This window comes from Aeromicrobium sp. IC_218 (genome assembly GCF_004336805.1).
Taxonomy (GTDB): Bacteria; Actinomycetota; Actinomycetes; order Propionibacteriales; family Nocardioidaceae; genus Aeromicrobium.
In genome coordinates, this window is the sequence record NZ_SJXM01000011.1 from 1 (window position 1) to 111,387 (window position 111,387).

The 111,387-nt window shown below is 72.2% G+C and carries 91 protein-coding genes, 1 tRNA gene and 1 pseudogene; 28 read left to right on the plus strand and 65 right to left on the minus strand.

The features are described 5' to 3' along the window. On the plus strand, positions 1-538 hold a 538-nt coding region (locus E0W78_RS12345), incomplete at its 5' end, for a fibronectin type III domain-containing protein (RefSeq protein ID WP_207392748.1). Here the strand turns inward: E0W78_RS12345 and E0W78_RS12350 are convergent. From E0W78_RS12350 to E0W78_RS12385, 8 genes are all read right to left on the minus strand, one after another. Continuing rightward, positions 535-1,641 (minus strand): heparan-alpha-glucosaminide N-acetyltransferase domain-containing protein, encoded by a 1,107-nt coding sequence (locus E0W78_RS12350; protein WP_131404264.1) that lies wholly within the window; start codon positions 1,639-1,641, stop codon positions 535-537. The genes E0W78_RS12345 and E0W78_RS12350 overlap by 4 nt on opposite strands. A gap of 5 nt (positions 1,642-1,646) precedes the next feature. Then, positions 1,647-2,618 carry a DNA polymerase III subunit delta gene (gene holA / locus E0W78_RS12355; RefSeq protein ID WP_131404265.1) on the minus strand — a complete coding sequence of 324 codons (972 nt, stop codon included), beginning with the start codon at positions 2,616-2,618 and terminating at the stop codon, positions 1,647-1,649. A 44-nt stretch (positions 2,619-2,662) separates the two neighbouring features. Then, complete coding sequence (locus E0W78_RS12360) at positions 2,663-4,954, minus strand: ComEC/Rec2 family competence protein (RefSeq protein WP_242686340.1); 2,292 nt, start codon at positions 4,952-4,954, stop codon at positions 2,663-2,665. Positions 4,955-4,959: 5 nt separating this feature from the next. Further along, positions 4,960-5,763 (minus strand): ComEA family DNA-binding protein, encoded by an 804-nt coding sequence (locus E0W78_RS12365; RefSeq protein ID WP_131404266.1) that lies wholly within the window; start codon positions 5,761-5,763, stop codon positions 4,960-4,962. Between the two features lie 91 nt (positions 5,764-5,854). Beyond that, positions 5,855-6,694, minus strand: coding sequence for a DegV family protein (locus E0W78_RS12370; protein ID WP_131404267.1), 840 nt, complete (start codon positions 6,692-6,694; stop codon positions 5,855-5,857). Next, a complete protein-coding gene (leuS, locus tag E0W78_RS12375) occupies positions 6,694-9,462 on the minus strand; it encodes a leucine--tRNA ligase (RefSeq protein ID WP_131404268.1) in 2,769 nt (922 codons plus the stop codon). The genes E0W78_RS12370 and leuS overlap by 1 nt, the downstream gene beginning before the upstream one ends. Positions 9,463-9,472: 10 nt before the next feature. After that, positions 9,473-9,751: a hypothetical protein gene (locus tag E0W78_RS12380; RefSeq protein WP_131404269.1), complete on the minus strand. Its 279-nt coding sequence runs from the start codon at positions 9,749-9,751 to the stop codon at positions 9,473-9,475. A 9-nt stretch (positions 9,752-9,760) separates the two neighbouring features. After that, positions 9,761-11,461: a sodium:solute symporter family protein gene (locus tag E0W78_RS12385; protein ID WP_131404270.1), complete on the minus strand. Its 1,701-nt coding sequence runs from the start codon at positions 11,459-11,461 to the stop codon at positions 9,761-9,763. 123 nt (positions 11,462-11,584) lie between these two features. Here E0W78_RS12385 and E0W78_RS12390 point away from each other — a divergent pair, with 123 nt between their 5' ends. Beyond that, complete coding sequence (locus E0W78_RS12390; protein WP_131404271.1) at positions 11,585-12,613, plus strand: M4 family metallopeptidase; 1,029 nt, start codon at positions 11,585-11,587, stop codon at positions 12,611-12,613. Beyond that, positions 12,610-12,900, plus strand: coding sequence for a protealysin inhibitor emfourin (locus E0W78_RS12395; RefSeq protein ID WP_207392749.1), 291 nt, complete (start codon positions 12,610-12,612; stop codon positions 12,898-12,900). Before E0W78_RS12390 ends, E0W78_RS12395 begins: the two co-directional genes overlap by 4 nt. On the opposite strand, the gene E0W78_RS12400 is transcribed toward E0W78_RS12395, so the two are convergent. Further along, positions 12,897-13,577: a TrkA family potassium uptake protein gene (locus E0W78_RS12400; RefSeq protein WP_131404272.1), complete on the minus strand. Its 681-nt coding sequence runs from the start codon at positions 13,575-13,577 to the stop codon at positions 12,897-12,899. The genes E0W78_RS12395 and E0W78_RS12400 overlap by 4 nt on opposite strands. After that, positions 13,570-14,916 carry a potassium transporter TrkG gene (locus E0W78_RS12405; protein WP_131404273.1) on the minus strand — a complete coding sequence of 449 codons (1,347 nt, stop codon included), beginning with the start codon at positions 14,914-14,916 and terminating at the stop codon, positions 13,570-13,572. The genes E0W78_RS12400 and E0W78_RS12405 overlap by 8 nt, the downstream gene beginning before the upstream one ends. Positions 14,917-14,989: 73 nt before the next feature. Between E0W78_RS12405 and E0W78_RS12410 the strand changes: the two genes are divergently transcribed. Both E0W78_RS12410 and E0W78_RS12415 read left to right on the plus strand, forming a co-directional pair. Beyond that, positions 14,990-16,090, plus strand: coding sequence for a glycosyltransferase (locus E0W78_RS12410; protein WP_131404274.1), 1,101 nt, complete (start codon positions 14,990-14,992; stop codon positions 16,088-16,090). Next, positions 16,087-17,034, plus strand: a complete 948-nt coding sequence (locus E0W78_RS12415) for an SGNH hydrolase domain-containing protein (RefSeq protein ID WP_131404275.1) — start codon at positions 16,087-16,089, stop codon at positions 17,032-17,034. Before E0W78_RS12410 ends, E0W78_RS12415 begins: the two co-directional genes overlap by 4 nt. Position 17,035: 1 nt before the next feature. Here the strand turns inward: E0W78_RS12415 and E0W78_RS12420 are convergent, their stop codons facing one another. Next, positions 17,036-19,042: a CDP-glycerol glycerophosphotransferase family protein gene (locus E0W78_RS12420; protein WP_131404276.1), complete on the minus strand. Its 2,007-nt coding sequence runs from the start codon at positions 19,040-19,042 to the stop codon at positions 17,036-17,038. A 98-nt stretch (positions 19,043-19,140) separates the two neighbouring features. On the opposite strand from E0W78_RS12420, the gene E0W78_RS12425 reads away from it, so the two are divergent. Together E0W78_RS12425 and E0W78_RS12430 are read left to right on the plus strand one after the other, a co-directional pair. Then, positions 19,141-21,189, plus strand: coding sequence for an acyltransferase family protein (locus E0W78_RS12425; protein ID WP_131404277.1), 2,049 nt, complete (start codon positions 19,141-19,143; stop codon positions 21,187-21,189). Next, positions 21,186-22,160 (plus strand): SGNH hydrolase domain-containing protein, encoded by a 975-nt coding sequence (locus tag E0W78_RS12430; RefSeq protein ID WP_131404278.1) that lies wholly within the window; start codon positions 21,186-21,188, stop codon positions 22,158-22,160. The genes E0W78_RS12425 and E0W78_RS12430 overlap by 4 nt, the downstream gene beginning before the upstream one ends. 12 nt (positions 22,161-22,172) lie before the next feature. Here E0W78_RS12430 and E0W78_RS12435 read toward each other — a convergent pair whose 3' ends face one another. Genes E0W78_RS12435 through E0W78_RS12445 form a run of 3 tightly spaced genes read right to left on the minus strand, consistent with a single transcriptional unit; the run spans position 22,173 to position 29,105 of the window. After that, on the minus strand, positions 22,173-24,689 hold the full coding sequence (locus E0W78_RS12435; RefSeq protein WP_131404279.1) for a glycosyltransferase: 2,517 nt from the start codon (positions 24,687-24,689) through the stop codon (positions 22,173-22,175). Beyond that, on the minus strand, positions 24,689-26,407 hold the full coding sequence (locus tag E0W78_RS12440; protein ID WP_131404280.1) for a hypothetical protein: 1,719 nt from the start codon (positions 26,405-26,407) through the stop codon (positions 24,689-24,691). The genes E0W78_RS12435 and E0W78_RS12440 overlap by 1 nt, the downstream gene beginning before the upstream one ends. 58 nt (positions 26,408-26,465) lie before the next feature. After that, the gene (locus E0W78_RS12445; protein WP_131404281.1) at positions 26,466-29,105 is read right to left on the minus strand and encodes a CDP-glycerol glycerophosphotransferase family protein; all 2,640 of its coding nucleotides are present in this window, start codon (positions 29,103-29,105) and stop codon (positions 26,466-26,468) included. Between the two features lie 92 nt (positions 29,106-29,197). Here E0W78_RS12445 and E0W78_RS12450 point away from each other — a divergent pair, with 92 nt between their 5' ends. Genes E0W78_RS12450 through E0W78_RS12460 form a run of 3 tightly spaced genes read left to right on the plus strand, consistent with a single transcriptional unit; the run spans position 29,198 to position 32,429 of the window. After that, positions 29,198-30,187, plus strand: coding sequence for an SGNH hydrolase domain-containing protein (locus E0W78_RS12450; protein ID WP_131404282.1), 990 nt, complete (start codon positions 29,198-29,200; stop codon positions 30,185-30,187). Then, the gene (locus tag E0W78_RS12455; protein WP_131404283.1) at positions 30,184-31,071 is read left to right on the plus strand and encodes an SGNH hydrolase domain-containing protein; all 888 of its coding nucleotides are present in this window, start codon (positions 30,184-30,186) and stop codon (positions 31,069-31,071) included. Before E0W78_RS12450 ends, E0W78_RS12455 begins: the two co-directional genes overlap by 4 nt. A 32-nt stretch (positions 31,072-31,103) precedes the next feature. Continuing rightward, positions 31,104-32,429, plus strand: a complete 1,326-nt coding sequence (locus tag E0W78_RS12460) for a hypothetical protein (RefSeq protein WP_131404284.1) — start codon at positions 31,104-31,106, stop codon at positions 32,427-32,429. Here the strand turns inward: E0W78_RS12460 and E0W78_RS12465 are convergent. Next, a complete protein-coding gene (locus E0W78_RS12465) occupies positions 32,417-32,992 on the minus strand; it encodes a hypothetical protein (RefSeq protein WP_131404285.1) in 576 nt (191 codons plus the stop codon). The two genes, E0W78_RS12460 and E0W78_RS12465, sit on opposite strands and share 13 nt — an antisense overlap. A 65-nt stretch (positions 32,993-33,057) precedes the next feature. On the opposite strand from E0W78_RS12465, the gene E0W78_RS12470 reads away from it, so the two are divergent. Beyond that, positions 33,058-34,152 (plus strand): glycosyltransferase family A protein, encoded by a 1,095-nt coding sequence (locus E0W78_RS12470; protein WP_131404286.1) that lies wholly within the window; start codon positions 33,058-33,060, stop codon positions 34,150-34,152. Between the two features lie 3 nt (positions 34,153-34,155). On the opposite strand, the gene E0W78_RS12475 is transcribed toward E0W78_RS12470, so the two are convergent. From E0W78_RS12475 to E0W78_RS12485, 3 genes are read right to left on the minus strand one after another with little or no spacing between them, the layout of a single operon-like run. Beyond that, entirely contained in the window at positions 34,156-35,142 is a 987-nt protein-coding gene (locus E0W78_RS12475) for a glycosyltransferase family 2 protein (protein ID WP_278249437.1), read from the minus strand. A 58-nt stretch (positions 35,143-35,200) separates the two neighbouring features. Next, positions 35,201-35,929: a 2-C-methyl-D-erythritol 4-phosphate cytidylyltransferase gene (gene ispD, locus E0W78_RS12480; RefSeq protein WP_131404287.1), complete on the minus strand. Its 729-nt coding sequence runs from the start codon at positions 35,927-35,929 to the stop codon at positions 35,201-35,203. Next, positions 35,929-36,744 carry a siderophore-interacting protein gene (locus E0W78_RS12485; RefSeq protein ID WP_131404288.1) on the minus strand — a complete coding sequence of 272 codons (816 nt, stop codon included), beginning with the start codon at positions 36,742-36,744 and terminating at the stop codon, positions 35,929-35,931. The genes ispD and E0W78_RS12485 overlap by 1 nt, the downstream gene beginning before the upstream one ends. Positions 36,745-36,949: 205 nt before the next feature. On the opposite strand from E0W78_RS12485, the gene E0W78_RS12490 reads away from it, so the two are divergent. After that, positions 36,950-38,899, plus strand: coding sequence for a M13-type metalloendopeptidase (locus E0W78_RS12490; RefSeq protein ID WP_131404289.1), 1,950 nt, complete (start codon positions 36,950-36,952; stop codon positions 38,897-38,899). 55 nt (positions 38,900-38,954) lie between these two features. Here the strand turns inward: E0W78_RS12490 and E0W78_RS12495 are convergent, their stop codons facing one another. The 8 genes from E0W78_RS12495 to pstC all read right to left on the minus strand — a co-directional run bounded on the left by E0W78_RS12495 (position 38,955) and on the right by pstC (position 49,824). Continuing rightward, positions 38,955-39,671 carry a lytic transglycosylase domain-containing protein gene (locus E0W78_RS12495; protein WP_242686341.1) on the minus strand — a complete coding sequence of 239 codons (717 nt, stop codon included), beginning with the start codon at positions 39,669-39,671 and terminating at the stop codon, positions 38,955-38,957. After that, entirely contained in the window at positions 39,668-40,543 is an 876-nt protein-coding gene (locus E0W78_RS12500) for a phosphate ABC transporter ATP-binding protein (RefSeq protein WP_131404290.1), read from the minus strand. Before E0W78_RS12500 ends, E0W78_RS12495 begins: the two co-directional genes overlap by 4 nt. A 70-nt stretch (positions 40,544-40,613) precedes the next feature. After that, positions 40,614-42,446, minus strand: a complete 1,833-nt coding sequence (locus E0W78_RS12505) for an Ig-like domain repeat protein (protein WP_131404291.1) — start codon at positions 42,444-42,446, stop codon at positions 40,614-40,616. 134 nt (positions 42,447-42,580) lie between these two features. Then, positions 42,581-43,396, minus strand: a complete 816-nt coding sequence (locus E0W78_RS12510; protein ID WP_165570499.1) for a sortase — start codon at positions 43,394-43,396, stop codon at positions 42,581-42,583. Positions 43,397-43,557: 161 nt separating this feature from the next. After that, a complete protein-coding gene (locus tag E0W78_RS12515) occupies positions 43,558-46,119 on the minus strand; it encodes a hypothetical protein (RefSeq protein ID WP_131404293.1) in 2,562 nt (853 codons plus the stop codon). Then, the gene (locus E0W78_RS12520; RefSeq protein WP_131404294.1) at positions 46,116-47,735 is read right to left on the minus strand and encodes a phosphate ABC transporter substrate-binding protein PstS; all 1,620 of its coding nucleotides are present in this window, start codon (positions 47,733-47,735) and stop codon (positions 46,116-46,118) included. The genes E0W78_RS12515 and E0W78_RS12520 overlap by 4 nt, the downstream gene beginning before the upstream one ends. Beyond that, positions 47,732-48,847, minus strand: a complete 1,116-nt coding sequence (pstA, locus tag E0W78_RS12525) for a phosphate ABC transporter permease PstA (RefSeq protein WP_131404295.1) — start codon at positions 48,845-48,847, stop codon at positions 47,732-47,734. The genes E0W78_RS12520 and pstA overlap by 4 nt, the downstream gene beginning before the upstream one ends. Then, the gene (pstC, locus tag E0W78_RS12530; RefSeq protein ID WP_242686342.1) at positions 48,844-49,824 is read right to left on the minus strand and encodes a phosphate ABC transporter permease subunit PstC; all 981 of its coding nucleotides are present in this window, start codon (positions 49,822-49,824) and stop codon (positions 48,844-48,846) included. The genes pstA and pstC overlap by 4 nt, the downstream gene beginning before the upstream one ends. Before the next feature lie 230 nt (positions 49,825-50,054). Between pstC and E0W78_RS12535 the strand changes: the two genes are divergently transcribed. Then, positions 50,055-50,483 (plus strand): META domain-containing protein, encoded by a 429-nt coding sequence (locus tag E0W78_RS12535; protein ID WP_131404297.1) that lies wholly within the window; start codon positions 50,055-50,057, stop codon positions 50,481-50,483. 350 nt (positions 50,484-50,833) lie between these two features. Here the strand turns inward: E0W78_RS12535 and E0W78_RS12540 are convergent, their stop codons facing one another. The 11 genes from E0W78_RS12540 to E0W78_RS12590 all read right to left on the minus strand — a co-directional run bounded on the left by E0W78_RS12540 (position 50,834) and on the right by E0W78_RS12590 (position 63,821). After that, positions 50,834-52,036, minus strand: a complete 1,203-nt coding sequence (locus E0W78_RS12540; RefSeq protein ID WP_131404298.1) for a hypothetical protein — start codon at positions 52,034-52,036, stop codon at positions 50,834-50,836. Between the two features lie 60 nt (positions 52,037-52,096). Further along, positions 52,097-52,789 (minus strand): hypothetical protein, encoded by a 693-nt coding sequence (locus E0W78_RS12545; RefSeq protein WP_207392750.1) that lies wholly within the window; start codon positions 52,787-52,789, stop codon positions 52,097-52,099. Between the two features lie 217 nt (positions 52,790-53,006). Beyond that, complete coding sequence (locus E0W78_RS12550) at positions 53,007-54,005, minus strand: hypothetical protein (RefSeq protein WP_131404299.1); 999 nt, start codon at positions 54,003-54,005, stop codon at positions 53,007-53,009. Between the two features lie 137 nt (positions 54,006-54,142). Continuing rightward, complete coding sequence (locus E0W78_RS12555) at positions 54,143-55,087, minus strand: hypothetical protein (protein WP_131404300.1); 945 nt, start codon at positions 55,085-55,087, stop codon at positions 54,143-54,145. Continuing rightward, entirely contained in the window at positions 55,075-56,238 is a 1,164-nt protein-coding gene (locus E0W78_RS12560) for a hypothetical protein (RefSeq protein WP_131404301.1), read from the minus strand. The genes E0W78_RS12555 and E0W78_RS12560 overlap by 13 nt, the downstream gene beginning before the upstream one ends. 5 nt (positions 56,239-56,243) lie before the next feature. Further along, positions 56,244-57,518, minus strand: coding sequence for an N-6 DNA methylase (locus E0W78_RS12565; RefSeq protein WP_131404302.1), 1,275 nt, complete (start codon positions 57,516-57,518; stop codon positions 56,244-56,246). A gap of 149 nt (positions 57,519-57,667) precedes the next feature. Further along, positions 57,668-59,098, minus strand: a complete 1,431-nt coding sequence (locus E0W78_RS12570; protein ID WP_131404303.1) for a hypothetical protein — start codon at positions 59,096-59,098, stop codon at positions 57,668-57,670. Positions 59,099-59,133: 35 nt separating this feature from the next. Next, positions 59,134-59,916 carry a TatD family hydrolase gene (locus E0W78_RS12575; RefSeq protein ID WP_131404304.1) on the minus strand — a complete coding sequence of 261 codons (783 nt, stop codon included), beginning with the start codon at positions 59,914-59,916 and terminating at the stop codon, positions 59,134-59,136. After that, complete coding sequence (locus tag E0W78_RS12580; RefSeq protein ID WP_131404305.1) at positions 59,913-61,205, minus strand: hypothetical protein; 1,293 nt, start codon at positions 61,203-61,205, stop codon at positions 59,913-59,915. The genes E0W78_RS12575 and E0W78_RS12580 overlap by 4 nt, the downstream gene beginning before the upstream one ends. Then, positions 61,202-61,660, minus strand: a complete 459-nt coding sequence (locus tag E0W78_RS16885) for a hypothetical protein (protein ID WP_242686343.1) — start codon at positions 61,658-61,660, stop codon at positions 61,202-61,204. Before E0W78_RS16885 ends, E0W78_RS12580 begins: the two co-directional genes overlap by 4 nt. Before the next feature lie 343 nt (positions 61,661-62,003). Beyond that, positions 62,004-63,821, minus strand: a complete 1,818-nt coding sequence (locus tag E0W78_RS12590) for a P-loop NTPase fold protein (protein ID WP_165570506.1) — start codon at positions 63,819-63,821, stop codon at positions 62,004-62,006. A gap of 299 nt (positions 63,822-64,120) precedes the next feature. Between E0W78_RS12590 and E0W78_RS16605 the strand changes: the two genes are divergently transcribed. Next, positions 64,121-64,282, plus strand: a complete 162-nt coding sequence (locus E0W78_RS16605; RefSeq protein ID WP_165570500.1) for a hypothetical protein — start codon at positions 64,121-64,123, stop codon at positions 64,280-64,282. Positions 64,283-64,953: 671 nt separating this feature from the next. Here the strand turns inward: E0W78_RS16605 and E0W78_RS12595 are convergent. The 5 genes from E0W78_RS12595 to E0W78_RS16610 form a co-directional block, all read right to left on the minus strand. Then, a tRNA-Ala gene (locus tag E0W78_RS12595) sits at positions 64,954-65,029 on the minus strand. Positions 65,030-65,050: 21 nt separating this feature from the next. Further along, entirely contained in the window at positions 65,051-65,731 is a 681-nt protein-coding gene (locus tag E0W78_RS12600; RefSeq protein ID WP_165570501.1) for a histidine phosphatase family protein, read from the minus strand. Then, positions 65,728-66,081 carry a ribosome silencing factor gene (gene rsfS / locus E0W78_RS12605; protein ID WP_131404308.1) on the minus strand — a complete coding sequence of 118 codons (354 nt, stop codon included), beginning with the start codon at positions 66,079-66,081 and terminating at the stop codon, positions 65,728-65,730. Before rsfS ends, E0W78_RS12600 begins: the two co-directional genes overlap by 4 nt. Next, positions 66,078-66,686, minus strand: a complete 609-nt coding sequence (gene nadD, locus E0W78_RS12610) for a nicotinate-nucleotide adenylyltransferase (protein WP_278249438.1) — start codon at positions 66,684-66,686, stop codon at positions 66,078-66,080. The genes rsfS and nadD overlap by 4 nt, the downstream gene beginning before the upstream one ends. A gap of 25 nt (positions 66,687-66,711) precedes the next feature. After that, entirely contained in the window at positions 66,712-66,864 is a 153-nt protein-coding gene (locus E0W78_RS16610) for a hypothetical protein (RefSeq protein ID WP_165570502.1), read from the minus strand. Positions 66,865-66,958: 94 nt separating this feature from the next. Here E0W78_RS16610 and E0W78_RS12615 point away from each other — a divergent pair, with 94 nt between their 5' ends. Next, the gene (locus E0W78_RS12615; protein ID WP_131404309.1) at positions 66,959-67,657 is read left to right on the plus strand and encodes an alpha/beta fold hydrolase; all 699 of its coding nucleotides are present in this window, start codon (positions 66,959-66,961) and stop codon (positions 67,655-67,657) included. On the opposite strand, the gene E0W78_RS12620 is transcribed toward E0W78_RS12615, so the two are convergent. Further along, on the minus strand, positions 67,654-68,901 hold the full coding sequence (locus tag E0W78_RS12620; RefSeq protein WP_207392751.1) for a glutamate-5-semialdehyde dehydrogenase: 1,248 nt from the start codon (positions 68,899-68,901) through the stop codon (positions 67,654-67,656). The two genes, E0W78_RS12615 and E0W78_RS12620, sit on opposite strands and share 4 nt — an antisense overlap. Positions 68,902-68,956: 55 nt before the next feature. On the opposite strand from E0W78_RS12620, the gene E0W78_RS12625 reads away from it, so the two are divergent. Then, complete coding sequence (locus tag E0W78_RS12625) at positions 68,957-69,991, plus strand: FUSC family protein (protein ID WP_131404311.1); 1,035 nt, start codon at positions 68,957-68,959, stop codon at positions 69,989-69,991. On the opposite strand, the gene proB is transcribed toward E0W78_RS12625, so the two are convergent. From proB to E0W78_RS12655, 6 genes are all read right to left on the minus strand, one after another. Beyond that, positions 69,988-71,082 (minus strand): glutamate 5-kinase, encoded by a 1,095-nt coding sequence (gene proB / locus E0W78_RS12630; protein WP_131404312.1) that lies wholly within the window; start codon positions 71,080-71,082, stop codon positions 69,988-69,990. The two genes, E0W78_RS12625 and proB, sit on opposite strands and share 4 nt — an antisense overlap. After that, the gene (obgE, locus tag E0W78_RS12635) at positions 71,079-72,698 is read right to left on the minus strand and encodes a GTPase ObgE (RefSeq protein WP_207392752.1); all 1,620 of its coding nucleotides are present in this window, start codon (positions 72,696-72,698) and stop codon (positions 71,079-71,081) included. The genes proB and obgE overlap by 4 nt, the downstream gene beginning before the upstream one ends. Positions 72,699-72,788: 90 nt before the next feature. Continuing rightward, positions 72,789-73,046: a 50S ribosomal protein L27 gene (rpmA, locus tag E0W78_RS12640; protein WP_019146080.1), complete on the minus strand. Its 258-nt coding sequence runs from the start codon at positions 73,044-73,046 to the stop codon at positions 72,789-72,791. Positions 73,047-73,057: 11 nt separating this feature from the next. Next, positions 73,058-73,366 (minus strand): 50S ribosomal protein L21, encoded by a 309-nt coding sequence (gene rplU, locus E0W78_RS12645; protein ID WP_131404347.1) that lies wholly within the window; start codon positions 73,364-73,366, stop codon positions 73,058-73,060. Between the two features lie 96 nt (positions 73,367-73,462). Continuing rightward, the gene (locus E0W78_RS12650) at positions 73,463-76,339 is read right to left on the minus strand and encodes an Rne/Rng family ribonuclease (protein ID WP_347559448.1); all 2,877 of its coding nucleotides are present in this window, start codon (positions 76,337-76,339) and stop codon (positions 73,463-73,465) included. Between the two features lie 159 nt (positions 76,340-76,498). Further along, positions 76,499-77,293: a TIGR03936 family radical SAM-associated protein gene (locus E0W78_RS12655; protein ID WP_347559449.1), complete on the minus strand. Its 795-nt coding sequence runs from the start codon at positions 77,291-77,293 to the stop codon at positions 76,499-76,501. 60 nt (positions 77,294-77,353) lie between these two features. Between E0W78_RS12655 and E0W78_RS12660 the strand changes: the two genes are divergently transcribed. After that, positions 77,354-78,544: an MFS transporter gene (locus tag E0W78_RS12660; RefSeq protein ID WP_131404314.1), complete on the plus strand. Its 1,191-nt coding sequence runs from the start codon at positions 77,354-77,356 to the stop codon at positions 78,542-78,544. Here E0W78_RS12660 and E0W78_RS12665 read toward each other — a convergent pair. From E0W78_RS12665 to E0W78_RS12675, 4 genes are all read right to left on the minus strand, one after another. Next, positions 78,531-79,841 (minus strand): GDSL-type esterase/lipase family protein, encoded by a 1,311-nt coding sequence (locus tag E0W78_RS12665; protein WP_131404315.1) that lies wholly within the window; start codon positions 79,839-79,841, stop codon positions 78,531-78,533. The two genes, E0W78_RS12660 and E0W78_RS12665, sit on opposite strands and share 14 nt — an antisense overlap. A gap of 135 nt (positions 79,842-79,976) precedes the next feature. Next, positions 79,977-80,138 carry a hypothetical protein gene (locus tag E0W78_RS16615; RefSeq protein WP_165570503.1) on the minus strand — a complete coding sequence of 54 codons (162 nt, stop codon included), beginning with the start codon at positions 80,136-80,138 and terminating at the stop codon, positions 79,977-79,979. 130 nt (positions 80,139-80,268) lie between these two features. Next, complete coding sequence (locus E0W78_RS12670) at positions 80,269-82,200, minus strand: TIGR03960 family B12-binding radical SAM protein (RefSeq protein ID WP_131404316.1); 1,932 nt, start codon at positions 82,198-82,200, stop codon at positions 80,269-80,271. A 65-nt stretch (positions 82,201-82,265) separates the two neighbouring features. Then, positions 82,266-84,425: an MMPL family transporter gene (locus tag E0W78_RS12675; protein ID WP_131404317.1), complete on the minus strand. Its 2,160-nt coding sequence runs from the start codon at positions 84,423-84,425 to the stop codon at positions 82,266-82,268. A 140-nt stretch (positions 84,426-84,565) separates the two neighbouring features. Between E0W78_RS12675 and E0W78_RS12680 the strand changes: the two genes are divergently transcribed. Both E0W78_RS12680 and E0W78_RS12685 read left to right on the plus strand, forming a co-directional pair. Further along, positions 84,566-85,900: a sensor domain-containing protein gene (locus E0W78_RS12680; protein ID WP_165570504.1), complete on the plus strand. Its 1,335-nt coding sequence runs from the start codon at positions 84,566-84,568 to the stop codon at positions 85,898-85,900. Beyond that, on the plus strand, positions 85,852-86,496 hold the full coding sequence (locus E0W78_RS12685; protein WP_131404319.1) for a response regulator transcription factor: 645 nt from the start codon (positions 85,852-85,854) through the stop codon (positions 86,494-86,496). The genes E0W78_RS12680 and E0W78_RS12685 overlap by 49 nt, the downstream gene beginning before the upstream one ends. Before the next feature lie 7 nt (positions 86,497-86,503). Here the strand turns inward: E0W78_RS12685 and ndk are convergent, their stop codons facing one another. Continuing rightward, positions 86,504-86,911, minus strand: a complete 408-nt coding sequence (gene ndk / locus E0W78_RS12690; RefSeq protein WP_131404320.1) for a nucleoside-diphosphate kinase — start codon at positions 86,909-86,911, stop codon at positions 86,504-86,506. 38 nt (positions 86,912-86,949) lie between these two features. Between ndk and E0W78_RS12695 the strand changes: the two genes are divergently transcribed. The 5 genes from E0W78_RS12695 to ugpC all read left to right on the plus strand — a co-directional run bounded on the left by E0W78_RS12695 (position 86,950) and on the right by ugpC (position 92,958). Then, a complete protein-coding gene (locus E0W78_RS12695) occupies positions 86,950-88,620 on the plus strand; it encodes a glycoside hydrolase family 13 protein (RefSeq protein ID WP_131404321.1) in 1,671 nt (556 codons plus the stop codon). Positions 88,621-88,718: 98 nt separating this feature from the next. Then, positions 88,719-90,002, plus strand: coding sequence for an ABC transporter substrate-binding protein (locus tag E0W78_RS12700; protein WP_131404322.1), 1,284 nt, complete (start codon positions 88,719-88,721; stop codon positions 90,000-90,002). Next, a complete protein-coding gene (locus E0W78_RS12705) occupies positions 89,999-90,931 on the plus strand; it encodes a sugar ABC transporter permease (protein ID WP_131404323.1) in 933 nt (310 codons plus the stop codon). Before E0W78_RS12700 ends, E0W78_RS12705 begins: the two co-directional genes overlap by 4 nt. Then, complete coding sequence (locus E0W78_RS12710; RefSeq protein ID WP_131404324.1) at positions 90,928-91,764, plus strand: carbohydrate ABC transporter permease; 837 nt, start codon at positions 90,928-90,930, stop codon at positions 91,762-91,764. The genes E0W78_RS12705 and E0W78_RS12710 overlap by 4 nt, the downstream gene beginning before the upstream one ends. 18 nt (positions 91,765-91,782) lie before the next feature. After that, on the plus strand, positions 91,783-92,958 hold the full coding sequence (ugpC, locus tag E0W78_RS12715) for a sn-glycerol-3-phosphate ABC transporter ATP-binding protein UgpC (protein WP_131404325.1): 1,176 nt from the start codon (positions 91,783-91,785) through the stop codon (positions 92,956-92,958). 27 nt (positions 92,959-92,985) lie between these two features. Here the strand turns inward: ugpC and E0W78_RS12720 are convergent, their stop codons facing one another. From E0W78_RS12720 to E0W78_RS12735, 4 genes are read right to left on the minus strand one after another with little or no spacing between them, the layout of a single operon-like run. Beyond that, positions 92,986-93,870: a ParB N-terminal domain-containing protein gene (locus E0W78_RS12720; RefSeq protein WP_131404326.1), complete on the minus strand. Its 885-nt coding sequence runs from the start codon at positions 93,868-93,870 to the stop codon at positions 92,986-92,988. A gap of 2 nt (positions 93,871-93,872) precedes the next feature. Further along, the gene (locus tag E0W78_RS12725) at positions 93,873-94,562 is read right to left on the minus strand and encodes a metallophosphoesterase (RefSeq protein WP_131404327.1); all 690 of its coding nucleotides are present in this window, start codon (positions 94,560-94,562) and stop codon (positions 93,873-93,875) included. Between the two features lie 40 nt (positions 94,563-94,602). Then, positions 94,603-94,941, minus strand: a complete 339-nt coding sequence (locus E0W78_RS12730; RefSeq protein WP_242686346.1) for a DUF4233 domain-containing protein — start codon at positions 94,939-94,941, stop codon at positions 94,603-94,605. A 5-nt stretch (positions 94,942-94,946) separates the two neighbouring features. Further along, positions 94,947-96,296 carry a folylpolyglutamate synthase/dihydrofolate synthase family protein gene (locus tag E0W78_RS12735; protein ID WP_131404329.1) on the minus strand — a complete coding sequence of 450 codons (1,350 nt, stop codon included), beginning with the start codon at positions 96,294-96,296 and terminating at the stop codon, positions 94,947-94,949. Positions 96,297-96,445: 149 nt separating this feature from the next. On the opposite strand from E0W78_RS12735, the gene E0W78_RS12740 reads away from it, so the two are divergent. Both E0W78_RS12740 and valS read left to right on the plus strand, forming a co-directional pair. Further along, the gene (locus E0W78_RS12740; RefSeq protein ID WP_131404330.1) at positions 96,446-98,557 is read left to right on the plus strand and encodes an MMPL family transporter; all 2,112 of its coding nucleotides are present in this window, start codon (positions 96,446-96,448) and stop codon (positions 98,555-98,557) included. 11 nt (positions 98,558-98,568) lie between these two features. After that, positions 98,569-101,145 carry a valine--tRNA ligase gene (valS, locus tag E0W78_RS12745; protein WP_131404331.1) on the plus strand — a complete coding sequence of 859 codons (2,577 nt, stop codon included), beginning with the start codon at positions 98,569-98,571 and terminating at the stop codon, positions 101,143-101,145. 56 nt (positions 101,146-101,201) lie between these two features. Here valS and E0W78_RS12750 read toward each other — a convergent pair whose 3' ends face one another. Further along, positions 101,202-101,624, minus strand: a complete 423-nt coding sequence (locus E0W78_RS12750; protein WP_131404332.1) for a hypothetical protein — start codon at positions 101,622-101,624, stop codon at positions 101,202-101,204. Between the two features lie 111 nt (positions 101,625-101,735). Between E0W78_RS12750 and E0W78_RS12755 the strand changes: the two genes are divergently transcribed. Beyond that, on the plus strand, positions 101,736-102,422 hold the full coding sequence (locus tag E0W78_RS12755; protein ID WP_131404333.1) for a response regulator transcription factor: 687 nt from the start codon (positions 101,736-101,738) through the stop codon (positions 102,420-102,422). Then, on the plus strand, positions 102,419-103,714 hold the full coding sequence (locus tag E0W78_RS12760) for a HAMP domain-containing sensor histidine kinase (protein WP_131404334.1): 1,296 nt from the start codon (positions 102,419-102,421) through the stop codon (positions 103,712-103,714). The genes E0W78_RS12755 and E0W78_RS12760 overlap by 4 nt, the downstream gene beginning before the upstream one ends. Positions 103,715-103,717: 3 nt before the next feature. Here the strand turns inward: E0W78_RS12760 and E0W78_RS12765 are convergent, their stop codons facing one another. From E0W78_RS12765 to E0W78_RS12790, 6 genes and pseudogenes are all read right to left on the minus strand, one after another. Further along, positions 103,718-104,104, minus strand: coding sequence for a hypothetical protein (locus E0W78_RS12765; RefSeq protein ID WP_131404335.1), 387 nt, complete (start codon positions 104,102-104,104; stop codon positions 103,718-103,720). After that, a complete protein-coding gene (locus E0W78_RS12770; protein ID WP_131404336.1) occupies positions 104,101-104,493 on the minus strand; it encodes a hypothetical protein in 393 nt (130 codons plus the stop codon). The genes E0W78_RS12765 and E0W78_RS12770 overlap by 4 nt, the downstream gene beginning before the upstream one ends. Positions 104,494-104,582: 89 nt before the next feature. Next, the gene (locus tag E0W78_RS12775) at positions 104,583-105,737 is read right to left on the minus strand and encodes a saccharopine dehydrogenase NADP-binding domain-containing protein (RefSeq protein ID WP_131404337.1); all 1,155 of its coding nucleotides are present in this window, start codon (positions 105,735-105,737) and stop codon (positions 104,583-104,585) included. After that, complete coding sequence (gene clpX / locus E0W78_RS12780) at positions 105,734-106,999, minus strand: ATP-dependent Clp protease ATP-binding subunit ClpX (protein WP_131404338.1); 1,266 nt, start codon at positions 106,997-106,999, stop codon at positions 105,734-105,736. Before clpX ends, E0W78_RS12775 begins: the two co-directional genes overlap by 4 nt. 193 nt (positions 107,000-107,192) lie before the next feature. Further along, complete coding sequence (locus E0W78_RS12785) at positions 107,193-109,940, minus strand: Ig-like domain-containing protein (RefSeq protein WP_131404339.1); 2,748 nt, start codon at positions 109,938-109,940, stop codon at positions 107,193-107,195. A gap of 114 nt (positions 109,941-110,054) precedes the next feature. Then, a pseudogene (locus tag E0W78_RS12790) lies at positions 110,055-111,387 on the minus strand (hypothetical protein); the annotation flags it as partial.

The following is a 111,387-nucleotide window of genomic DNA, read 5'->3' on the forward strand; positions in this document are numbered from 1 at the left end:
CCCGGCGCTGCCGGCGGTCCCGCGGGGGCTGCGGCTGACGACGGGCGACGCGCGGCTGGACGTCCGGTGGGCGTCGGTCAGCGGGACCGACCGCTACGACGTGACCTGGCGCGAGTCCGGCCGCCCCGGCACGACGCGGACGACGCGCACGACGGGTCCGTCCGTGCGGCTGACCGGACTGGTCGCGGGGCGTCGCTACGCCGTGGCCGTGCGTGCCGTGGCCGCCGGACGCGCCGGTGCGGCGGCGGTCGTGACCGGCCGCGCGGGAGGCCCGACGGCCGGCGCCCCGCGACGTCCCCGGGCGGCGCTCCGGGGGACCGGCTCGGTGCGGCTCTCGTGGACGGCCGGCGCACGCGCGACCCGTTACGAGGTCTGGCGGACCTACCGCGGCTCCACCCGCCGCGTCGCCGTCACGAGCCGCACCCGTGTGGTGCTGGACGTGCCCCGCCGCGCCGGCGCGGCGTTCCGGATCCGCTCCTGGCACCAGGACCTGCCCGGCCGCTGGTCGTCCCGCGTGCGGCCTCCGCTGCCTCGCTAGCGGCGGGGCAGGCTGAGCGTCCGGACGGCCTGCTCGAGCGGGCCGCGGCCCCACGTGCGTCGCCACAGCCAGGCCGCCACCACCAGCACCACGACCTGTGAGGCCCACTCGACGTGACGGTCGTCGGCCATGCGCCAGTCGTGCGCGTTCTCGCTCCAGGTCCAGAGCACGTGGAGCGTGTACATCGTGAGCGGCATCGAGCCGGCGGCCAGCAGCGGGGCGACGACGGTGCGGGCGGGTGCGGCGTGGACGAGGAGCAGGCAGAGCCCGAGCACCAGCACCGCCGACCCGGTCGCGGAGAGGACGTTGAGCGTGGACGACGTGTGCTCGCCCACGACGAGCAACCGGGCGGGGTCGGTGACGCCCTCCAGCGACCAGCTCGACGCGAAGAGGCCGTGCCAGGACGTGTCGCGGACGATGCCGTCGAGGGCGCCCGACCGCAGCGCCAGCAGGCCGGCGGCCAGCGAGCCCACGAGCAGTGCCGCGCCGGCGACCACGAGACCGGCGGCGACGCGAGCCTGCTGCAGCGGCAGGCGTCCCAGCCAGGCGCCCGCGAGCAGGTACCCGGTCCAGACGAGCGCGGGGTACGTGCCGGTGACCGCGAGCTCGGCGACGAACCCCGCCGGGTCGCGCAGGTCGGCGAGGTCGAGCTGGGCCTGGTAGCTCGCGTCCAGCGGCCGCAGCAGCAGCAGGTGGACGACCGGCGCGAGCAGCAGCCAGGCGGCGGCCACGAGCCCGAGCGCCCGCGTCGGCAGGCGCAGGAAGGGCAGCAGGACGACCAGCATCACGCCGTAGAAGGCCAGGATGACCAGCACCGTCGCGGACTCCAGGGAGCCGAGCAGCAGACCGAGGACGACCAGGGCGACCGAGCGCACGACGACCGCGTGGGTGGAGCCGGCGCCGTCGGGGTCGCGCGTGCGGACCAGGCTGAGCGACAGGCCGGCGAGCAACGCGAACAGCGGCGCCGCGCGTCCCCCGGCCAGCATCCCGGCGACCGACGGGCCTCCGGTCTCGATGTCGATCGTCATGACGACGTGGACCAGCATCATGCCGATCAGCGCGACGGCCCGCGCGAGGTCGACGCCGTCGAGGCGTCCGGTCACGGCCACTACCCGCGACGCGCGGCGGCGACCTGGAGCACCATGCGCTCGAGCGCGTACGCCGGGTCCGCTCCCCCGCCCTTGACCTCGACGTCGGTGCGGGCGACGACGTCCATGGCCCGGGCGAGGCCCTCGGGCTCCCAGCCGCGCAGCTGGCTGCGCAGCGCCCGCACCTTGAACGGCGGCGCCCCGATGGCCGAGGCGACCTCGTTGTCGCGCAGGCCGCCGCGCACGTCGGCGAGCTTGGTGAGCGAGCGCAGGCCCGAGGCGAACGCGGACGTGACGAGCACCGGCGCGACCTTGTTGGCCTCGGCCCAGCGCAGCTGCTCGAGCGCGGCGGCGAGCCGGCCCTCGATCGCGGCGTCGGCGATCTCGAAGCCGCGGACGTCGGCACGTCCGCCGAAGTACTGGGCGACGACCTCGCGGTCGACGCGGACGCCCTGGCCCGCGGAGCTGACCAGCTGGTCGGCGGCCCCGGCGAGGGCGCGGAGGTCCTGGCCGACGGCGGTGACCAGCAGCGCGGCCGCCTCCTCGTCGATCGTCGAGCCGAGGTCGGTGACCTCGCGGCGCACCCAGGTGACGTGGTCGCGCTCGTACTTGGGCGCCTCGACCTTCACCTCGTGGACGGCGGCGTTCTTGCGCAGCTTGTCGAGCACGCCCTTGCCCTTGTTGCCGCCGCCGTGGACGAGCACGACCGCGACGTCGGACGACGGCTCGGCGGCGTAGGCGAGCAGCTCGGCCTGCGCGGCGTCGACGAGGTCCTCCAGGCCGGTGATCACCAGGCCGCTGGACGTGCTGAACAGCGACGGGCTGGTGAGGGCGGCGAGCTCGCCGGCGACCAGGCGTCCGGCCTCGCTCTCGGCCACCTCGCACGCGGGGTCGGCCTCACGGATCTGCCCGACGGCCTTGCGCCGCACGCGGTCGGCCAGGAACTCCGAGCCGCCGGTGACGAGCAGGATCGAGCCGAAGGGGGACGCCATGGGCGCCAGCCTAGTCACCGCCGCCGACGGGGACGGGCGTCCGGTCAGCGGGTGACGACCGAGAGCCGTCCGTCGCGCAGGACGACGGCCAGGTCGCCGTCGCGGTCGGTGCGGAAGGTGCGGGTGCCGACGTCGCGCAGCAGGTCGAGGGCGGCGGCCGACGGGTGGCCGTAGGAGTTGTCGCGGCCGGCGCTGACGGTGGCCAGCCGGGCGCCGACCGCCTCCACGAACCGGCGCGACTGCCGGGCGCTGCCGTGGTGCGGCACCTTGAGCACGTCGGCCGAGACGTCCGCCCCGGCGCGCAGCAGCGCGTCCTGGCCGGCCGGCTCGACGTCGCCGGTGAGCAGCAGCACGACCCCGCGGACGTGCACCCGCAGCACCAGGCTCGCGTCGTTGACCGCGGACCCCTCACCGTCCTGCTCGTCGCGCGAGGGGTCGGACACACGGGCACCCGGCCCCACCGGGCCCAGCACCTCGACCTGCGCCCCGCCGACCGACAGCCGGGCGCCGGCGGCGACCTGCGTCGTGCGTCCGTCGCGGTTCGGGGCGCCGCCACCCGGACCGACCAGCACCGGGCCCGCGTCACGGCCCTCGAGCACGCCGCCGAGCCCGTCGACGTGGTCGGCGTGGGCGTGGGTGAGCGCGACGGCGGCGACGCGGTCGACGCCCAGCCGGTCCAGGCAGGCGTCCACGGCGGTCGGGTCCGGCCCGGCGTCCACGACGAGGGCCGCTCCCCCGACGTCGACGACCGTCGCGTCGCCCTGACCGACGTCGCAGGCGACCATGAGCCACCCGCGCGGCGGCCAGCCGGGCTGGGGCGGCCGCACCAGCACCACGACGAGCCCCAGGCACAGCCCGACCGCGAGGGCCGGCCGGCGGGCCGCCCGGTGCAGGCCGACGCCGAGGACGGCGCAGAGCAGGGCCAGCACCCACCACGGCGCACCCCACTCGACGCTCGCTCCCGGGAGTCCGGCCGACCAGCGCCCGACCGACGCGATCCAGTGCGCGCACCAGCCCGCGAGCCAGCCCGGCAGCACCGCCCAGGGGCCGGGCACGAGGGCGAGCAGCCCGGCGCCGAGGCCCAGCACCGTCGCCGGGGCGACGGCCGGTGCGGCGAGCAGGTTGGCCAGCACCGCGACGAGCGACACCTCGCCGCTCAGCACCGCCACGGCCGGGGTGCAGGCGAGCTGGGCGGCCAGGGGGACGGCGAGCGCGACGGCCGCCCAGCGCGGCATCCAGCGTCCGAGTGCGTCGGCGAAGGGCGGGACGAGCAGCAGGATGCCGGCCGTGGCGCTCACCGACAGCACGAAGCCCGGCCGCAGCGCGAGCCACGGGTCCACCAGCAGGAGCACCACCACCGCCCAGGCGAGGGCCCGTGTTCCGCCGCGCGACCCGAGACCCGCGGCCGCGACCCCCACCAGGCCCATCGCCGCGGCCCGGACGACGCTCGGCTCGGCCCGGGCCAGCAGCACGAACCCGACCACCGCCGCGACGCCCACCGCCCACGTCCAGCGTGGTGATACCCCGCCCACCCGCGCGAGCGCCAGCAGGCAGGCGAGCACGATGGTGAGGTTCGTGCCGGACACCGCGAGCAGGTGGGTGAGACCGCTGCGCCGGAAGTCCTCGCGGAGCTCGTCGGTGAGTCCGCGCTCGTCGCCGTCCACCAGCGCGGGGACGAGCGCCCGCCCGTCGGGGTGCCCGTGGGCGGCGGCGCGGGCCACGCCGTCACGGACGTCCTGGGCCCCGCCCCACCACCACGGCGGCGGACGGACGGGTCCGAGCCGCAGGAGGCGGGCCGTCGCGACCTCGGGGCCGCGGTCGGCCGGTGCCAGCGACACGCGGGCGGTGAGCCGTTGACCGACCGTCAGCCCGCCGGCCGACTCGTCGCCGAACGCCGTCACGAGGGCTCGGGTCGTCACCGTGCCGTGCCGCGTGGTCACGCGCTCCACCCGCAGGCCGACGACCACGCCGGTGCGGCCCGCCCGCTCGAACGTGCGCGGGTCGCTGCGGACCTGCGCCTCCACCGAGGCCACGGCGTGGTCGGCGGCCAGCGCGGGGACGGGTCCGTGCTCGTCGAGCGCCAGCCGCCACGCGCACCCGGCGGCCACGCCCGCGACGACGGCCGCGACCAGGGCGAGCGCGGCGTGGCGCCGCAGCAGTGCCGCGAGCAGCACGGCGAGCCCGGCGAGCGAGACGGCCAGGCCCGTCCGCGACCCGGTACCGAGGACGCCCGCGGCGACCGCCCAGGCGGCCCCCGCCGCCGGCACCATCCGCAGGTCGTGGCCACGGACGGCCCGTCCCAGCGCGACGCGGGCCCGGAAGAGCGCCGCGAGCACGCGGCTCAGCCCGCCGAGACGAGGTCGCGCAGCTCGGCCAGCGTCGCCTCGCCGATGCCCTTGACGTCGAGCAGGTCGTCGACCGACGTGAACGACCCGTGCTCCTCGCGCCAGGACAGGATCGCCTGGGCCGTCACCGGTCCGACGCCGGGGAGCGTGTCGAGCTGCTCGATCGTGGCCGTGTTGAGGTCGATGACGGCACCCGGCACCGGCCCGGCGCCGGCTGCGCCCCCGGGCGCCGGCGCGGCGGGCACGGCCGCGGCCTCGACCCCGACCAGCACCTGCTCACCGTCGACCAGCTTGCGCGCCAGGTTCAGGCTCGTCGTGTCCGGACGCCCACGGACCCCGCCGGCCGCCTCGATGGCGTCGACCACGCGGGAGCCGGGCGGCAGCTCGACGATGCCCGGACGGCGCACCTTGCCGGCGACGTCGACGACCAGCGGGCCGGGCTCCGCTCCCTGCGCTCCCCCGGCGGACCCGGGCGTCGCGGACGCGTCCGGACCGGGCGTCGCGCTCGCGGGGGTGTCGACCGTGACCGGCACGGCGTGCTCGGCCGGACGTCCGGCCAGCACCCACCAGACGGTCACCACGGCGGCGGCGGTCAGCACGACGCCGACGACGCGCACGTGCGCGCCCGACAGCCGCAGCCGCGACGGAGCCGGCGGCTCGGCCGGCGTCACCGGCGTCACCGGCGTGGCCTCCGGCCGCTCCGGCTGCGTCCGGCGGGCCTGCGCCTGCTCGAACTCCGCGGTCAGGCGTGCGAGGCGGCGGCGTGCCACCTCGGCCCGGGTCTCCTGGTCGTCCCACACCCGGGCGACGCTAGACGCGGGTGCGGCGCCGGCGTCAGGTCCCGGACACGGGCTGTGGACGGACCGCGGTGGCACCGCGGCCGGTGGACGGTCAGCGCGGCGTGATCGAGATGCCGAGCAGGCCGGGGCCCACGTGGGCGCCGAGCACCGGGCTGACCTCGCTCAGCAGCAGGTCGTCGCGGCCGAGCTCGCGGCCCAGCCGCTCGACGAGCCCGCGGGCCTGCTCCTCGGCGGCCAGGTGCTGGACGCCCACGTCGCAGCCTCCGGGGCACGCCCGCGCCGCCTCGACGGCCAGCGCCTCGAGCCGGCCGATCGCACGGGAAGCGGTGCGCACCTTCTCCAGCGGACGCACCTCTCCCCCGTCGATGGTCAGCAGCGGCTTGACCGCCAGGGCGGTGCCGAGCAGCGCCGACGCCGCCCCGATGCGTCCGCCGCGGCGCAGGTGCTCGAGGGTGTCGACGTAGAGCAGGGACGTGGACGTGCGCCCGGCCCGCTCGGCCGCGGCCGCGACGTCCTCGGCGCTCGCGCCCTCGTCACGGGTCCGGGCGGCGGCCAGGACGCTGAACGCCACGGCCATGCCGACCTGCGTGGAGTCGACGACGTGCACCGGCACGGGCGCGTCGCGGGCGGCCAGCAGCGCCGCGTCGTACGTGCCCGAGACGCCCGCGCTCAGGTGCACCGAGACGACGTGGTCCGCGCCCGCCTCCGCCGCCTCGGCGTAGACGTCCGCGAACCGCTCGGGGCTCGGCCGGGACGTGCTGACCGGCACGCCGTGCCGCAGCGCGTCGGCCACCACCGCCGACGGGACGGTGCCGTCCAGGTGCGTCTCGGCGCCCACGACGACGTGCAGCGGCACGACGGTCGCCCCGGCCAGCTCGACCAGGCCACCGGGGAGGGTGGCCGTGGAGTCGGTGACGAGGGCGACGGTCATCAGACCACCACGTTGACCAGCTTGGGCGCCCGCACCACGACCTTGCGCACCTCGCGGCCGTCGATGGCCCGCTGGACGTTCGCGTCGGCCATGGCCAGCGCGGTCAGCTCGTCCTCGGTCGCCGACGGGGCGACCTCGAGCTTGGCGCGCACCTTGCCCTGCACCTGCACGACGCAGGTGACGGTCTCCTCGACCACGAGCGAAGCGTCGAACGCCGGGTACGGCACGTGGGCCAGCGAGCCCTCGTGACCCAGACGCGTCCACAGCTCCTCGGCGACGTGCGGCGCCAGCGGGGCCAGCATGAGCACCAGCGGCTCCAGCACCTGGCGCGAGCGGACGCCCTCGCGGGTCAGGTGGTTGGTCAGCTCGATGAGCTTGGCCACCGCGGTGTTGAAGCGCATCGCGTCCATGTCGGCGCGGACGCCCTCGATGGTGCGGTGCAGCGTGCTGAGCGTCGCGGCGTCGGCCGGCTCGTCGGTGGCCAGCGGCGCACCGGTCTCCTCGTCGACGGCCAGGCGCCACACGCGCTGCAGGAAGCGCTGCGAGCCCACGACGGCGCGGGTCTCCCACGGACGCGAGACGTCCAGCGGGCCCATGCTCATCTCGTAGACGCGCAGGGTGTCGGCGCCGTACTCCTCGTACATGTCGTCGGGCGTGACCGAGTTCTTGAGGCTCTTGCCCATCTTCCCGTACTCGCGCGCGACCGGCTGGTCACCCAGGAAGTAGCCGCCGTCGCGCTCCTGCACGTCCACCGCCGGCACGTAGGCGCCACGGTCGTCGGTGTAGGCGTACGCCTGAATGTAGCCCTGGTTGAACAGGCGGTGGAACGGCTCCTCGCTGCTCACGTGGCCCAGGTCGAACAGCACCTTGTGCCAGAACCGGGCGTACAGCAGGTGCAGCACGGCGTGCTCGACGCCGCCGACGTACAGGTCGACGCCGCCGGTCTCGCCCTCGGCGCGCGGGCCGAGCCAGTACGCCTCGTTGGCCGGGTCGGTGACGACGGCGTCGTTGTGCGGGTCGGTGTAGCGCAGCTCGTACCAGCTCGAGCCGGCCCAGTTGGGCATCGTGTTCGTCTCGCGGCGGTACTGCTTGGGTCCGTCGCCGAGGTCGAGCTCGACGTGCACCCACTCCTGGACGCGTCCGAGCGGCGGCTCGGGCTCGCTCGTGACGTCGTCCGGCTCGAACGTGCGCGGGCTGTAGTCGGGCACCTCGGGCAGGTCGACCGGCAGCATCGACTCGGGCAGCGCGATCGGGCGGTCGTGCTCGTCGTAGACGATCGGGAACGGCTCGCCCCAGTAGCGCTGGCGGCTGAACAGCCAGTCGCGCAGGCGGTACGTGGTGGTGCCGGTGCCGCGGCCCTTCTCCTCCAGCCAGGCGATGACCCGGGCCTTGGCCTCGGCGACGCCCAGCCCGTCGAGGCTGATCTCGTCGTTGGCGCTGTTGACCGCCACGCCGTCGCCGGTGAACGGCAGGTCGCCCTCGCCGTCGACGACGCGCGGGGTCGGCAGGCCGAAGACGGTGGCGAACTCGAAGTCGCGGGCGTCGTGCCCCGGGACGGCCATGATGGCACCGGTGCCGTAGCCGGTGAGGACGTAGTCGGCCACGAACACCGGGACGGCCTCGCCGTTCACCGGGTTGGTGGCGAAGGCACCGGTGAAGACGCCGGTCTTCTCGCGGTCCTCCTGGCGCTCGGCGTCGGTCTTGGCCGCGGCCTTCGCGCGGTAGGCGGCGACGGCCTCGGCCGGCGTCGCCGCGCCGCCGGTCCACGCGTCCTGGGTGCCCTCGGGCCAGGCGGACGTCGTGATGCGCTCGACGAGCTCGTGCTCGGGGGCCAGGACGACGTAGGTCGCGCCGAACAGCGTGTCGGGGCGGGTGGTGAAGACCTCGACGCCGTCACCGGTCTCGGGCAGGTCGAACCGGACGCGGGCGCCGTGCGAGCGACCGATCCAGTTGCGCTGCATGATCTTGACCGGCTCGGGCCAGTCGACGCGCTCGAGGTCGTCCACCAGGCGGTCGGCGTAGGCGGTGATGCGCATGTTCCACTGCTTGAGGTTGCGCTTGAACACCGGGAAGTTGCCGCGCTCGGAGCGGCCGTCGGCGGTGACCTCCTCGTTGGCCAGCACCGTGCCCAGGCCCGGGCACCAGTTGACCGGCGACTCGCTGACGTAGGCGAGGCGGTGCTGGTCGATGACGGCCGGGTCGTCGGTACCGAGCTTCTCGACCAGCTCGCGGATGGGCCGGGCGGTGCCGCGCTCGGCGTCGTACCAGGAGTCGAAGATCTGCAGGAAGATCCACTGCGTCCACTTCACGAACTCGGGGTCGATCGTGGCGAACGAGCGGCGCTTGTCGTGGGCCAGGCCCAGGCGGCGCAGCTGGCGCTGCATCGTGCCGATGTTCTCCAGCGTCGTCTCGCGCGGGTGGCGCCCGGTCTGCACGGCGTACTGCTCGGCCGGCAGGCCGAAGGCGTCGTAGCCCAGCGCGTGCAGGACGTTGTGGCCGGTCATGCGGCGGTAGCGCCCCACCACGTCCGTGGCGATGTAGCCCAGCGGGTGGCCGACGTGGAGTCCCGCCCCCGAGGGGTACGGGAACATGTCCATGATGAAGAACTTGCCCGCCGGGAACCGCTCGTCGCTGACGTCGCCGGCGAGGTCGCCGGTGGGGTTGGGCGCCTCGAAGGTGCCCTCGGCGTCCCAGCGCTCCTGCCAGCGCGACTCGATGTCGGCGGCCAGGGTGCTGTCGTAGCGGTAGGAGTTCTCGGGGGTGCTCACCGCCGGAACTTTACCGGTCGTCCGCGGGCCTCCCCGCCGCCTCCCGCTCCTCGTCGGTGACCTCGCGGACGACGAGCGGACGCAGCCTCGCCCAGGCGGCGAAGGCGGCCGCGAAGACGAGCAGGCCGAGGCCGGCCCAGAGGTTGACGTTGAAGCCGTCGGCCGCCTCCAGCTCGGCGTCGGAGGTGTTCACCAGCCCCAGGATCGTGAGGATCACGCCGTACGTGCCCATGAGGGCCGCGACGATGTAGCGGACGTCGAAGGCGCCTGCGGTCTTGGTCTGTGCCATGGCGGGCTCCTAGCGGAAGAGGACGTTGAGGAAGATGACGATGACCAGCGCGATGCCGGCGAGCTTCACCGGCGACTGGTACCAGGGCAGGTTCTTCTCGTCGGGGTCGGCGAAGTCCTCCTTCGGGGTGAGGGAGTAGACCAGGCCGCGCAGCTCGGACTCGGCCTTGGGCCGCGTCATGAGCGTCACGACGACGCTGACCACGATGTCGACCACGAACGCGGCGCCCGCGGCCACGAAGCTCGCACCCTGGCCCGACAGGGACAGGACGCCGACGCTGAGGCTGCCGAGCGTGCCGTCGCTGAGGACCGCGACGAGGACGGCGGCGAGCGTGCCCGAGACCAGGCCCACCCAGCCGGCGGTCGGCGTCATCCGCTTCCAGAACATGCCCAGGATGAACGTGGCGAACAGCGGCGCGTTGAAGAACCCGAACAGCGTCTGCAGGTAGTCCATCAGGTTGTCGTAGTTCGACGCGATGACGGCGGTGCCGATGGCGATGACCGTCGCGCCGACCGTGGCGACGCGACCGATGGTCAGGTAGTAGCCGTCGGGGCGGTCCTTCTTCACGTACTGCTGCCACAGGTCGTAGCTGAAGACGGTGTTGAACGCCGAGATGTTGGCCGCCATGCCGGCCATGAACGAGGCGAGCAGGCCCGCGATCGCGACGCCGAGCATGCCGTTGGGCAGCAGGTCGCGCATGAGCAGCAGGATCGCGTCGTTGTAGGTCGCGCCGCCGGCGCCGCCCTCGTCGCCGCTCTTCAGGGCCGCGATCTCGGGCACGATGATCGCCGCGACCATGCCCGGGATGATGACCACGAAGGGGATGAACATCTTCGGGAACGCACCGATGATCGGGGCGCGGCGGGCCGCCGAGGGCGAGTCGGACGCCATCGCGCGCTGCACCTCGACGAAGTTGGTCGTCCAGTAGCCGAACGAGAGCACGAAGCCCAGGCCGAAGACCAGGCCGATCACCGACAGGACGGGGTTCTCGATGCCGGTCAGGTCGGTGCCGGGCCAGGACGAGAGCTGCTCGGGACCGGGCTGGATCTTCTCCTTGACGCCCTGCCAGCCGCCGACCTTGTGCAGCGCGACGATCGTCAGCGGCAGCAGGGCCGCGACGATGACGAAGAACTGCAGCACCTCGTTGTAGATCGCCGCCGACAGGCCGCCGAGGGTGATGTACGAGAGCACGACCACGGCCGCGACGATGAGCGAGACCCACAGCGGCCAGCCGAGCAGGCGCTCCACGATGGTGGCCAGCAGGAACAGGTTGATGCCGGCGATGAGCAGCTGGGCGACGGCGAAGCTGATGGCGTTGACCAGGTGGGCGCCGGTGCCGAAGCGGCGGCGCATGAACTCGGGCACCGAGCGCACACCGGACCCGTAGTAGAAGGGCATCATCACGATGCCGAGGAACAGCATCGCCGGGACGGCGCCGATCCAGAAGTAGTGGAAGGTCGCGGCGCCGTACTGCGCACCGTTGGCCGACATGCCCATGACCTCGACCGCGCCGAGGTTGGCCGACACGAACGCCAGGCCGGTCACCCACGCGGGCAGCGAGCGACCGGACAGGAAGAAGTCGATGCTGGTCGACACCTGCCGCCGGGCGAGCACGCCGATGCCGAGCACGACGGCGAAGTACAGCGCCACGATGGTGTAGTCGAAGAAGTCGGCGTTCAGCCGGAACGCGTCGTCGGCCGCGAGGTGCACGGGCCTCCCCTTTCACGGCGCACGCCGTGTGCGCCCCTGGGACCGTAGACCCGGTGGTTGCCGTCCGCACCTCGAGACGGTGTCGGCGCCGCGACGTACGCTCGCGGCACCGAAGGAGCCGCCATGACCCACGCGATCGTCCCGCCCTACCTGCTGGCCCGGCTGGCCGCCGACGAGCCCGGACGCTTCCCGGTCGCGGCCGAGGCCGCGCGCCTCGCGCTGCTCGACCGTCCGGCCCGGCCGCGCTCCACCGTGCTGCCGCCGCGCCGCTCCTCCCCCGGCGCCGGGCTGCGCCGGACCGTGAGCGACGCCGGCCACGGCACCGACCTGCCCGGCCGCCGCGTGCGGGCCGAGGGCGAGCCGCCCACGGGCGACGTCGCGGCCGACGAGGCGTACGACGGCCTGGGGGCCACGTACCGGCTGCTGGCCGACGCGTTCGGGCGCGACTCGCTCGACGACGCGGGGCTGCCCCTGGCCGCGAGCGTCCACTACGGACGCGACTACGACAACGCCTACTGGGACGGCGAGCGGATGGTGTTCGGCGACGGCGACGGCGAGGTCTTCGGCCGGTTCACCGCCTCGGTCTCGGTCATCGGCCACGAGCTCGCCCACGGGCTCGTCCAGCACACGGCCGGGCTCGTCTACGAGGGCGAGCCGGGCGCCCTGAACGAGTCCGTCGCCGACGTCGTGGGCGTGCTGGTGGAGCAGCACGCGGCTGGGCAGCGCGCCGACGAGGCCAGCTGGCTGGTCGGGGCCGGGCTGTTCACCGACGCCGTGCAGGGCGTCGCGCTGCGCTCCATGGCCGCTCCGGGCACCGCGTACGGCGACGACGTGCTCGGCCGCGACCCGCAGCCCGCGCACATGCGCGACTACGTCCGCACCCGCGACGACCACGGCGGCGTGCACCTGAACTCGGGCATCCCGAACAAGGCGTTCCACCTGGCCGCGACGGCGCTGGGCGGCTACGCCTGGCAGACCGCCGGCCCGCTCTGGTACGCGGCGCTCCTCGACCCGGCGCTGCCGTCCACGGCGACCTTCGCCCGGCTCGCCGGCGCGACCGTCCGCGCCGCGCGGGCCGTCGGCGGGCGTGAGCAGGAGGCGGTCGAGGCCGCCTGGCAGGGCCTCGGCGTCGTCCCCGAGGAGGAGTCATGACCACAGCGGAGCCGGTGCTGGTGGTCGTGGTGGTCCGCACCGGCGGGCTGGCCGGGCTGCGCCGCGAGTGGCGGGTCGAGGTCGACGAGCAGGACGCGCCGGCGTGGTGGCCGCTGGTCGAGGCGTGCCCGTGGGACGTCGACCTGGACGCCGACGGCGTCCCGGACCGGTTCGTCTACGACGTCCGCGCCAACGAGCGCGAGGCCCGGCTGCCCGAGAGCCGGCTCGAGGGGCCGTGGTCCGAGCTGGCCGAGGCGGTGCGCCGCCGGGCCGAGGACGGCGCCTAGCGGTCGGCGGTCATGGCGCAGAACTTCTCCACCTTGACCGTGGGGCCGGAGACGATGAGCTCGTCGCCGCGGTGCACGAGGGTGTCGGCCTGCGCGTAGGTGAAGTCCTGGCCGCGGGTCTTCACGCCCACCACGGTCACGCCGTACTTCGAGCGCAGCACCGACTGGCCGAGCTCCTGGCCGCAGGCCTCGCGCGGCGCCCGGGTGCGGGCGATGGCGAAGCCGTCGTCGAACTCGATGAAGTCGGTCATGGTGCCCGACACCAGGTGCGCCACCCGCTCGCCCATGGACGTCTCGGGGCGCACCACGTGGGTGGCGCCGACCCGCTCCAGGATCATGGCGTGCTTGCCGCTGACCGCCTTGGCCCAGATCTCCTTGACGCCGAGCTCGGCCAGGCCGAGCACGGTCAGCACGCTGGCCTCGATGTCGGTGCCGATGCCCACGACGGCGCGGTGGAACTGCTCGGCACCGATCTGCTGCAGCGCCTCGGTGTCGGTGGTGTCGGCCGCGACGACGTGGGTGAAGTCGCTGGCGTACTTCTGCGCGATGGCCGGGCTCTCGTCGACGGCCAGCACCTCGTGCCCGAGCCGCACGAGCGAGCGCGCCACGGCCGTGCCGAACCGGCCCAGGCCGATGACGAGCACCGGGGCGGTGGGGGACGTGTCCTTGCTAGCCAATGATCGGTCGCTCCTCGGGCAGGGTGTAGCGGCGCACGCGGCTGCGGACGACGAACGCTGACGCCGCGGTAATGGTGCCCACTCGGCCGACGAACATCAAGACGATGAGCACCAGCTGGGCGTTCCAGGGCAGGTCCGGGGTGATGCCGGTGCTCAGCCCGACGGTCGCGAAGGCCGAGGTGCACTCGAACAGGACGTCCCCGTAGCTCAGCCCGGTCATGGTCAGCACCAGCCACGTCGAGGTGATGACCAGCATGACCGCGAGCAGCGCGATGGTGAGGGCCTGACGGATGGTGGCGCTGCTGATCGAGCGGCGGCCGACCGTCACGTCCGGGTCGCCGCGCAGCTCGGCCATGATCACGTAGGCCAGCAGCAGGAACGTGGTGACCTTGATGCCGCCGGCGGTGCTGGCCGAGCCGCCGCCGATGAACATCATGACGGTGGCGACGTCGAGCGACTCCGGACGCACGGCGCCCCAGTCGAAGCTGTTGAACCCGCCCGAGCGCGGCATGACGCCGGCCTCGATGCCGGTGACGACCCGGTGCCAGAACGGCAGCTGCCCGAGGGTGTCGTCGTTGGTCCACTCGACGGCCATGAACAGCACGACGGCGACGACGAGCAGGCCGAGCGAGCCCCAGACGGTGAGCCGGGTGTGGATCGTCCACTTCTTCGGCGTCCGCCACCGGCTGCGCAGCTCGGCCAGCACCGGGAAGCCCATCGCGCCGACGAAGACGGCGATGGACACCGGGAGGATGATGAGGCCGTCGCCGGCGTAGCCCACGAGGCTGTCGGACTCCAGCGCGAAACCGGCGTTGTTGAACGCCATGACGGCGTAGAACAGGCCGTGCCACAGCGACTGTCCCCACGAGTCGAAGTACTCGCCCTTCAGCCGCAGGGTCAGCACGATCCACGTGACCAGCTGGAACAGCACCATCGTGGCCACGATGCGGGCGAACAGCGGCCGCACCTCGCCCAGCGTCGGCACGTGGAAGTCGGCCTGGGCCACCAGCCGGGTGCGCAGCCCCAGCCGTCCGCCGATGAACACGCCCAGCAGGGTCGCCAGCGCGACGATGCCCAGGCCGCCGATCTCGACCAGCGCCAGGATGATGCCCTGCCCGACCGGCGTCCAGTAGGTGGCGGTGTCGACCGACGCCAGGCCGGTCACCGTGACCGCCGAGGTGCTGGTGAAGAACGCCGCCATGAAGCTCGGGTTCTCCTCCCCCGCCCGCGCGAACGGCAGCAGGAGCAGGAGCGTGCCGACGAAGATGAGCACCAGGAACGTCAACGGCAGGAGCCGGACGGGGTGCGCGACGGCGCGCGGCAGCGAGAGGCGGACCACGGGCAGCACGCTAACGCAGCCGGGGCGCCGGGACGCCGCCGAGCGTCCGGGTGGCGCGCACTAGGGTGGCCGGGTGAGCAGGCCGACCCGAGTCCTCGTCATGACGATCGTCCACCACCCCGGCGACGCCCGGATCGCGCACCGCGAGATCCCGGCGCTCCTGGAGGACGGGATGTCGGTCACCTTCGCCGCCCCGTTCTCCGGCTACGGCGTGGAGCCGCCGGCCGGCGTGACCGGCGTCGACGTGCGCCGGGCGCGTGGGCGCCGCCGGCTCGCAGCCGTCCGCGAGGCCCGCGCGACGCTGCGCCGCCTGGCCCCCGAGCACGACGTCGTCCTGCTGCACGACCCCGAGCTGCTGCTCGCCGCGGCCGGCACGACGGGCAGCACGCCGGTGGTCTGGGACGTCCACGAGGACTTCCCGGGCGCGGTCGAGTCGCGCGACTGGATCCCCGGTCCCGTGCGCCCGGTCGTCCGCGCCGCCGCCAAGGCCGCCCAGGACTGGGCCGAGAAGCGCTTCACCATCCTGCTCGCCGAGGACGGCTACGTGCCGCTGTTCCACGAGCCGCACCCGGTGGTGCCGAACAGCACCCGCGTGCCCGAGCAGGTGCCGCCGCCGGCCTCGCGCCGGGTCGTCTACCTCGGCTCGGTGACGCAGTCCCGCGGCGTGCGCATGCTCGTCGACACCGCGCGGCTGCTGAAGGGCACCGCGACCGTGGACGTCTACGGCCCCGCCCACGACGGCACGGACGCCCTGCTGGAGCAGGCCCAGGCCGAGGGCGCCCTCACCTGGCACGGCTTCACCCCCAACGACGTGGCCATGCAGGCGATCGAGGGTGCCGCGGTCGGCGTCTCGTTCGTCCGCGACGAGCCGAACTACCGGTTCAGCCGCCTGACCAAGCTCATGGAGTACCTGGCCCACGGCGTGCCGATCGTCACCACGCCGCTGCCCACCGCGAAGGCCCTCGTGGAGGACTCGCACGGCGGCGTCCTGGTGCCGTTCGAGGACCCGGCCGCCGCGGCGGCCGCGATCACCGCGCTGCTGGACGACGACGAGCGCCGCCACGCGATGGCCGCCGCCGGTCACGCGTACGTCCAGCAGCACCACAACTGGAACCGCGACGCGCTCGACTTCGCCGCCCACGTCCGCCGCGCCGCCCACGGTGGCGGGCAGTGACCGCTCGACGCCGGACCGGGCTGCTCGTCGCCGCCCTGGCGCTGACCCTCGTCGCCGCGTGCTCCGGCGCGCAGGACGGCGACGACGAGCCGACGCGACCCGCCGACGGCTCCGGCTCGTCCCTGACGCCCAACCCGGCGCGGGCCGAGCAGGACCAGATCGAGTACGCCGACGGCCAGGACTGCCACCAGCGCAAGGGACGCTCGGAGGTGCTGGCCTGCGAGTTCGGCGACCCGAAGGGCTCGGTGCACGTCGTGCTGGCCGGCGACTCCAAGACCGAGCAGTGGGTCGACGCCTTCGACGCGATCGGGAAGGAACGCGGCTGGCGCGTCACCTCGATCACCAAGTCCGCGTGCGCGTTCACCGCCGCCGAGCTGGGCAGCCCGGACGACGAGGTCAACACGTCGTGCGAGCAGTGGAACACCCGCGCCCGCCAGGTCATCGAGCAGCTCCGCCCGGACGCGGTGTTCACCGAGCTGTACAAGCTGCGCGTGCCCAAGGCGGGTCGCGACATCGACGGCGACGAGCAGCACGCGCTGATGGTCCAGGGGCTCGAGGACGCCTACGGCGAGCTGGCGGCGCGCGGCATCGGCACCGTGCTGCTGGACGCGGGTCCGCGCTCGGACGAGGACGTGCCCGAGTGCGTCCTGGAGCACGGCGACGACACGGACGAGTGCGACATCACCGAGGACGAGTACGACGACCCGCAGCTGCGCTTCCCCACCGCGTCGGCCGAGCAGGTCGTCGACGCCGTCGGACGCGCGCGGCTCGTCAGCATCAACGACGTGGTGTGCGGCGAGGACGGCCCGCCGTGCGCGGTCGTGTCGGACGGCGTCCTGCGCTTCCGCGACTCGCACCACTTCACGCGCACCTACACGCTGCAGCTGGCCGAGCCGCTCGGCGAGCGCGTGGCGACGGCGCTGACCGAGCTCGCGGCGGGCTGACCTAGACGGCGGTGCGCCGCACCATCTCCTCGACCGCCCGCACGACGCGAGCCCCGTTCTCGCGGTCCTGGTGGGTGAAGACCGCCTTCACGCGGTCCTCGTAGAACTCCTCGCGCACGCAGCCGGACGCCAGGTAGCGGCCCAGCGCCTCGAGGGTCTCGTCGACCGTGCGGACGACCGGGCCGAACCCGTCGCGCTCGTGGTCGAACCACGACGGCGACGCGTGCCCCTCGAGGTACTCGGCCTCGTCGAAGTGGGTGTAGAGCAGCGGGGTGCCCAGGTAGGCGATGTCGAAGTGCACCGAGGAGTAGTCGGTCAGGAACAGGTCGCAGCGGCGCATGAGCTCCTGGATGTGCGGCGTGGCGCTGTCGACCAGCTCCACGCCCTCGACGACGTCCAGTCCCTCGAGCAGGCGGCCCATGTTGTAGTGCGGCAGGAACTGCAGGCGGGCACCGTGCTCGCGCAGCATCGCGGCCAGTCGCGGGTCGGCCAGCAGCTCGGTGACGAAGCGCTGGTACGACGAGCCCTCGAACGACATCTCCGCGACGTCCTCGTCGCTGAACAGCTTCGGGACGAACGCGCGCCGCCACGTCGGCATGAACAGCACGACGGTGTCGGACGTGCCGTCGTCCAGGCGGGTCAGGGCGTCGAAGCGCGGCAGGCCGGTCTCGGCCACCTGCGTGTCGTAGCCGGACACCGCGCGGACGGCGCCGGACTCCCCCGGGCCGACGGTGAGGTACAGGTCGTACCCGCCGGTGCCCCGCTTGAGCATGTTGACCTTGTCGTTCACGCCGTGCTTGAGGTAGACCCGGCGGGCGCCGAGCCGCCACGCGGCCTGCTTGAGGTAGGCGCCGGGGTGCCACTGGCGCGGCAGCATGTGCTTGACCGAGTACGCGTTCGCGAGCACCTCGGCGTGCAGCATGAGCAGCCGGTGCTTCCACGAGGAGTGCACGAGGACCGGGCCGAGCGCCTCGACCTTGGCCCGCTGCTCGCTGCCGCCCTGGATCACGTAGTAGACCCGGGCGTCCGGCTGCGTGCGGCACAGGTGGGCGAAGAAGTGGTAGCCGTTGTCGCGCGCGGTGTCCTCGCGCTCGCCGACCAGCCAGATCGGCCGGCGCCCGACCAGCGGGCGCGTGAGCACCCGGGCCGCGCGCACCCAGGTGAAGCGGCGCAGGCGCAGCAGCGAGGCGGCGTCCTGGCGCAGGTGGGTCGCCAGCCAGCGCAGGGGCGCGAGACCGGCACGGTGACGCACGGCGTGCACGAGCACCTGGTCGTCGTCGGCGTTCGGCGCGATCTCCAGGTCGAGCCCGTCCGCCGCCATGCGCCGGGCGCTGGCCAGCAGGCCGGTGGTCGGCTCCAGGTCCATGCGCGGACCGTCGGTGCCCGGGGCCAGGTCGAGGACGAGCCGGTCACGACCGCTCAGCCGCGCGACGGGGATGTCGGCGACGTACGCCGACCAGGCCACCGTGCCGCCGGCCGCGACCCGCTCGACGCACCGCGTGGGCACGTGCGTCGTGCCGCGCTTGCCCACCAGGGCGATCGCGAGCGTCCGGTCGGCGTGCTCGGCGGTCGCCGAGCCGCCCCAGCGCCAGCGCAGGCCGAGACGCAGCGTGCGTCCGTCGTCGACGACGTCGGCCCACTCCGCGCTCGGGACCGCGCGGTAGTAGCCGGCCAGGCGCACGAGCTCGGCGGGGTGCCCGGCGGCGAGCAGCGCGTCGATGTAGGTGTCGTCGGACGGGTCAAGCCGCACCGGCAGCCCGGCCGGGGTCTCCAGGCCGAGGCCGGCGACCCAGGCGATGGCGCGCCGGACGTGGTCGGCGGTGGTCGACGCGCGCCGCACGAAGACGACCGCCTCGGTCGTCACCGCGGCCACGGCCTCGCGCAGGGCGACCGGGTCGTCGTCGGGGACCGCCACGGCGGTGACGTCCAGCCCCTCCGCCCTCAGGTCGTCGGCCAGGGTCTCGGAGGCGACGGGTCCGAGCAGCAGCGTCAAGGTCGGCGAGTCCACCGGGCCATCCTAGGAGCGGCGCCGCACCCGGCGGACGAGGCTCCCCTGGAGTCCTTCGTTAGGCTGTCGTGGGCCCATCCCGACGACAGAGAGCACTGATGAGCAAGAGATTCCGCGGTGACATCGAAGGTCTGCGGGCCATCGCGGTCCTGACCGTCGTCCTGTACCACATCGACCTCGCCTGGCTGCCGGGCGGATTCGTCGGCGTCGACATCTTCTTCGTCATCTCCGGCTTCCTCATCACCGGCCTGCTGGTGCGCGAGGTCGAGCGCGACGGACGGGTCAGCCTGAGCCGGTTCTACGCGCGTCGGTTCAAGCGCCTGCTGCCCGCGTCGGCGACGGTCATCGTCGCCACGATGGTGGCCTCGTACCTGTTCCTGCCGGTGACGCGCTGGAAGGACACCGCGTTCGACGCGGTCGCCAGCGCCTTCTACGTCATCAACTGGCGACTGGCCGACCGCGCGGTCGACTACTCCGCCGAGGACGACGCCGTCAGCCCGCTGCAGCACTTCTGGTCGCTCGCGGTCGAGGAGCAGTTCTACATCGTCTGGCCGCTGCTCATCATCCTCGTCGCGGTGCTCGTGCGTCGGGGCCACCTGCAGATGCGTCCGGCCATGTTCGGCGGCCTGCTGCTCATCTTCGTCCCGTCGCTCGCCTACTCCGTCTACTGGACCCAGCAGTCGCCCGACACGGCCTACTTCATCACCACCACACGTCTGTGGGAGCTGGCGCTCGGTGGCCTCGTCGCCATCGCCGTGCCGGTGCTGAACCGTATGCGTCCGAACCTGGCGGCCGCCCTCACCTGGGCCGGCCTCGCCGGCATCGTGGCCTCGGTGCTGCTGCAGGACGACCAGATGCCGTGGCCGAGCTACTACGCGCTGCTGCCGATCGTCGCCTCCGCCGCCGTCATCGCCGGCGGTCCGGCGGCCGGGGCGCGCGGCGCGGGCTTCCTGCTCGACCGCTCGGTCATGCGCTGGTTCGGCGGCCTGTCGTACTCGCTGTACCTGTGGCACTGGCCGATGATCGTCATCTACGAGGCCTGGTCGCCCGGCGAGGAGTCCACGCTCGAGCTGCTGCCCGTCGCCGTCGCGTCGCTCGCCGCCGCGTGGGTCACGCACCACGTCATCGAGAACCCGGTCCGCTTCTCCAAGGTCATGGAGTCCACCCGCAACGCGCTGGCGGCGGGCGTGGCCCTGACCATCGTCGGCGTCGTCGCCGGCTTCACGCTGAACGGCGCCATCCAGGTCGAGCAGACCCCCGTCGCCAAGGACGCGAAGGGCGCCCAGGTGCTCGGCGAGGACCCGCGCGGCAACCCGGCCGGCGACCCGGTCGACTCCGTCGAGGCGTTCGCCCCGTCGCTCACCGAGGTCGAGGACGACAACGCCAACGAGGCGACCCGCTCGTGCGACCAGGACATCGAGGGCACCGACCCCGCGTCCTGCACCTTCGGCGACCCCGAGGGCGAGACGGTCGTGGCGATGATCGGCAACTCCAAGACCCGTCAGTGGATCCCGGTCATGGACGAGATCGGCAAGGAGCGCGGCTGGCGCATCGAGTCGTTCACCAAGTCCGCGTGCGAGTTCACCGCGGCGCCCACGCGCAACGGCAGCGACCCGCTCGACGACTACCCCGAGTGCGACGAGTGGAACCGCAACGTCGTCAGGACCGTCACCGAGGACCTCAAGCCCGACCGCGTCTTCACCGTGCTCGACACGCTCAAGGTCGCCCAGGAGAGCGAGGACGTGCCGGCCGACGAGCTGCGCACGACCCGCATCGAGGGCGTCCAGCAGTGGTGGCGCACGCTCACCGACGCCGGCATCGACGTCGCCGTGCTCACCGCCGGTCCGCGTCTGCAGCTGAACATCCCCGACTGCGTCGGCAGCAACGAGGGACACCTCACGCGCTGCGCCGTCGACCGCGACAAGGCGTACTCGACCGTCTGGTCGGTCGAGGACGCCGAGGCGGCCGTGGACGGCGTCGAGGGCGTCGGCCTGGTCGACATGAACGGCTGGGTCTGCCCGGGCGAGCAGTGCGCGCCGATCATCGGCGACGTGCTCGTCTACTACGACACCCACCACGTCACGGCCACCTACACCAAGACGATGCGCCCGTTCCTCGAGCCGCAGCTGGCGAAGGCCTGGAAGTGACCTCGAGGGCGCGGCGCCGCGTCGCGGCGTCCGTGCTCGCGCTGCTGGTCGTGGCCGCAGGGTGCACCGCCGATCCGTCGGAGCCTCTCGTGGCCCCCGGAGCCGTGCCCGGGCTCGGCGCTGCCGCGATCGGCCAGCCGCGGCCGTCGGACCTGGACGACGTCCAGCCCAAGCCGTCCCAGGCGCCGTACGACACTCCGGCCCCGCGTTCGCGGGCGTGCATCCAGGGCACGGGCAGCTCGAGCACCGCCGGGTGCGTGTTCGGCGACCCGGACGGGGACGTCGACGTCGCGATGGTGGGCAACAGCAAGACGCTCCAGTGGCTGCCGGCCCTCGACGAGGTGGCCGACCTGAACGGCTGGCGGATCACCCTTCACGCGAAGTCCGTCTGCGAGCTGACCGCCGCCCCGACGCGGGACCATCCCTCCATCGTCACCGACGGGTTCCCGGACTGCGACCTGTTCAACGAGCGGATGCTCGCCGAGCTCACCGGCCCGGACCGGCCCGACGTGCTCGTCACGGCCCTCGACACGCTGAAGGTCCGCCAGGACGACCCGGCGCTCCCGGCCGCCCGGGTCGACGCGCTCCGCCGCGACGGCGTCGTGGACTACTGGGAGCAGGTGCGCGCCGCCGGCGTCGAGGTGGTCGTGCTGGCCGCCACGCCGCGACTCCCGTTCGACGTGCCGGCCTGCCTGCGACGCACGGGCGTCCCGGCCCGCTGCACTGTGCCTCACGACCAGGCGTACGCACCCGTGTGGAAGACCGGCGAGTCCGAGGCCGCCACGCGCGAGGCCGGCGTCGCGTTCGTCGACCTCAACGACCTGGTCTGCCCCGGAGCGACGTGCGAGCCGGTCATCGGCGGGCTGACGGTCTATCGCGACCGCCACCACATCACGGCCAGCTACATGGAGACGCTCGCGCCCGCCCTGGCCGAGCGCCTGGACGGCGTGCTGGAGCTCGACCGCGGCTGAGCCGGGCCCGCCTCAGGGCAGGCGGGCGATGCGGTCGTAGAGCTCGGCGTTGCCCTCGGCCACCGGGCCGCCGGGCCACGCCACCAGCTCGGTCGCGTCCAGCGCCGTGGCGATCGCCGCGCACACGTCGGTCGGCTCGCCGTCCACGACCGGTCCGAAGCCGTCGCGGCGGTAGTCGAACCAGCCGCGCCGCTCGTTGTGCCGCCCGCCGAAGAACTCGTCCTCGTCGAACTGGAAGTAGACGGTGGGGCGGCCGAGCCAGGCCAGGTCGAAGGTCACCGAGGAGTAGTCGGTGACGAGCACCGCGGCGTCCACCAGCAGCTCGCGGTAGCGCACGGGCACCTCGGTGACGACCTCGACGCCGTCGGGCAGCTCCACGCCCGCGAACGCCTCCCGGGCGTTCGGGTGGGGCAGGAACGTGACGACCAGGTCCCGCTCGCGGGCGGTGCGCAGCAGCTCGGGGTGACGCAGCACCTCGGTCCAGCGGCGGACGTACGCCGAGTCGGCGACCTGCTGCGCGGCGGCCTCCCCCGCGGTCCGCTCCGACAGCCAGCGTCGCCACGTCGGGGCCACCAGGACGCGATGCGGCGGGCCCGAGCGGGCCGCGTCGGCGGCAGTCAGCTCGTGCAGGCGCGGCTGCGGCGTCAGCGTGACCTCCATCGGCGTCAGGCGGTAGGGCGACTCGCCGTCGAAGGAGCGCGCCTCGGGCGCCGCCGAGGCGAGCACCAGCGCGAAGTCCTTCTGGTTGAACCAGCGCGACAGGTCGCCCTTGGCCACGCCGTGCTGCAGGAACACGACCCGCCAGGCGGGGCCACCGTCGACCTCGGGCTCGAACGGCTGGACGACCTCCTCGCGGGCCTGCGACGACACGAGCACGCGCGCGTGGCGCTGCAGGTCCCGGTGCTCGGCGGAGGCGTAGGCGACGAGCCGGAAGCCCTCGGCGTCCAGGCGGTCCCAGTCGCGGCTGGTGCGGTCGAGCACGAAGCGCAGGTCGGTGCGCGGGCGGTTCTCGCGGATCCAGCGGTAGAACGCCTCGGCGTTGTCGCCGGCCTCGCCGACGCGGTCCATGAGCACCCAGGTGTCGCCCAGGCCGCGGGTGCGGACGCGCTCGCCGAGCGACGGCGTCTCGAGCGACTCGCCCGGGTGGGCCTCGCTCCAGGCCTTGCGCCCGGCGCGCGGCAGCAGGGCGGCCTCGGCGGCGGACAGGGACGTCCAGGCCTCGGCCTGGACCTGGCGCGCGACGATGGTGCGGGTGCGACGCCCGGGAGCGAGCAGGACACTGGCCGCGCGACCGTCCAGGTGCAGCGTGACGCCGCGACCGGCGGGCACCCACAGGATGCGCTGCGTCAGCAGCACCTGGCCCAGGAGCTCGTACTGGCGCACGGTCGCCGAGACGGGCTCGACGACGCGTCCGTCCTCCTCGAGCCGCTCCTCGGGCAGGGTGCCGGCGAAGTAGTAGGTGACCTCGACGAGGTCGCCGCGCACGCGCCCGGTGCGCACGCGCAGGGTGCCCTCGCCCTCGCCCAGCCGCAGCCGGATCGCGGCGCGCACCCAGCCGTTGAGCCGGTGGACGTCGTAGCGGCGGACGACGTCCTCGTCGAGCCGCGCGCACACCCGGCGGGCCAGCGTCGCGAACCGCTCCCCCATCTCCGGGCCGAGCCCCGCGTACGGCGACTCGATGCGCTGGGAGGACCGCAGGATCCACGACAGCGTGTAGATCAGGACGTTCTGCACCCAGGCCGGCACCGAGCCGTCGGCGTCCTGCGCCCGGTCGAGCAGGTCGAGGTAGCCGTGCTCGAGCACGGTGGTGATCGGCCGGGCGTCGCGGCCGAGGTTCTGCAGGGCGGACGTGCCGTCGTCGCGCTTGCGGTAGACGTAGACCGCCGACGCGACGACGCCCACGACGGGTGCCGGGGCGGCGAGCAGGTAGCGCACCAGCAGGTGGACGTCCTCGAAGTTGGGCCGCAGCCCCTCCTCGAAGCGCAGGCCGGCCGAGCGCAGCAGGTCGACGTCCAGGACGCTGGACGCGCCGCTGGCCTGGACGATCGAGGGGTCCTGCGACAGGTCGACGACCCGATCGCCGTCGGTGAACTTGCCGTCGAGGGCGTGGCTGAACTCGCGGGTGCCGTCGGCCTCGCGGAAGACCTCCAGGCGGGTGGCGTACAGCGCCGCGCCGGCCCCCTCCGGGCTGCTCATGAACGCGTCGAGCCGCTCGAAGTAGTCCGGTGCCAGCACGTCGTCGGGGTCGGTGAACGTGACCCACCGGTTCCGGACCAGCTCCAGCCCGTGGTTGCGCGCCGACGCGGGGCCGGCGTTCTCCTGCCGCACGACCCGCACGTTCGGGTGCTGCGCGGCCCAGCGCTCGGCGTGCTCGTACGTCCCGTCGGTCGAGCCGTCGTCGACCAGCACGACGTCCAGCCGCTCGAACCCGTACGTCTGCGCCTCCAGGGAGGCCAGGTACTCGCCCAGGTAGCGCTCCACCTGGTAGAGCGCCGAGACGACGGAGAACGTGCCGCGAGCGTCGGGCATCAGCGCTTGGTCACTCCCACGGTCGCCCAGACCAGGTTGTGGTCCGAGCTGGGACGTCCGTTGCTGAGCCACGCCTCGTGACGGTACCCGTCCGAGCCGGGCGAGTTCTTGACCAGCACGTGGTCGGCGCGCGGGCCGAAACCGACCGAGTCGGCCGGCTGCTGCGGCGTCGTCGCGAACTTGTTGACGGTGCTGTACTGCCGGTTGGCGATGCTCGTGCCGGCGGCGGCTCCGTCGTAGAACCCGGCCTTGATCGCCGCGGTGTGGCCGGAGTCGGCGACCAGGTCGCCGGTGAGCACGACGGGAGTGACGCCGTCGTCGAGCCGCTTGCCGTTCTTGTCCGAGGTGGCCGCCAGCTTCGTGACGATCTCCCGGACGGACGAGCCGGGCTCGGCCTTGGTCTCGTTGAGGTGCGTCGAGACCACGACGGTGGTCCCGCCGGGCACCTGCTTGTCCTGCAGCCGCACCCACACCGCGTTCATGCCGCCGGTGAGGCTCAGCGCACCCTGGTCGACGACCGAGAACCGCGCGGTGCGCCACAGGACGGCGTTCTGGCCCTGGCCGTAGCTGTCGTGCGTCGTGCCCTCGAGCGCACCGAGGCTGCCGGGCAGGATCTCCTGGAGACCGACGGCGTCCAGGTCGTCGACCTGCTGCTTGACGCGGTCGTCGCGGCTCGTCCAGTCCGAACCGCAGTTCGTGCCGGTCTGGCACACGTTGAACGATCCGACCTTCGCCACGTTCACGACGGCGTGGTCCGGACGCACCGGGGTGGGCAGCGCGGCCTTCTGGACCGTGCGCAGGCCACTGCCGACGCCCTTGCCCTGCACGCGGACGCGGATCGGGTTGCCGTACGCGACCTTGTTGCGGTCCGCGTCGCTGCCCGCGACGACCACCGAGCGGGTGCCGGTGCCGAGACGCCTCGGGGCCCGGGCCAGGGCCTCGGCCCAGGTGCTGCCCGAGTAGAGCTCGTAGACCGTGGCGTAGTCGACCGCGTTCCAGCTGGCCCGGACGCCGTCCGCGACGGGCGTCAGGGCCAGCGACATGGCGCCCAGCGAGCGGGCGTCGTCGAACGAGACGGTCTGGGTGTAGGCCCACGGGCCGGTGCCGGCGGACGAGACGCCGCGCACGCGCACCTTGTAGGTGACGCCCTTCGCCAGGTGGCGCGCCCAGGCGCTGGTGCCCTTGACGCGCTCGGTGGTGGTGCCCGAGGCGCGGAAGTCGCTGAAGCGCGAGACCTGCACGTCGTAGGCGGTGGCGCCGGCGAGGCGGGTCCAGGACATCGCCCGCGAGCGCGAGGCCCAGACCTGGTTGTCGGTGCCCGTGCGGCGCACGAGGCCACGGACCCGGTCCAGGGCGAACGTGCGGGCGGTCGCGGCCGCCGACCAGCGTCCACGCTTCCAGCCCTTGGACGACTTCGCCAGGGCCCGGACGCGCACGACGTACGCGCGTCCCGGCTTGAGTCCCTGGATCTTCGCGTTCGCCTTCGAGCTGGTGCGCGACTTCGCGCCGGCGAAGCGCGGCGACGTGCTCCACTGCACCTCGTAGCGCGACGCGCCCTTGACCTTCGACCAGGCGGCCTTGAAGTCGGTCTTCATGACCGAGTGCGTCCGCAGGCCGGTGACCTGCTTGGGCGTCGCGGCCTGCGCGGGCGCGGCGAGGACCCCCAGCAGCAGGGCGACGGAGGCGAGCGGGGCGAGCAGCCACTTCGATGCGTTCACGAGGGACTCCTATCGGAACCGCGGGCCGGCGGTTGAGCGAAAAAGGGCGCGGTCAGCATCAACGCCGGCGGGCCCCGGATGCATCCCAGGAGTCGAGGGGAGCCGCGGTACGCGCCTTCTCGAGCGAGAGCCGCTGCCCCGTGGCGACGATCGCCTGGTGCACCCGCTCGCTGTTGCGACCGTCGCGCACCGGGAACGTCCGCTCCATGCGCGCCAGGTGCTCCGGCGTCGCGGCACCGCGCTCGAGCACGTCGCCGACCGCGTCCAGCGCGTCGCCGGCCTCCAGCGCCACCGGTCCGAAGCCGTGCGACTCGTAGGAGAAGTAGCCCGGACGCTCGGTGTGGGCTCCGCTGAAGTACTCGTCGCGGTCGAACTGGTAGTAGACGACCGGCCGGAGCAGGTAGGCCATGTTGAACGCCGTCGAGGAGTAGTCGGTGACCATGACCTTGGACCGGGCGATGACCTCGCGGACGTCGTCGGTGCCGTAGCGCAGCACCTTCACCGTGTCGGGCAGGTCGAAGTCGTCCAGGTACGGCTGCGTGTTCGGGTGCGGCATGAAGCCGATCGTCAGGCCGTGCTCGGCGGCGAGCGCGTGCAGCCGCTCGTCGGTCAGCAGCTGCCGCCAGCCCTGCGCGTACGTGCTGTCCATGAACGCGTCGTTGTGCTCGGCCTCGTCGTCCAGCACCACGCGGGGCGTGCTGAGGTAGCTGCGCCACGTCGGCATGACGAGCAGCAGGTCCTGCTCCTTCACGCGTCCGGCGACCGCGAGCAGGTCGTCGAAGCGGGGCAGGCCCGTCAGGCGGACCTCGCGCGACGAGAACCGGTACGGCGACTCGCCGGCGATGTAGTCGTACTCGTCCTGGGTGGACGTCACGAAGACGTCCACGTGCTTGGGGTTGAGCCAGCGCGACAGGTCGCCCTTGATGACGCCGTGCTGCAGGAACGTGAACTTCCAGCGCGGCGGCCCGAAGACCTTCCGGTCCAGCGGCTCGACGACGAACTTGTCGATGTGCGACGACACGAGGTGGTCGGCGTTGAGCAGCGCCAGCTTCCAGCGGAGCGAGCCGTAGCGCAGCAGCCGGACCGAGCGGTCCTTGGACAGCCGGTCCCAGTCGACGGACGCGCGGTTCTGGACGTAGTAGGCGTTGACGTCCTTCTTGTTCTCGCGCAGCCAGCGGTACAGCACCTCGGCACTGTCGTCGGCGTCCAGGTCACGGTCCATGAGCACCCAGGCCCGGCCGAACAGGCGACGCACGAGCCGGCGGCGGCTGAGCCACAGCGCGAGCCGGTCGCCCCGCGAGACCGGCTCGTCGTCCTCGGCGGTGACGGCCCGGGCCGGGCGTCGACGAGCGGCGCGGAGGTCGCCCTGGACCTCGGCCAGCTCGCGGAGCTCGAACGGGCGCAGGCGGAAGCGTCGGTGGTTCTCGCCGATCGGGTAGAACTGCTGCGCGACGCCGTCGAGCCGCAGCTGCACCCGGCCGCGCGTGGAGACCCACAGGATGCGCTCGTGCATGACGACGCGGCCCAGCGCCCACAGCTCGCGGGTCTTGGCGTAGCGGGGCTGGACGTGCTCGCCGCGGAACAGCAGCTCCTCGTCGGGCCGCTCGCCGGTGTAGCGGTACGACAGGGCGACGATCTCGCGGTCCTCGTCGACGGGCCCGTACTCGATGAACCGCGAGTGGGACGCCTCCTCGCGGTAGCCGAAGTCGAGCGCCTCGCGCATCCACCAGGCCACGGCGATGGCGTCGAAGGCGTAGATCGTCGAGTGGTCGAGGTAGCCGGTGATGGTGCGGACGTGCTCGTGGAAGACGCGCGACGCCTCCGGACTGATCTGGGCCAGTCCGGTGTGGACGGCCTGGTCGCCGCGGAAGAGCCAGAACAGGTCGTACAGCACCATGTTCTGCAGCCAGTCCGGCACGCGTCCGCCGCGGGCCCGGGCACCGTGATCGAGCAGGTCGATGGAGCCGTACTTGGGCACGTCGGTGAAGATGCGCTCGTCGTTGAGGCTCGTCTGCATGGCCGACGTGCCGTCGTCGCGGCGACGGTAGAGGTAGTGCGCGTCGGTGACGGCGGCGACCAGCGGGCGCTCGCACTGCAGCAGGTAGCGGCCCAGGAAGTGCGGGTCCTCGAAGCGCGGCACGACCCGCGAGTCGAACAGGACGCCGGTCTTCTCCAGGAACTCGCGGTCGATGACCGACGACGCGGCGCTCATCTGCACGATCTCGGGCGAGTAGTCCAGGTCGACCACGCTGCCGGAGCGGGTGAACTTGCGGCGCAGCGGGTGGGTGTCGAGCGTCTTGCCCGTCGACTCCTCCCACACCAGCAGGTTGGTGGCGAAGACGCGCACGCCGGGCGCGGACTCGCGCGACGTCGTGACCGCCTCGAAGTAGCCGTCGCCGAGGACGTCGTCGGAGTCGGGGAAGGCGATCCAGGGAGCCGTGGCAAGGGCGATGCCGGCGTTGCGCGCGGCCGAGACGCCGGCGTTCTCCTGGTGCACCGCGACGGCGTGCTCGGGCCACGTGGCGACGAAGGCGTCGATCACCTGCGCGGAGTCGTCCGTCGAGCCGTCGTTCACCAGCACGACCTGGAGGTCGTCCATGCCGACCGTCTGCCGCTCCAGGCAGGCGAGGAGGTCGACGAGGTAACGGCCGGTGTTGTGGACCGGGACCACGACCGAGTAGGTCGGAGCCTTCGCCATGCGGTTCTCCTCCAAGGGGCTCACTATGCTGGACAGCACCGCTCACTCTATGTCGTCGTGCCCGTGCGTCCGGGCCTGGAGGTCCGAACCACATGATGCGCCAGTCGTTCGTCCTGGCCGCGTGCGCCGTCCTGCTCGCCGCGTGCTCGCAGAACACCGACCCCGACTCCTCCGACGAGTCGACCTCGGCCACCCCGAGCGCGAGCCCCAGCGCCGCCGCGACCCCGAGCCCGTCGCCCTCGACGGCCGGCGACGGCTCCATCAAGCCGTCTCCGGACGAGGCGGCCAGTGACCAGGTCACCTACGACGACCGCGAGTGCCACCAGGACAAGCGCAGCACGAAGGTGCTCACCTGCGTGTTCGGCGACCCGCAGGGCGACGTCGAGATCGTCGCGGTCGGCGACTCCAAGACCGAGCAGTACCTGCCGGTCCTGGACGCCGTGGGCAAGGAGCGCGGCTGGCGCGTGGTCGGCATGACGAAGTCCGCCTGCGCGTTCAGCACCGCGCAGCTGGCCGGCGGCGCGAACCCCAACCCGTCCTGGCAGGCGTGCGAGGGCTGGAACCGCAACGCCCTGGCCAAGATCCAGCGCATGCAGCCCGACGCCGTCTTCACCGCCCTCTACAAGCTCAAGGTGCCCCAGTTCGGTCGCGACATCGACGGCGACGAGCAGAAGGCGCTCATGGCCGACGGCATCCACGACGCGCTGGAGCGCAGCGGTGCCGCCAGCATCGTGCTGCGCTCCACCCCGCGGGCCGAGTCGGACACCAACATCCCGACCTGCGTCGCCGAGCACGAGCGCGACACGTCGCGCTGCGACATCACCGGCGACACGATCACCGACCCGTCGCTGGTCTGGACCCGCGCCGAGGAGGACGACATCGTCGGTGGCCTGGACGACGCGACGGTCATGACGATCAACGACCAGCTGTGCTCGAGCAAGGACCGCTGCGAGGCCGTCGCCGACGGCATCCTGCGCTACCGCGACAGCCACCACCTGACGCGGACGTTCATCCTCTCGATCGCCGACGTGTTCGGCGAGCGCCTGGCCGAGGCGCTCGACGCCGTCGGCGTCCAGCCGTGACCCGCGCCGTCCGCCTGCTGGCGCTGGTGCTGGCCGCCGCGCTGCTCGCCGGCGCCTGCTCGACCGACGTGGTGCGCCGGCTGACCGGCAGCGACGTGGGCTACTCCCCCGCCCCCTGGGACGCCAAGGACGACGAGATCGACTACGGCGACCGCACCTGCCACCAGCACAAGGACGAGTCCGAGGTGCTGACCTGCGAGTTCGGCGACCGCGACGGTGACGTCCACCTCGTCGTGGTCGGCGACTCCATGACCGAGCAGTACCTGCCGGCGATGGACGAGATCGGCCGCGAGCGCGGCTGGCGCGTCACCGGCATGACCAAGTCGGCCTGCCCGTTCATGAGCGGCCGGCTCGACGAGCGCCGCACGCAGCGCAACACCAGCTGCGAGGCGTGGAACGCCGCCGCCCTCGACCGCATCCGCGAGCTGCGTCCCGACGCCGTCGTCAACGCGCTGTACCTGATGCGCGGGCTGGACCACGCGACCGTGCGGGCCGGGCTCGCCCGCTCGCTCGACACGCTGGCGGCGGCCGGTGTCCCGGCCGTCCTGCTCGACCAGGCGCCGCGCGCCCGCGAGGACGTCATCGAGTGCCTCGAGGAGGACCCCGAGGAGCCCGGCCGCTGCGCCACCCCGCTGGCCGACGCCCAGGACCCGAGCCGCGTGTGGCCGGCGTCCTCCAGCGCCTGGTTGCAGCAGCAGGTCGGCGACCGGGTGCGGGTCGTCGCCGTCGACGACCTGCTGTGCGACGCCGACGACTGCCCGGTCGTCGACCAGGGCGTGCTGCGCTACCGCGACGACCACCACCTGACCGCCACCTTCGTCCGCTCGATCGCCCCCGAGCTGGGCGACCGGGTCGAGCAGGCGCTGGCCGCCGTCGGTGGCTGAGGACGCCGTCGCGGAGCGATAGAGTCGCGCCGGTGAGCGTGCCCGTCCTCCTCGTGACCAGCAACGGCGTCGGCATGGGTCACCTGACCCGTCAGCTCACGCTCGCGATCAGCGGTGCCGGGCGCCTCGAGCCCACGCTCGCCTCCCTGTCGGCCGCGCTGCCCACGGTCGCCCGCGCGGCCGCCGACGGCCGCCTGCCCGACGTGCCGGGCCTGCGCCTCGAGCACGTCCCGAGCCGTACGGCGTCGTGGATGCCCTCCGGCCGCGTCGGTGGGCTCGCCCGCACGCTCGCCTGGGAGCCCTACCTGCGCGACCGGCTCGTGCTGCTCGCCGCCGAGACCGGCGCCCGCGTGGTCGTCTTCGACGGCGTCGTCCCCTACCGCGGCCTGCTCGAGGCCCGGCGGGCGCTGCCCGGCACCGCGTTCGTCTGGATGCGCCGCGGCATGTGGCGTCCCGGCGTCGGGTCCGCGTGGCTGGCGGCCGCCGACGCGTTCGACCTCGTGGTCGAGCCGGGCGACTTCGCGGGGCGCGGCGACACCGGTCCGACCCGCGACCGCGCCGACGCCCGCCGGGTCGCTCCCGTGGCCATGACCGACGTGCTCCCCGTCGTCGACCCGCGCGACGCGCGACGCCACCTCGGCCTGGACCCCGACCGTCCCGCCCTGCTGCTCGCGCCGGGCTCCGGCGTCCACACGGACCTGACCGCCGCCGCCGACGCGGTGCTCGCCTCGGTCGACGCGTCCGCCGACGACTGGCAGGTCGTGGTGACCAGCCAGCGCATCGCCCGGCACGCGATCGGGCAGGACCGCGCCGACGTCACCGTCCTGCGCGACGTCTACCCGCTCGCGGGCTGGATGACCGGCTTCGACGCCGCGGTGGGTGCAGCCGGCTACAACGCCGTGCACGAGCTGCTCTCGGCACGCGTCCCGACGCTGCTGGTGCCGAGCACCGGACACGAGACCGACGACCAGGACGCCCGGGCGCGCGTGCTGGCCGAGGACGGTGTCGCGCTGCACGCCTCGCCCGACGACCTGACCGTGGTGCGGGCGTCGGTGGAGCGGCTGCTGGACGCCGGCGAGCGATCGGTCCTGCGCGACGCCACGGCCGGACTGCCCGCCGCGACCGGCGGGCGCGAGGCGGCCGACCTGGTCCTGGAGCTGGCCGAGGGACGCTCGGCGCCGGCGTGGCCCGAGCGGGTCGGCGGCCGGCGGTGGCCCGCCCCGGTGCGCGGCCCGGTCGAGCAGAGCGACGACGCCGACGGAGCCGGCGAGCGTCCGGTCGAGCACGTGCTGGCCGGCGCGAGCGAGCGCTACCGCGAGGCGCGGCGACGGGTGGCGCGCCGGCTCTACCGCGGCTGAGCGTCGTGGCGCCAGCCCGCGCGCTGGCGGGCGCGGCGGCGGCGGCCGGCGAGCGTCCGGGCGCGGGCCTTGAGCCGCGGCACCGGGCCGTGGGCCCGCTCGGCGGCGTCCTCCGCCCCGGCGGCGGCCGTCGGGGCGGCGAAGCCGAGGTCGGAGCCGTCGACCCAGTGCCGCCAGCGTCCGTCGTCCGCCGCGTGCCCGCGGCCGAGCTCGGTGTCGAGGGTCTCGTCGTCGGCGAGCAGCCGCTCGTAGCGGTCGCCGTCGAGGACCTCGCGACCGCGCACGGCGACCGGTCCGGCGTCGTCGTCGTGCACGTAGACCCGGACGACCTCGCGGCCGGGCGACACGAGCGAGGCCAGCAGGCGGACGAGCGCGCCCGGCGCGACCCGGGTGCCGGCCGGCACCACCACGACGGCCTCGGGGACGGCGGTCGGACGCTCGTCGCCGACGGTCAGCACCGGCACCTCGAGCCCGGCTCGACGCACGGCCTCGGCGAGGGCGGAGACGGTGGCTCCCGCGTCCTGGCCGGGACGGGGACGGACCCAGACGTGCACGCTGCGCATGTCGTTCACGATACGACCCCGCCGCACGTCGGCCGTCCGGGCCCGGTCCACTAGCGTTGCCTGCCATGAGCACCGTCCGCCCCTCGGTCGACCTGGCCCGCGACAACCCGGTCGGACGCGTGCCCGAGCCGGTCGGACGCCGCGTCGCGACCCTCGAGGGCGACGCCGACGGCTGGACCCTGCGCCGTCCCGGACGCCTGCGCCGCCGCGGCCGCTGGGAGGCGCTCGACAGCACGCTCGACCGCCTCGACGACGTCCACGAGGTCGACGTCCGTGCGTCCGGCGCGCCCCAGGACGTCCTGGCCCGGTGGACGCTGCGCGCCGCCGCCCGCGGCAGCCTGGTCACCGGCGAGGTGCCCGGAGCGGTCGTGCCGGTCGGCCCCGCCCCCACCAGCCGTCCCGGCGACCTCGACCACGACGTCCGCAGCGTCCGCCAGCGCCGGGCCGCCCTGGCGACCGGCCTCGGTCCCGCGCCGACGGTCTCGGCCGTGCTCGTGACCCGCCGGCCGGCGCTCGTGCCGCGCATCCTGGCCATGCTGGACGCGCAGCGCTACCCCGCGCTGGAGGTCGTCCTGGTCGTCCACGGCGACGAGCCCGTCGAGGTGCCGGCCGGCCTGACGGTGCCCGTGCAGCTGCTGCACGCCCCCGCCGACCGCTCGCTCGGCCACGCGCTGGAGCTCGGCTGCGCGGCGGCGTCCGGCACCCTGCTGACCAAGGTCGACGACGACGACTTCTACGGACCCGACCACGTGCTCGACCTCGTGCTGGCGCACCGCGTCTCCGGGGCGCTCATGGTCGGCAAGAGCACGACGATCGTCCACGTCGAGCAGCTGGACGTGACCGTCCGGCGCGTGTTCGGCGTCCCCGAGGGCTTCACCCACCGCGTCGCCGGCGGCACGATGCTGCTCGCGGCCGAGGACCTGCGCGCCGTCGGCGGCTGGTCGGACGTGCCACGTGCGGTCGACACGAAGCTCCTGGAGTCGGTCGCGCAGGCCGGCGGACGCGTCTACCGCCCGCACGACGTCGGCTACCTGTACGTGCGCCACCGTCCGGCGCCCGGCCTGGAGCACACGTGGAGCACCGACCCGCGCCACTTCCTGCGCAACACCCGCGAGCAGTGGCTCGGGCTGCTGGCGCACGAGGAGCTCGGCACCGCCTAGCGGCTACTCCGTGCCGCGGCTGAGCAGGAAGCCCGTGCCCCACGCCATGTGCATGGTGGCGATGGCGGCCGGCACCGTGAGCCGCGCGCGCAGGCCGAGGCCGCGGCCGGCGGCGAGCCCGCCCGCCGTGACGAGCAGGGCGTAGCCCGCCACGGGCAGCAGGCCGACGAGCGTCCAGGCCGGCCAGGACCCGACGAGCGCGGCCACCGCTCCCCCGGCCAGCACCACGAGCCCCGTGCCGATGCCGAGCACGGCGACCGGGGCGGCCAGGTAGCGCAGCGAGACGGTGCTCGGGTTGGCCCGCACGAGCTTGCGCCGCCACGTGCCGTAGTCGAAGTACTGGCGGGCCAGGCGGCGCAGCGTCGGGCGCGGGCGGTACTCCACGCGCATCGCGGGCGTGAACCAGATCGTCCCGCCGGCCTCGCGCAGCCGCAGGTTCAGCTCCCAGTCCTGGGCCCGCAGGTAGCGCTCGTCGTAGCGGCCCACGGCGTCCAGCGCCTCGCGGCGGAACGCGCCCAGGTAGACCGACAGGGCCGGGCCCTCGCCGCCGCCCACGTGGAAGGACTCGCCGCCCACGCCGATCGGGGACGTCATGGCCGCGGCGATGGCCTGCTCGGTCGGGGTGGTGCCGACGGCGGCCATGACCCCGCCGACGTTGACCGCGCCGGTGCGCTCGAGCGTCTCGACGGCGGTGGCGACGTAGTCGTGCGGCACGACGGCGTGCCCGTCGACGCGCACCAGCACGTCGTACCGAGTGGCGGACAGGGCCGCGTTGAGGCCGGCAGCGGTCAGACCGCTGGGGTTGTCGACGACCGTGACGCGTCCGGGGTGGCGGACGGCGAGGCCGTCGAGCAGCTCGCGGGTGCGGTCGCGGGACGGGCCGCAGGCGACGACGACCTCGAGCGGGCCGGCGTGGTCCTGCGCGAGCACCGCCTCGACGGTCTCGACGATGTGCAGCTCCTCGTCGCGCACCGCCATGAACACGCTCACGCCAGGTGCCTGGTCGCCCACTGTCTCCCCGTCCTCGTCCCGATGTCCGGGCGTCAACCTACCGGCTGACGTCCGGGTCCCCGAACTCGTGGGCGTCGTGAGCCAGCAGGTGCTCGGCCAGGACGACGTCCAGCGGACCGGTGACCTTGAGGTTGCGCTCGTCGCCGGGCACGACCGCGACCGGCACGTCGGGCAGGTAGCGCACGACCACGCTCGCGTCGTCCGTGGCGGTGAAGGCGGGGTCGGCGGTGGCCAGGTCGTAGGCGCGGCGCAGCGTGGGCAGGCGGAATCCCTGCGGGGTCTGCACCCGGCGCAAGGTCTCGCGCTCGTGCAGGCCGCTGACGACCTCGGCGTCGACCGTGACGACGGTGTCGACGAGCGGCAGCACCGGCTCGACCGCCTCGTGCTCACGCAGCGCCTCGACGCACGCGGTGACCACGTGGTCGGGCAGCAGCGGCCGGGCGGCGTCGTGCACGAGCACGTCGCAGTCGTCGTCGCCCAGGACGGCGAGGGCGGCGAGGGTGCTGTCGGTGCGCGTGGCTCCGCCCTCGACGACGTCACGCACGGTGGTGAAGCCGTGCTCGCGGACGACCGCGTGGGCCTCGTCGAGGTGGCCGGGGTTCATGACGACCAGCACCTCGTCGACGAGCGGCGAGCGCTCGAAGGCGGCGATCGCGTGGCCCAGGATCGTCGCGCCGCCCAGCCGCAGCAGCTGCTTGGGCCGCTCGCCGCCGAGGCGGGTGCCCAGGCCCCCGGCGAGGACGATCGCGACGGTGCGCCGGGCCATCAGTCGCGCTCGGGACGGATGACGGCGTCCTTCTGGACCTGCTTCCACTCGCGGAAGCCCTCCTCGGTGACGCCGCGGCGCCAGTACGCGGAGACCGAGAGGTCGCGCCGGTCGACCCGCTCACGGACGTACGGGCGGACGGTCTTGAGCAGCGCGGACTCGCCGTGGACGAACGCCTGCACGCGGCCCTCGGGCCACTCCCAGGCGCGGACGGCGTCGTCGAGCAGCGTCGTGGTGCCCGGCTCGGCGTCGCCACGGTGCAGCCAGCGGACGTCCAGGTCGGCCTTCGTGACCAGGGCGACCTCGTCGTCGGGGCCCCCGACCTCGGCGAAGACGACCGCGCGGGCGCCGGCGGGCAGGGCCTCGAGCGACACCGCGATGGCGGGCAGGGCCGACTCGTCGCCGACGAGCAGGTGGACGTCCGCCTCGGGGTCGGGTGTGTAGCCGCCGCCGGGCCCGCGCGCATGGATGCGCTCCCCCGGCTGCACGCGCGCCGCCCACGGGCCGGCGATCCCTTCGTCGCCGTGGACGACGAAGTCGATGACCAGCTCGCCGGCGTCCAGGTCGACGTGGCGCACCGTGTAGGTGCGCAGCACCGGCTGGGCCTCGGCCGGGAACGTCGTCCGCACCAGGTCGAGGTCGAGCGGCTCGGGGTACTCGACGCCGTCGGCCAGGAAGACCAGCTTCACGTAGCTGTCGGCGCACGGGCTCGGCTCGAAGGCGGCCAGCCCGGGTCCGCCGAAGGTCACGCGCTGCAGGTGGGCGGAGACGCGCTCGGAGCGCAGCACCGCCAGGGACGTCACGGACTTGGCCATGCCGCCACCTTAGTCAGCCCTAACCCGGCGTCCGTCGTACGTCCGCCCCTCACCCGAGCCCGGCTCCCCCGCGATGTGTGTCGAGACAGACGCGTCTGCGCGGCGACGGCGGTCACTGCTGCCACACACCGTGGGGCTCTTCTCGACGGGCTCTCGCCGGACGACGAGCCCTGGCGGGCTGGCCCGTCCTGACTAGTCTGGGCCTGTGACCCACGGCATCGACGTCGAGCAGCTCGACTCCTCCATCCGCCCGCAGGACGACCTCTTCCGCCACGTCAACGGACGCTGGCTGCGCGAGACGCAGATCCCCGCCGACCGGGCGACGGCCGGCGCGTTCATGGACCTGCGCGACGCCGCCGAGCTCAAGACCCGCGAGATCATCGAGCGCGCCCAGCAGTCCCCCGCGGACGACGAGGAGCGCAAGATCGGCGAGCTCTACGCGTCGTTCATGGACACCGAGCGCATCGAGGCCCTCGGCGGCACCCCGCTGCAGCCGGACCTCGCCGCGGTCGACGCGATCGACTCGGTCGGCTCGTTCGCCCGCACCCTCGGCAGCCTCGAGCGCTCCGGCGTCGGCACGGTCGTGGGCATGTACGTCGCCCCGGACAAGGGCGCGCCCGACACCTACGTCGCCTACCTCGTCCAGACCGGGCTCGGCCTGCCCGACGAGTCGTACTACCGCGGCGACGAGAACGCGGACCTGCGCGACGCCTACGTCGTCCACGTGACCCGGATGCTCGAGCTGGCCGGCCTCGACGACGCCCCGGCCCGCGCCGAGCGGGTCATGGCGCTGGAGACCGCGATCGCCGAACGGCACTGGGACCGCGTGGCCACCCGCGACGCCCAGAAGACCTACAACCCGATGTCCTACGACGAGCTGCGCGCCCTGCTGCCCGCCCTCGACTGGGACGCGTGGGCCGAGGCGGCGCAGATCCCCGCGTCCGTGCTGGCCAAGGTCGTCGTGTCCCAGCCGACCTACTACTCGGGCCTGGCCGACCTGCTGGTCGAGGACCGCCTCGAGCAGTGGAAGGACTGGCTGCGCTGGAACGTCGTCCACGCCGCCGCGTCCTACCTGTCCGAGGAGTTCGTGGCCGAGAACTTCGACTTCTACGGCCGGACGCTCTCGGGCACCGACGAGCTGCGTGAGCGCTGGAAGCGCGGCGTCGGCTTCGTCGAGGGTGCCATGGGCGAGGCGGTCGGCAAGGTCTACGTCCGCACCGAGTACCCCGACGTGGCCCGCGAGCGCATGGGCGTCCTCATCGAGAACCTCATGGCCGCGTACCGCGAGAGCATCACCGCGCTGCCTTGGATGAGCGACACCACCAAGGCGCAGGCGCTCGACAAGCTGAGCCGCTTCGACCCCAAGATCGGCCACCCGCGCACGTTCCGCGACTACTCCGCGCTCGAGACCGACCCGACCGACCTGCTCGGCAACCGGGCCCGTGTCATGGCCGTCGAGGTCGACCGCGAGCTGGCCAAGGTGGGCGGCCCGATCGACCGCGACGAGTGGTACATGACGCCGCAGACGGTCAACGCCTACTACAACCCGACGATGAACGAGATCGTCTTCCCCGCCGCCATCCTGCAGCCGCCGTTCTTCGACGCCGAGGCCGACGACGCGGTCAACTACGGCGCGATCGGCGCGGTGATCGGCCACGAGATCGGGCACGGCTTCGACGACCAGGGCTCGCACTACGACGGCTCCGGCGCGCTGCGGAACTGGTGGACCGACGAGGACCGGGCCGCGTTCGAGCAGCTCACCGGCTCGCTCGTGGCCCAGTACGACCCGTTGAGCCCCGAGGGCGCGGACGGCGCCACGGTCAACGGCTCGCTCACCATCGGCGAGAACATCGGCGACCTCGGCGGCCTGGGCATCGCGCTCAAGGCGTACCTGCTGGCCCGCGGCGACGAGGTGCCCGAGCCGATCGACGGCTACACCGACCTGCAGCGCTTCTTCCTCAGCTGGGCGGTCGCCTGGCAGGGCAAGACGCGTCCGGCCGAGACGCTGCGCCGGCTGACGGTCGACCCGCACTCGCCGCCGGAGTTCCGCTGCAACCAGGTCGTCCGCAACATCGACGCCTTCTACGAGGCGTTCGACGTCAAGCCCGACGACGCCCTGTGGCTCGACGAGAGCGAGCGCGTCACCATCTGGTGACCCGGCACTGACGACGAAGGGGCCCCGCCACCCGGCGGGGCCCCTTCGTCGTCCCTCAGCCGTACGAGACGGCGGCGGCGTGCACCGCGCGGACGTACGCGTCCGCGTGGTTGTAGCTGAAGATCGCCGCCGTCCAGCCGTCCGCCGTCGACAGGTCGCGCCCGTCGTGGCACAGGTACCGGGCGGCGGCCAGCGCGGCGTCGTCGAGGTCGTGCGGGTCGGCGACGCCGTCCCCGTCGGCGTCCACCTCCCAGGCCGCCCACGTGGACGGGATGAACTGCAGCGGACCGACGGCGTGGTCCCAGCGCGGGTCGCCGTGCCAGGCGACGGACGCACTGGTGGCCGCGATCGCCGCGACGCCCTCGCCGCCGTCCAGGGCCGGGCCGATGATCGGCTCGAGCGGACGTCCGTCGTCGCCGAGCGCGCCGCGTCCGTGGCCGGACTCGACCTGACCGATGCCGGCCAGCGTCGTCCAGCCCAGGCGGCACTCCGGGTGCTCCACGGCCGTGCGCAGCGTCGCGTCGGCGTAGGCCTGCACGGCGCGGGCCGGCACCCCGGTGCGCGCGGCCTGCTGCTGGACCCAGGCCGGGTCCGCTCCCCCGCCGCCTGCCGAGGGCTGCGACGGCTGGTCGACGCTGGCGGCCACCGGGGCCACGACCACCTGGTCGGGCGTCATCGACCGGTCCGCGGGCGTGCCGGGCACCAGGAACGCGCCGAGGGCGCCGACCGCGACCACGGCCAGCGCCCCGACGAGCAGCGACGTCCGGCTCACCCGAAGCGGCCGTTGACGTAGTCGAACGTCCGCTGGTCCTGCGGGTGGGAGAACATCACGCCGGTCTCGCCGTGCTCGACGATGACGCCGGGCGTGCCCTGGGCGGCGAGGAAGAACGCGCACTGGTCCGAGACGCGCGCGGCCTGCTGCATGTTGTGGGTGACGATGACGATGGTGACCTCCTGGGCCAGCTCCACCATCGTCTCCTCGATGACCCGCGTGGACGTGGGGTCGAGGGCCGAGCAGGGCTCGTCCATGAGCAGCACCTTGGGCTTGATCGCCAGCGAGCGGGCGATGCACAGGCGCTGCTGCTGGCCGCCGGACAGACCGCCACCGGGTGCGTCGAGCCGGTCCTTGACCTCGTTCCACAGGCCGCCGCGCACCAGGCAGGACTCGACGAGCTCGTCCTTCTCGGCGCGCCCGGCGCGGGTGCCGGTGAGCTTGAGCCCGGCGAGCACGTTGTCGCGGATCGACATCGCCGGGAACGGGTTCGGCTTCTGGAAGACCATGCCGATGTCGCGGCGGACGTCCATGAGCTTGCGCTGCGGCTCGTAGACGTCCTGCCCGTCGAGCAGCACCTCGCCGCCGAGCTGGGCGCTGGGCACGAGCTCGTGCATGCGGTTGAGGATGCGCAGGAAGGTCGACTTGCCGCAGCCGGAGGGGCCGATGAGCGCGGTGATGCCACCGGCTGGCATGTGCAGCGAGACCCGGTCGAGCACCTTGCGGCTGCCGAACCAGGCCGAGACGTCCCGCGCGTCGAGCGCCGCGGCCCGCGAGCCGGGCGCGAGCTCGCGTCCGGTCGGCACGACCGGGATGACGGTGGTGGCGTCGGTGACGGCCGGGACGATCGTGGTGATGGCGTCGCTGCTCATCGGGACCTCTCTGGTGGTGCGAGCCGGGCCGGCGTCACGAGGACGCCGACCCGGCCGGGGTGGGTGGTGCTCAGCGGACGGTGAGCTTCAGCGTCTTTCCCTTGGCGGGCGCGACGTTGCGGTCACCGGAGTAGACGACGGTCAGCTTGTGCGAGCCCTTCTTGAGCTTCGCGAGCTTGACCGTGGCCTTGCCGCCGCGCAGGACGGCCGTGCCGACCGTCTTCGAGCCGCGCTTGATGGTGACCTTGCCGGTGACCGGCGTCCCCTTGGCCGCACCGCTCGGGACGACCGTGACGGTGACCGAGCCGCGCTTGGTGGCCTTGATGCGCGTCGCCGAGAGCTTCGCGGTCACGACGCCGGCGGCCTTGGCCACCGAGACCGTGCCCGCCGCGGTCGCGGCGTCGTGCGTGACGCTGCCGCCGAAGGCGACCGTCAGGCGCTGCGTGCCCGCGGCGACTCCGGCCGGGACGATGACGCGCGCGGCGCCCTTCGCGAACGCGGTGCGGTAGGCACGGCCGCCGACGGTGACCGTCGCGGCGCCGTTGACCGGAGCGCTGGCCTTGACCGACAGCGCGACCGCGCGGCCGTAGGCGGTGCGGGCCGAGGCGACGCTCAGCGCGACCGGCGTCTTGACCGTGACCTTGACCGCGGCCGCCGTGGAGGCGTGCTGCGACAGGACGTCGCGGGGCGTGAACGCCGCCGCGTAGGTGTGCGCACCGGGCGCGACGTTCGACAGCGTCAGGTTGGCGACGCCACCGGCGACCACGGCCTTGCCGAGCGACGTGCCGTTCTCGGTGAACTCCACCGAGCCCTGGACCGACACCGTGGACTTCACCGCGGCCGTCAGACGCACCTGGCGCTTGCCCAGCGCCGCGACCTTCAGCGACGTCGACGTGGCGGCCGCCGCGTCGTCGGAGGTCTTGAAGTTGTTGGTCGCACCCTCGAGCCACTCGCCGCACACACCGCCGCGGTCGGTCGACGCGAGCTGCAGGAAGCCGGCCTTCTCGATGGCCGCCTTGCCCTCCGCCGAGCAGAGGAACCCGTCCTCACCGAAGATCCCCTCGAGCTTGTCGCCGAGAGCGCCGTTCAGGTCCGTCTTGCGGACGAGGTTGTACATGGGGCGCTCCGGGGCGAAGCCGCCGAGCAGCGTGATCGTCGAGGTCGACTTGGCCCGGCCGGTCGAGAACGGGGCGATGGCGTTCTCGTCGTTCTTGATCTCGCCGTCGCTGTGCTCCTGCACCTCGACGAGCTGGTTCGACAGCGCCAGGTCGACGCCGTTCTTGGCCGCCTTGAGCTGCGCCTCGAAGAAGGTGCGCGTGCCGGAGCCCGCGAAGGGGATGAGGGCCTTGATGGTGCCGGGCTTGCCGCCCAGCTGGCTCCAGTTGGTGTAGGTGCCCTCGTAGATCCCGAGCACCTGGGCCGGCGTCAGGGTGGCGGGGGCGTTCGAGCCCGTGGCCTTGACGGCCATCTTCAGGCCGTCGACCGCGAACGCCGCCTGGAACAGCGAGCTGTCGCTGGCCGAGATCGACGACGACGAGCGCGCGTAGTCGACGTTGGGGTCGTTGGTTCCCGCGACGAGGCGGGCCTTGCCCTTGCCCGAGCTCGCGATGTCGGTGCGCAGGACGGGCGTTCCACCCTGACGCAGGACGACCGAGGACGGATCGCCGATCGCGGCGAACGAGGCGAGGCGCGAACCGGCGGGCTTGCCGACGTTGTAGGCCTGCGCAGCGTAGGCCATGGCCGCCTGGGTGGTGTCCGAACCGGTTCCCACGATGTCGCCGGCGACGGGAGTGAACGTCGGGTCGAAATCGTTCGCGGCGTGGGCCGTTCCGGTGGTGACGGCCAACGTGCCCGCCACCAGGGCAGCGCCGGCCGCGAGGGCCGAGACGCGGGTGCGAATCATGTCGTGTCCTTCGAGAGGGGTTCAGGCCGGTCGTTCGCCGGCCACCGGTCGAGACGTTATGGACCGGCTCGGGAAACGCGGGAGGTTTGCGATGAACACTGGGTGACCGCTCGACGGCCACCCGGCGTTCCGCGTCAGAGCAGGTTCGGGAGCAGGTGGACGGCCATGTCACCGGCCACCCAGGCGGTCGCGAGCAGCGGAGCGATGCCCAGCACCCAGGCCAGCGGCGCACCGACGCGCCGCGTCAGCCAGGTCAGCCCCACGGCCACCGCGAGCAGCCCGCCCAGGGCCAGCGCGAGCGCTGCCATCGCACTGGTGTCGGTCCCCATGGGCAGCTCGGCGTCGGTGACGGCGTTGAGCCGTCCGGCCGGCACGGGTTGCGCCTCGGTGGCGAGGTCGGCGTCGACGTAGACGGCCGAGCCGGCCGAGAGCGCGGCCAGACGTCCGTCACCTTCGGCCGTCACCAACGTGAGTCGTCCCTTCCCGGCCGCGAGTGGCTGAGGCAGCGGGTCGCCCGCTCGGCGGACGCCCGTCACCGTGTACCGCGCGACGCCCTGGCCGGTCGTCGCCTCGATCACGTCGCCCTTGCGCAACGACGTGACGCTCCCGAACGGGCCGCCGTGGGTCACCGCTCGGCCGTAGACCACGGCGGTTCCCTGCTGTCCGGGCATGACGGTGTCCCGTCGATGCCCGGGTGCGTCGGCGAGCTGTCCGGCTGACGTGCCTTCGACGACGACCTGTTCCAGGTCGATCGCCGGGATGGCCAGCTGGGCCACCGGCGTGCCGGGCCTCACGATGCCGCCGATCGGTGCGGTGGCGGCCGCGAGGTCGGACCGCAGCTGGTCGTGAAGGATGGTCTGACCACGGTCCTGGGCCAGCCCGCTGAGCAGCAGCAGCTGCAGCAGGAGCCAGGCGCACACGACCGCCAGGACGGTCAGCGACGAGGTCACGACCGACACCTCGTCCGGCACCCCCCGGCGTTCAGCCGCACGAACGCCCGTCCAGAGCGCGCGAGCGCGCCGGAACGGCTCGCGCGGCGCACGCCGACGGCCCTCGGGCGCCTCCGGCTCCGGGTCGGGCAACGGCGTCGGCGCGACCTCCACGACCGCGCTCATCGACGCCCTCCTCGCACCAGGGCGACGACCCGGACGGCCGGGGCACCGAACCCGGCGAGGAGCAGCACACCCAGCAGGCCCGCCATGAGCAGGCGTCCGGTCGACGAGGTCGTCGCAGCGGTGGGCGCCGTCTCCAGCGTCGTGGTGGCGGCGGGTGCGTTCGGCGGCGCGACGGCCGGGCCTGCCGCGGGGACGTCCGCCCCCGGGGCTGCGCCGGGCGGCGCCGGGGCACCACCACCCGGGGACTCCTTCTCCGGCGTGGTCTCGTCCTCACCGTCCTCGTCGGCCGCCGACGGCGTCTGGGACTCGACCGCGTCCGCCACGGCGTCGGCCTGCTTCCACAGCGCCGCCGTGGCACCGTTCCGGGTGATCGGGACGAACCCACGCGGGAGCTGTCCGTTCGCGGCCCCAGCCCTCTGGCCCTCCGTCGTCGAGACGCGGATGAACTGCGCGACCTTGCGGGCGTCCGCCTTCGCCATCCCCTCGAGACGAGCCGCGGTGTAGACGATCATCGCGCCCGGGTACGCCTTGGCGTTGGCACCTGTGGTGGCCGGGCCGAGCGCGAAGGCCCCGAAGGGCTGTTCGCTCCGCCGTGCGGTCCGCACGGCAGCCAGGACGGCCGAGCTCGTCGGCTCGACGAAGCTGCGCCCCGAGGCGTCCGTGAAGGCCGTCCCGCTGCCGCGCGTGACCTTCGTCTGCAGCGACGCGGTGCGCAGGTCCAGACGAGCGGCGTCGCCCAGCCCGACCACGCCCAGCATGAAGCGGCTGCCGATGCCCTGACGGTCGACGCGACCCATCTTCCACGGGTCGGAGACGCTCGACCTCGTGCACTTCGTCTGCACGTTCGGCCATCCGTCCAGCACGGCTTCGGCGATCTTGCGCAGCGAGCTGATGGGCGCCGCGAGCTGGGTCATGTACGGCGTGCTGATCTGGCGACGGCACTCCTGGGTCGAGGTCGGCACGAACTTGTCCAGCAGCGGCCACTCGTCCACCGGCAGCTTGATCGCGCGGTAGCTCGGGTTCACGACCATCCCCCACGGGTCGGCCTGACCCTTCACGAAGGCGGCCGCCTCGGGATCGGACGCGATGTAGGTCGTGATGCTCTCGACGACGTCCGACGCCTCCGACAACGACAGCAGGGCGGCCCCGGCCTCCCGAGCGATCGAGTCCAGGCCGGGGTTGAGCGCCTTGAACTCCGGGTCCTGGTTGATGGACATCGGATTCTTGGCCATCCCGGGGTGCTGCTGACCGATGGTCGATCCGGTGTACGACTGCGTGATCAGCTTGGCCAGCAGGCGAGGCGTCAGCCTCAGCTCGCCCAGCTCGCCCGCGTTGTCAGGGCGGTCGATGACGTACGAGACGGCGAAGCCGGTCACCGCCGTCGGGGCGTAGCCGACACGTGTGTCGCTCGCGGCCTCCTGCCCACCCGACACGAAGGCAGCAGCGGCGTCGCCCCTCTCCATCAGCGCGAAGGCGGCGCCGTCGGCCATGCGGTTGTGCTGGAACTTGAAGCGATCCCTCTTCAGGCAGTAGGCCGGCGCCCACTGCGTGGAGGCCTGGCTGAGCAGCTCCGAGCCGTAGAACGCGGTCGGGGCGCGTGAGTCCTTGACGTCGCAGACGTCGGGCTCCGTGGCGAAGGTCAAGGGGACGGAGATCCGGTTGCGCCAGTTCGACTCGGCCCACCAGTAGACCGGCGAGACCGCGGCGTCGACTCCTTCTCCGGAGTAGTTGCTCGACCCCGGTGCGAACTGACCGGTCTTCAGGCACTCGTTGCTGGCGTCGTCGGCACAGCTGATGCCCATGATGGGGATGACGACGAGAGAACACGGCGTGGTCGAGCTGCACCCGAGCGACTCGTTCTCGGTGGCGGTGCGCACCTCGAAGCTCACCCGGCCGTTCCCGTCGACGTCGGTGAAGGCAGCGACCTCGGCCGGCGGGAAGGCCGCGTCGGCGGCGGCCTCCGGGGCCATCGTCGTGGCGCTGCACGAGAGGTGCACCGTCCCGGACGCGGCCTTGAAGGGGGTCACGCGCGACGAGAGACGTTCGACGTCGTCGCACCGCTCGCTCGGGAACGGGCTCAAGCCCGACTTGGGCTCCCGGTCGGCCGCGGACGCGAAGGCGTCCTGCCGCCACAGGGCCGTGCGCTCCGACGCCTGCACCGACCGCTGTCGAGGTGTCGAGGTCCAGCACGTCTCACGGGCGAGGCGCCGCGCCGCGGGGAGCGAGGAGTCGTCTCGACCCCGGCACTGCAGCACCACGACCGGGTACTCCTGGTCGAGACCCTTCTCGCCGAACGGGTTCGTGGCGCGTCCACCGCTCGGGTGGGCACCGGACCAGGAGACCTGGACCCGCTCGCGACCACGCAGGTTCTTCGTGTGGTCGACCTTCACGGTCACGGTCCGCTCGTCCACCACGACTCGGTCGCCGTCCTCCTCGAAGACGCGTTCCATGCTCTTCGTCGCGGAGAAGGCGTCGGACGTGTCGGCGGTCGCTCCGCCGGGACTGACCAGGGCACCCACCGTCAGGACGGCGGTGAGCACCAGGACTGCGCGCCTCATGCGTTCCTCCTGCGCTTGCGCAGGAGCGCAGCCAGCATGCCCGGGACGACGACCAGGGCGACGAGCTCGACGGCCGCGAGCGCACCGAAGACGCGCTCGTCACCGGCTCGACCGGCCAGGAGCTCCACCGGCACCGCCGTCACGTCGCCTCCACCCGTGGCGGTCGCCGCCTGGGGTGCGCCCGTGACCGGGTCGACCACGCCGGAGGCACCGGGGACCGCAGCGTCTGCCGGGGCCCCCGGCGTGCCAGCGGCGGGGGTGGTCCCCGGCGAGGCGGTGCCCTTGTCGTCACCTGAAGCGGCAGAAGCCTCCTCGGTGGACGTCGGGGCGGTGCCGGTGCCACCACCACACGGGCCCGCGCCCTGCTTGTCGCACGCCGCCGGCTGCGGAGCCACCTCGGCGAGCTTGTTCTTGCTGAGGTTGCCGGCGACGAAGGTGGGGTTGTTGCACCGCGTCACGGAGCGTCCGGCGATGTCGACCTTGGGGTCGGCCGTCTTCAGTTTCTTGAGCTGGTCGAACCCGGCCTGGACGAGGTTGAGCGGCAGCGGCGAGTAGCCGTACGCCCCGGCCTTCGACTGTCCCTCGCACAGGGAGTAGAACATGAAGTCCGCGAGCGTCTGCCGCTTCGCGGTGGTCATTCGCTGGTCCTTCGCCCCGGTCGGCAGCAGCATGTACGAGTAGGACGACAGCGGGTACGCGCGCGGGTCCGTGGCGCTGTAGACGCCGTCGAGGATCTGGGTCAGGTACTTGTCCGAGCCCTTGTCCTGGTTGATCTTCGCCCGGGTCAGCGCGACCGCGACGTTGTACTGCGTGGGCTCGACGTAGTAGCCGGCCTTGTTGAGCACCTTCACCACCGGGTACTTCTTGTTGACCGGGTACGAGTACTCGACGTAGCCGATGTGCCCGTTGCCCGAGGCGCTGGCGATGGTGTTCATCACCTGGTCCGAGCCTGCGGCCGCGATCGCCGCCCCCTTGCGCGGGAAGTACGACGTCAGGCCCGAGCGACCGAAGAACCCGCGCCAGATGGCGGGGTACTGCTTGTCCAGCCAGGTCGTGAACTGAGCCGTCGTGCCCGAGCCGTCCGAGCGCAGCACCGGGGTGATCTTCAGCGACGGGAAGACGCGGCCGTTGTTGTCCTTCTTGATCGCCGGGTCGTTCCAGTTGGTGATCTGGTTGGTGAAGATCTTCGCGATCGTCTCGCCGGACAGTCGCAGGTTCTTGACCAGCTTCCCTCCGACCGTGAGCTGGTAGGTGAAGGCCGTGCCGCCGGCGATGATCGGCATGTAGGCGAACTCGCGCGAGCCCGCCGAGTCGACGTTCCCGAACTCGTCCTTGCCCTGGTAGGGGATCTCGGTGATGCCGAAGTCGGTGACGTTCTGGCCGAACGCCTTGCGGCCCTGCGACGAGCCGCCGCCGTTGTAGGTGACCTTCATGCCGTTGGCGTCGACGTCGGCGATCCACTGCTGCAGGATCACCTCCGACCAGGTGGAGCCGGAGCCCTCGATCTGGGCGTAGGCCGCGTCGGCCGGACGGGCCAGGACGACCGTCACGGCGAGCGACAGCAGGACGGCGAGGACCGCCCTCGTGCGTCCGCGACGGGTGGGACGGAGCTTCATCGGAGGCCTTTCGGGGGACGAGCGAGCAGGCGGGCGGCGACGAACAGCGCCAGCACGATGACGAGCAGGACGGTGGCGGCGGCGAACGCGCGGGCGATGTACATCGGCTCGCCGCTGCGCACGGTGGTGTAGATGAACAGCGGCAGGGAGTTCATGACGCCGTCGGTGGGGTCGACGACCAGGAACGAGGCCGCGCCGGAGGTGAGCAGCACCGGCGAGGTCTCGCCGATGCCGCGGGCGATGCCGAGGATGAGCGCGGTGGCCAGGCCCGGCCGCGCCGTGGGCAGCACGACGTGCCAGACCGTCCGCCAGCGCGAGGCCCCGAGCGCGAGGCTGGCCTCGCGCAGGCCGCCGGGCACGACCCGCAGCACGACGTCCGAGGCCCGCGCGATGATCGGCAGCATCATCACCGCGAGCGCCATCGCGGCGGCCAGGCCGGAGCGGTCGACGCCGAGCCCGATGATCAGGGTCGTGTAGATGAACAGGCCGGCGACGATCGACGGCAGCGCGGTCATCGCCTCGACGACGGTGCGGACGATGCGCGCGTACCGGCCGCCGACCTCGGTCATGAACACCGCCGTGCCGATGCCGAGCGGCACCGTGATCGCGACGGCGATGCCGACCTGGATGAGCGAGCCGGCGATCGCGTGCAGGATGCCGCCGCGGTCGAACGGGTCGCGCGGACCGACACCGGACATGTCCTCGGTGATGAGGTTCAGGTGCGGCAGCGCCTCGAGCCCTCGGGCGAAGATGAAGCCGATCGTCCACACCAGCGCGGCACCGACGACGGCCGCCGCCGCGTGCACCGTCGTGCTGGCCAGCCGGTCCCGGACGACCGAGGCGGACGTCGTCATCGCCGAGGCCACGGCGAGCACGGCCATCGAGCAGGCGAACGTGGTGAGCCCGAGCACGAGCCCGCCCTGCCACGGCAGCAGCCGCTGCGTCAGCAACCAGGCCATCGCGAAACCGGCGACCCACGACCCGGCCATGACCAGGCGGTCCTCCGCGGTCGTGGTGGTGAGCGGACGCGGCGCGGGACCGGCGTCCAGCGACGGCGGCTCGTGGCGGACCGTCGTGCCGCCGGCGGGCGGCGGGCTGTCGAGGATGGTCATGCGTCGGTCTCCGCCCCGGAACGGCTGCGGGCGACGACGACCGCGGCGAGCGTGTTGATGATGAGCGTGATGACGAACAGGACGAACCCGGCGGTCAGCAGCGCGGCGAGCTGGGCGCCGTTGGCCTCGCCGAAGCGTCCGGCGATGAGCGCCGAGACGGTGTTGGTGCCGACCTCCAGCACGCGGATCTTGAGGTCGAAGGCCGGCGAGATGATGAGCAGGACGGCGATGGTCTCGCCGAGCGCCCGGCCCAGCCCGAGCATCGTGCCGCCGATGATCCCGCCGCGGCCGAACGGCAGGACGACCGAGCGGATCATGCCCCAGCGCGTCGCGCCCAGCGCGAGCGCCGCCTCCCGCTCCCCCGTCGGCGCCTGGCTGAACACCTGACGCATGACGGCGCACGCCATCGGGATCACCATCATCGCGACGGCGAGCCCGGCCACGAAGGCCGAGGCGGTGTAGCGGCTCTGCTCCCAGACCGCGGCGTCCGCGTCGGCCTCGACGGTGAAGAACGGGATCCAGCCCAGGTGGACGTGCAGCCAGTGGGCGATCGCCGACGCGTGCGGCTGCAGCACGAAGAAGCCCCACAGGCCGTAGATGATGCTCGGCACCGCGGCCATGAGGTCGACCATCGAGACGAGCAGGCCGCGCAGCCGGGCCGGCGCGTACTCGCTGATGTACAGCGCGGTGAGCAGCGCCAGCGGGAACGCCACGACGAGCGCCACCAGCGCCACGCTGAACGTCCCGACCAGCACCGAGCCGATGCCGATGACGTCAGCCTCCGGCTCCCACTGCGTCTCGGTGAAGAACGAGAGCCCGTAGTGGCGCAGCGTCGGCCACGCCTGCAGCGCCAGGAACAGCCCGATCCCGCCGGTGATCAGCAGCACCGTGGTGCCGATCGCCCGCATCGAGACGACGAAGGCGCGGTCGGCGCCGCTCTCGGCCCCGACGAGACGCCGGGGGGCGTCCGCATCCACGGACGGCTCGGCCGTCCGCACCCATGTCGACACTGCGTCTCCGTCTCCTCGCGCGGGCATGACGCGAGAACACTAGGGACGGCCGGGACGGGTGCGCGGGGCTTGCGATGAACGGGCCGTGAACGCTCGACGGCGGGTTCCGGACGCGCCGTTCGGACGTCCGTCCGAGACCCGCAGATGCCCAGGCACGGCCACCGCCGGCGCGCCGTGGATCGCCGTAGCGTGCCGCCATGACGACCCCTCGGCTGCGCCCCGCGACCGCCTTGCTCAGCATCGGTCTCGTCGTCGGGTGCGCCGCCGATGCCGACCGTCCGGGCACGTCGTCACCGGCCATGAGCTCCGCGGACGTCCTCGGCACGTGGACCTGGGACGGGACGAGCGCCGTCACCACGCCTTCCGTCACTCTCCGGTCCGGCGGAGAGGTCGAGGGACACGACGGGTGCAACCCCATGTCCGGCACCTGGAGGCTCGACGCTCAGAGGGTCGTGCGGCTCGACGCGCTGGCCGCCACCTCGTACGCCTCGTGCACCCAGGACGGGCAGCAGACGGCGGTGCAGCAGCTGCACGACACCCGGTCGCTCGTGCTCGCCGGCGACCGGCTGGAGGCCCGGGACGCCAGCGGCAGGACGATCGCGACGCTCACCCGAGCCGACAGCTGAAGACCCTCGGAAACGCAGCAGGCCCGCCGTCTCCGGCGGGCCTGCTGCGGGTGGTGGTGGACCTAACAGGACAACTATCGAACCCCGACCCCCGCCTGCGCCGGATGCTCGCGTCAGCATCGTCGCAGGTCAGGACGAACGACCCGGCGTCCGAGGCGGAGTCGGGATCGCGTCAGAAGCAGGTCCGCCTGTCAGACCGGCAGCAGGCCGAGCTGGCCGAGGGCTAAGAGGCTGGCGCCTTCAAGAAGGAGCTCGCGCGCGTCTACGGCATCCACGTTGAGACGGTGCGGGCCATCATCCGGCGGGCCGGCCTGCAGCACTGACGTGCTCGGAGATGCAGTCAGCACGGGTCACGCACTTGGCTTAGACAGCTTGTCCTTGCCAACGGCGAGGAGAGCAATCCCACCTCCGACTACGAGAGCCTTCTGGCTCACTTCCGTCCCGGCAGTCTTGAGTTGCTGAGGGTCGCGCATCGCGGCGCGCCAAGGAGTTGCGCTCAAGGCCTCACGATCGCTCACAGCAATGTTCAAGGGCGCGTGGAACTCGTCGAGACTCGTTCCGATGGTGTTGAGCGACGAAAACACCGAGCTGGCCGCTCGCGCGTGCAGGAGGACGTTCTCGTTGGCGATCCCGCCAGTGGCCGTCAGCTGGTCCATGAGGCGCGAGGTGGTTTCCAGCACACGCGCCCGGCGGTTCTCTCGCGCTTCCGCGACTCCGCTGCGATGTCCGTCCAGCCTTTCAGGTGCTGTCGCGAGGACGTAGTCGAGCTCGATGACGCGGAACTGATCCTGCAGCTCAAAGCAGCGAGCCAGGACGGAAAGCTGCAGTCCCACCTCTTGCTCGAGTTCGCACATCAACTTCTTGAGCTGACCGGGCCGGTTGACGTCTTGTACCTTCTCGGCGAGATCACCAAGGGCGAGAAGTGCTGCGCGCTGGACCTCCAAGATGGTGCCCGACTCGCCGTTGACCTTGCTCCACAGCGTCTTGGGGTCTCCCTCGTGCTCGTGGATGGTCATGGCTTCCTCGATGGCTTCGGCGGCCCTCCCCACCTTGGCAAGAACGGCATTGCGCTGCCCGCGCCGCACGTCATCGAGCTTGGCGTCGATCTTGATCAGCAGCGCCTTTAGCTCCTGCGCCTCGGCCTGCTGCGCGAGTTGGCCCATCAAGCCACCAACACCCGAAAGGACGGCTGGGTTGGTGAGCAGCGACGCCGGTCCGTCCTCCACCTGAAGCCACTTGCCGATGTTGCCGGGGTCTCCGAGCATGGCGTGGCTGACGCCCTCGGTCTTGGTCTTCATGAGACCGCCAGCGTCCTTCAGCGTTTTGGTGGACTCCGGTGTGAGCTTGAGGTACATCGCCGACTGCTCCGCAATGCCCGACGCCAACTCGGCGAGGTCGGAGCCAGCACGCAGCGTGTTGCTGAGCCTGCCCAACGCAAACTCGCGGGCCTGCTGAAGCAGTCCGGCCCCATCCAAGAACCGCTCGACGGTCGCGCGATTGCCCGTGACGACAACGCCCTCACCGTCACTGACCAACTCGATCTCGCTATCCATCCCGAGGCTCTCCTCTCGCCGCCGCGAGCGTATCTAGGCTCGTTCCAAAGCAATCAGGAATCAGCGGCGTGCGAGAAGTCTCTGTGACCGCGACGATGCGTGATCACAACTCCCGCGACGAGAACTCGCATGCGTGTGACCACTACTCGCCTCGAACTTGCCGATGATCTTTTGCAGACGCTCGATACTCGACTCGTGCTTCGTCTGCCTAACGTAGGCAAGCACCAGATCATGGTCGTATTCGTTACGAGCTGCAAGGTCGTTGAGCCAGCCGCTCACCATCCGCTCGGAGATGCTGTCCGTCCACCCCTTGTACCCCTCCTGCACGATGCGCTCGAGGATCTCCGCGGCCTGGTCACTGAGGGCAGCGTCAATGACTTCACCGGTGACGATGTTGTACGCGCGGTTGAGCTTGGCCCACGCCTCCATCTCGCCCGGGATCCACTCCACGAGCACCACGACGCTCTTCTCCAGATGGTGCAGCTTCTCCATCGTCTTGTGGCGCGGACACCATGCCAGAACGACTCCGCCATCCTCGATGTAGCCGCTGCGCTCCGTCACGATGCTCTGCTTTGCCAGCTCCGCATGGTCGGTGGCGCCGCTCTTCTGCGCCGAGAGCACAGTCAGCCGCGCGCCGTGACCCCGCGCGAGGTCCAGCCCGAGCTGCTTGCCCGGACCGAGCGTGTCCTTCTCCGTGCCCCGCGGGAGGTAGATGTAACGATGCTTGAGCGCTTCGTCGACCCGATCTGACATGTCCTGCTTTCCTTCTCTCACGATCCTGGTCGAGAACAGTAGGTGCGGGCACCGACACAAGCGGTCGTCTGGTTGGCCGGCTCTGTGACGAGGGGCGCGCCTCGGTGAGGAGGGGGCGGCGGACTGCGGGAGAAGCCGACGATGGAAGCGACATCCCAGGGGCCAGGTGATTCCCGGGATCAGCTTCTATCGGGACCGGGGATCGCCCTCGGGCACGTCATGTGTCGCCCTGCGATGGGCCGACGAGTTCGACCTCATCGCCGGATACGAAGATCCAGTCCGCTGAGTCGTCGAACATGCCCAGACGCGGGTCGAAGGATCCCCGCATCGTGCCGTTCGCGGTCGTGAAGGTGACGTTCTCTGCGATCAGGTAGCCGTACCGCTGGTGGTCTCCGCCGTAGAGGCCGTCTGCCCCCTTCGGGTAGCTCGCGAACTTCTCGACGTTGTACTGCGGGTCGAGCAGGTGCACAAACGCCTTCTCGGCGTCAGCGACGACCTGCTTCTTGTACTGCGCCCAGGCTTCGCCGGTGGTGTCGGTCGGCTCGTCGCCGAGCTCCAGGGTGCGGAGGATGGTCGGCTCGACGCGGAACGGGAAGAGGATCAGTTCATCGGTCACCCGGGCACCTGAGCGACGCGGCCACTCGCCGGACAAGATCTTCTGCCGAGCGTGGTGGGCTCGCTCGAAGAGTCGATCGAACGTATCGGTCTTCTTCGCGATCCCGACGTAGAGCAGCTCGTAGGTGGCGAGGTCTCGGTGCCGATCCAGCCCGGTGATGCCGTCGACTCCACGGCCTTTGTCATGGAGCAGCTTCTCGGTCGTGAACCACTCGAACGGGCCCTCCAGCTGGTCTGCCTCGAAGTCCTCCATGGTCCCCGCCCAGAACCGCAGCATCTTCGGGCCGGCCTCAGCGGTGATGCTTTCCGGCTCTTCTCCCAGCAGGTCGCTAGCGAAGCGTGCGATGTCGAGCGTCACTTGGTCGGCGATCGGCTTCCCGCCGTGTGTCTGTCCCAGCACTGGCACGGTCCACTCGGCGCCGTCGATCTGGATGTTCTGGTCGTCGAACACAACCTCAGGGCGCATCGCCATGACGTAGAAGTCACTCCCACGAAGCAGCGCCTCCACCTCCGGATCCACTTTGACCGAGTCGGCTTCGTAGCTCGACACCGGCGGGTAGACGAGGTGCAACGTACTCAGCATCACGTTCATCTCAGACACCACGTCAAACTACGACAGCGATCGCCGCCGTGGTCCAGTTCGCTTCACCTCCCCGCTGGATCAGTTGCGAGGTCGCGACATGCCTACGGCGCCTCGGCAACTGGCCACCGTCCGCCGACCCACACGGGCGACACCGGTCAGTCCCAGCTCGTCTTGACGTCGTACTGCATGTACTCCCATGGGTCATTGCGCAGACCGCCAGGCACCGAGTCCAGCAGCTCAAGCGAGACTTCCTGGCACACAAACTGCGTGACACCCAGGATGGTCGCCTCGAGCTGGTACCACGTCCGAACCTGCGCGGCGCCCTCCGCGAAGGTTGAACTGCCGTCGCCGCTCGGCTTCACGTGCGTCAACACATTGCGACGGCCAACCCACTGCAGCCAGTTGGTACGCAGCCGCTCCCAGATGTGAACCGGCGTTTGGGGACGGGCCTCCCCCATCAGCAGATCGATCGAGTACTGCAGGCCCCGGTGCGGAGGCGGCGGCGGTGCCGGTCGCAAGGCCTCGGCGAGTCCACCAGTCCTCACATAGAGCGCAGCGCCCGCCAACTCCGGCCACGGCTCGGGCACCGGCTCCAGGTGGAGCACGTGCGCCACCAGCCCCTTGTAGGCATTGGTGATGTGCGGGTCGTCGGGATGGTGGGCCAGCACAACCGGCAGTGTCGGATCGATGCCGCCGGCGACCATGCCGAGCGTCCAGCCTCGAACGACTGGCGAGAGGGAGGCTGGCCGAGCGCCGAGCTGGTGCGCAGAAGCCACCATCCGCTGCTGCACGGCGGCGGCAAGCGTCGTCGACAAGTCGTAGGAGTCGCCCGTGTTGCGCAGGCCCGCAAGCAACCACGTGGCGAGCAGCGCGTGTTCCACCGGCATCGCGAAGTCGTCGTCGTTGCCAGGCTCAAGGCTCGGAGCGTCCAGTTCCCACTTGGCGTCGTAGTCGGCAACCCGGGCATCCAGCCACTCGAGGTCATAGCCGATCTCCGCGAGCCGGTCCTCCAGCAACTCCTGCCTGGCGGTATCGGCGAGGAGCAGCTTGTAGAGCTCGGCGAAAACGGCCGGCGACAGCCGGCAGGTCAGCTCGTCCACAGCACCTGCTCCAAGCGTTCGGACAGCGGGAGCGGGGCACTCGGCTCCTCAGGGAGCTCGAGGGCCGATTCGGGAACTGGAATGCGCGCCAAGTCAGCAACGCTGATCGACGGGATGGTCGTTCCCGTCAGAAACAGCTGTCGGAGTCGATAGGCGTCCTGGCCATTCAAATAGTGCGCGAGCGCCGGACCGACGCCCGGATTGCGCAGGCGAAGAACGAACACGTGGTTGTCGGCCACGAGGGGGGCATCTGCGATGCGGGCGTGTGGCAGCTTGCCAAGGCCGGCGACCATGAGATCACCCGGGTAGGCAACAGTCGGATTGCCAGCGTCCCCTGGCACCCAGCGGCGAGGGGCCTTGCCGCCGAGCATCGAGACATCGGCGACTGGCAGGTAGCCGGGCGTTTCCGCTCCGAGTGCGTGACTGCGCGTGTCCTTGCCCCGCACGATTTCGCCGCAAAAGTCACGCAAGGCCGACCCGTTGCTGAGGATCGAGGCGTCGGGAATAGCCAATGCGAGTCGCCACTCGGTCGCACGCAGGTCGGTGGTTTGCCACCAGGTCTCGATCGCCTCGGCTTCCTCCCTGTGAGTCGTCGCTTCCACCGCGTGCAGAGGTTCCATGAGTGCGTGCAGTCCAGCCAGCGGCGGCACCGGAACCTGGGCGTCGAACAGCGCGGGGATATCCACCGCAGTGCGCGAGACTCCGCGGCCGAGGCTGGCACGCAGCTGCCGGCCGCTGTCGCTGCTCATGACTGCCCACAACCAGATGCCGAACTGCTTATCGACAGGACGCAGCGCCGCGAAGTGCGGCGATATGAGCGCGCCGCGCAGCCGCTCTGACACGAGCAGCGCGGGCCCAGTACCGGCGCGTGGCACCAGGACGTCACCGCTGCGCAGCTCGCTGCCGGCCTGATAGACCGATCCCTGGTACTGCTTGCTGCGGCGCTTGATGCTCCCGGTTGTCCCATCGACGTTTGCGGGAGTGACGACCGGCGAGCCTGCCGCCGCGAACGATCGTGGTGCGAGGCGCGTCGCCAGGTCCCCAACCCGGACGGCAGGGTTGGTGCTGGGCCAGCGGAAGGCGTTGCCAGTCAGGTGGGTCGGATCCCAGTTGGGAGCACCACGGAGATCCAATATGGCGCTAATGAACACGGCGACTACTCGCCGTCCAGGTGCGCCAGAGCGGCGTTCATGGCGGCACCGGTCGCAGACAGCTGTGCGGACCAGTCGTCACCGAGCTGCGCCACAAACGTCTCGCCTGACTCGGCTCGGTCGACGACGAGTAGCACGGCACGAAGGTTCGTGCCCTCGACGGCACCCGCAGGGAGGCCGATGAGGGCGCCGACGCGGAAGTCGCGGGCGAGGAAGCGGCGGTAGAACTCCAGCGACTTCTTGGACGTGAAGCCGCCCGGCAGCAGGCACACGGCGCGCGCGCCGGGCCGGAGCTGCCGCAGACAAAGGTCAACGGCAGCGGTTTCGATCTCACGGGCCGGTGAACCGTCGAGCAGGGTCCAGTCGTGCCGCATCTGTGGCCCGAAAGGTGGCGCGGTCACGATGGCGTCCGCGGCGGGCAGGAAGTCGCTCGCAAACGAGTCACCAGCAGTAATCGTCGTAAGCATCGGGGCCGTTCGCCCGATCTGCTCTGCCAGCTCAGCCAACTCGACGTTGATCTCTTGTCCCACGAACTCCACGGGTGCGTCGAACTCGGCGGCGCGGTCCATGGCGGACCAGAGGAAGTTTCCGGTCCCACAGAAGGGGTCCAGCACCGTGCCGACGAGCTTGGAGCCGAGCAGGCGCGCAACGGCATCGGCTATGACCGGCGCCGTGGTGTGTGCGCCGCCCTGGGGTCCGCGAAGTGCGAACGCGCTTAGCGCCCGACGGCGCGCTTGCCACAGCACGTCATCGCGCACGGGCACGAACTCGCCACCCGCCGTCTGGATCCCCGGACGGGCGGTCTCCTCCAGGATTTTTGCTGAGGGAAAGAACAGATCGACCCGGGGCCCGTTGCCCCGAGCCTTGCTGGCCTCAAACCAGAGCCGGTCCATGTAAAGGGAGGTTGCTGTCGCGACATCGGCAAGCACTCCGTAGTCGCCGTGGGTCGGCGGCAGAGGGCCATCGACGCGCTCAAAGGAGCGGAGGCTCCGGTCGGCACGGAACCACTCACCGTTGATGAGTGCGTAGTGCTCGACCGTCCCCAGATGCTCGCGCGCGGTCAGCAGTTGAGGCAACGCCATCTCCGGCGTCGCAGTCTTGCCGCGCTTTGCTTCCACAACCAGCCAGGGCACGAGATCACCGTCGGCGTTCGACGCGTAGGCGACGGCGTCCGCGCGGTGGTTTGAAGCACCCGCCAACTTGCGCTCAAGCTCGATTACCCGGTAGCCGGCTCCCTGCAGGACGGCACGCAGATCCGTGCGTCCTTGTTCCTTCGCCACAGCGTTTCCCTCCTCCCGGTTAAGCGAGCCGGGGAACGTAGCATCACACGTCGGCTCTGCAATCTCGTCTGATCGCCCTGGATCCTATCCGGAGCGGCGACGTGGTCCGTCTTGCGCGATCAGGCGTCGACGCCGGTCGTCAGGGTTGATCACGATGCCCCAAGCACACGGCTGACGACATCGTTGGGACAGCCGAGCAATTCGAGGGCATGGGCGCGCACCATCCGCTCTAGAACCTCGACGACCTGATGCAGCTCGTAGGCGTCGTAGCCCTTCGTGCCGTGCGCAAGATCGTTGCGCATGATCCGTAGTGCGTCTGGGGCGTTCTTGGCGTTGATCGGCGCCCCCTTCATCGCCGCAATAAGCTGTGTGCCATCAAGTTCCGCCTTCACGTCTCCCGGCAGCTTGTTCGCCAACCAGTTGATCGCGGGCTCCAGACCTCCCGGCGGCCGCTTACCGATGTTGCGCTCCAGGAACTTCTGTTGCTTCGTGTCGAGCGAGCCCTTCGCCAGAGCGATGACCTCATCTCGGTCTTCCGTGTGCTTCTTCTGGCGGTTGGCGAATGAGGCCTTCGTCTCGTGCCCGTGCGTGCCCTCGATCGCCTGAAGAAGCAGAAGGAACCACGACCGCGGGTGTTGGTCCCTCGCATGCAGCATGGACCCGTACGTCTCAAGAAGCGGGTGATGGACCGACGCGAGCTTCTGCCAGGTTCGGAGGAGCTCCAGGAGGGAGACGCTGTCCAACTTGAGCCTGAGCGGCGACTTGATCTTGTCGATCTCGTCGCGCAGCGACTCGTACGGCTCTTGGGTGATTCCCGAACCGAACACCTGGCCCTTCCGCTCAAAATCGTCCTCGGTAGCGGGGTAGACGGTCAGGTACGTGATCTCCTCCGCACGACCAGTGGCGATCGACACCACGCGGCGAAGCGGCTGAATCCAGTAATCAAGGATCTGGCGCAGGGGCAGTGGCTGCCCGAGTTTGCACCAAGCCACCGGACTGAAGCCCATGCCGAAGGAGTAGGGATCGAACGAACGGAAGGAACCGAAGTACGTCAGACCCACGGTCGCATCTGCGTCCTTCCACTCTTGCCTGAAGTCCTTCGGGTCCAACTCGGCCGCCCAGGTTCCCGCCACGCCCTTCTTCGGGAACTTGGTGCTCTTGATAGGCGAGACGCCGGCGATGGCGTCAAGGCCACCGATCTGAACCTCGACCTGTTCGAAGAGCACTTTGTCGGAGGAAACGTCAGCAAGCGTTATGATCGCGGCCTCCGCATTGATCATGGCCTGACTGGAGATCCAGTACGTAACTCGCGCGTTGATGAGGAGGACGTTCGCGCCGTTCGACAGGATGCCCGTCAGGATCGGAGCGTCAACATGCTGAGGGAATCCCGTGACGCCGGGCGCATACTGCTCAAGGGCGTCGTCGAAGTCACCGTGAGCCGTACCTTTCGGCGGCTTGCCAGCCTCCACAGTGAGGGCTCCATGCGCCGCGAACGTCCCGCCCTTGGCCGTAGGAAGTTGCCACGTCGCGAGGTAGTCGTCCGGCGCGAACGACAGCTTGAGCGCTGACTTACGAGTCACCGATACCTCCTGATGCGGGCCATGCAGTCCATGAGCTACTCCCCGCTCCGACGGGCAGCGTCGAGCATTGCGCATACGACCGGCGGGAGTAGCCACTCAACGTCGAGCGCGTCGACGAGGGCGGCCAGCGTCTTCCAGAACTGACGGCGGACGGCCTGCTCGGGCAGCCCATAGGCCCTGGCAACACTGGCTTCGACATCGCTGGTCCAGCCGGGCTGTTTCATGGACGCCCCGCGACGATTGCCACTCGGGTGATCCGTCTCTGGCAGCAGCCGCTCCAGAGGGACTCCAGCTGTGGCCAACCTCCGCGGGTCCATGCTGGGGTTGACTGAGAAGAAGCAGCCGAGGTCGATGGCGCGCTTGGTCTCGCGGTCGCTGCCGAGCCACCAGTGCAGAATGACGCCGCGGGCGCCTGTCTGCTCGATGACGTCGAGTGTTCTTGTCGTCGCCCGAGCACTGTGCACCGAGACGATCCGCGGCGCTTGGGCGACGAGCCCCAGGATCTCGGTAAATACCTCGACCTGTCGATCCATGGGCACCTTCGACCCACCGTCTAAGCCCACCTCGCTGATGAACGCCGTCTGTGCCAACTGGTAGCGAAACAATTCGACGTCGAATCGGTCCTGGGCAGCCGGGACGCCCGGATGGCAGCCAACCCCCCAGATCGTGACCGCATCGGAGCGCGTCAGCGCGGCAGCCGACTTCTCCAACGTGCGGGTGGCAACGAACACGACCGCGCCGAGGGACTCGAGGTCACGGGCACCCACACCTACGTCGATGTGGGCGTGCAGATCGAGTGGTGGCAGCTCGCGACTCATGCGAGGAAGGCCCTCAGTTCAGCGACACCACGCCTGCAGAGGTCGAGGGCCTGATCCGGCGGGTAGTTGGCTGGAAGCGACATCTTCATGACGAGGTGCGACTTCGGATCCTCGGCCACGAAGTCGCGCATCGCCTCGACGATCGACTTCTGCTGGACGAACTCGGCGTACCGATTCGCTGGGTCGGTCGCGAGGTATTCCGTGGCGTCCTCCACGCCGCCGGCATGAAATGACGCGCGACGGACGATGCACCCGAAGCAGACCCCGCAGGAGGCGCCAGGGGATGCACCCTTGAAGCGCGCGTCCGTGTGAGCGCAGGAGTTGGAGGCGCTGAGGTAGCTCGACGTCTCGTCCGCACCTACCAGGGAGGCGAGGTTGGAGAACATCTCGCCTTTGGTGAGTGACTGGAAGGGATTCTCGATCAGGCCATGAGCCCCGACCTTGATGAGCACGTCCTGCAACTCGACAAGGAAGCGAGGATGCGTCGTATGGGTCGAGAGCGCCCCACGGCGCTCCGGTCCGAGCGGAGGATTGAGCGAGGCGAACCCGTTCTCGGGGATGTAGAGAGCGCCGCCCGACTGCTCCGCCGCGGCCAGCCCCAGAGCGAGGAACAGCAGCGAGCGTGACCGGCTTGAGGGCTCGGTTGGAAACGCCGTGCCATTGAGGCGCTTCGAGTTCCGGTTGAGGGCGACCCGCCGATGGACGATCGGTCGCCCAGGAGCGAGGGCACGGATTCGAGCAACGAGGTCCTTCTGGAACGGCGAGATCGACGGCGCGCTGAAGTGCGAGACCAGCTGCAGGGTCGATCCGGCCGCTAGCTCAAGCGCCGCCGTTAGCGCACCTGCTGCGGAGTCGGCGCCGCCGCTGAGCAGGACCGTTCGCCCAGGGGTGGGGTCCTCAAGTGCGAGCTGCTCGATCGCACTCGGGGCAGCCTGCGCGAACCGGAAGGTCCACCGGTCACCAGTAAGGAAGCCGACCACGGAGGCCAGTTCTTCGGCCTGTGCCCTCCAGGCGTCGGGATTGTTGACCTCGACGGTCAGGTCGATGTCACGGGCGTTCCAGTCGGAGCCGCCGCCCTGGCGTCGTACCGAACGGTCCGCAGAGAAGACCCCGAGGGCGAGTCGGACGAAGTCGATGTTCCCTGCGCCCACGAGGCCGAACGAGCTGAGATGCTCGTCGAGTGGTCCACCGAACGTGCTGTTCGATGACGACTTGCTCCAGAGCAGGACCTCGTCGAAGCCCCCCGCATCGGCAGTAGCCTCGTCAGTGGTCAGCAGGAAGGTGGTCATTCGCCGTCCCCGAAGATACGGCTCAACTGGTCGATGCCGCCCTGAATCGCCGCGGCGATCTCCTGCTCTGTAGGACCGGTAGAGTTCAGCGTCACCTGGCTGGCGTAGACCTCGGCCGCGTAACGGATCTCCTGCTCGGCCTCCGCCCGTTTCTCACGTGAGGGCTCTGCGCGGATCGTGTGACCGACCTCGGTGAGCGTGACGTCGGTGATCATGAGTTCAATCGATCGGCGGACGATGTCGTCGGGCGTCGGGGTCTGGTCCGGCGAACTCTCGAGGATCCACTCAACGACCTTGGCGATCGTCTCGCGCGACTCGTCGTCGGCGATGGTGCTGTCAGAACGGCTGTCGAAAGCTGCCTCGACGATGCGCGTACCGATGGCAACCACGCTGCCGAGCGCCTGCAGCTCGCTGTAGTTGAGGCCCGCCTGCTCGAGGGTTGCCCGGTCCCCCACGGCGTAGGCACGGGCAAGGGCTCCGGCTCGACCGGCCGCACGTGAGGTACGGCTTGATGAGCGACTGGCACCGCCGCCCGACCGCCCGCCGGACCCGCTGCCGCCGCCGCGAGCCCCGCCTCCGCCAGCACCAGGTCCGTCGCCCCCGCGGCCACCGCCGGAGATGATTCGGATGGCCGGGCGCAGATCGACGTTGGGCGCAACAACTGGCTGACCAGGAGGTGCCGCATCCCCTCCGCCGTCCGGCGCGGCGGGTGCAGCCGGCGGTACGTCATTCAGCCAGTCAGCGATCAAATTGCGCAGATCCTTGGCGTCCTTGCTGCCGCTCCCGCCGAACGCTCCGCTAGTTCCCATGGGTGCGGCCCCAGTGCTCGCGTACTTCCCTGATGGTGTTGCGCACCGGGCTCGAGGCCGAGCCGACATCCCAGGCAGCGAGTACCGCTTCGAACGCTTCAGGAGTCTCCGGTTTGAGCCGCATAACAGTGCCCACCCTTACCTCACCCGGCGGCAGCAACTTGAGCGCTGCGACTGTCGCCGCTTCCGTTCCAGGGTGCGTTCCCGTGAGGCGGAGGATGCCCGGCACTGAGTACTCCTGCAGCGTGGGCTGGTCGCGAGTCAGTCGGCCCAGGTGTCCGACCAGAACCTTGCTGTCGGCAGGTGATATGGCCCGAAGCGCGTCGTCGGTGATTGCCGTGCGATCGACCTGAACGCTAGAAGTCAGCGCGCTGGCAATGTCACGCAGACGCTGCGGGAGTGAATCGCTCACCAACTCGATGCCGGCGAAGGATGCAGCCAGGTAGAGATACCCGCTTATGTCCGACGCATCGAGCTGTGGCGGCAGCCTGGCCCACCGGATCAGAGAATCGGAGAACTGCTGCTCATCCGCCGCAGGCTCTGTGTCCATCGATGAAGCCTTCGAGCGCGCCTTCTTCTTCGGCGTCTCGTCTGCAGGCTCCTCGGCCTCTGGCACGTCGGCGGGAGGCGCCTCGTTCGCGGCGCGATCGAGTGCCTGGAGCTGGTCGCGGAGCTTCGTCTGCGCGAGCCAGTCCAGGACGGTCTTGAAGTCATCCTCAAGGAGGCGCTCGAGCATCATGAGCTTGGCGACGGCGTCGGAAGCCAGCGAGATGCCGCGGCGCGAGGCAACGGACTGCCGCACGTGCAGGTCATTCAAGAAGCGCTTGATGCGGCGTGGGTTGCCGCGGAACCTCTCGTAGAGCATCGGCGTCAGACGCGAGGCCGTGGCGAGCTCTCCGGTCAGATCCACGTCATCCGGGAGGGCCACGTCATCCAGCGAGCCGGCTTTCAAACGGAGCTGCGCCGTGGAGTCAACGAGGGCCTCAAACGAGACGGGTTCGAGGCTGCCTTCGGCAAGGAGCAGGAAGAGGTATGCCTGGGTGTCGAACTGGCTCAACGCCGGGATCGGGATCGTCGTCTGGACGATCTTGTGCAGGTAGAGCTCGGCGGGCGTTTCACCATTGCCACGCTCGTTTTCTGGCGTTCCGAGCCGCTGCTGGATCGCATCGGCAACGCGGTCCTCGTCGGCGGCGATCACGAACGACATGCCCTTCGCCGAGAGGAACAGGCGGATGGCCTCGAGCGTCTCCACGACCGTTTCGGGAAGGCAGCGATCCAGGTCGTCGACGAGCACCACGACGCGCGAGATGTGCGCCAGGCCGTCGGACTCAAGCAGCTCCGCGAACTCGTCGCGGAACCGTGCAAGGCCGCGCTCGGTCGGCTCGGTCTCGCCGTCGGTCGGCTCCTCGTTCACTAGATCGAGGACGTCCTCAACCTTCGGCAGTTGGAGCGTGATCGAGGTGAGTGCCGCCATCTTCATGGCTTTGGCCCACTTCACACGCTTGGCGAGCTTGAGCAGCAGGTTCCTGGCTTCCTCACCCGTCGAGGGGTCAATCTCGCCCTTGAGGGCGTCGAGCACCTCAGCGATGAGGCTCTCTTTGGGGCCGACTGCCGGGTCATAGCTCCAGGGTTGCGTCGAAACGACCAGGACTTTCGTGTCCGCTGCCTCGGCGCGCCCTTGAACCTCCTGCTTCACCAACTCGAGAACGCTCGTCTTGCCGCTTCCCCACGAACCGGACAGGCCTAGCGCAATCGGATCCAGGCTCTCGTCAAGGACCGCGTCCGCGACGGTCTCGGCGACCGCCATGAACGACAGGAGATCGCGAGCCGAGGGCTCGTCAGACCAGAGCGAACCATGGCCAGCACCCGTCACGACCACGCCGCCTCAGCCACCGACGCATCAATGGGTTCATCGCGGTGGGCTCGCCAGTCGGGTCTCTCAGCGAACCACCCGGCAGGATCCTTCTCAAGCGTCATCTCGCCACCCTCCCCTGGGGCGTCGATCAGCCACCGACGAGACCCGACAGAAACAGCCAACCTTGAACTCGGACTCGAGACTATTACACCCACGCGTTGTACACCTCTGGATATGTGAGGTCAGTCGCGGTGACCCTGTCGCCCTTCGAGGAGTACGCCAGCGACCCGGACATGACCCTCAGCCGCATCACCGAACTGCTCGGAGCCCGGCTGACGATCGCGGCGACCCCGAAACAGACCGAACGCCCGCTCCAGCGGAGTCAGGTCCACTGGATGCTCATTTTCCGCTAACGCCGGCTACGTCACCTGGCGCGACGTCGAGTACCCCGGCACCCACCAGGCGATCATCGACGAGGGCCTTTTTCGGGCCGTCCAGGAGCGGCTGGCGGGCAACCGTGCGGCTGGGAACCGGGAGCGCAAGCACCCGCATCACCTCGCCGGCTGCCTGTATCGCGGCACCTGCGGCTCACGCATGCTCTACAGCCAGAGCCGCGGGCCCGACGGGATCGCTACAAGTGGGCCGAGAACGCCATGGAGGGCCTCGTGCCCGCGGACATCGCCCGCGAGAAGCAGGAAGCAGCTGGCCCGACAGTTGGGCTCCCTTGAGGGTGAACTCGAGGAGCTGGAACGAGCCGGGATCGACACCCACGCGACGCTCGAGGCGGTGCTGGATCTCATCCGACCCTGCGCCGACGTACCAGCAGCGCACTGATCCCGACCGCCGCCGGTTCGACCAGGTGTGGTTCAGCCGCATCTAAGTCGACGTCAACCCGGATGAGTCGACGACACACCAGAGGTCCACGGTGAGCGCAGCGTCTTCGCCGAAACGCTCCAGTCCAGCCGGCAGACGGTCGAACTCAGCCGTCGGCCGGAAACGAAAGAACCGCCAGGCCCAAACGAGCCCGGCGGTTCTGTCAGCAATCTCGGCACTAGCGATGTCGTGGGTTCCAATGTGAACCCGGTGGTGGAGCATAGGGGATTCGAACCCCTGACCTCTTCCATGCCATGGAAGCGCGCTACCAACTGCGCCAATGCCCCGCGATCAACCGAGATGGAACTCTACCCGACGCCTCCGGACTCCCCCAAATCGGGGTCCCGCTCGTCGTCGGACATGACCGGCTCGGGCGGCGTCCAGGAGTTCCACTCCTGGATCCGCCAGGTGCGACCAGGCCCGGCGTAGCGCTCCTCGAGGTACACGCTGGCGCAGTTGCTCAGGCCGCTGAACACCTGCCAGTAGCCGGCCGGCAGCCCGACGAACGCGCACGCACCGGTGCGGATCGACGCACCGTGCGAGACGACGACGGCGGTCTCGCCGTCGTCCAGCGAGTCGGCGAGCTCGCGCAGCGCCGTGGCGACGCGCTCCCCCGCCTCCTCGTACGTCTCGGCGCCGGGGATGCGCAACCCGGTGTTCTCGAACATGCCGCGCATCTCCTCGGGCCAGCGCGACCACGCCTGCTTGAGCGTCATGCCCTCGCGCTCGCCGAAGCTGACCTCACGCAGGCGCGGGTCGATCTCCAGCTCCACGTCGACGAGGTCGACGAGCGCCTGCGCGGTCGAGCGGGCCCGGTCGAGGTCGGAGGAGATGACGCGCGCGGGCAACAGGTCGGCCAGCCGGGGCGCGGCGACGCGCGCCTGACGGCGTCCCTCGTCGTCGAGCGGCACGTCGGTCTGGCCCTGGACGCGACCGAGGACGTTCCACTCGGTGCGCCCGTGGCGCCACAGGACGATCCGCTTGTTCACGACAGCGGCACGGTGGGGCAGTCGCCCCAGAGGCGCTCGAGCGAGTAGAAGGCCCGCTCCTCGGTGTGCTGGACGTGCACGACGACGTCGGCGAAGTCGAGCAGCACCCAGCGCCCTTCGCGGGCGCCCTCACGCCGCACGGGCTTGGCGCCGAGCTTGAGCAGCGCCTCCTCCACGGCGTCCTGGACGGCGCGGATCTGCGGCTGGTTGGAGCCCGAGCAGACGAGGAAGACGTCGGTGATGACGAGCTGCTCGGAGACGTCGAGGGCGACGACGTCGGTGGCGCCCTTCTCGACGGCGGCGGCCGCGGCGGCGCGGGTCAGCTCGAGGGCACGGTCGGTGGCGGTCATGTGTGGTCTCCGTAGAGCTGGTGCTTCTGGATGTACTGCACGACGCCGTCGGGCACGAGGTACCAGACGGGCTGCCCGCGCTCGGCGCGCTGGCGGCAGTCGGTGGACGAGATGGCGAGGGCGGGGACCTCGACGAGGGTGACGCGGTCGTGCGGGAAGCTCTCGATGGCGGCGGCGTCGAGCTCGTGGCCCGGACGCGTGACGCCGACGAAGTGGGCCAGGTCGAACAGCCCGTCGTGGTCGCGCCAGGTGAGGATCTGCGCCATCGCGTCCGCACCGGTGATGAAGTACAGGTCGGCGTCCGGCAGCTGCTTCTGCAGGTCGGTCAGGGTGTCGATCGTGTACGTCGGACCGGCCCGGTCGATGTCGACCCGGCTCACCTGGAAGCGCGGGTTGGCGGCCGTCGCGATGACGGTCATGAGGTAGCGGTGCTCGGCCGGCGAGACCTGACGGTCGCTCTTCTGCCACGGCTGGCCCGTGGGCACGAAGACGACCTGGTCCAGGTCGAACCATGACTGCACCTCGCTCGCGGCGACGAGGTGGCCGTGGTGGATGGGGTCGAACGTGCCGCCCATCACCCCGATGCGGGCGCGGCGCCCGCTCACGCGTGCCTCGTCGCGTCCGGCGACATCAGGAGTGTTCGCGGCCCTTGCCGAAGCTCAGCAGGGCGAGCAGCAGGCCGAACAGGATGGCGAGCGCCAGGATGGCGACGACGACGGGGTCGATGCCGCCGCCGGAGTGCTCGGCGGTCTCGGCGGCGTGCGTGATCAGGGACGACGACATGGCCCCGATGCTATCCCACGCCCCCGACGTGACCGCCGTCCGCCAGCGGTCTCCGGGTCTGGCGCCCGGACCCGCCCCGGGCGCACGATGGGACATGGCGACGTTCGCGCTGGTCCACGGCTCCGGTGACGGCGGGTGGGCCTGGCACCGGGTGCAGCGGGTGCTGCAGGCGCGCGGCCACGTCTCCGTCGCCCCCGACCTGCCGACCGACCGCGAGGACGCGACCTGGGACGACTGCGCCGACGCCGTCGTGCGGGCCCTCGACGCGGTGCCGGTCACGGGCGGCGTGGTCGTCGTCGGTCACTCGGCCGGGTCGATGGTCGTGCCGCTCGTCGCCGCGCGGACGTCCGCGGTGCTGCAGGTCCACGTCGCGGGCCTGGTGCCGCGCGCGGGCGAGACCCCGATCGACTGGTTCGACGCGGTCGGCTGGGCCGGTGCCGTGGCCGACGCCGCGCGCCAGGACGGCGGCCTCACCGGGCACGCCGACCCGATGGTCGTCTACTACCCCGACGTGCCCCGCGTGCTCGCGCGTCTGGCGATGGCCCGCGAGCGCCCGACGAGCAGCGCGCTGGCCGAGACGCCGTGGCCGGGTCCGGACGCGTCCCGGGTGCCGGCCCGCTACGTCGTGACGGCGCTGGACCGGTTCGTCCCGCCCGCCGTGCAGCGCCGGGTCGCGGCCGAGCGGCTGGGCATCAGCGATCCGGACGTCGTCCGGTCCGGTCACTGCGCCGCCCTCGCGGCCCCGGACGCGCTGACCGCGGTGCTCGACCGCGCGGTGCGCGAGCTGGTCTAGCGGATCTGCCCGGTGCCGGTGACGACGTAGGTGGTGGTCGTCATCTCGGGCAGGCCCATCGGGCCCCGCGCGTGCAGCTTCTGCGTGGAGATGCCGATCTCGGCGCCGAAGCCGAACTCGCCGCCGTCGGTGAAGCGGGTCGAGGCGTTGACCATGACCGCGGCCGCGTCGACGCCCAGCGTGAACCGCTGGGCCGCCTCCATCGACGACGTGACGATCGCCTCGGTGTGGCCGGTCGAGTAGCGCCGGACGTGGTCCAGCGCGTCGTCGAGGCTGTCGACCACGCGGGCGGAGATCTCGAGCGCCAGGAACTCGGTGTCGAAGTCGTCGTCGGTGACGGGCACGACGGCCGGGTCGACGGCGGCGAAGGCGGCGTCGCCGTGCACCAGCACGTCGCGCTCGCGCAGCGCCTTCACCACGCGGGGCACGAAGGCGTCGGCGACGGCCTTGTGCACGAGCAGGGACTCGGCGCTGTTGCAGACGCTCGTGCGATGGGTCTTGGAGTTCAGGACGATGTCCATGGCCATGTCGAGGTCGGCGTCCGCGTCGACGTACACGTGGACGTTGCCGGCGCCGGTCTCGATCGTCGGCACGGTGGCGTTGTCGACGACCTCGCGGATGAGTCCCGCTCCCCCGCGCGGGATGACCAGGTCGACAAGCCCACGGGCCTGCATGAGCGCCCGCGCCGTGGAGCGGTCGTCGGCCGGGACGAGCTGCACGACGTCGGCGGGCAGCCCGGCACGCTCGGCCGCCTCGCGCAGCACCGCGACGATGGCCGCGTTGGAGCGCGCCGCCGAGCCCGAGCCCCGCAGCAGCACCGCGTTGCCGGACTTGGCGCAGATGGCGGCCGCGTCGGCGGTGACGTTGGGCCGCGCCTCGTAGATGATCCCGATGACGCCGAGCGGCACGCGCACCTGGCGCAGCTGCAGGCCGTTGGGCAGCGTGGAGCCGCGCACGACCTCCCCGACCGGGTCGGGGAGCGCCACGACGGTGCGCAGGCCGTCGGCCATCGCGGCGACCCGGGACGCGTCGAGGGTCAGCCGGTCGACGAGGTGCTGGGCGGTGCCGGACGCCCGCGCCGCCTCGACGTCCTGGGCGTTGGCGGCGAGCACGTCGTCGGAGCGCTCGACCAGCAGATCGGCCATCGCGGTGAGCGCCCGGTCCTTCACGGCGCCGCTCGTCGCGGCGAGCGCGCGGGCGGCCACGCGGGAGCGGCGGGCCAGGTCGTGCACGAGGTCGTCCATGGCCCGCATTCTAGGCAGCCGCGCCGCCTCGCGGTCGCCGCCGTAGCATCGACGGGTGCCCCTCCCCGACCGGTTCCGCCAGCTCGGGCGCGACCTGGTCGCCTTCGGCCCCCACGCGGACGCCCACTGGGTCGCGCTGCGGGCCGGCCTCACGCTGGCCGTGCCGCTGGTGCTGCTGTGGGCGGTCGACCGTCTCGACCTCGCCCTCGCCGCGACGTTCGGGGCGTTCACCGCGCTGTACGGGCGCACCCACAGCCACCGCTCGCGCACCGCGATGCAGGCCACGGCGGGCGTCGTGCTCGTCGCGGCGGTGGGGCTCGGCACCGCCGTCGGCACCAGCGAGCACCGGGCGTGGCTGTCGGTGGCCGCGATGGTGCTGGTCGCGGCCCTCGCTCCCGTCGTGTCGCGGGCCTGCGCCTGGCACCCGCCCGGTGCGCTGTTCCCGGTCTTCGCGGTCGGCGCCACGTCGGCCCACCCGAGCACCGCGCACGACGTCGTCCTGGCGGTGCTGGTCAGCGCCGCCACGGCCGTCCTGGCCCTGGTGGTCGGACGTGTGGGGCTGCTGCACGGACCGCACCGGCCGGAGCCGTGGGGCGTCGACCTGCGCGGCACCCTCGCGTCCCGACGCACCCGCACGGACGTGGCCGTCACCGCGCTCGCGGTGGGGACGGCGGCCGTCCTGGCCACCGCGCTCGACCTCGGGCACGCCTACTGGGCGGCGGTGGGTGCCGCCGCGGCGACGTCCGGACCGACGGCCGGGGCGCGCGTGTCGCGGGCCGTGCAGCGGTCGGTCGGCACCCTCGCCGGTGTCGTGGTCGCGGCCGGGCTGCTGGCGCTCGAGCCGTCGGCGCTGGTCTCGATCGTGCTGGCGATCGCGCTGCAGGTGGTCGCCGAGCTGCTCGTGGGGCGCAACTACGCGCTCGCCCTCGTGGCCGTCACTCCCCTGGCGCTGCTGATGGTGCACCTGGCCGCTCCGAGCACGACCGCGGAGCTGGTCGGCGACCGGGTCGTCGACACCGTGCTGGGGGCCGGCGTCGGCACCCTGGTGGTCGTGGCCGCGGCGCTGCTGGCGCGCCGGCGCCGGGCCTAGGGCAGCAGGACGACGAGGTCGTCGCGATGGACGAGCTCACGCTCGTACTCGGCGCCGAGCTCGTCGACGATCTGCGGGGTCGAGCGACCCAGCATCGCGGGGACGTCGTCGCTGTCGAAGCCGACCAGCCCGCGGGCCACCACGTGGCCGGACGGGTCGACGAGGTCGACCGGGTCGCCGGCACCGAACGAGCCGGTCACCCGCGTGACGCCGGCGGCCAGCAGCGACGCCTGCCGCTCGGTGATGGCGCGCACCGCGCCGTCGTCCAGGTGCAGCGCGCCCTGCGTCTCGCTCGCGTGCGCCAGCCACAGCAGGCGCGTGGGACGACGCCGGCCAGTGGGGTGGAAGCGGGTGCCGACGTCCTCGCCGCGCAGCGCCGCGTCGGCCCGGCGGGCGTCGGTGAGCGTGACGGCGATGCCGGCGGTCGTGGCGATGCGCGCCGCCTCGAGCTTGGTCACCATGCCGCCGGTGCCGACCTTCGACTCGCTGGGCCGCGTGACGTCGATGCCCCCCAGCTCGTTGAACGAGCGCACCTCGGGGATGCGCCGAGCGCCCGGACGCGACGGCGGGCCGTCGTACAGGGCGTCGACGTCGGAGAGCAGCAGCAGCCGGTCGGCGTGCACCAGGTGCGCCACCAGCGCGGCCAGTCGGTCGTTGTCGCCGAACCGGATCTCGCTCGTCGCCACGGTGTCGTTCTCGTTGACCACCGGCACCGCGCCGAGCTCGAGCAGCTTGGCGAAGGTCTGGTACGCGTTGCGGTAGCGGCCACGCCGGGTGACGTCCTCGACCGTGAGCAGCACCTGGCCCGTGGTGAGCCCGTGCTGGGCGAAGCGGGCGGTGTAGCGCGCCACGAGACGGCCCTGGCCGACGCTGGCCGCCGCCTGCTGGGTGGCCAGGTCACGCGGCCGGGCGGCCAGGCCCAGCGGGGCGAGGCCCGCGGCGATGGCGCCCGAGCTCACCAGGACCACCTCGTCGCCGCGCAGCGTCGCCTCGGCGAGGGTGTCGACGAGCGCGTTGAGCCGCTCCGGGTCCAGTCCCCCGTCGACGGTCGTCAGCGACGACGACCCCACCTTGACGACGACGCGGCTCACCGCTGGTCGTCTCCCTGCTCGGCGTCCACCTCGTCCTCGTCGTCGCCGATCTCGAAGACCTGGACGCCGTCGTACTCGTCGAAGGTCGACCAGTCGTCCGAGGACGCCTGCTCACCGTCGGCGTCCTCGTCGTCCGCGAACGGGCTGACGTACTCGGGCGGCTCCTCGCCGCGCTCGCGCGCGTCGCGGGCGGCGATCTCCCAGGCCCGGCGGGCCAGCAGCTCCTCGCGGCGCTCCCGGTTGGTGCGCCGGGTCGCGGGGTCGAGGCGCAGGTCCTCGCCGCGACGGCCGAGCAGCTCGGCGCCGGCGACGTTCTGCGGGTCGAAGTCGAAGACGACCGCGTTCGCCTCCTCGCCGATGACGACGTCGTCGCCCGCCTCGGCGCCCAGCTCGAGCAGACGCTGCTCGACGCCCAGGCGGTTGAGCCGGTCGGCCAGGAAGCCGACGGCCTCGTCGTTCCCGAAGTCGGTCTGGCGCACCCAGCGGGTCGGCTTCTCGCCGCGGACGAGCCACTGCCCGCCCTTGTGCTCGATCGTGAACTCGTCGCCTACGCCGGCCTCGGCCTGCGGACGCAGCACGATGCGGGTCGCCTCGACCTGCGGCTTCTTGGCCCGCTCGGCCTCGACGATCGCGGCCATGGCGAACGACAGCTCGCGCAGGCCCTGGTGGCTGGCCGCGGAGACCTCGAAGACGCGCAGGCCACGAGCGACCAGGTCGTCGCGCACGAAGCCGGCGATCTCGGCGGCGTCGGGGACGTCGGTCTTGTTGAGCGCGACCAGCCGCGGACGGTCCTCGAGGCCGCCGTAGCGCGACAGCTCGCGCTCGATGACGTCCAGGTCGGTCAGCGGGTCGCGGCCGGGCTCGACCGTGGCGCAGTCGATGACGTGGACGAGCGCCGCGCAGCGCTCCACGTGGCGCAGGAAGTCGTGGCCCAGGCCGCGTCCCTCGCTCGCGCCCTCGATGAGGCCGGGCACGTCGGCGACGGTGAACGTGGTGGAGCCGGCCGTGACGACGCCGAGGTTGGGCACCAGCGTCGTGAACGGGTAGTCGGCGATCTTCGGCCGGGCCCGCGAGAGGGCAGCGATGAGGCTCGACTTGCCCGCCGACGGGAAGCCGACCAGGCCGATGTCGGCGACGACCTTGAGCTCGAGGACGATCGTGCGCTCCTCGCCCGGCTCGCCCATGAGGGCGAAGCCCGGCGCCCGGCGCTTGCTCGAGGCCAGGGCGGCGTTGCCCAGGCCTCCGCGACCGCCGGCCGCGATGACCATCTCGGTGCCGACGCCCACGAGGTCGGCGAGCACCTCGCCGTCCTGCGTCGAGACCACCGTGCCGTCGGGGACGTTCAGCACCAGGTCGTCGCCGTTGGCGCCCGACCGGTTGCTGCCCGCGCCGTGCCCGCCGCGACCGGCGCGACGGTGCGGCTCGTGGTGGTAGTCGACCAGCGTCGTGACGTCCTGGGTGACGCGCAGGATGACGCTGCCGCCGTGGCCGCCGTTGCCGCCGTCAGGACCACCGAGCGGCTTGAACTTCTCTCGGTGGACGGACGCGATGCCGTTGCCGCCCGCACCGGCGGCGACGTGCAACGTCACGCGGTCCACGAACGTGGGGATGGCCACGACTGAGCTCCTCGAACGAAAGGGGGTGGGAAAAGGAAAGAGGCAGCCCGCGTGGTGCGGACTGCCCCTTCCGAGGTCACGTGCGCCGGACTAGAGCTCCGACGGGACGATGTTGACGACCTTGCGGCCGCGACGCGAGCCGAACTCGACCGCACCGGCGGCGAGGGCGAACAGCGTGTCGTCGCCACCACGGCCGACGTTGGTGCCGGGGTGGAAGTGCGTGCCGCGCTGGCGGACGATGATCTCACCGGCGCTGACGACCTGGCCGCCGAAGCGCTTCACGCCGAGGCGCTGGGCATTGGAGTCGCGGCCGTTCTTGGTGGAGGCGGCGCCCTTCTTGTGTGCCATCTTCTAAGCCCCTACTTCTCGATCCCGGTGATCTTCACCTGGGTGTACTTCTGACGGTGACCCTGGCGCTTCTTGTAGCCGGTCTTGTTCTTGTACTTCTGGATGATGATCTTCGGGCCCTTGGTGCCACCGAGGACCTCGGCCGTCACGGTCAGCTTGGCGAGCGCGTCAGCGTCCGACGTGACGGCGTCGCCGTCGACCAGCAGCACGGCGGGCAGCGTCAGGGTGTCGCCCTCGGACGCGCGGACCTTGTCGATCTCGATGACGTCACCGACGGAGACCTTCTGCTGGCCGCCGCCACTGCGCACGATTGCGTACACCACGGGATTCCTCACTGTGTCAAAGCGTTCAGGTCGCGGTCCGGCGGAGCCGGGCTCGCGAGGACGGTGCTGCGAAAGGCGCACCGAGGGTCAAGTCTACTGATCGGTGCCCTCGTCGGTCAAAACGGGGTCCGTCACAGTCTCCGGGAGCGTGATCGGCTTGGGCGCTCCGGCCGACCGGCTGGACGAGCGACGGCGCGGACGCGACGTGCTGCGCACCGGGGCCGAGACGACCGGACCCGTGCGGACGGGCTCGTCCGTAGCCGGCTCGGACGCCGGCTCGGGCTGCGCGTCCTCGACCGCCGGGGCGGCCTGCGGCTGCTCCGGCTCCTCGACGGGCGCGGACTCGACCTCGACGGGCTCGGCCTGCGCGGGCTCCTCGACGGGCTCGGGCTGCCGCTCCGCCGGCACGGGCGGCACGACGACCTCGGGGGCGTCCTGGGGCTGGTCGGCGGCCGACGCGGCCTCAGCGGCCTCCGGAGCGGCCTCCGCCTCCACGGGCGCCTCGGTGGTCTCCTCGGCCTCGTCGGCCGGCTGGTCCTCGTCGTGCAGCTTCAGCCGCGGACCCTGGTAGGTGCGCGTCTCGTCGTAGACCTGCTTCTCGGACGCGGACTCGTCCTTGCGCGGCTCGTCGCCGCCCTTGCGGCCCCGGCCGCGGCGTCCGCGGCGGTTGCCGCCGTCGTCGCCGTTCTTGGGCTCGACCGGGTGCTCGTGGATCATCAGGCCGCGGCCCTTGCAGTGCTCGCACTCGGTGCTGAACGCCTCGACCAGACCGGTGCCGATGCGCTTGCGCGTCATCTGGACCAGGCCGAGGGAGGTGACCTCGGCGACCTGGTGGCGGGTGCGGTCGCGGCCCAGGCACTCCACCATGCGGCGCAGCACGAGGTCGCGGTTGCTCTCCAGCACCATGTCGATGAAGTCGACCACGACGATGCCGCCGATGTCGCGCAGGCGCAGCTGGCGGACGATCTCCTCGGCGGCCTCGAGGTTGTTGCGGGTGACCGTCTCCTCGAGGTTGCCGCCCGAGCCGGTGAACTTGCCGGTGTTGACGTCGACCACGGTCATGGCCTCGGTGCGGTCGATGATCAGCGATCCGCCGGAGGGCAGGTGGACCTTGCGGTCGAGCGCCTTGGCGATCTGCTCGTCGATGCGGTGCGCCGAGAACGCGTCGCGCTCGGCGTCGTCCCACCGCTCGATGCGGTCGGCGAGGTCGGGAGCCACGTGCTCGACGTACGCCGAGAGCATGTCCCAGGCGTCGTCGCCCTCGACGACGAGCTTGGAGAAGTCCTCGTTGAACAGGTCGCGGACGACCTTGATCGTCAGGTCGGGCTCCGCGTAGAGCAGCTGCGGGGCCTTGCCGTCGGCGACCTTGGCCTCGATGTCGGACCAGCGGGCGGTCAGCGCCTGCACGTCGCGGGTCAGCTGGTCCTCGGTCGCGCCCTCGGCGGCGGTGCGCACGATGACGCCGGCCTCGGCGGGCAGGACCTCCTTGAGCAGCGCCTTGAGCCGGGCCCGCTCGGTGTCGGGTAGCTTGCGCGAGATGCCGCTGGTGTGGCCGCCGGGCACGTAGACCAGGAAGCGTCCGGGCAGGCTGACCTGGCTGGTGAGCCGGGCGCCCTTCTGCCCGACCGGGTCCTTGCTGACCTGCACCAGGACGGTCTGGCCGGGCTCGAGGACCTCCTCGATCTTGCGCGGCTTGCCGTTGCCCAGCGCGCTCCAGTCGACCTCGCCGGCGTACAGGACGGCGTTGCGGCCCTTGCCGATGTCGACGAACGCGGCCTCCATGCTCGGCAGCACGTTCTGGACGCGGCCGAGGTACACGTTGCCGATGAGGGACGTCTGCGACTCGCGCGCGACGTAGTGCTCGACCAGGACGTCGTCCTCGAGGACGGCGATCTGGGTGAAGTCCTGGCGCTGGCGCACGACCATCTCGCGCTTGACCGCCTCACGGCGGGCGAGGAACTCGGCCTCGGACACGATCGGCGCGCGACGGCGTCCGGCCTCGCGGCCCTCGCGGCGGCGCTGCTTCTTGGCCTCCAGGCGGGTCGAGCCGGTGACCGCGGTGATCTCGTCGGAACGACCCTCGCGGACCTTGACGACGGTGTCCTCGGGGTCGTCGGACGAGGCGTTGGACGATCCGCCCGAACGGCTGCGCTTGCGACGACGGCGGGTCGAGGAGGACGAGCTGCCGCCCTCGGACTCGGCGGACTCGTCGTCGGCGTCGTCGGTGCTCTCGTCGTCGCCGGACTCGTCGTCGCTCTCGTCGGAGTCCTCGTCGCTGCTGCGACGGCGGCGGCGGCCGCCGCGGCTGCGGCGACGGCGGCGCGGGGCACCGTCCTCACGGTCGTCGTCGCCCTCGGCGGAGTCCTGGGCGTCGGCGGTGGCCTCGTCGTCGGTCGCGTCGGTGGTGGACTCGTCGGACGGCTGCTCGTCGGCGGCGTCGTCCTCGTCCTCGACCTCCTCGACCGGGGCGGGCTTGCGGCGCGGGGGCGCGGCCGCGGCCGGCGGCGGCTGGAACAGGACGCCGGCGGAGAACGCGGGCACGGTGCTGGCGGGCTCGGCGATCTCGGTCGCGTCGTCCTCGTCGGTGGTCTCGTCCTGCGGGAGCGAGCTGTCGGCGGCGTCGACCGGCTCGGTCACGGCGTCGTCCTGCGGGCCGGTGCCCTCGAGCGTCGGCTGGTCGGCGCTCCCCTCGGCGGCCTTCTTGGCCGGAGCCTTGCGGGTGCGCTTGGCCGGAGCCTTCTTGGCCGGGGCCTCGTCGGCCGGGGCGACGACCTCGGTCTCGGTGGCCTCGGCGGCGGGCTCGGCGGCCTTCTTGCGGGCCGGGCGGCGCGCGGCCTTCGGCGCGGCGGGCGCCTCGGCGGCCGAGAACAGGGCCGCGGGCGGACCCGCGGGGCGACCGGCCGCGCGGCGGCTGGTGCCCTTCTTCTCCTGCTCGGTGCCGTCGGCCTGGATGTCGTTGTCGTCGAGCACGGTGCTCTCCTTCACCCCGGCGCGCCGCGAGGACGCCGCACAGGGCCGTGTCTGGGTCCGCGAACGGACCGGAAGCCTGTCGTGCCACGCCCCGGTGGGACGTGGTGACGTACGTGGCCTGTCACGAGGCGATTCCACCGCCGCCGCGGGCAGCGCCGGTCAGGGCGCGTCGCGGTCGAGGGCGAGCGGGTCGCCGACCGTGCCGGTCTCGGCGTCGAGCGGGCCCTGGGCCACGCGGTTCGCCAGCGGCGCCTGCGCGACCTCGAGGCCTCCGCTGCTGCGGAGTCCGGCGAGTACGTCGTCCGGTCGCACGGACGGGGTGCCGTGCCGCACGACCAGGTCCAGTATCGCACAGGGCTGCTCCCCGGCGCCCTCCGATCGCACCGCCAGGCTCACGACGGCGGCCCGGCAGTCGAAGACACGGGGCCCGCGCTTGGTCATCCGCTCGACCTCGACGGACGACTGGGCGAGGAACGTGGCCACCGCCTGCGCGGCGACGACGGGGTCGACGCCGAGCAGCGACAGCTCCCAGCGGCTGGCCTCCAGCCGGTCGGCCAGCGAGCCCGCGCCGGCCTCGACGACCGCCACGACGTCCAGGCCGTCGGGCAGCGAGGCGTCCAGCCGCCGCTGGACGTCAGCGGGGTCGAGCCGCTGCGTGAGGCCGATCTCGAGGTACTCGGCCTCGCTGGCCGCACCGGTCGGCGAGGCGTTGGCGTAGGAGATCTTGGGGTGCGGCGTGAAGCCGTGGGAGTGCGCGATGGGGATGCGGGCGCGCCGGATGGCCCGCTCGAAGGCCCGGCCGAAGTCGCGGTGGCTGGTGAAGCGCAGGCGGCCGCGCTTGGCGTACTGGATGCGCAGCTTCTGCAGCACCGGGAGCTGCGGGTTGGGCGCCTCGGGGTTCGGCAGGCCGGGGTCGGGCACCACCGCGGGGCGCGGCTCGGGGTTCTCGCTCACCCGCACGAGCCTAGCCAGGCCCGGCGAGGTGCTCGTTGCTCGGTGCACCAGACTGGCGGGGTGCACCAAGCCTCCCGTCCGCGTCGCCAGTCCGTGCTCGTCCTGCTGGCCATGACCCTGCTCGCGCTCAACCTGCGTCCGTTCGTCACCGGCCTCGGCGTCGTGATCGACGACGTCGAGCGCGACCTGCCGCTGGGCGCCGGCACGGTCGGCTTCCTCACCGCGCTGCCGCCGTTGGCGTTCGCCGCCGCCGGCCTGCTCGGACCGCGCCTGGTGCGGTCGGTCGGCCTGCGGGCCTGCGCGGTCGGCGCGACGCTGCTGGTCGCCGGCGCCCTGGTGCTGCGCTCGGTCGCCTCGGACCCCTGGCTGTTCCTGCTCGCCGCCGCGCTGGTGCCGTGCGGCGCCGCCATCGGCAACGTCATCCTGCCGGCCGTGGCGAAGGCGTACTTCCCGCACCGCGTGGCCACGATGGGCTCGGCGGGCACCGCGATGATCGTGGTGGGCGGCGCGGCCGGCGCCGCGCTCACCGTCCCGCTCGCCGAGGCCACCGGGTCGTGGCGCGTCGCCATCGGCGCATGGGCGGTGCTCGGCCTGCTCGCGGCGGTCGCGTGGACCCTGGTGCCGGCGCCGCAGGCACCGGTCGCCCTGCCCGACGCCACGGCGGGCACGGGGTGGGGCGACGTCGCCCGCTCCCCCGTCGCGTGGATCCTGGCCGCCTTCTTCGCCGTCCAGTCGGCCGGAGCCTACGTGCTCATGGGCTGGCTCGCCGTGCTGTTCCAGGACGCCGGCATCAGCGCCGCGGCGGCCGGTGGCTACGTCGCGACCTGGAGCGCGATGGGCGTCCCGGTCGGCATGGCCCTGCCGTTCGTGCTCGGACGCTGGGGCGTGACCGCGCACGTCCCGTACGTCCTGGCCGTGCTCTCGGTGGGCGGCTGGCTCGGCCTGGCCCTCGCGCCGGACACGCTGCCCTGGCTGTCGTGCATCGTGCTGGGCGCGGGCGGTGCCGCGTTCGGCTGGTCGCTGGTCATGGTGGCCGAGCGCGCCGTGAGCGTCGACGACACCGCGCTGCTGTCGGGCTTCGTCCAGTCGCTGGGCTACCTGCTCGCGGCCACCGGACCGCTGCTCTTCCGGCTCGGCCACGACCTGACCGGCGACTGGACCGTGCCGACGCTGGCCATGGCCGCGGTCGCGGCGCTGCTCGCCCCGCTCGGTGCGGCGGCGGTGCGCGCGAAGCCGTTCAGTCGCGGCTGAGGCCGCGCACGCTGCGCGTCGCCGACCACGCCCCGGGCGCGTCGCTCGTGGCGCGGACGCGGAACCGGGCGGTGCCGCGTCCCTGCCGGACGGTCAACCGGGCGTCCTGCGTGCGGGCGACGCGCCGCCACGAGCCGTCGGCCTTGCGCCACACCTCGTAGCCGCGAGCACGCGCGACCGGAGTCCAGGCCAGTCGCACCGAGCCACTCCGTCCGACGGCCCGGAACGCGACCACGCGGCCCGGCGGCGGGACGGCGACCGCCGCCGTCCCCGACGTCAGGCCGGACGCGACCGTGCCCTTGAGGGCACGCACCCGCAGCTCGTAGCGCCGGCCGGCCACGAGGCCGGGGACGGTGGCGCTGCCGCTGGCGGTGGTGAGGGTCGTGGCCGCGGCGACCCTTCGCCACGGTCCGTCGCGCACGACGTCCCGCAGCTCCACCCAGGCGCCCGTGGCGCCCTCGGGCACCGTCCAGCCGACCCGCAGCGTGCCGACGGCGTCCACCCGGGCGGCGGTGAGGCGCGGCAGCAGCGTCGGTCCGGCGACCGGCGTCACGAGCGGACGCGGGTACGGCGTGCCGACGCCCAGGGACGACAGCGCGTCCGCGACGGCGGCCGCGATCTTGACCTCCCCCGACGGGCTCGGGTGCAGGGTGTCGTAGGTGTCGACCGCGCGGTCGAACCCGGTGGCGACGTCGGCCAGCACGACCCGCGACCGCGGGGTGTCGAGGGCGGCCACGGCCTGCGCCACCAGCTCGTCGTAGGCGGCCACGCCCGGGCGCCACGTCTGCGGCAGGCGCCACAGGACGACGTCCACGTCGGGGTCGACCGCCCGGGCCTGCTCGACGCGCTCGACGGCGCGGGCCACCGCCGTCTCGGGGGTGGCCGTGCGCAGGTCGTTGATGCCGAGGCCGTCGACGACGACGTCGGGCACGTACGCCATCAGCTCGGTGACCGAGTGGTCGAGCGCACCGCCCGCCATGCCCCAGCGGGCGGCGTGGTCGCGGTCGAACGTCGCGTCGGCGTAGGCCCGGCTGCCGTCGCGCAGGTCGTCTCGGGGGCCCACGAAGTCGACCTGCTCACCGCTGGCGGTGAGGTGCTTCCAGAGCCGGTACCGCCACGTCCAGTCGCCGGCCGAGCCCTGGGTGACGGAGTCGCCGTGCAGCAGGATGCGGACCGGGCCTGCGGGCTCCGGCGCGGGGACGGCCGGCTCGGCGTCGCCGGACGCGTGCACGGAGGTCGCCGTGGCCAGGACGGCTGCTGCCGCGAGGATGATCCGTCCGACGACGCGTCGTCCCATTCCCTGCCCAGCTCCTCGTACCGCGGTCCAGCGGGCCCGGTCTGCCGGGCCGGCTGAACCCTATCGACCGGCCCAAGCCCGACCTGAGCGGACCGGCGGCCTGGTGCCGCGCACCGTGAGGAACGGACGGCGCGGTCAGTGCGCGACGAGCCAGCGCCCGATGAGGGTGTGGCGCGGACGCCGGGGCGGAGCGGCCGCCGGGCCGCGCTCGGCGGCGAGCCGGCGACGCTCGAGGGTGACGGCGAGCTCGCGCTCGCGCTGGGCGGCCTGGTCGAGGGCGAAGAGATCGGTGTACATGGTGTCCTCCTTCGGAACACCTCCAACCTCGTCGCTGAGGCACCCCCGCCACATCGGGCAGACGTCCTAGCCGGGCGCCGGGGCTACCTCAGATCCGTGGGCGGACGTCCTAGGACGCGCGCCCGCGGCCTCAGACGACGCTGAGCGGCAGCAGCTTCTGCCCGGTGGGGCCGATCTGGATGTCGGTGTCCATCGCCGGGCAGACGCCGCAGTCGTAGCAGGGCGTCCAGCGGCAGTCCTCGACCTCGATCGAGTCGTCGGGGTCGAGCGCGTCCTGCCAGTCCTCCCACAACCAGTCGCGGTCCAGGCCCGAGTCGAGGTGGTCCCAGGGCAGCACCTCGCCGTACTCGCGCTCGCGCGTCGTGTACCAGTCCAGGTCGACGCCCGTGCCGGCCAGCGCCAGCGCGGCCTGCTCGGACCAGCGGTCGAAGCTGAAGTGCTCGCTCCAGCCGTCGAAGCGGCCGCCGTCGCGCCAGACGGCCTCGACGACCTTGCCGACGCGGCGGTCGCCGCGCGACAGCAGTCCCTCGATCGTGCCGGGCTTGCCGTCGTGGTAGCGGAAGCCGATGGCCCGGCCGAACTTCTTGTCCGACTGCACCGAGGCGCGCAGCTTGCGCAGGCGCTCGTCGGTGGTCTCGTGGTCCAGCTGGGCGGCCCACTGGAACGGCGTGTGCGGCTTGGGCACGAAGCCGCCGATCGAGACCGTGCAGCGGATGTCCTTGCGGCCGGAGACCTCGCGGCCGGTCTCGATGACCTTCTTGGCCAGCTCGCCGATCTGCAGGACGTCCTCGTCGGTCTCGGTCGGCAGGCCGCACATGAAGTACAGCTTCACCTGGCGCCAGCCGTGCGAGTACGCAGCGGCGACGGTCCGGATGAGGTCCTCCTCGGTCACCATCTTGTTGATGACCTTGCGCAGCCGCTCGCTGCCGCCCTCGGGCGCGAACGTCAGGCCGGAGCGGCGTCCGTTGCGGCTGAACTCGTTCGCGAGGGTGATGTTGAAGGCGTCGACGCGGGTGCTGGGCAGGCTCAGGGACGTGTTGGAGCCCTCGTAGCGGTCGGCCAGCTGGGTGGCGAGCTCGCCGATCTCGGTGTGGTCGGCGCTGGACAGGCTGAGCAGGCCGACCTCGTCCAGGCCGGTCTTGTCCAGGCCGTTCTGGACCATCTCGCCGATGCCCTGCAACGACCGCTCGCGCACCGGGCGGGTGATCATGCCGGCCTGGCAGAAGCGGCAGCCGCGGGTGCAGCCGCGGAAGATCTCGACGCTGAAGCGCTCGTGGACGGTCTCGGCCAGCGGCACCAGCGGGTTCTTCGGGTACGGCCACGCGTCCAGGTCCATCAGCGTGTGCTTGGCGACCTTCCACGGCACGCCCGGACGGTTGGGGACGACCTTCTCGATGCGGCCGTCGGGCAGGTACGTGACGTCGTAGAAGCGCGGCACGTAGACGCCGCCGGACTTGGCCAGGCGCAGCAGCACCTCGTCGCGTCCGCCGGGGCGGCCCTCGGCCTTCCACTCGCGGACGACGTCGCTGATGGCCAGGACGATCTCCTCGCCGTCGCCGAGCACGGCGGCGTCGAGGAAGTCGGCGACCGGCTCGGGGTTGAAGGCGCTGTGGCCGCCGGCCAGGACGATCGGGTGCTCGTCGGTGCGGTCGGCGCTGTGGATCGGGACGCCCGCGAGGTCGAGTGCGGTGAGCATGTTGGTGTAGCCGAGCTCGGTGGAGAAGCTCAGGCCCAGCACGTCGAACGCGGCGACCGGACGGTGGCTGTCGACGGTGAACTGCGGGATGCCGTGGGTGCGCATGACCTGCTCCATGTCGGGCAGGACGGCGTAGGTGCGCTCGGCCAGGATCCAGTCACGCTCGTTGAGGATCTCGTAGAGGATCTGCACGCCCTGGTTGGGCAGGCCCACCTCGTACGCGTCGGGGTACATGAGGGCCCACCGCACCTGCGCGGAGTCCCACTCCTTGACGGTGCTGTTCAGCTCGCCGCCGACGTACTGGATCGGCTTGCTGATCGTCGGCAGGAGGGGCTCGAGGCGGGGGAACACGGACTCGACGGACATGGCTCCCAGCGTAGGCGCTCGCCCCACCCGTCCGGTAATCCCGGCGGGCGGGGCGAGCTCGAGGCTCAGCCGACCGGCATGGCGACCGGCTCGGGTGCCTGCGCCACCGGCTCGGCGCCCGGGCGGGTGCCCAGCCGGCCGAGGCCGCGCTCGGCCAGCAGCAGCACCGCCGGGAGCAGCACCAGCCGGACGATCGTCGCGTCGATGAGGATCGCCACCGACAGCCCGACGCCCAGCTGCTTCATCTCCAGCATCGAGAGGCTGGCGAAGACCGCGAACACCGAGACCATGACCGCGGCCGCGCTCGTCACGACGGCGGCGGTGCGGCGGACCGACTGCTCGACCGCCTCGCGGTAGGGGCGCCCGGCCCGCAGCTCCTCGCGGAACCGGCTCAGCACGAACACGTGGTAGTCCATCGAGAGCCCGACCAGGACGACGAAGCAGAACAGCGGGATCCACATGACGACGTACCCCGGCGACGTGTAGTCGAGCAGCCCGTCGGCCCAGGAGTGGCCGAACACCAGCTGCAGCACGCCGAACGCGGCGCCGACCGACAGCAGGTTGAGGACGACGGTCAGGCCGGCGAGCAGCAGGCTGCGGAAGGCCAGGCCCATCATCGCCATGATGAACAGCAGCACGAACCCGACGACCCAGGGCAGCGCCGCCGCCTGGTGCTCGCGGTTGTCCAGGGCCGTCGCGACGTCGCCGCCGACGGCCCAGTCGCTGCCGTCGGGCAGCGCCTGGGGCACGACGTCCTCGCGGAGCGTCCGCACGGCGTCGTCGTTCACGTCCGACCCCTCGCCGCCGGGCGCGGCCATCTGCAGCAGGGCGGTGCGTCCGTCCGCGGCCAGCTCGACCGACGACTCCCCCGGCGCGGCGATCCCGCGGCCCTCCGCCTCCCGGGCCACGTCGAGCAGCGCCGGCTGGAGCGCGGCGCCGTCGCCGGTGGCCGCGACGGCCAGGGTCGGACGCTCGCTCGGGAACGCGTCCTGCACGTGCAGGTAGGCCTGCACCTCCGGGATGTCGGACGGGAGGGACTCGACGGTCGACTCCTGCAGGCGCATGCCCAGGGCGGGTGCGGCGAGCGCGACGAGCACCGCGGTGGCCAGCAGCGCGGACGCGCGGGGCCGGCGCAGCACCGGGCGCAGCAGCCGTCCGCTGATCGCCCCGGTGCCCATGCGGCCGGTGAGGCGCCAGAGCAGCGGCACGCGCGGACGGTCGACGAACCGGCCGAGCTCTGCGAGCACCGCGGGCAGCACGGTCAGCGAGCCGGCCACCGACACCAGCACGACGAGGATCGCGCCGACGGCGAGCGCCTCGAACACGGCGTCCCGGGTCAGGAAGAGCCCCGACATCGCGACGACGACGGCGACGCCGGAGACGACGACGGCGTGCCCGGCGGTGCGCGCGGCGGCCTCCACCGCGTCCACGGTCCCGAGCCCACGACGGCGCTCCTCGCGCTCGCGGGTCAGGTACAGCAGCGAGTAGTCGACGCCGACGGCCATGCCGATGAGCAGCACGATGTTGGACGTCGAGCCACCGTCGGGCACGAGCTGCGACAGCGGGGCGTAGAGCCCGACGGTCAGCAGCACCGAGCCGAACGCCATGAGCACCGGGATGCCCGCGGCCAGCACGGCGCCGAAGGCGACGAGCAGGATCGCGAAGGTCACGGGCAGGCTGGTCAGCTCGGCCGCCCCCAGGTCCTCGGCGACCCGCTCGTTCACGGCCGCGCCGACGGACGCGCCGCCGGCCTGCTCGACGGTCAGACCCGGACTCCGCTCGCGGACGTCGGCGACGGCGTTGGTGACGCCGTCGACGTGGTCGGAGGCGTCCTCGGCCGTGCCGGTCATCTCGATCGCGACCAGCACCGCGTCGCGCGACGCCGACCAGACCGGGTCGGCCACGGACGCGACGCCGTCGACGTCGGCCAGCTCGGTCCGGAGGTCGCGCACGACCGGCGCGACGGTGGCCGCGTCCATCCGGGCGCCGTCGTCGGTGAGCAGGACGGTCTCGACCGGGGCGCCGGCGAGCCCGGCGTCGGCGACCATGGCCTCGGCGCGGCCGGACTCGCCGACCCGGAAGTCGGCGTCCGAGGCCTGCTGGACGGGCATCGCCGCGCTGACCGCGAGCGCGGCGACGACGAGCACGAGCCACCCGGTGATCGCGCGCCACGGGTGGCGCGCGCTCCATCGGGCGGCTCGGACGGTGAGCGGTGATCGGTTCATGGCGGGTCCCTTTCCGCGGTGACGGGTGACGTCGTCACGCTCCCGCGGGCGGACGGGTGCGCACAGGAGTGCTGGACCCCGCTCGAGAAGGGGTGCCAGCACCCCTGCGCCGCGGGTCCGGGACCCGCCAGGATGGCCCGGTGACCACCTCCGCCCCGCCCAACTCCTCGCCGCGCCGGCCCACCACGGGCTGGCTCGCGCACGGCAACGGCCTCACCTGGCGCCTGCGCCTGACGCTCGTCGCCGTGGCGGACGTCCTGCTGGCCGTGCCGGCCCTCGTCCTGCTCTGCACGATCACGACCTCGCTGGGCGTGGCCGTCGTCGGCGTGGGGCTGCTCCTGCTGCTCGTGCTCGTGCCGCTCAACGCCGCGCTCGCGCAGGTGCAGCGCCGGCTGAGCGGCTCGGTGCTGGGCCGGACGATCGAGCGCCCGGACTACCTGCGGGCGCCGTCCGCGTCCCCGCTGTCGGCGCTGGCCACCTGGGTGCGCGACCCGGCCCGCTGGCGCGACTACGCCTGGACCTGGACGACCGTGGTCGTCGGCTGGGCGCTGAGCTGGATCGCGCTCGGGCTCGGCCTGGCCGTCGTCTGGTACGCCGTCTTCCCGTTCGTGTTCGCGGTGACGCCCGAGGGCGTGCTGGTCAACGACTACGGGTTCATCACCGTCGACACCCAGGAGGAGGCCTTCCTGCAGTGGGTGCTGGTGCTCGTCGCCCTCGCGATCTGGTGGTGGCTGCTCCCGCCGCTCGTGCGGCTGCGCGCCCTGCTCGACAAGGCGCTGCTGTCGCCCTCGCGCCACCAGCTCGAGCGCCGCGTCGCGGAGGTCGCGGCGAGCCGCACCGAGACGATCGACCACTCCGCCGCCGAGCTGCGCCGCATCGAGCGCGACCTGCACGACGGCGCGCAGGCGCGGCTCGTCTCGCTGGGCATGAGCCTGGGCATGGCCGAGGAGCTCGTCCGGTCCGACCCGGACGCCGCCGCCCGGCTCATCGCCGAGGCCCGCGACACCACGGTGACGACGCTGGGCGACCTGCGCTCGGTCGTGCGCGGCATCCACCCGCCCGTGCTGGCCGACCGCGGGCTCGCGGGCGCGGTGCAGGCGCTCGCGCTCGACCTGGCCGTGCCCACCACCGTGCTGGTCGACCTGCCCGGACGCGCACCGGAGCCGGTCGAGTCGGCCACCTACTTCGCGGTCGCCGAGGCCCTCGCCAACGTGGTCAAGCACGCGGACGCGCGACGGGCGACGGTCACCCTCGGCCACGACGGACGCGTGCTGCGCGCGGTGGTGACCGACGACGGACGCGGCGGCGCCGACCCCGGTCGCGGCACGGGACTGGCGGGCGTGGCCCGGCGGCTGGCAGCCTTTGACGGCACCCTGACCGTCACGAGCCCCGCGGGCGGTCCCACCACCGTCACCCTGGAGCTGCCGTGCGCGCTGTCGTCGCCGAGGACCACGCCCTCCTCCGGGACGGCCTGACCCGGCTGCTCCAGGCGCACGACATCGACGTCGTGGCCGCCGTCGACGACGCCGCCTCGCTCGAGCTGGCGCTGCGCCGCGACGACGTGGACGTGGCGGTCGTGGACGTCCGGATGCCGCCGACGTTCACCGACGAGGGGCTGCGGGCCGCGATCCGGGCCCGGGCCGAGCGACCGGGCCTGCCGGTGCTCGTGCTGTCGCAGTACGTCGAGCAGCTGTACGCCCGCGAGCTCCTGGCCAGCGGCGAGGGCGGCGTCGGCTACCTGCTCAAGGACCGCGTGACCGACGTGGGCGCGTTCGTGCAGAGCGTCCGCACCGTGGCCGCCGGCGGCACGTCGCTCGACCCCGAGGTCGTGGCGACGCTGGTGACGAAGGCGCGCGAGAGCACCCCGGTCGGCCGGCTGACCGACCGCGAGCGGGAGGTGCTGGCGCTCATGGCGGAGGGACGCTCGAACGCCGCCGTCGCCGCCGCGCTCTTCGTCACCGAGAAGGCGGTCAGCAAGCACATCAACAACGTCTTCACGAAGCTGGACCTGCCGGTCAGCCCCGACGACCACCGCCGGGTGCTGGCCGTGCTGGCCTACCTGCAGGCGTAGGGACGGCTCAGAGGCCGGGGAACCACAGGGCGATCTCGCGCGCGGCCGACTCCGGGGAGTCCGAGGCGTGCACGAGGTTCTCGCGGTTCGACAGCGAGAGGTCGCCGCGGATCGTGCCCGGGGCGGCGGCGCGACCGTCGGTGGCGCCGTTCAGGCCGCGGACGACGGTGATCGCCTCGTCGCCCTCGAGCACCAGCGCGACGAGCGGACCGGACGTCGAGAACGCGCGCAGCGGCGGGTACCACGGCTGGTCGACGTGCTCGGCGTAGTGCGCGTCGGCCTGCTGCTCGTCGATCGAGCGCAGCTCCATCGCCACGACCGAGAGGCCCTTCGTCTCGTACCGGGACAGGATGGTGCCGACGAGACCGCGCTTGACGGCGTCCGGCTTGAGCAGGACGAGCGTGCGTTGTGACATGGACGAAACCTATCGTCCCGACCCCGAAGGAGCCGCCCATGCCCCGGACCACCGAGACGCCCTGGTGGCGCGACGCCGTCATCTACCAGGTCTACCCGCGCTCGTGGGCGGACTCCGACGGCGACGGCGTCGGCGACCTGCCGGGCATCACCGCCCGGCTCCCCCACCTGGCCGAGCTCGGCGTGGACGCGGTGTGGCTGTCGCCGTTCTACACGTCGCCGCAGAACGACGCGGGCTACGACGTGGCCGACTACCGCGACGTCGACCCGCTGTTCGGCACGCTCGACGACTTCGACGCCCTGGTCGCCGAGGCCCACGGCCTGGGCCTCAAGGTGGTCGTGGACGTCGTCCCGAACCACTCCTCCAGCGAGCACGCCTGGTTCCGGGCCGCGCTGGCGTCCCCGCCCGGCTCGCCCGAGCGCGCCCGCTACGTCTTCCGCGACGGCCGGGGCGAAGGCGGCGACGAGCCGCCGAACAACTGGCAGAGCACGTTCGGCGGCTCCGCCTGGACCCGCGTCACTGAGCCGGACGGCACGAAGGGCCAGTGGTACCTGCACCTGTTCGACAGCACCCAGCCCGACTTCGACTGGACCAACCCCGAGGTGCGCGAGGAGCTCGAGGACGTCCTGCGGTTCTGGCTCGACCGCGGCGCCGACGGCTTCCGCATCGACGTCGCCCACGGCCTGGTGAAGGCCGACGGCCTGCCCGACGCCAACCCCGACTACGACCTGGCCACGGACCCGACGAACTCCCAGCCGATGTGGGACCAGGAGGGCGTGCACGAGATCTACCGCTCGTGGCGGCGCATCGCCGACTCCTACGCGACGCCCGGCGACCCGGACTCCGAGCGGCTGCTGTGCGCCGAGGCGTGGGTCGTCCCGGCCGAGAACCTGGTCAAGTACGTCCGTCCCGACGAGCTGCACCAGTCGTTCAACTTCGAGTACCTCATGACGCCGTGGATCGCCGCCGAGCAGCGCGAGGCCGTCGCGCAGGCGCTCGAGCACGCCGCGGCCGTCGGTGCCCCGCAGACCTGGGTGCTGTCCAACCACGACGTCGTGCGGCACGCCTCGCGCCTGGGGTACCCGCAGACGCCCGGCGCGCGCCGCGTCCCCGGCGTGGGTCCCGAGCACGAGCAGCCGGACGCCGAGCTGGGCCTGCGCCGGGCCCGCGCCGCCACCACGCTCATGCTGTCGCTGCCCGGCTCCGCCTACGTCTACCAGGGCGAGGAGCTCGGCCTGCCCGACGTCACCGACCTGCCGCACGAGCACCGCCAGGACCCGACGTGGCACCGCTCCGGCCCCGCCGACGTGGGCCGCGACGGCTGCCGCGTGCCCATGGCCTGGGAGTCCGACGCCCCGGCCTACGGCTTCAACGACACGGGACGCTCCTGGCTGCCCCAGCCCGCGTCGTACGGCCGGCTCGCCGTCGACACCCAGCGCGGCGTCGAGGGCTCGACGCTCGAGCTCTACCGCACCCTGCTGCGGCTGCGCCGCGAGCGCGGGCTCGGCACCGGCGAGCTCACCTGGCTCGACCTGGGCCAGGACGTCGTCGCGTTCAGCGTCACCGCGACCGACGGCACCGCGACGACCGTCGTGGCCAACCTCGGGCGCGCGCCGGTGGCGCTGCCGGACGGCGAGGTGCTGGTGACGAGCGAGCCGCTCGCGGACGGACGCCTCGGTGTCGACACGACGGCGTGGCTGGCCGGCTGACGCGTCTCGTGTGGCACTGAACCCTCCCCGGGTCTACCGTCGGGCCACGCGTTCGTGACCCAGGTCACGACGAAGCACTTGGTCACGGGGAGGGACCTTTGAGAACCACACGTGCCCCACGGGCCCGGCTCGGCGCCGCGGCCGTCCTCGTCGCGGCCGGCCTGGCGGCCTGCGCCGGCGGCGACGACGGCGGGACGCCGGTCATCAACCTGTACGGAGCGGCCTCCGCGGCCGGCTTCGACCAGATCATCGACGCCTGCAACGAGGAGGCCGAGGGTCGCTACAAGATCGTCGGCAACCTGCTGCCCAGCGACGCCGACGGCCAGCGCGAGCAGCTCGTCCGCCGCCTGGCCGCCCACGACGACGGCATGGACGTCATGTCCACCGACGTCACCTGGACCGCCGAGTTCGCCGAGGCGGGCTGGATCAAGGAGCTCGACGAGGAGCAGACCCGGCTCGCGTCCGAGGACACCCTCCAGCCGACGCTCGACACGGCGACCTGGAAGGACAAGCTCTACGGCATCCCGAAGCACACCAACGTCCAGCTGCTCTGGTACCGCAAGTCGCTCGTCCCGAACCCGCCCAAGACGTGGGACGAGATGTTCGAGATGGCCCAGAAGCTCAAGGACGAGGGCCAGCCGTACGAGATCGGCGTCACCGCGGCCCGCTACGAGGGCTACGTCGTCACCTTCAACACGATCCTGTCCACCTACGGCGGCACCCTCGTCAACGAGGACAGCACCGAGCCCACGGTCGACGAGAACACGGTGAAGTCGCTCGCGCTGATCAAGCGGCTGGCCGACTCCGGCCTGGCCAGCGCCTCGCTGTCCAACGCCCAGGAGCCGGAGGTCTTCGCCTCCATGCAGCAGGGCAAGGCCGCGTTCATCATCAACTGGCCGTACGTCCTGAGCGCCATGCGTGCCGCCGGCGAGACCGACGAGAACAGCAAGAAGATCGCCGACGACCTCGGCTTCGCGACGTACCCCTCGGTCGAGGAGGGCAAGCCGCCGCGCGTCACGCTGGGCGGCGCGAACTTCACGATCAGCGAGTTCAGCAAGCACCCGGACCTGGCCTTCGAGGCCGCGATGTGCATGCGCACCCCCGAGCACCAGCTCATGCACGCGATCAACGCCGGCGAGCCGCCGGTGGCCGAGAGCGTCTACGAGGAGCCGGAGTTCCAGGAGGCGTACCCGCAGTACCAGGTGATGCTCGCCGAGCTGCAGACGGCCGTGCCCCGTCCAGTCACCCCGCTGTACCAGAACATCTCGACCATCGTGTCGTCCCTGCTGTCGCCGCCCAAGGGCATCGACCCGGAGTCCACCTCCGAGGACCTGCGTGACGGCATCCAGGACGCACTGGACGGAAAGGGGATCCTGCCGTGACGTCCACGCTCCCGCCGCAGGCGAGCGCCGAGGCCGAGGCGCAGGTCGCCCGGCAGCGGTTCACCGAGGGACAGCGTGCCGAGCGCAAGCTGGGGCTGCTGCTGTGCGCCCCCGCCGTGATCGTCATGCTGGCCGTCTGCGCGTACCCGATCCTGTACGCGATCTACCTGTCCTTCTTCCGCGCCGACCTCCGCACGCCGGACGCCAACGAGTTCATCGGCTTCGACAACTACGTCACGGTGCTCTCCAGCGGCCTGTGGTGGAACGCGTTCGGGGTCACGATGTTCATCACCGTGGTCAGCACGATCGTCGAGCTGGTGCTCGGCATGGCGCTGGCCGTGGTCATGCACCGCACGATCGTCGGCCGCGGACTGGTGCGCACGGCCGCCCTGGTGCCGTACGCCATCGTCACCGTGGTCGCCGCGTTCAGCTGGCGGTTCGCCTGGACCCAGGACCTCGGCTGGCTGGCCGGCGACAACGCGCCGCTCACCGAGCAGTGGAGCTCGCTGTGGATCATCATCCTCAGCGAGGTCTGGAAGACGACGCCGTTCATGGCCCTGCTGCTCATGGCCGGCCTCGCCCTCGTCCCCGAGGACCTGCTCAAGGCCGCGTCCATGGACGGCGCCAACGCCTGGCAGCGCTTCATCAAGGTCACCGTGCCGCTGATCAAGCCCTCGATCCTGGTCGCGCTGCTGTTCCGCGCGCTGGACGCCTTCCGCATCTTCGACAACATCTTCGTGCTCACCAGCGGCGCGAACGACACGTCGTCGGTGTCGGTCATCGCCTACAACAACCTGATCCGCGGCCTGAACCTCGGCATCGGGTCGACGATGTCGGTGCTGATCTTCCTGAGCATCGCGATCATCGCGTTCGTGTTCATCAAGCTGTTCGGCGCCGCGGCGCCCGGTGCGAGCGAGGAGAAGCGATGAGCACCATCGAGACCCCCCGTCGCAAGGCCGCCTGGGCGGCCGTCGACCTGGTCGTCCTGCTGTACGCCCTGGTGCCGGTCGTGTGGATCGTGTCGCTGTCGCTCAAGACCGACGGCACGCTCAACGACGGCAACTTCTTCCCGCGGGCCATCACCTGGGACGCCTACGACCAGATCTTCAACAACGACGACTTCCTGCGGGCGCTGCTCAACTCCATCGGCATCTGCCTGATCTCGACGTTCGTCGCGCTGATCCTGGGCACGATGGCCGCCTACGCGATCGCCCGCCTGGACTTCCCGGGCAAGCGCTCGATCGTGGGCATCTCGCTGCTCATCGCGATGTTCCCGCAGATCGCCCTGGTGACCCCGCTGTTCCGGATCGAGACCGCGATCGGCATCTTCGACACCTGGCTCGGCCTGATCATCCCCTACATCACCTTCGCGCTCCCGCTGGCGATCTACACCCTGTCGGCGTTCTTCCGCGAGATCCCGTGGGAGCTGGAGAAGGCGGCCAAGATGGACGGCGCCACGCCGTTCCAGGCCTTCCGCAAGGTGATCGCGCCGCTGGCCCTGCCGGGCGTCTTCACCACGGCGATCCTGGTGTTCATCTCGTGCTGGAACGACTTCCTGTTCGCGATCTCGCTGACGTCGTCGTCCAACGCCCGCACGGTGCCGGCCGCGCTGTCGTACTTCACCGGTGCGACCACGTTCGAGAAGCCGACCGCGGCGATCGCCGCCGGTGCGGTCGTCATCACCATCCCGATCATCCTCTTCGTCCTGTTCTTCCAGCGCCGCATCGTCGCCGGGCTCACGTCCGGCGCCGTCAAGGGCTGACCAGCAAAGGAGCCGACCGTGGCCGAGATCGTCCTGGACAACGTCGTCAAGCGCTACCCCGACGGCGCGCTCGCCGTCGACCACCTCAACCTCGAGATCGCCGATGGCGAGTTCATCATCCTCGTCGGCCCGTCCGGCTGCGGGAAGTCGACGACCCTCAACATGGTCGCCGGCCTGGAGGACATCACCTCCGGCGAGCTGCGCATCGACGGCAAGGTCGTCAACGACAAGGCGCCCAAGGACCGCGACATCGCCATGGTGTTCCAGTCCTACGCGCTCTACCCGCACATGACCGTCTACGAGAACATGGCGTTCCCGCTGACCCTCGCCGGCACGGACAAGGACACCATCAGGCAGAAGGTCGGCGACGCGGCCGAGATGCTCGAGCTGACCCAGCACCTCGAGCGCCGTCCGGCGAACCTGTCCGGCGGCCAGCGCCAGCGCGTCGCGATGGGCCGGGCGATCGTCCGCCAGCCCAAGGCGTTCCTCATGGACGAGCCGCTGTCGAACCTGGACGCCAAGCTCCGCGTGCAGATGCGCACGCAGGTCTCGCGCATCCAGAAGAAGCTCGGCACGACGACCCTCTACGTCACGCACGACCAGACCGAGGCCATGACGCTCGGCGACCGGGTCGTCGTCATGCGCGGCGGCATCGTCCAGCAGGTCGGCAGCCCGGCGTTCCTGTACGACCACCCGGCCAACCTGTTCGTGGCCGGCTTCATCGGCAGCCCGTCGATGAACTTCGTGCCGGCGACGCTCGACGGCGGCACGCTGCACAGCCCGCTCGGCGACCTGCCGCTGCCCGACGAGCACCGCCGCGCGGTCGAGTCCGGCGCGAAGGGCCGCGAGGTCATCGTCGGCCTGCGTCCGGAGCACTTCGAGGACGCCGCGCTGGTCAACGACCCGTCGCGCGGGGCCACCGTCGACGTCACGATCGACCTGGTCGAGTCGATGGGCTCGGACGTGTTCGCCTACTTCACCGTCGACGCGCAGCTCGGCGGGTCGGGCGGCCTGGACGAGCTGGCCCGCGACACCGGCGCCGAGATGGGGGTGGGCGGCGTGCAGGTCACCGCGCGCCTGGAGCCCACCTCGCGCGTGAGCGCCGGCCAGCCGGCGCGCCTGTGGGTCGACACGAGCAAGATCCAGGTGTTCGACCCCAAGAGCGGCGACAACCTCACCGCCCGCGTCGGCTGAGCCCCGCAGGTCGCACGACCCGGCCCGTCACAGACGGGTCGGGTCGTCCTGCTTGCGGCGCGGACGCCGCTTGCGCCGGGTCACCTGCGCCATGATGTCGCGGTTCCACTCGTGCTCGCGGATGAGCCGGTACCGCTCCCCCGACACGCGCATGTAGGCGTCCGCCTCGGTCTCGTCCTCGCCGCGGACCCCGGCGTCCTCGACCATCTCGAGCACCGGCGTGAAGTCCTCCTCGTACCAGCGCGACGCGACGGTCGGGCGGTCGAGGTAGGTCTCCTCGGCGTGCATGAGCCGGGCGCCCCACGCCTCGACCATCTCGGCGAGCCAGCCGTAGTGCACGGGGTCGGAGACCTCGATGTGCGCGCGACGTGCGCGGCTCAGCGGCACGCGCTCGAGGAAGATGCGCCGCCAGTGCTTGCGCTCGAGCTGCTCGCGCCGGGAGAACTCCACCGGCGAGAGCATCGTGAGCACCTCGGTGACGTTGGCCTCGATGACGTCCAGGTTGAGCGCGCGGGCGACGGAGACGCGGTGGTGGCCGTCGCGGACGAAGTAGTAGTCGCCCAGCTGGTAGACGTCGATCGGCGGGATCGTCTCCCCGGTGCGGCTCGCGCGGGCCAGCCGCTCCCAGCGCTGGCGGCTCTTGCTCGACGTGGGCCGGAAGCGGCGGTCGAAGTCGCGCGCACGGTCGACCGAGCCGATGATCGCGTCGAGCGGGATGACCTGCGTGCCGCGGTAGGTCTCGCCGCGCCGGCCCAGGGCGTCGACCGCCTCGTCGAAGGACAACGTCTGGACGACGTCGTGGGTGTCGTGGCGGATCCAGCCGGCCAGGGCGGACAGCACCTGGTGGCGGCGCGCGCGGATGAAGTCGTTCTCGGCGTCCGCCCTGGGCGAGCCGGTGTCACGCACGGGCATGGTCAGCCCACCCTCCTCAGGGCGTGCAGCATCTCGGTGTGGGCGTCACGCGGGACGATGTCGAGCATCCTCCACGGCACGACGTTGCGGATCGTGGTGCGCCCGACCGTGCGGTCCGGACGCGGGTGGCCGTACGGGTGGATGTGCCCGTGCAGGTGCCAGGTCGGCTCGAGCCGCTCCAGCGTGCCGTGCAGCGCCTCGATGCCGACGTGGCACGGGTCGGGCTCGTCGCCCAGGCCGAGCGGCGGTGCGTGCGTGAGCAGGACGTCGACCGGCGCCCCGGCGCGCTCGACCCGGCGGACGAGCCGGCGGGCCCGCCGGTGGTGCTGCTTCTGGGTGTACTGGTGCGGGCCGTCGTTGTAGCGGACGCAGCCGCCGAGCCCGGCGATGCGCAGACCCGCGACGGTGACGACGCGCTCGTCGGCGTTGAGGCAGCCGTGCGGACGGGGCGCGTCGACCGGCAGGCCCGCGTCGAACAGGCCGCCGCCGAGTCCGCGGCGGACCGCCGGGATCGCGTCGTCGTGGTTGCCCGGCACGAACACGACCGGCACGTCGAGGGCCGAGGACAGGAACTCCAGGTAGGCCCAGGGCAGGTCGCCGGCGGCGAGCACGAGATCGGGACGGTAGCGCTGGACCGAGACGTCGTAGAGCTGCTCCACGACCTCGTCGGCGACCACCAGTGCACGGACCACGCCCCCACTGTACGGCGGGGTGTGACGCGCGCCACCGGGCTCAGGCGGGCTCGCGGCCTTCCGCGGCCCAGCGCTCGCGGTCGGCCAGGATCTTGCGGCCGAGGGCCCATCCCGCCCAGTACAGCAGGGCGAACAGGCCGCCCACGAAGAAGAACGCCGGGTGCAGCAGGCCCATCGCGACGAAGCCGACCTGCACCGCCCAGCCCAGCACGTCGCCCACGGCACCGCGCCGGAACAGGCCGGTGGTCAGCAGCGCGAGCACGGCCAGGACGACGCAGACCGTGACGGCCGTGCCGGTCGGGACGTCCGTGACCTGGACCAGGATCGGGATGGACAGCCCGAGCAGGATCGCCTCGAAGACCAGGATCGCCTGGCACATGTGCTTCACGCGGCACCGCTCCCGAGCAGCACGCGGGCCTCGCCCACGGTGACGACCGAGCCGGTGACCAGCACGCCGCCGCTGCCGAGCGCGTCCTCGTACCCCTCGGCGGACTCGGCGAGGTTGATCGCGGTGGCGAGCGCGTCGTCCAGGCCGGGGGCGAGGACGACGCGGTCCTCGCCGAACAGGTCGGTGGCGATCTCGGCCAGCTCGGCGGCCGACATCGAGCGGTCCGAGGACGACTGGGTGACGACGATCGTGGCCAGCAGCGGCTCGAGCACGCGCAGGATCCCGTCGACGTCCTTGTCGGCCATCATCGAGACGACGCCGACGAGCGGGCTGAACGCGAACGCCTCCTGCACCGCGTCGACCAGGGCCGCCGCGCCGTGCGGGTTGTGCGCGGCGTCGAGCAGCACGGTCGGGCTGCGGCGCACGACCTCCAGGCGTCCGGGCGACGTGACCGAGGCGAACGCCGCCTCGACGAGCGCGGGCTCGAGCTCGCCGGAGCCGGTGAAGGCCTCGACCGCGGCCAGCGCCACGGCGGCGTTCTGGGCCTGGTGGGCGCCGTGCAGCGGCAGGAAGACGTCCTCGTACCGACGGCTCAGCCCGTCGAGCGTCACGACCTGCCCGCCGAGGGCCGGCACGCGCTCGGCGACGCCGAAGTCGACACCCTGGCGGTGCACCGTGGCGCCGACCTCGGCCGCACGGCGCAGCAGGACGTCCAGCACCTCGGGCCGCTGCTCGGCGATGACCGCCTGCGCGCCGGCGTGGATGATGCCGGCCTTCTCGACCGCGACGAGCTCGGGCGAGTCGCCCAGGTACTTGGCGTGGTCGACGTCGATGGGGGTGATGACCGCGAGCGACGCCTCGGCGACGCTCGTGGCGTCCCAGGTGCCGCCCATGCCGACCTCGACGACGGCGACGTCGACGGGGGCGTCGGCGAACGCCGCGTAGGCCATGGCCACGACCGTCTCGAAGAACGACAGCGGCGCTCCCCCGTGCTGGGCCGAGGAGTCGTCGACGATCTGGGCGTACGCGGCGACGTCGGCGAAGGCGTCGACGAAGGCGTCCTCGCTCAGCGGCTCGCCGTCGAGCGTGATGCGCTCGGTCATGGAGACCAGGTGCGGGCTGGTGAAGCGGCCGGTGCGCAGCTGCCGCTCGCGCAGCAGCGCGTCGATCATGCGGCTGGTGGACGTCTTGCCGTTCGTGCCGGTCAGCTGCACGACGGGGTAGGCGCGCTGGGGCTCGCCGAGCAGGTCCATGAGCGCGCGGATGCGGTCCAGGGAGGGCTCGAGCTTGGTCTCGGGCCAGCGACCCAGCAGGGCGCGCTCGACCTCGGCGTAGGTAGGTCTCATCGGGGCCAGTATCCCAGGCCCGGCCAGCGGAGTCCCAGGGGCGGAACCAGGGACGTTCCGGGTATCGATCCTGTCGGTGGATGGGCGCATGATGGTTCCTGACCTGGACGTGCTCGGGACGCCCCCATCTCACGTGCTCAGGAGCGCCCATGTCCCGTTCGACCGCCGGGTGGATCACCCGCCGCTGGCTCCCGTGGGCGGTGCTCGTCACCGCCGTCGTCCTCACCGGTGCGCTCGGCTCGCTGGGCAGCAAGCTCTCCGAGGTCGAGGACAACGACGTCGGGTCCTGGCTGCCCGGGTCGGCCGAGTCGACCCAGGTCATCGAGAAGTCCGCGGCCTTCGCCGACTCCGAGGCCATCCCCGCCGTGCTGCTCTACACCCGTGACGGCGGGCTGACCGCCGACGACCTCGCCGCGATCACCGCCGTCGCCGGGCGGGTCACGTCCGTCGAGACCGTCGCGCCGGACGTCGTGGGCCCGATCCGCTCCGAGGACGGCGAGGCGGCCCAGCTCGTGGTGACGTTCGCCGTGGGCGACGACGGCTGGGACGCGCTGCCCGATCTCGTCGACGACCTGCGCGACGTGGCCACCGAGGACGTGCCGGACGGCCTGGAGCTGCACGTCGCCGGTCCGGCGGCGCTCGGCGCCGACCAGGCCGACGCGTTCGCCGGCATCGACGGGGTGCTGCTGCTGGCCGCGATGGGCGTCGTCGTGCTCATGCTGCTGCTCACCTACCGCAGCCCGGTGCTGTGGCTGATCCCGCTGTTCTGCGGCCTGGTCAGCCTGGGCATGGCGCAGGGGGTCGTGTACCTGCTCGCCGACGCCGGCCTGACCGTCAACGCGCAGAGCGCCGGCATCCTCACGGTGCTGGTGTTCGGGGCCGGCACCGACTACGCCCTGCTGCTCATTGCCCGCTACCGCGAGGAGCTGCACCACTTCGAGCGTCGCTCGGAGGCCATGCGCCACGCGCTGCACCACGCGACCCCCGCGATCGTCGCGTCGGGCGCCACGGTCGTCGTGGGCCTGCTGTGCCTGCTGTTCGCCGAGATGAACTCCACCAGCAGCCTCGGCCCGGTCGCCGCGGCCGGCATCATCGTCGCGGTCGTGGTCATGCTGACCCTGCTGCCGTCGCTGCTGGTCATCTTCGGACGCTGGGTGTTCTGGCCGGCCGTGCCGCACTTCGGCGACCCCGACCGCGGCGAGCGCAGCCTGTGGGGACGCGTCGGACGCCGCATCGACCGCCGGCCGCGGGCGGTGTGGGTGGGCACCAGCGTCGCGCTCGCCGCCTGCGCGCTCGGCATCCTGCAGCTGAACGCCACCGGCCTGTCGAACGCCGACACGTTCACGTCCGACCAGCCCTCGATCGAGGCCGGCGAGGTGCTGGCCCAGCACTTCCCCGGCGGGGCGGGCAACCCCGTGCAGGTGGTCAGCAGCGCCGCCGCGGCCGACGAGGTCGCGGCCGCGCTCGGCGACGTCGAGGGCATCGCGCCGGGCACCGTCACCGAGCCGGTCGTCCGCGACGGTCTGGCCTACGTCGAGGCGACGCTGTCCGACGCGGCCGACTCCGACGCCGCGGCCGACACGATCGACCGGGCCCGCGACGAGCTCCACGCGGTCGACGGGGCCGACGCGCTGGTGGGCGGCAACACCGCGGTGAACCTGGACGTGCAGCGCGCCTCGTCCCGCGACAACGCGGTCATCATCCCGATCGTGCTCGTGGCCGTGCTGCTCATCCTCGGCCTGCTGCTGCGGGCGGTCACCGCGCCGCTCATCCTGCTGGGCACGGTGGTGCTCTCGTTCGGCGCGGCCCTGGGGCTCAGCGCCCTCGTCTTCCGCCACGTGCTGGGCTTCGCCGGCGCCGACACGTCGTTCCCGCTGTTCGCGTTCGTGTTCCTCGTCGCGCTGGGCATCGACTACAACATCTTCCTCATGACCCGCGTGCGGGAGGAGTCGCTGCGCCACGGCACCCGGCGCGGCGCGCTGCTCGGCCTGGCCGCGACCGGCGGCGTCATCACGTCCGCCGGACTGGTGCTGGCCGGCACGTTCGCCGCGCTGGCGACGCTGCCGATCGTGTTCCTGGCCGAGCTCGGGTTCGTCGTCGCGCTGGGCGTCCTGCTCGACACGATCGTCGTCCGCTCGGTGCTGGTGACGGCGCTCAACCTGGACGTCGGGCGGCACATCTGGTGGCCCAGCGAGCTCGGCCGCACCGACGGCGGGACGAAGACGCCGCCCGAGCAGAGCCGTGAGGCGGTGCGCACCTAGACTCAGGCCTCATGAACGCCGTGCCGGAGAAGCCTGTCCTCGAGGGCCTGGAGGCCACCTGGTCCCAGCGGTGGGAGGAGCAGGGCACCTTCCGCTTCGACCGCAGCAAGGATCGGGCGGACGTCTACTCCATCGACACCCCGCCCCCGACCGTCTCGGGCTCGCTGCACGTCGGTCACGTCTTCAGCTACACGCACACCGACCTGGTCGCGCGCTACCAGCGCATGCGCGGCAAGGAGGTGTTCTACCCGATGGGCTGGGACGACAACGGCCTGCCCACCGAGCGTCGCGTGCAGAACTACTTCGGCGTGCGGTGCGACCCGTCGCTGCCCTACGACGCCGACTTCACGCCGCCGCAGAAGCCGGACCCGAAGAAGCAGGTGCCGATCAGCCGGCGCAACTTCATCGAGCTGTGCAACCAGCTCGTCGTCGAGGACGAGAAGGTCTTCGAGGCGCTGTGGCGCACGCTCGGGCTGAGCGTGGACTGGACGCAGACCTACACGACGATCGGTGACGAGGCCCAGGCCACGAGCCAGCGCGCGTTCCTGCGCAACCTGGCCCGCGGCGAGGCGTACCAGCAGGACGCCCCGACCCTGTGGGACGTCACGTTCCAGACCGCCGTGGCCCAGGCCGAGCTCGAGGCCCGCGAGTACCCCGGCGCGTACCACCGCGTCGCCTACCACCTCGCCGACGGCACCACGGTCCACGTCGAGACCACGCGCCCGGAGCTCACCCCGGCCGCCGTCGCGCTCATCGCCCACCCCGACGACGAGCGCTACCAGCACCTGTTCGGCACCACCGCCACCTCGCCGATCTTCGGCGTGGAGGTGCCCGTGGTGGCGCACACGCTGGCCGACCCGACCAAGGGCTCGGGCATCGTGCACTGCTGCACGTTCGGCGACCTGACCGACGTCCAGTGGTGGCGCGAGCTGCAGCTGCCCAACCGCACCGTCATCGGCCGCGACGGACGCATCCTGCCCGACGTGCCCGAGTGGATCGCCACGGACGCGGGTCGCGCGCTCTACGCCGAGCTGGCCGGCAAGACGACGTTCACCGCGCGCGAGCTGACCGTGCAGGCGCTGCGCGAGAGCGGCGACCTCGACGGCGAGCCGAAGCCCACCCAGCGCATGGCGAACTTCTACGAGAAGGGCGACAAGCCGCTCGAGATCGTCTCCACGCGCCAGTGGTACATCGCCAACGGCGGCCGCGACGCCGACCTGCGCAAGGCGCTCGTGGCCCGCGGCGACGAGATGACCTGGGTGCCCGGCTACATGCAGTCGCGCTTCACGAACTGGATCGAGGGCCTCAACGGCGACTGGCTCGTCTCGCGCCAGCGCTTCTTCGGCATCCCGTTCCCGGTGTGGTACCGGCTCGACGAGGCCGGCGAGCCGGTCTACGACGACCCGATCCTGGCCCGCGAGGACCAGCTGCCGGTCGACCCCGCCTCCCAGGCGCCCGACGGCTTCGACGAGGCCCAGCGGGGCGAGCCCGGCGGCTTCATGGCCGACCCGGACGTGCTCGACACCTGGGCGACGTCGTCGCTGACCCCGCAGATCGTGTGCGGCTGGGAGCGCGACCCCGAGCTGTTCGAGCGCACGTTCCCGATGGACCTGCGCCCGCAGGGCCACGACATCATCCGCACCTGGCTGTTCAGCACCGTCGTGCGCGCGCACCAGGAGTTCGGCCAGGTGCCGTGGACGCACACCGCGCTGTCCGGCTTCGTCGTCGACCCCGACCGCAAGAAGATGTCCAAGTCCAAGGGCAACGTGGTCGTCCCCGACGAGATCCTCACCAAGTACGGCGCCGACGCCGTCCGCTGGCGTGCCGCCGGCGCCCGCCCGGGCGCGGACTCGCCGTTCGACGAGGCACAGATGAAGGTCGGCCGCCGCCTGGCCATGAAGGTGCTCAACGCGAGCAAGTTCGTGCTGGCTGCCGAGGACGCCTACGGCCTGGGCGCGGACGCCTCGTACCTGGACGCCGCCCGCGTCACCGAGGCCGTCGACCTGGCCATGCTCGACCGCCTGCGCGGCGTCGTCACCACGGCCACGGAGCACTTCGAGGCCTACGACTACGCCTCGGCGCTCGAGGTCACCGAGAAGTTCTTCTGGGACTTCTGCGACGACTACCTCGAGCTGGTCAAGGAGCGGGCCCGCCGCAGCGACGCCGGCGGCGAGTCGGCCAAGGCCGCGTTCGCCCAGGCGCTGTCGGTGCAGCTGCGCCTGCTCGCCCCGTTCCTGCCGTACGTGACCGAGGAGGTCTGGTCGTGGTGGCAGGAGGGCTCGATCCACCGCGCCGCCTGGCCGACCACGGACGACCTGGGCACGCCGGCCGCCGACCAGCGGGTGCTCGACGTCGCCGCCGCGGCGCTCGCGGGCGTCCGCGGGGCCAAGTCGGTGGCCAAGGTCAGCCAGCGCACGGCGGTCACCGCCCTCACCGTCCGCGGCACCCAGGACGACCTCGACCGGCTCGCGCTGGCGCTCGACGACGTCCGCGCCGCCGGCAAGGTGACCGGCGACGTCGCTCTCGAGCCGGCCGACGCGGCCGAGCTCGCGGTCGAGGCCACGCTCGAGGCCGCCGAGCAGTCCTGACGCACGACGAAGGGCCTCCCCGCTGCGGGGAGGCCCTTCGTCGTCGTGGGGCCGGCTCACTCGTCGGCGAGCTCGTGCTCCTCCATCTCGGCGAGCGTCGGGCGTCCCTGGTTGCAGAAGACCTCGAGCTCGATCGAGCGTCCGCCCCGGGCGAAGACGGCGTCGACGTCGTCGTCGGGGCCGGGCTCGAAGCTCACGACCCGCCAGCCGGCGGCCTCGTCGGGCAACGCCTCCACGCCCACGGCGTACACGCCGTCGCAGCCGACCCGGAAGCCGCCGAACTCGCCGGAGATCGTCTCCTCGACCAGGTTCGGTCCGGCGGTCGGCGGGGCGGTCGACGCGTCCTTCGGCACCTCCTGGCCGACCGGGCCGCGTCCGCGCACCGAGGCGCCCACGGCGGTGACCGTCGCGACGCCGATCGACACGGCGACGACGACGGCGAGCAGCCATCCGGCGGCGTACAGGACCCTGCGTCTCACGGCACCATGCTGGCAGGCCGTCGCGGCCCGCACGCTATGGCGACGCTAAGCCGCGGCTAAGCCCGGGCCTCGAGCGCGCCACGACGGGTGCGCACCCGCTAGCGTCACGGTGTGGCTCACGTGCTGGTGATCGAGGACGACGACGTCATCCGTCCCCGTCTGGTCCGGTCCTTGCGCGAGCTGGGGCACGCGGTCGACTCCTCCCCCGCGGGGCTGCCCGGCCTGCAGCTGGCGCTCGACGCGCGTCCCGACCTCGTGGTGCTCGACCTCGGGCTGCCCGACGTCGACGGCATGCAGGTGCTGACGATGCTGCGGGCGGTCAGCGAGGTGCCGGTCATCATCGCCAGTGCCCGTGACGACGACCCCGGCCTGGTCCGGGCGCTGGACGCCGGCGCCGACGACTACCTGGTCAAGCCGTTCACCGCCGCCCAGCTGGAGGCCCGCATCCGCGCCGTCATCCGGCGCAGCGGGCGCCCGGTCGAGCAGGCCGAGCTCGCGGTCGGCGGCCTGCGGGTCGACCTGCGCGGGCGCCGGGTGACGCTGGACGGCGCCGAGGTCGAGCTCAGCCCGCGCGAGTTCGACCTGCTCGCCTACCTGGTGCAGCGGCCGGGCGAGGTCGTCACCAAGCGCGAGCTGCTGACCGAGGTCTGGCAGCAGCCCTGGGGCGGCTCGGACAAGACGGTCGACGTCCACCTCTCCTGGCTGCGCCGCAAGCTCGGCGAGACCGCCTCCGAGCCGCGCCACCTGACCACCGTGCGCGGCGTCGGCGTGCGGCTGTCCGTCCCGGACGCGCCGTGAGACGCCGGCTCATCTGGACCGTCGCGGCCACGGTCTCGATGGTGCTGCTGGCGATGCTGGTGCCGATGGCCGTCCTGGTGCGCAGCTACGACCTGGAGGACCGGCTCTCCCGCGCCGCGCTGGAGGTGCAGGGCACCGAGACCGTCGTGTCCGGCCAGGACAAGGGCGCCGTGGCGGTCTACCTCGACGGCCTGAACCGGCGCGACGACGGCGTGCGCACCACCGTGCTCTACCCCGACGGCACCGCGATCGGGCCGAACCCGGGCGAGGACGAGCGGGTGGCCGAGGCACGCACGACCGGACGCGCCAGGGTCGACGACGTGGACGGCGGGGCCCAGATCCTCGTGCCGGTCGCCCTCGGCGGCAGCAGCGGGCTCCCCGGCCAGACGCCGGTCGTGCGGGTGGACGTCCAGGAGGCGCGCTTCCCCTCGGACCTGCACGTGGCGTGGATCGTGCTCGCCCTGCTCGGCGCGACCCTGCTCGCGGGGGCCGTGCTGCTGGCCGACCGGCTCGGTCGTTCGTTCGTCCGGCCCATCCACGACCTGGCGGTCGCCACGCGCTCGCTCGGCGACCCCGCCGGCCCGCGGACGGTCGAGGTCGAGGGCCCGCCGGAGGTGCACGAGCTCGCGACCGCGCTGAACCGCCTGGTCGAGCGGGTGGAGCTGCTGCTGGAGCGCGAGCGCGAGAACGTGGCCGACCTGTCGCACCGGCTGCGCACGCCCGTGACGGCGCTGCGCCTGGGCATCGAGGCGCTTGAGGACCCGGCCGATCGCGCGCGGCTCGGCGCCGACCTCGACCGCCTGCAGCAGACGGTCGACGTGGTGGTGCGCGAGGCGCGCCGCTCGCAGCGCGAGGGCGTGGCCCCGCGGACGGACGCCTTGGCCGTCCTGGCCGCACGCACCCGCTACTGGCTGGTGCTGGCCGAGGACCAGGGACGTCCGGTCCAGGTCGACCTCGACGACGGGCCCGGCCCCCACGTACGGACGAGCCCGGAGGACCTGGAGGCCCTGGCCGACGTGCTGGTCGACAACGTCTTCACCCACACGCCGCCCGAGGCACCGCTCCACGTGACGCTGCGGGCCGGGGAGGACGCGGTCACGTACGTCGTGGAGGACGGCGGACCGGGTGTCCCCGACGGCTCCGACCCGGTCGGCCGGGGCACGAGCGGCAGCGGCTCGACCGGCCTGGGGCTGGCCATCGCCGCGCGCACCGCCGAGGCCGCGGACGGGACCCTGCGGGTCGACCGCTCCCCCGGCCTCGGTGGCACGCGCGTCACCGTCGTGCTGCGCTGAGCCTCAGCGCACGCGGACCGTCGTGGAGCACCATCCATCGGTGCCGGCCGGGCGCAGGCGCACCGTGAAGGTGTCCCGGTCGCGCGTGTTCGGCCGCAGCCGCTCCAGCTCCAGCTCGCCGTCGCGGTCGGCCCGGACGACACCGTGGTGCACCCGCCTGCCGTCGTGCCGCAGCTGGACGACCCAGCGCGACGCCGGACGGGCGTGCTCGACGTCCAGCGTGACCTCGTACCGGCGACCCTCCCGGTCGACCTGCAGCTCGTAGGTCGCCCCGGCGCAGCGGCCGTGACGTTCGACGTCGGCGGTCGCGGTGGCGGGCACGGCGACCAGCGCGGCACCGGCCAGTGCCGTGCCGCCGAGCAGCAGGGCGGTCCCTCGGCGCGCGCTCATCGGTGGGTCACCTCGGCCGTGCAGGTCTCGCCACCGGCGACGGGGGTCGCCTCGACGGTGAACGTCCTCTCGCCGTCCTGCGGCACCTGCGCCTCGATGTCGAGCTCGGCGTCCTCGTCGCTCATGCGCTCGCCCTCGACCAGGACGGTGTCGCCCTCGCGCAGCACGAGCGTCCAGCGCTCGCCGGGGGCGGCGGTCTGCAGCTCGAAGGAGACGTCGACGCGGTCGCCGTCCTCGTCCTCGGTCTCCAGCTGGTAGCGGGCCTGGCCGCACGTGCCGTCGGAGCGGTGGGTCTGGTCGCCGGACGCCGACCACCACCAGGCGCCGGCACCGGCTCCCACGACGACGACCGCCGCGGCGGCGGCCACGGTCTTGGTGGACTTCTTCACGATGAGGCTCCTTCTCTCGGGTACCCCACCACCGTGCCGCCGGCGTGCCTAACGGCGTCTCTCGCGCCCGCTAAGGGACGGCAAAGACCTCAGTCGAGGACGTCGAAGCGGATGCCCGCGGCCTGCAGCCGGCTCACCAGGGCGTCGCCCATGGCGACGGCCGTGGTCGTCTGGCCGGCGACCTCGGGCAGGTCGTCGAAGGCCAGCGACAGCGCGGACTCGGCCAGCATCTTGGACGTCTCGGTGTAGCCCGGGTCGCCGCCGCTCACCTGCGTGCGCAGGCGCTGGTCGCCGGCCTCGGCCTCGAGCACGAGCTTGAAGTAGGACTTGTCGCGGCGCTCCTCGTCCGGACCGGTGCCCTGCTCGAACGCCTTGAGCATGAGCGCGCGCGTGGGCGGCAGCTGGGCCGCGCCGAACGCCACGCCGAGACCGGCGCCGGCCACCGCGAGGGTGCGCGCCTTCTTGACGTGGGCGAAGTGCTCGTAGCGGAAGTCGGGGCCGTAGGCCGGCAGGGCCCGGGCCGAGCGCAGCACGATCTGCGGGTCGAGGGTCGGGAGCGGGACGCCGTAGCCGACGCCACCGGGGCCCTTGCCGAACGAGCCGCCGCCACGCACGCGCCGGTCGGCCGGACGCGGCTCGAGCCGGCGACGCTCCGCGGCGGTGCGCTTGGCCTGCTTCATGCGGCCGAAGACGTTGATCGCCGAGTGGTACGTGCCGCCGGAGAACGCCGCGTTCGAGCGGACGTACCCGCGCACGGTGATCGGGACGTCGTCGGGCAGCTGCTCGACGGTCCACAGGACGCCCAGGTCGTACGGGACGGAGTCGAAACCGCACGCGTGCACGAGCCGGGCGCCGGTGCGCTCGGCCGTGCCGTGGTGACGCAGCCAGGTGCGGTCGACGAACTCCGGCTCACCGGTGAGGTCGACGTAGTCGGTGCCGGCCGCGGCGGACGCCTGGACGGCCGCCTCGCCGTGCTGCAGGTACGGGCCCACGGTGGTGGCCAGCACCTTGGTGCTCGCGGCGAGCTCGCGCATCGACGCGGCGTCCTCGACGTCGGCCACGCGCAGCTCGGGCCGGCTGCCGCCCGCGGCCTCGACCCGGTCGGCGACCTGCTCGAGCTTCTCGCGACGGCGTCCGGCGATCGCCCAGGTCGCCCCGGCCGGGACGTGCGCGGCGAGGTACTCGGCGGTCAGCCCGCCGGTGAACCCGGTGGCCCCCAGCAGGGTGACGTCGGCGCGGCTCAAGAGGCCTTGCGCCCGAGCTCGTCGCGGGTGATGACGGTCGGCTCGCCCTCGCCGCGGACGCTGGCGGCGTCGACGACGACCTTCGCGACGTCCTCGCGGCTGGGGATCTCGAACATGACCTGCTGCAGCGCGTCCTCGAGGATCGAGCGCAGGCCGCGGGCGCCGGTGTCGCGCTCGAGCGCCAGGTCGGCCATCGCGGCGATGGCCTCCTCGCCGAACTCCAGCTCGATGCCGTCGATCTCGAACAGGCGCTGGTACTGCTTGACCAGCGCGTTGCGCGGCTCGGTGAGGATCGCGACGAGCGCCTCGCGGTCGAGCTTGTCGACCGCGGCGATGACCGGGAGACGACCGATGAACTCGGGGATGAGGCCGAACTTCAGCAGGTCGGTCGGCTGCACCTTGGAGTAGGTCTTGGTCTTGTCGGCGTCCTTGGCCACGACGGGCTCGGCGTTGAAGCCCAGGCTCGTCTTGCCCGCGCGCTGCTCGATGATCTCCTCCAGGCCGGCGAACGCGCCGCCCACGATGAACAGCACGTTCGTCGTGTCGATCTGGATGAACTCCTGGTGCGGGTGCTTGCGCCCGCCCTGCGGCGGCACCGACGCGGTGGTGCCCTCGAGGATCTTCAGCAGCGCCTGCTGCACGCCCTCGCCGGAGACGTCACGGGTGATCGAGGGGTTCTCGGCCTTGCGCGAGATCTTGTCGATCTCGTCGATGTAGATGATGCCCGTCTCGGCCTTCTTGACGTCGTAGTCGGCGGCCTGGATGAGCTTGAGCAGGATGTTCTCGACGTCCTCGCCGACGTAGCCGGCCTCGGTCAGGGCCGTGGCGTCGGCGATCGCGAACGGGACGTTCAGCATGCGCGCCAGGGTCTGGGCCAGGTAGGTCTTGCCGCAGCCGGTGGGGCCGACCATGAGGATGTTGGACTTGGCCAGCTCGACCTGCTCGTCCTTCGAGCGGCCGCCCGAGGCCTGCGCCTGGACGCGCTTGTAGTGGTTGTAGACGGCCGTGGCGAGCGAGCGCTTGGCCCGGTCCTGGCCGATGACGTACTCGTCGAGGAAGTCGTAGATCTCGCGCGGCTTGGGCAGCTCGCCCAGGCTCACCTCGGAGCCCTCGGAGAGCTCCTCCTCGATGATCTCGTTGCACAGGTCGATGCACTCGTCGCAGATGTAGACGCCGGGTCCGGCGATGAGCTTCTTGACCTGCTTCTGGCTCTTCCCGCAGAAGGAGCACTTGAGCAGGTCTGCCGTCTCGATCCGTGCCACGAGGCCGATCCTCTCTCCGATTCGTCACGTCCGGACACACCATCGACCGGACGACTCCTTGACCTTAGTCGCCCCGTACCCCGCTGACACGCAGGTCAAGCGCGTGTTCGCTGACGGCGCACGGACGCCGGGCGCACGAGGGCCGGGCTCCTGCGTGAGGAGCCCGGCCCGTCGCGCCGGTCGTGACCGCCGGTCAGCGGACGACGCGCAGCCTCGCGGAGGCCGTGCGGCCCGCCGTGTAGCTGGCGTCACCGGCGTACGCGGCCTTGACCGACCACGTGCCGCGGGCCAGGCGCGGCAGCGTCACGACGACGCGGCCGTTGCTCAGCGTGGCCCGCACGGTGCGGCTGGTGCGGCCCTTGGTGACCTTGACCGTGACCGGTCCGGACGCCTTGGCCAGGCCGGGCGGGGTCGCGACGGTGATCGTGACCTTGGCCTTCCTCGTGGCCTTGACGCTGCGCGGCACCGCGACCCGCGTGGCCCCGGGCAGCGCCTTGACGACGGTGACCGAGCCGGTGCGCGACGCCGCCAGCGCGACGCGGTCACCCTGGTAGACCGCCGTGATCCGGTGCGTGCCGACCCGCAGTCCGCGCGGCAGCACGATCGTGGCGCGCCCGGAGGCGTCCAGGCGGCCGGTCGCGCGGACCGTCGGTCCGGTCAGCGTGACGGTGCCGGTGGGCACGCGGCCCGCCGCACCCTTGACGGCGACCAGGACCTTGGCCGCGGTGCCGTACCGCACGCCGGCCGCGGCGACGGCCAGCGTCGAGGCGTTCTTGCGCACGACGACCGTCAGGGGCGTCGAGGACGACGGCGCGTAGGTGGCGTCGCCGCCGTAGCTCGCCGTCAGGGCGTACGAGCCGGGGACAGTGCCCGCCGGGACGGTGAACGTCGCCGTGCCGTCCTGGACCGGGGCCGACACCGCGCCACCGGGCAGGCCGCTGAGGCTGACCGTGCCGGTCGCGCCCTCGGTCACCGTCGCGGTGACCGTGCTGGCCGCGCCGTACGTGAGCGGGGCGGGCCCCGCGAGCGTCACGCTGCTGGCGGTGCCGGCGACGTCCAGCGCGAGCGCGGACTGCGACGGCGTCAGCGAGTCGCCGCGACCCAGGTAGCGGACGGTGTACGCCTTCGTCCCCTGCGTCTGCGCCGGCAGCGTCAGCGACGCGGTGCCGGCCCGCGACAGGCGGGCCTTCACGAGCAGCTCGGAGCCGTCGAAGACGCCCACCTCGCCGCGCGGCCTGGCCGTGCCCGTGCTGGGCGCGACGCTGGCCGACGCCGTGTTGAACGACGCGAACGGCGCGTGGCCGGGCGACGTGACCGAGACCTGGACGGTCGGGGTCGCCCCGACCGGCACCGTCGCGGGGACGCCGTCGACGGCGACCTGCGTGCCGTGCTCCTCGCCGGCGAGACCGCCGAGCACGGAGTCGATCTCGGCGATCGCCTCCTTCGCGAACGCACGCTGGTTCTGCAGGCCGTTGGAGCCGGCCTCGCTGGCGACGTTGTACGTGCCGCCGAGGCGGGCGTCGCCCGCGGCGTAGTCGCGTCCGGCGACGTACCACCACTCGGTCATGTGCTCGGTCTGGCCGCCGTCGTCGTTGAAGCGGATGGCCTGGTCGACGACCGGCGCGGCGTTGCCCGCGGCGTCCTTGTGGTCCTTGTTGTAGGTGAGCACGTGGCCGACCTGGATCTTGCGCGCCTGCTTGGCCGTGGCCGTGACGTCGCCGCCGGGCAGGTACGAGACCGCGTTCACCGAGCCACCGAGCTTCTCGACGTCGGCGGCGGTGCGGTACTCGGTGACCGCGTTGCTCAGGTAGGTGTTCACCAGGTCGCCGTACAGGTGCGACGGACGCAGGACCTCGGTGACGCCGTCCACGGTGGCCGGCAGCGCGTTGTCGCGGATGTGCTGCGCCAGCGAGCCGGAGTTGCCGGTGGAGTCGAGCGAGAAGTCGAAGTTGTAGACGGTCCGGATGCCGTCCTCCTGCGCGATGCGGTTGACGTCCTTGATGATCGCGCGGGTGTTGTGGCACCAGGTGCCGCCGAACAGGATCGGGATGTCGCCCGGCTGCTGCAGCAGGTGCACCAGCTCGGGGTAGGTCACCGTCTGCACGCGCCAGCCGTCGGTCGCGTCGGCGTCGTCGAGGATGTCGCCGCCGAACTTGCTGGCGTCGGCGTAGGCGGCCGTCGTGGTGTGCCGGCGGTTGACCTCGTCCTTGAGGAACTGGAAGTTCGAGCGCGGCGTGTAGGACGACGCGGGCACGGCGCCCAGGACGTCCTCGACCTGGTCCTCGTACGCGGTCGTCTCGGCCGGCGTGTCGAGGTCGGTCGCGGACTTCTCGCCGGCGAGCGAGGCGATGATCCGGTCCTCGGCACCGCCCTCGGTGTGGTCCTTGTCGTAGACGAACAGGTACGGGTCGGTCGACTCGTCCTTGGTGAACTGCGGGGTCGTGTCCTTGTTCAGGTAGTCGGTCAGGAGCCGGTTGCCGAGCGCCTCGTACTGCGCGCGGCCCTGGCCGGCGCGGTTGCCGCCGGCCGGGTCGGGCGAGGTGCCGGTGCGCAGGCCGGAGCGGCTGAGGTCCCAGACGTCCAGGGTGTCGCCGTCCAGCTTCGGCGTGAAGTTGTAGACCTTGTCGACGCCGAGCCGCTTGGCGACCTGGTTCACGTGACCGATGGTGGCCTGGGTGCTGGCGTTGCCGGGATCGCCGACGAGGAACGCGAAGCGGCCGGGCTGCTTGAGCAGGTACTCGAAGCGCTCGATCGTCACGGTCTCGAAGACGCTGCCGGCGCCCAGGGCGTCGTAGACGTCGTCGAAGTAGTCGACGGTGGTGCCCACCGGGGCGGGGGCCGCGTGGGCGGTGGACGGCGCGCCGGCGACGAGGCCGGACGCCGCGACGGCCGCGGCGACGGAGAGCGCCAGTCGGCGTCTCGGGTTCGGGGTGGTGCTCATGGGGGATGCAGTCCTCTCGCTGCCACACTGGGCAGGTCGCTTCAGGAATGGGGCGATGGGTCGGGCCGCCGCGTCATGGCAGTGCCGGCGGCCCGACCGTGGGGTGGTCGTCGATCAGCCCACCCCCGACGAGGTCAGCGGGCGCGGCGCGACGTCCTGCGCGGGCACCGGAGCCGGCAGCACGACCGTGTCGTCCGAGGCCTCGGGGCCCGCGGCGCGACGGCGGCGGCGTCCGGTGGCCAGGTGCCACACGAGCGAGCCGGCACCGGCGATCGCCAGCACGGCGAGGATGGCCAGCCCGGTGTGCGGCGGGACCCGCTCGGCGGCCGGGGCGGCCGCCTCGTCGGTGTCGGCGTCCGCCGCACCGGCGGCGACCACCTCGACCGGCGAGGCCGTGACCTGCTGGCCGTCGTACAGGACGACGACCTGGTGCGCGCCGGCCGGCACGGTGTCGGGAATCGTGGCCGTGGTCGTGAAGCCGCCCTGGGCGTCGGTGGCGACGGTGCCCAGCGGGACCGGGTCCGAGTGCAGCTCGAGCGCCAGCTCCGGGACGTTCGGCGCGTAGCCGGTGCCGGTGATGGTCACCGACGCGCCCGGCGCCAGGTCGCCCTCGACCGCGACCGTGCCCTTGACGTCCACCACCGGGGTGCCGACCGTGGCCGGGTCCGAGGGCGGCGACGAGACCGACTCGCCGGCGGCGTTCACGGCGCGGACGGCGGCGCGGTACGAGCCGTCGGCCAGGCCGGTGAAGGTGTGCGAGGTCGTGGTCGCGTCGACGGTGAGCGGCTGGGCGCCGGTGAAGCGCACGACGTAGCCGGTCACGCTCTCGAGCTCGGCGTCGGCCGTGGCCTGCCACGCGACGGTCACGTCCTTGCCCTTGACCGTCAGGACGGGGGCGGCGGGGGCGGTCGGGGCGCCCGTGACGGCGACCTCCTCGTCGTCGACGCCCAGGTCGGCCGGGGCCGCGTCCGTCGTCGTGTCGGCGTCCGGCGTCGTCGTCACCGGCTTGGACGACGTGGTGCGGTCGCTGGTCGGCTTCGGGGTCGACCTGGTCGGCGTCGACTTCGTGGGCGTCGGCTTCGTCGGGGTCGGCTTCGGCTCGGCCTTGATCTCGTCGGCGTAGCGCACCTTGCTCGGGTCGCCCTGCCAGATGCCGGTCTTGCGGCTGGGCAGCACCCAGACGCCGTCGTCGTCCTGGTAGCAGCCGGGGATCGGCGTGCACCAGGCCTCGGCCGGCAGCGCGTCCAGGGCCTTGCCGCGGTCGTCGTTGAGGCAGTAGGAGTCGTCGGCACCGTCGACCCACTGCACCTCGGCCGCGTCGGCCTTGACGTGGACGGCCTGGCTGCCGATCACCAGGACGAGGCTGATCATCACGGCGAGCAGCCAGCGCAGGGCGCGGGGCACCTGAAGGATGGACATGGTCGAGAGCTCCTTGCGGGGGTGGGTC

Excerpts from the sequence above, each read along its gene's own strand:
- holA (WP_131404265.1), bottom strand. The coding sequence starts at position 2,618 with ATGGCGTCCCCCTTCGGCTCGATCCTGCTCGTCACCGGCGGCTCGGAG.
- E0W78_RS12370 (WP_131404267.1), bottom strand. The coding sequence starts at position 6,694 with ATGACCGTCGCCCTCGTCACCGACTCCACGGCCACCCTCCCCGGTGGC.
- E0W78_RS12380 (WP_131404269.1), bottom strand. The coding sequence starts at position 9,751 with ATGGCACAGACCAAGACCGCAGGCGCCTTCGACGTCCGCTACATCGTC.
- E0W78_RS12390 (WP_131404271.1), top strand. The coding sequence starts at position 11,585 with ATGACCCACGCGATCGTCCCGCCCTACCTGCTGGCCCGGCTGGCCGCC.
- E0W78_RS12395 (WP_207392749.1), top strand. The coding sequence starts at position 12,610 with ATGACCACAGCGGAGCCGGTGCTGGTGGTCGTGGTGGTCCGCACCGGC.
- E0W78_RS12425 (WP_131404277.1), top strand. The coding sequence starts at position 19,141 with ATGAGCAAGAGATTCCGCGGTGACATCGAAGGTCTGCGGGCCATCGCG.
- E0W78_RS12435 (WP_131404279.1), bottom strand. The coding sequence starts at position 24,689 with ATGCCCGACGCTCGCGGCACGTTCTCCGTCGTCTCGGCGCTCTACCAG.
- E0W78_RS12445 (WP_131404281.1), bottom strand. The coding sequence starts at position 29,105 with ATGGCGAAGGCTCCGACCTACTCGGTCGTGGTCCCGGTCCACAACACC.
- E0W78_RS12450 (WP_131404282.1), top strand. The coding sequence starts at position 29,198 with ATGATGCGCCAGTCGTTCGTCCTGGCCGCGTGCGCCGTCCTGCTCGCC.
- E0W78_RS12465 (WP_131404285.1), bottom strand. The coding sequence starts at position 32,992 with ATGCGCAGCGTGCACGTCTGGGTCCGTCCCCGTCCCGGCCAGGACGCG.
- E0W78_RS12470 (WP_131404286.1), top strand. The coding sequence starts at position 33,058 with ATGAGCACCGTCCGCCCCTCGGTCGACCTGGCCCGCGACAACCCGGTC.
- ispD (WP_131404287.1), bottom strand. The coding sequence starts at position 35,929 with ATGGCCCGGCGCACCGTCGCGATCGTCCTCGCCGGGGGCCTGGGCACC.
- E0W78_RS12485 (WP_131404288.1), bottom strand. The coding sequence starts at position 36,744 with ATGGCCAAGTCCGTGACGTCCCTGGCGGTGCTGCGCTCCGAGCGCGTC.
- E0W78_RS12500 (WP_131404290.1), bottom strand. The coding sequence starts at position 40,543 with ATGAGCAGCGACGCCATCACCACGATCGTCCCGGCCGTCACCGACGCC.
- E0W78_RS12505 (WP_131404291.1), bottom strand. The coding sequence starts at position 42,446 with ATGATTCGCACCCGCGTCTCGGCCCTCGCGGCCGGCGCTGCCCTGGTG.
- E0W78_RS12515 (WP_131404293.1), bottom strand. The coding sequence starts at position 46,119 with ATGAGGCGCGCAGTCCTGGTGCTCACCGCCGTCCTGACGGTGGGTGCC.
- E0W78_RS12520 (WP_131404294.1), bottom strand. The coding sequence starts at position 47,735 with ATGAAGCTCCGTCCCACCCGTCGCGGACGCACGAGGGCGGTCCTCGCC.
- pstA (WP_131404295.1), bottom strand. The coding sequence starts at position 48,847 with ATGACCATCCTCGACAGCCCGCCGCCCGCCGGCGGCACGACGGTCCGC.
- E0W78_RS12535 (WP_131404297.1), top strand. The coding sequence starts at position 50,055 with ATGACGACCCCTCGGCTGCGCCCCGCGACCGCCTTGCTCAGCATCGGT.
- E0W78_RS12540 (WP_131404298.1), bottom strand. The coding sequence starts at position 52,036 with ATGGATAGCGAGATCGAGTTGGTCAGTGACGGTGAGGGCGTTGTCGTC.
- E0W78_RS12545 (WP_207392750.1), bottom strand. The coding sequence starts at position 52,789 with ATGTCAGATCGGGTCGACGAAGCGCTCAAGCATCGTTACATCTACCTC.
- E0W78_RS12575 (WP_131404304.1), bottom strand. The coding sequence starts at position 59,916 with ATGAGTCGCGAGCTGCCACCACTCGATCTGCACGCCCACATCGACGTA.
- E0W78_RS12580 (WP_131404305.1), bottom strand. The coding sequence starts at position 61,205 with ATGACCACCTTCCTGCTGACCACTGACGAGGCTACTGCCGATGCGGGG.
- E0W78_RS12590 (WP_165570506.1), bottom strand. The coding sequence starts at position 63,821 with ATGGCGGTCGCCGAGACCGTCGCGGACGCGGTCCTTGACGAGAGCCTG.
- rsfS (WP_131404308.1), bottom strand. The coding sequence starts at position 66,081 with ATGACCGCCACCGACCGTGCCCTCGAGCTGACCCGCGCCGCCGCGGCC.
- E0W78_RS16610 (WP_165570502.1), bottom strand. The coding sequence starts at position 66,864 with ATGTCGTCGTCCCTGATCACGCACGCCGCCGAGACCGCCGAGCACTCC.
- E0W78_RS12615 (WP_131404309.1), top strand. The coding sequence starts at position 66,959 with ATGGCGACGTTCGCGCTGGTCCACGGCTCCGGTGACGGCGGGTGGGCC.
- E0W78_RS12620 (WP_207392751.1), bottom strand. The coding sequence starts at position 68,901 with ATGGACGACCTCGTGCACGACCTGGCCCGCCGCTCCCGCGTGGCCGCC.
- rpmA (WP_019146080.1), bottom strand. The coding sequence starts at position 73,046 with ATGGCACACAAGAAGGGCGCCGCCTCCACCAAGAACGGCCGCGACTCC.
- E0W78_RS12665 (WP_131404315.1), bottom strand. The coding sequence starts at position 79,841 with ATGGGACGACGCGTCGTCGGACGGATCATCCTCGCGGCAGCAGCCGTC.
- E0W78_RS16615 (WP_165570503.1), bottom strand. The coding sequence starts at position 80,138 with ATGTACACCGATCTCTTCGCCCTCGACCAGGCCGCCCAGCGCGAGCGC.
- E0W78_RS12670 (WP_131404316.1), bottom strand. The coding sequence starts at position 82,200 with ATGTCCGTCGAGTCCGTGTTCCCCCGCCTCGAGCCCCTCCTGCCGACG.
- E0W78_RS12675 (WP_131404317.1), bottom strand. The coding sequence starts at position 84,425 with ATGAACCGATCACCGCTCACCGTCCGAGCCGCCCGATGGAGCGCGCGC.
- ndk (WP_131404320.1), bottom strand. The coding sequence starts at position 86,911 with ATGTCACAACGCACGCTCGTCCTGCTCAAGCCGGACGCCGTCAAGCGC.
- E0W78_RS12695 (WP_131404321.1), top strand. The coding sequence starts at position 86,950 with ATGCCCCGGACCACCGAGACGCCCTGGTGGCGCGACGCCGTCATCTAC.
- E0W78_RS12710 (WP_131404324.1), top strand. The coding sequence starts at position 90,928 with ATGAGCACCATCGAGACCCCCCGTCGCAAGGCCGCCTGGGCGGCCGTC.
- E0W78_RS12720 (WP_131404326.1), bottom strand. The coding sequence starts at position 93,870 with ATGCCCGTGCGTGACACCGGCTCGCCCAGGGCGGACGCCGAGAACGAC.
- E0W78_RS12730 (WP_242686346.1), bottom strand. The coding sequence starts at position 94,941 with ATGTGCCAGGCGATCCTGGTCTTCGAGGCGATCCTGCTCGGGCTGTCC.
- E0W78_RS12735 (WP_131404329.1), bottom strand. The coding sequence starts at position 96,296 with ATGAGACCTACCTACGCCGAGGTCGAGCGCGCCCTGCTGGGTCGCTGG.
- E0W78_RS12740 (WP_131404330.1), top strand. The coding sequence starts at position 96,446 with ATGTCCCGTTCGACCGCCGGGTGGATCACCCGCCGCTGGCTCCCGTGG.
- valS (WP_131404331.1), top strand. The coding sequence starts at position 98,569 with ATGAACGCCGTGCCGGAGAAGCCTGTCCTCGAGGGCCTGGAGGCCACC.
- E0W78_RS12765 (WP_131404335.1), bottom strand. The coding sequence starts at position 104,104 with ATGAGCGCGCGCCGAGGGACCGCCCTGCTGCTCGGCGGCACGGCACTG.
- E0W78_RS12785 (WP_131404339.1), bottom strand. The coding sequence starts at position 109,940 with ATGAGCACCACCCCGAACCCGAGACGCCGACTGGCGCTCTCCGTCGCC.